General features: G+C 70.9%; 97 protein-coding genes, 2 tRNA genes and 2 pseudogenes (1 of these 101 running past the window's edge). 58 read left to right on the plus strand and 43 right to left on the minus strand.

All coding sequences use genetic code 11. The annotated features are described in order from the left end of the window. A protein-coding gene (locus H8B08_RS06280) for an NAD(P)/FAD-dependent oxidoreductase (protein ID WP_187449345.1) crosses the window boundary here: on the plus strand, positions 1-556 show its end. The gene continues 683 nt to the left of window position 1, outside the view; only the last 556 of its 1,239 coding nucleotides appear in the window; its start codon lies off the left edge, out of view; it ends in the stop codon at positions 554-556. 162 nt (positions 557-718) lie between these two features. On the opposite strand, the gene H8B08_RS19105 is transcribed toward H8B08_RS06280, so the two are convergent. After that, complete coding sequence (locus tag H8B08_RS19105) at positions 719-841, minus strand: hypothetical protein (protein ID WP_255500695.1); 123 nt, start codon at positions 839-841, stop codon at positions 719-721. A gap of 132 nt (positions 842-973) precedes the next feature. Here H8B08_RS19105 and H8B08_RS06285 point away from each other — a divergent pair, with 132 nt between their 5' ends. Further along, positions 974-1,726, plus strand: a complete 753-nt coding sequence (locus tag H8B08_RS06285) for a phosphodiester glycosidase family protein (RefSeq protein ID WP_187449346.1) — start codon at positions 974-976, stop codon at positions 1,724-1,726. Positions 1,727-1,895: 169 nt separating this feature from the next. On the opposite strand, the gene H8B08_RS06290 is transcribed toward H8B08_RS06285, so the two are convergent. Beyond that, positions 1,896-2,162 (minus strand): hypothetical protein, encoded by a 267-nt coding sequence (locus H8B08_RS06290; RefSeq protein WP_187449347.1) that lies wholly within the window; start codon positions 2,160-2,162, stop codon positions 1,896-1,898. Positions 2,163-2,244: 82 nt separating this feature from the next. On the opposite strand from H8B08_RS06290, the gene H8B08_RS06295 reads away from it, so the two are divergent. Then, positions 2,245-2,856, plus strand: a complete 612-nt coding sequence (locus H8B08_RS06295; protein WP_187449348.1) for a sensor histidine kinase — start codon at positions 2,245-2,247, stop codon at positions 2,854-2,856. A gap of 285 nt (positions 2,857-3,141) precedes the next feature. Beyond that, entirely contained in the window at positions 3,142-3,756 is a 615-nt protein-coding gene (locus H8B08_RS06300; RefSeq protein WP_187449349.1) for a hypothetical protein, read from the plus strand. 48 nt (positions 3,757-3,804) lie between these two features. Here the strand turns inward: H8B08_RS06300 and H8B08_RS06305 are convergent, their stop codons facing one another. Both H8B08_RS06305 and H8B08_RS06310 read right to left on the minus strand, forming a co-directional pair. Continuing rightward, the gene (locus H8B08_RS06305) at positions 3,805-4,224 is read right to left on the minus strand and encodes a GNAT family N-acetyltransferase (RefSeq protein WP_187449350.1); all 420 of its coding nucleotides are present in this window, start codon (positions 4,222-4,224) and stop codon (positions 3,805-3,807) included. 248 nt (positions 4,225-4,472) lie between these two features. Then, positions 4,473-4,547 (minus strand) — tRNA-Glu (locus H8B08_RS06310). Positions 4,548-4,717: 170 nt separating this feature from the next. On the opposite strand from H8B08_RS06310, the gene H8B08_RS06315 reads away from it, so the two are divergent. Next, a complete protein-coding gene (locus tag H8B08_RS06315; protein WP_187449351.1) occupies positions 4,718-5,305 on the plus strand; it encodes a hypothetical protein in 588 nt (195 codons plus the stop codon). A gap of 149 nt (positions 5,306-5,454) precedes the next feature. On the opposite strand, the gene H8B08_RS06320 is transcribed toward H8B08_RS06315, so the two are convergent. Then, the gene (locus tag H8B08_RS06320) at positions 5,455-6,486 is read right to left on the minus strand and encodes a sensor histidine kinase (protein ID WP_187449352.1); all 1,032 of its coding nucleotides are present in this window, start codon (positions 6,484-6,486) and stop codon (positions 5,455-5,457) included. A 102-nt stretch (positions 6,487-6,588) separates the two neighbouring features. On the opposite strand from H8B08_RS06320, the gene H8B08_RS06325 reads away from it, so the two are divergent. After that, entirely contained in the window at positions 6,589-7,104 is a 516-nt protein-coding gene (locus H8B08_RS06325) for a GNAT family N-acetyltransferase (RefSeq protein WP_187449353.1), read from the plus strand. 9 nt (positions 7,105-7,113) lie between these two features. On the opposite strand, the gene H8B08_RS06330 is transcribed toward H8B08_RS06325, so the two are convergent. Then, positions 7,114-7,557 (minus strand): DUF6334 family protein, encoded by a 444-nt coding sequence (locus H8B08_RS06330; protein ID WP_187449354.1) that lies wholly within the window; start codon positions 7,555-7,557, stop codon positions 7,114-7,116. A 120-nt stretch (positions 7,558-7,677) separates the two neighbouring features. On the opposite strand from H8B08_RS06330, the gene H8B08_RS06335 reads away from it, so the two are divergent. Both H8B08_RS06335 and H8B08_RS06340 read left to right on the plus strand, forming a co-directional pair. Further along, positions 7,678-8,178 (plus strand): DUF805 domain-containing protein, encoded by a 501-nt coding sequence (locus H8B08_RS06335; protein ID WP_187449355.1) that lies wholly within the window; start codon positions 7,678-7,680, stop codon positions 8,176-8,178. A 2-nt stretch (positions 8,179-8,180) separates the two neighbouring features. Further along, positions 8,181-8,711, plus strand: a complete 531-nt coding sequence (locus tag H8B08_RS06340; protein ID WP_187449356.1) for an FG-GAP repeat protein — start codon at positions 8,181-8,183, stop codon at positions 8,709-8,711. A gap of 7 nt (positions 8,712-8,718) precedes the next feature. On the opposite strand, the gene H8B08_RS06345 is transcribed toward H8B08_RS06340, so the two are convergent. The 3 genes from H8B08_RS06345 to H8B08_RS19520 form a co-directional block, all read right to left on the minus strand. Then, positions 8,719-9,525 (minus strand): alpha/beta fold hydrolase, encoded by an 807-nt coding sequence (locus H8B08_RS06345; protein WP_187449357.1) that lies wholly within the window; start codon positions 9,523-9,525, stop codon positions 8,719-8,721. 183 nt (positions 9,526-9,708) lie between these two features. Beyond that, positions 9,709-10,455 (minus strand): transporter, encoded by a 747-nt coding sequence (locus tag H8B08_RS06350; RefSeq protein WP_187449358.1) that lies wholly within the window; start codon positions 10,453-10,455, stop codon positions 9,709-9,711. Further along, positions 10,452-11,282 (minus strand): hypothetical protein, encoded by an 831-nt coding sequence (locus H8B08_RS19520; RefSeq protein WP_370545410.1) that lies wholly within the window; start codon positions 11,280-11,282, stop codon positions 10,452-10,454. The genes H8B08_RS06350 and H8B08_RS19520 overlap by 4 nt, the downstream gene beginning before the upstream one ends. Before the next feature lie 141 nt (positions 11,283-11,423). Here H8B08_RS19520 and H8B08_RS06360 point away from each other — a divergent pair, with 141 nt between their 5' ends. The 3 genes from H8B08_RS06360 (at position 11,424) to H8B08_RS06370 (ending at position 14,032) form a co-directional block, all read left to right on the plus strand. Beyond that, complete coding sequence (locus tag H8B08_RS06360) at positions 11,424-11,780, plus strand: FxLYD domain-containing protein (RefSeq protein ID WP_187449359.1); 357 nt, start codon at positions 11,424-11,426, stop codon at positions 11,778-11,780. 129 nt (positions 11,781-11,909) lie between these two features. Then, on the plus strand, positions 11,910-12,911 hold the full coding sequence (locus H8B08_RS06365; RefSeq protein ID WP_255500696.1) for a sensor histidine kinase: 1,002 nt from the start codon (positions 11,910-11,912) through the stop codon (positions 12,909-12,911). Between the two features lie 101 nt (positions 12,912-13,012). After that, positions 13,013-14,032 carry an alpha/beta hydrolase gene (locus H8B08_RS06370; RefSeq protein ID WP_187449360.1) on the plus strand — a complete coding sequence of 340 codons (1,020 nt, stop codon included), beginning with the start codon at positions 13,013-13,015 and terminating at the stop codon, positions 14,030-14,032. Positions 14,033-14,078: 46 nt separating this feature from the next. On the opposite strand, the gene H8B08_RS06375 is transcribed toward H8B08_RS06370, so the two are convergent. Next, positions 14,079-14,852: a hypothetical protein gene (locus H8B08_RS06375; protein WP_187449361.1), complete on the minus strand. Its 774-nt coding sequence runs from the start codon at positions 14,850-14,852 to the stop codon at positions 14,079-14,081. Positions 14,853-15,058: 206 nt separating this feature from the next. Here H8B08_RS06375 and H8B08_RS19525 point away from each other — a divergent pair. The 3 genes and pseudogenes from H8B08_RS19525 to H8B08_RS06385 form a co-directional block, all read left to right on the plus strand. Beyond that, positions 15,059-15,262, plus strand: a pseudogene (locus H8B08_RS19525) (TMEM175 family protein); the annotation flags it as partial. 40 nt (positions 15,263-15,302) lie between these two features. Continuing rightward, a complete protein-coding gene (locus H8B08_RS19120; protein WP_255500697.1) occupies positions 15,303-15,611 on the plus strand; it encodes a hypothetical protein in 309 nt (102 codons plus the stop codon). A 116-nt stretch (positions 15,612-15,727) separates the two neighbouring features. After that, entirely contained in the window at positions 15,728-16,105 is a 378-nt protein-coding gene (locus H8B08_RS06385) for a hypothetical protein (RefSeq protein ID WP_187449362.1), read from the plus strand. Here the strand turns inward: H8B08_RS06385 and H8B08_RS06390 are convergent. Together H8B08_RS06390 and H8B08_RS06395 are read right to left on the minus strand one after the other, a co-directional pair. After that, positions 16,096-16,830 carry a LuxR family transcriptional regulator gene (locus H8B08_RS06390; RefSeq protein ID WP_187449363.1) on the minus strand — a complete coding sequence of 245 codons (735 nt, stop codon included), beginning with the start codon at positions 16,828-16,830 and terminating at the stop codon, positions 16,096-16,098. The genes H8B08_RS06385 and H8B08_RS06390 overlap by 10 nt on opposite strands. 189 nt (positions 16,831-17,019) lie before the next feature. Beyond that, entirely contained in the window at positions 17,020-17,451 is a 432-nt protein-coding gene (locus H8B08_RS06395; protein WP_187449364.1) for a hypothetical protein, read from the minus strand. 156 nt (positions 17,452-17,607) lie between these two features. On the opposite strand from H8B08_RS06395, the gene H8B08_RS06400 reads away from it, so the two are divergent. Further along, positions 17,608-17,841 carry a hypothetical protein gene (locus H8B08_RS06400; protein ID WP_187449365.1) on the plus strand — a complete coding sequence of 78 codons (234 nt, stop codon included), beginning with the start codon at positions 17,608-17,610 and terminating at the stop codon, positions 17,839-17,841. A 34-nt stretch (positions 17,842-17,875) separates the two neighbouring features. Here H8B08_RS06400 and H8B08_RS19530 read toward each other — a convergent pair whose 3' ends face one another. Next, positions 17,876-18,118 carry a CPCC family cysteine-rich protein gene (locus H8B08_RS19530; protein WP_187449366.1) on the minus strand — a complete coding sequence of 81 codons (243 nt, stop codon included), beginning with the start codon at positions 18,116-18,118 and terminating at the stop codon, positions 17,876-17,878. Positions 18,119-18,228: 110 nt separating this feature from the next. On the opposite strand from H8B08_RS19530, the gene H8B08_RS06410 reads away from it, so the two are divergent. Then, entirely contained in the window at positions 18,229-18,390 is a 162-nt protein-coding gene (locus H8B08_RS06410; RefSeq protein WP_187449367.1) for a hypothetical protein, read from the plus strand. A 471-nt stretch (positions 18,391-18,861) separates the two neighbouring features. Then, positions 18,862-19,173 (plus strand): hypothetical protein, encoded by a 312-nt coding sequence (locus tag H8B08_RS06415; RefSeq protein WP_187449368.1) that lies wholly within the window; start codon positions 18,862-18,864, stop codon positions 19,171-19,173. A gap of 57 nt (positions 19,174-19,230) precedes the next feature. On the opposite strand, the gene H8B08_RS06420 is transcribed toward H8B08_RS06415, so the two are convergent. Next, positions 19,231-19,307 (minus strand) — tRNA-Lys (locus H8B08_RS06420). A gap of 123 nt (positions 19,308-19,430) precedes the next feature. Next, positions 19,431-20,543, minus strand: coding sequence for a sensor histidine kinase (locus tag H8B08_RS06425; protein ID WP_187449369.1), 1,113 nt, complete (start codon positions 20,541-20,543; stop codon positions 19,431-19,433). A 288-nt stretch (positions 20,544-20,831) separates the two neighbouring features. Here H8B08_RS06425 and H8B08_RS19125 point away from each other — a divergent pair, with 288 nt between their 5' ends. The 6 genes from H8B08_RS19125 to H8B08_RS06455 all read left to right on the plus strand — a co-directional run bounded on the left by H8B08_RS19125 (position 20,832) and on the right by H8B08_RS06455 (position 25,707). Beyond that, positions 20,832-22,886, plus strand: coding sequence for an ATP-binding protein (locus tag H8B08_RS19125; RefSeq protein ID WP_255500698.1), 2,055 nt, complete (start codon positions 20,832-20,834; stop codon positions 22,884-22,886). A 238-nt stretch (positions 22,887-23,124) separates the two neighbouring features. Next, on the plus strand, positions 23,125-23,520 hold the full coding sequence (locus H8B08_RS06435; protein WP_187449370.1) for a hypothetical protein: 396 nt from the start codon (positions 23,125-23,127) through the stop codon (positions 23,518-23,520). Positions 23,521-23,530: 10 nt separating this feature from the next. Further along, entirely contained in the window at positions 23,531-23,851 is a 321-nt protein-coding gene (locus H8B08_RS06440) for a hypothetical protein (protein WP_187449371.1), read from the plus strand. Between the two features lie 119 nt (positions 23,852-23,970). After that, positions 23,971-24,435: a hypothetical protein gene (locus H8B08_RS06445; protein ID WP_187449372.1), complete on the plus strand. Its 465-nt coding sequence runs from the start codon at positions 23,971-23,973 to the stop codon at positions 24,433-24,435. 492 nt (positions 24,436-24,927) lie between these two features. Further along, positions 24,928-25,284: a hypothetical protein gene (locus H8B08_RS06450; RefSeq protein WP_187449373.1), complete on the plus strand. Its 357-nt coding sequence runs from the start codon at positions 24,928-24,930 to the stop codon at positions 25,282-25,284. Positions 25,285-25,362: 78 nt separating this feature from the next. Further along, positions 25,363-25,707 (plus strand): hypothetical protein, encoded by a 345-nt coding sequence (locus H8B08_RS06455; protein ID WP_187449374.1) that lies wholly within the window; start codon positions 25,363-25,365, stop codon positions 25,705-25,707. A 380-nt stretch (positions 25,708-26,087) separates the two neighbouring features. On the opposite strand, the gene H8B08_RS06460 is transcribed toward H8B08_RS06455, so the two are convergent. The 3 genes from H8B08_RS06460 to H8B08_RS06470 all read right to left on the minus strand — a co-directional run bounded on the left by H8B08_RS06460 (position 26,088) and on the right by H8B08_RS06470 (position 27,265). Further along, entirely contained in the window at positions 26,088-26,264 is a 177-nt protein-coding gene (locus H8B08_RS06460) for a hypothetical protein (RefSeq protein ID WP_187449375.1), read from the minus strand. A gap of 32 nt (positions 26,265-26,296) precedes the next feature. Beyond that, a complete protein-coding gene (locus H8B08_RS06465; RefSeq protein WP_187449376.1) occupies positions 26,297-26,620 on the minus strand; it encodes a hypothetical protein in 324 nt (107 codons plus the stop codon). Between the two features lie 114 nt (positions 26,621-26,734). Continuing rightward, on the minus strand, positions 26,735-27,265 hold the full coding sequence (locus H8B08_RS06470) for a hypothetical protein (protein WP_187449377.1): 531 nt from the start codon (positions 27,263-27,265) through the stop codon (positions 26,735-26,737). 202 nt (positions 27,266-27,467) lie between these two features. On the opposite strand from H8B08_RS06470, the gene H8B08_RS06475 reads away from it, so the two are divergent. Further along, complete coding sequence (locus H8B08_RS06475) at positions 27,468-29,300, plus strand: PAS domain S-box protein (RefSeq protein ID WP_187449378.1); 1,833 nt, start codon at positions 27,468-27,470, stop codon at positions 29,298-29,300. Continuing rightward, positions 29,297-29,656, plus strand: a complete 360-nt coding sequence (locus tag H8B08_RS06480) for a response regulator (protein WP_187449379.1) — start codon at positions 29,297-29,299, stop codon at positions 29,654-29,656. The genes H8B08_RS06475 and H8B08_RS06480 overlap by 4 nt, the downstream gene beginning before the upstream one ends. 497 nt (positions 29,657-30,153) lie before the next feature. Here the strand turns inward: H8B08_RS06480 and H8B08_RS06485 are convergent, their stop codons facing one another. Next, positions 30,154-30,648 (minus strand): hypothetical protein, encoded by a 495-nt coding sequence (locus tag H8B08_RS06485; protein ID WP_187449380.1) that lies wholly within the window; start codon positions 30,646-30,648, stop codon positions 30,154-30,156. Positions 30,649-31,033: 385 nt separating this feature from the next. On the opposite strand from H8B08_RS06485, the gene H8B08_RS06490 reads away from it, so the two are divergent. Together H8B08_RS06490 and H8B08_RS06495 are read left to right on the plus strand one after the other, a co-directional pair. Continuing rightward, entirely contained in the window at positions 31,034-31,465 is a 432-nt protein-coding gene (locus H8B08_RS06490; RefSeq protein ID WP_187449381.1) for a DUF5990 family protein, read from the plus strand. 96 nt (positions 31,466-31,561) lie between these two features. Next, entirely contained in the window at positions 31,562-32,290 is a 729-nt protein-coding gene (locus H8B08_RS06495) for an SDR family NAD(P)-dependent oxidoreductase (RefSeq protein ID WP_187449382.1), read from the plus strand. 70 nt (positions 32,291-32,360) lie between these two features. Here the strand turns inward: H8B08_RS06495 and H8B08_RS06500 are convergent, their stop codons facing one another. Together H8B08_RS06500 and H8B08_RS06505 are read right to left on the minus strand one after the other, a co-directional pair. Continuing rightward, the gene (locus tag H8B08_RS06500; protein ID WP_187449383.1) at positions 32,361-33,989 is read right to left on the minus strand and encodes an ABC-F family ATP-binding cassette domain-containing protein; all 1,629 of its coding nucleotides are present in this window, start codon (positions 33,987-33,989) and stop codon (positions 32,361-32,363) included. 94 nt (positions 33,990-34,083) lie between these two features. Beyond that, positions 34,084-34,554 (minus strand): energy transducer TonB, encoded by a 471-nt coding sequence (locus tag H8B08_RS06505; protein ID WP_187449384.1) that lies wholly within the window; start codon positions 34,552-34,554, stop codon positions 34,084-34,086. Positions 34,555-34,715: 161 nt separating this feature from the next. Between H8B08_RS06505 and H8B08_RS06510 the strand changes: the two genes are divergently transcribed. From H8B08_RS06510 to H8B08_RS06535, 6 genes are all read left to right on the plus strand, one after another. Continuing rightward, complete coding sequence (locus tag H8B08_RS06510) at positions 34,716-35,216, plus strand: hypothetical protein (RefSeq protein ID WP_187449385.1); 501 nt, start codon at positions 34,716-34,718, stop codon at positions 35,214-35,216. Between the two features lie 162 nt (positions 35,217-35,378). Continuing rightward, positions 35,379-35,675: a hypothetical protein gene (locus H8B08_RS06515; RefSeq protein ID WP_187449386.1), complete on the plus strand. Its 297-nt coding sequence runs from the start codon at positions 35,379-35,381 to the stop codon at positions 35,673-35,675. A 101-nt stretch (positions 35,676-35,776) separates the two neighbouring features. Continuing rightward, the gene (locus H8B08_RS06520) at positions 35,777-35,953 is read left to right on the plus strand and encodes a hypothetical protein (RefSeq protein WP_187449387.1); all 177 of its coding nucleotides are present in this window, start codon (positions 35,777-35,779) and stop codon (positions 35,951-35,953) included. 89 nt (positions 35,954-36,042) lie between these two features. Next, positions 36,043-36,339, plus strand: a complete 297-nt coding sequence (locus H8B08_RS06525; protein ID WP_187449388.1) for a YrhB domain-containing protein — start codon at positions 36,043-36,045, stop codon at positions 36,337-36,339. A gap of 104 nt (positions 36,340-36,443) precedes the next feature. Beyond that, the gene (locus H8B08_RS06530) at positions 36,444-37,349 is read left to right on the plus strand and encodes a hypothetical protein (RefSeq protein WP_187449389.1); all 906 of its coding nucleotides are present in this window, start codon (positions 36,444-36,446) and stop codon (positions 37,347-37,349) included. A 170-nt stretch (positions 37,350-37,519) separates the two neighbouring features. Further along, on the plus strand, positions 37,520-38,185 hold the full coding sequence (locus H8B08_RS06535) for a hypothetical protein (protein WP_187449390.1): 666 nt from the start codon (positions 37,520-37,522) through the stop codon (positions 38,183-38,185). Positions 38,186-38,297: 112 nt separating this feature from the next. On the opposite strand, the gene H8B08_RS06540 is transcribed toward H8B08_RS06535, so the two are convergent. From H8B08_RS06540 to H8B08_RS06570, 7 genes are all read right to left on the minus strand, one after another. Beyond that, positions 38,298-38,777: a pyridoxamine 5'-phosphate oxidase family protein gene (locus H8B08_RS06540; RefSeq protein ID WP_187449391.1), complete on the minus strand. Its 480-nt coding sequence runs from the start codon at positions 38,775-38,777 to the stop codon at positions 38,298-38,300. A 128-nt stretch (positions 38,778-38,905) separates the two neighbouring features. Then, positions 38,906-40,129: a bifunctional 2-polyprenyl-6-hydroxyphenol methylase/3-demethylubiquinol 3-O-methyltransferase UbiG gene (locus tag H8B08_RS06545; RefSeq protein WP_187449392.1), complete on the minus strand. Its 1,224-nt coding sequence runs from the start codon at positions 40,127-40,129 to the stop codon at positions 38,906-38,908. Positions 40,130-40,201: 72 nt separating this feature from the next. Continuing rightward, positions 40,202-41,722, minus strand: coding sequence for an arylsulfatase (locus tag H8B08_RS06550; protein WP_187449393.1), 1,521 nt, complete (start codon positions 41,720-41,722; stop codon positions 40,202-40,204). A gap of 317 nt (positions 41,723-42,039) precedes the next feature. Then, entirely contained in the window at positions 42,040-48,924 is a 6,885-nt protein-coding gene (locus tag H8B08_RS06555; RefSeq protein WP_187449394.1) for a YDG domain-containing protein, read from the minus strand. Between the two features lie 23 nt (positions 48,925-48,947). Next, positions 48,948-50,648: a ShlB/FhaC/HecB family hemolysin secretion/activation protein gene (locus H8B08_RS06560; RefSeq protein WP_187449395.1), complete on the minus strand. Its 1,701-nt coding sequence runs from the start codon at positions 50,646-50,648 to the stop codon at positions 48,948-48,950. Between the two features lie 380 nt (positions 50,649-51,028). After that, positions 51,029-51,223, minus strand: a complete 195-nt coding sequence (locus tag H8B08_RS06565) for a hypothetical protein (protein ID WP_187449396.1) — start codon at positions 51,221-51,223, stop codon at positions 51,029-51,031. Next, the gene (locus H8B08_RS06570) at positions 51,220-51,618 is read right to left on the minus strand and encodes a hypothetical protein (protein ID WP_187449397.1); all 399 of its coding nucleotides are present in this window, start codon (positions 51,616-51,618) and stop codon (positions 51,220-51,222) included. Before H8B08_RS06570 ends, H8B08_RS06565 begins: the two co-directional genes overlap by 4 nt. 191 nt (positions 51,619-51,809) lie before the next feature. On the opposite strand from H8B08_RS06570, the gene H8B08_RS06575 reads away from it, so the two are divergent. After that, positions 51,810-52,343 (plus strand): DUF2239 family protein, encoded by a 534-nt coding sequence (locus H8B08_RS06575; protein ID WP_187449398.1) that lies wholly within the window; start codon positions 51,810-51,812, stop codon positions 52,341-52,343. 155 nt (positions 52,344-52,498) lie between these two features. Here the strand turns inward: H8B08_RS06575 and H8B08_RS06580 are convergent, their stop codons facing one another. Further along, a complete protein-coding gene (locus H8B08_RS06580) occupies positions 52,499-52,810 on the minus strand; it encodes a helix-turn-helix domain-containing protein (RefSeq protein ID WP_187449399.1) in 312 nt (103 codons plus the stop codon). A 125-nt stretch (positions 52,811-52,935) separates the two neighbouring features. Between H8B08_RS06580 and H8B08_RS06585 the strand changes: the two genes are divergently transcribed. The 5 genes from H8B08_RS06585 (at position 52,936) to H8B08_RS06605 (ending at position 58,134) form a co-directional block, all read left to right on the plus strand. Further along, positions 52,936-53,820 (plus strand): DUF1376 domain-containing protein, encoded by an 885-nt coding sequence (locus tag H8B08_RS06585; protein WP_187449400.1) that lies wholly within the window; start codon positions 52,936-52,938, stop codon positions 53,818-53,820. Beyond that, complete coding sequence (locus H8B08_RS06590; protein ID WP_187449401.1) at positions 53,774-54,193, plus strand: hypothetical protein; 420 nt, start codon at positions 53,774-53,776, stop codon at positions 54,191-54,193. The genes H8B08_RS06585 and H8B08_RS06590 overlap by 47 nt, the downstream gene beginning before the upstream one ends. Next, positions 54,193-54,762 (plus strand): hypothetical protein, encoded by a 570-nt coding sequence (locus H8B08_RS06595; RefSeq protein WP_187449402.1) that lies wholly within the window; start codon positions 54,193-54,195, stop codon positions 54,760-54,762. Before H8B08_RS06590 ends, H8B08_RS06595 begins: the two co-directional genes overlap by 1 nt. 182 nt (positions 54,763-54,944) lie before the next feature. Continuing rightward, complete coding sequence (locus H8B08_RS06600) at positions 54,945-55,469, plus strand: hypothetical protein (protein WP_187449403.1); 525 nt, start codon at positions 54,945-54,947, stop codon at positions 55,467-55,469. A 427-nt stretch (positions 55,470-55,896) separates the two neighbouring features. Continuing rightward, on the plus strand, positions 55,897-58,134 hold the full coding sequence (locus tag H8B08_RS06605) for an RICIN domain-containing protein (RefSeq protein ID WP_187449404.1): 2,238 nt from the start codon (positions 55,897-55,899) through the stop codon (positions 58,132-58,134). Between the two features lie 84 nt (positions 58,135-58,218). On the opposite strand, the gene H8B08_RS06610 is transcribed toward H8B08_RS06605, so the two are convergent. Beyond that, positions 58,219-58,629: a LytTR family DNA-binding domain-containing protein gene (locus tag H8B08_RS06610; RefSeq protein ID WP_187449405.1), complete on the minus strand. Its 411-nt coding sequence runs from the start codon at positions 58,627-58,629 to the stop codon at positions 58,219-58,221. Positions 58,630-59,235: 606 nt separating this feature from the next. After that, entirely contained in the window at positions 59,236-61,233 is a 1,998-nt protein-coding gene (locus tag H8B08_RS06615) for a S9 family peptidase (RefSeq protein ID WP_187449406.1), read from the minus strand. 203 nt (positions 61,234-61,436) lie between these two features. On the opposite strand from H8B08_RS06615, the gene H8B08_RS06620 reads away from it, so the two are divergent. Continuing rightward, positions 61,437-62,543, plus strand: a complete 1,107-nt coding sequence (locus H8B08_RS06620; RefSeq protein WP_187449407.1) for a sensor histidine kinase — start codon at positions 61,437-61,439, stop codon at positions 62,541-62,543. Positions 62,544-62,554: 11 nt separating this feature from the next. Continuing rightward, positions 62,555-62,683: pseudogene (locus H8B08_RS19535) on the plus strand (hypothetical protein); the annotation flags it as partial. Positions 62,684-62,845: 162 nt separating this feature from the next. On the opposite strand, the gene H8B08_RS06625 reads toward H8B08_RS19535, so the two are convergent. Beyond that, entirely contained in the window at positions 62,846-64,171 is a 1,326-nt protein-coding gene (locus tag H8B08_RS06625; protein ID WP_187449408.1) for an erythromycin esterase family protein, read from the minus strand. Between the two features lie 380 nt (positions 64,172-64,551). On the opposite strand from H8B08_RS06625, the gene H8B08_RS06630 reads away from it, so the two are divergent. The 5 genes from H8B08_RS06630 (at position 64,552) to H8B08_RS06650 (ending at position 67,486) form a co-directional block, all read left to right on the plus strand. Continuing rightward, the gene (locus H8B08_RS06630; RefSeq protein WP_187449409.1) at positions 64,552-64,980 is read left to right on the plus strand and encodes a CBS domain-containing protein; all 429 of its coding nucleotides are present in this window, start codon (positions 64,552-64,554) and stop codon (positions 64,978-64,980) included. Between the two features lie 84 nt (positions 64,981-65,064). After that, entirely contained in the window at positions 65,065-65,484 is a 420-nt protein-coding gene (locus H8B08_RS06635; RefSeq protein ID WP_187449410.1) for a DUF805 domain-containing protein, read from the plus strand. A 254-nt stretch (positions 65,485-65,738) separates the two neighbouring features. Continuing rightward, entirely contained in the window at positions 65,739-66,134 is a 396-nt protein-coding gene (locus H8B08_RS06640; protein WP_187449411.1) for a hypothetical protein, read from the plus strand. Continuing rightward, positions 66,134-66,334: a helix-turn-helix transcriptional regulator gene (locus tag H8B08_RS06645; RefSeq protein ID WP_187449412.1), complete on the plus strand. Its 201-nt coding sequence runs from the start codon at positions 66,134-66,136 to the stop codon at positions 66,332-66,334. The genes H8B08_RS06640 and H8B08_RS06645 overlap by 1 nt, the downstream gene beginning before the upstream one ends. Positions 66,335-66,568: 234 nt before the next feature. Continuing rightward, positions 66,569-67,486 (plus strand): alpha/beta fold hydrolase, encoded by a 918-nt coding sequence (locus tag H8B08_RS06650; protein WP_187449413.1) that lies wholly within the window; start codon positions 66,569-66,571, stop codon positions 67,484-67,486. 139 nt (positions 67,487-67,625) lie between these two features. On the opposite strand, the gene H8B08_RS06655 is transcribed toward H8B08_RS06650, so the two are convergent. The 5 genes from H8B08_RS06655 to H8B08_RS06675 all read right to left on the minus strand — a co-directional run bounded on the left by H8B08_RS06655 (position 67,626) and on the right by H8B08_RS06675 (position 71,231). After that, on the minus strand, positions 67,626-68,846 hold the full coding sequence (locus H8B08_RS06655) for a DUF1624 domain-containing protein (protein ID WP_187449414.1): 1,221 nt from the start codon (positions 68,844-68,846) through the stop codon (positions 67,626-67,628). A gap of 75 nt (positions 68,847-68,921) precedes the next feature. Next, positions 68,922-69,194 (minus strand): hypothetical protein, encoded by a 273-nt coding sequence (locus H8B08_RS06660; RefSeq protein WP_187449415.1) that lies wholly within the window; start codon positions 69,192-69,194, stop codon positions 68,922-68,924. A 213-nt stretch (positions 69,195-69,407) separates the two neighbouring features. After that, positions 69,408-69,749, minus strand: coding sequence for a GIY-YIG nuclease family protein (locus H8B08_RS06665; RefSeq protein ID WP_187449416.1), 342 nt, complete (start codon positions 69,747-69,749; stop codon positions 69,408-69,410). A gap of 245 nt (positions 69,750-69,994) precedes the next feature. Then, the gene (locus H8B08_RS06670; protein ID WP_187449417.1) at positions 69,995-70,363 is read right to left on the minus strand and encodes a hypothetical protein; all 369 of its coding nucleotides are present in this window, start codon (positions 70,361-70,363) and stop codon (positions 69,995-69,997) included. Between the two features lie 55 nt (positions 70,364-70,418). Then, positions 70,419-71,231, minus strand: a complete 813-nt coding sequence (locus H8B08_RS06675; protein ID WP_187449418.1) for a hypothetical protein — start codon at positions 71,229-71,231, stop codon at positions 70,419-70,421. A 164-nt stretch (positions 71,232-71,395) separates the two neighbouring features. On the opposite strand from H8B08_RS06675, the gene H8B08_RS06680 reads away from it, so the two are divergent. Beyond that, positions 71,396-71,986 (plus strand): sigma-70 family RNA polymerase sigma factor, encoded by a 591-nt coding sequence (locus H8B08_RS06680; RefSeq protein ID WP_187449419.1) that lies wholly within the window; start codon positions 71,396-71,398, stop codon positions 71,984-71,986. 257 nt (positions 71,987-72,243) lie between these two features. Here H8B08_RS06680 and H8B08_RS06685 read toward each other — a convergent pair whose 3' ends face one another. The 4 genes from H8B08_RS06685 to H8B08_RS06700 all read right to left on the minus strand — a co-directional run bounded on the left by H8B08_RS06685 (position 72,244) and on the right by H8B08_RS06700 (position 76,270). Beyond that, positions 72,244-73,098, minus strand: coding sequence for an alpha/beta hydrolase (locus H8B08_RS06685; protein WP_187449420.1), 855 nt, complete (start codon positions 73,096-73,098; stop codon positions 72,244-72,246). Positions 73,099-73,433: 335 nt separating this feature from the next. After that, positions 73,434-74,183: a porin gene (locus H8B08_RS06690; RefSeq protein ID WP_187449421.1), complete on the minus strand. Its 750-nt coding sequence runs from the start codon at positions 74,181-74,183 to the stop codon at positions 73,434-73,436. A gap of 361 nt (positions 74,184-74,544) precedes the next feature. Next, positions 74,545-75,276, minus strand: a complete 732-nt coding sequence (locus tag H8B08_RS06695; RefSeq protein ID WP_187449422.1) for a hypothetical protein — start codon at positions 75,274-75,276, stop codon at positions 74,545-74,547. Between the two features lie 235 nt (positions 75,277-75,511). Then, positions 75,512-76,270, minus strand: a complete 759-nt coding sequence (locus H8B08_RS06700; RefSeq protein ID WP_187449423.1) for a hypothetical protein — start codon at positions 76,268-76,270, stop codon at positions 75,512-75,514. A 266-nt stretch (positions 76,271-76,536) separates the two neighbouring features. Between H8B08_RS06700 and H8B08_RS06705 the strand changes: the two genes are divergently transcribed. From H8B08_RS06705 to H8B08_RS06750, 10 genes are all read left to right on the plus strand, one after another. After that, the gene (locus H8B08_RS06705; RefSeq protein ID WP_187449424.1) at positions 76,537-76,884 is read left to right on the plus strand and encodes an endonuclease domain-containing protein; all 348 of its coding nucleotides are present in this window, start codon (positions 76,537-76,539) and stop codon (positions 76,882-76,884) included. A gap of 194 nt (positions 76,885-77,078) precedes the next feature. Then, the gene (locus H8B08_RS06710) at positions 77,079-79,220 is read left to right on the plus strand and encodes a S9 family peptidase (protein ID WP_187449425.1); all 2,142 of its coding nucleotides are present in this window, start codon (positions 77,079-77,081) and stop codon (positions 79,218-79,220) included. A gap of 12 nt (positions 79,221-79,232) precedes the next feature. Beyond that, on the plus strand, positions 79,233-79,616 hold the full coding sequence (locus tag H8B08_RS06715) for a hypothetical protein (RefSeq protein WP_187449426.1): 384 nt from the start codon (positions 79,233-79,235) through the stop codon (positions 79,614-79,616). 429 nt (positions 79,617-80,045) lie between these two features. Then, the gene (locus tag H8B08_RS06720; RefSeq protein WP_187449427.1) at positions 80,046-80,669 is read left to right on the plus strand and encodes a hypothetical protein; all 624 of its coding nucleotides are present in this window, start codon (positions 80,046-80,048) and stop codon (positions 80,667-80,669) included. Positions 80,670-80,953: 284 nt separating this feature from the next. Then, positions 80,954-81,655 carry a hypothetical protein gene (locus tag H8B08_RS06725; RefSeq protein ID WP_187449428.1) on the plus strand — a complete coding sequence of 234 codons (702 nt, stop codon included), beginning with the start codon at positions 80,954-80,956 and terminating at the stop codon, positions 81,653-81,655. Between the two features lie 176 nt (positions 81,656-81,831). Next, a complete protein-coding gene (locus tag H8B08_RS06730) occupies positions 81,832-82,119 on the plus strand; it encodes a hypothetical protein (protein WP_187449429.1) in 288 nt (95 codons plus the stop codon). 311 nt (positions 82,120-82,430) lie between these two features. Next, the gene (locus H8B08_RS06735) at positions 82,431-83,501 is read left to right on the plus strand and encodes a glycosyltransferase (RefSeq protein ID WP_187449430.1); all 1,071 of its coding nucleotides are present in this window, start codon (positions 82,431-82,433) and stop codon (positions 83,499-83,501) included. A 4-nt stretch (positions 83,502-83,505) separates the two neighbouring features. Further along, positions 83,506-84,528 carry a polysaccharide pyruvyl transferase family protein gene (locus H8B08_RS06740; protein ID WP_187449431.1) on the plus strand — a complete coding sequence of 341 codons (1,023 nt, stop codon included), beginning with the start codon at positions 83,506-83,508 and terminating at the stop codon, positions 84,526-84,528. Between the two features lie 234 nt (positions 84,529-84,762). Then, a complete protein-coding gene (locus tag H8B08_RS06745) occupies positions 84,763-85,401 on the plus strand; it encodes an acetoacetate decarboxylase family protein (RefSeq protein ID WP_187449432.1) in 639 nt (212 codons plus the stop codon). A gap of 65 nt (positions 85,402-85,466) precedes the next feature. Next, positions 85,467-85,709 carry a hypothetical protein gene (locus H8B08_RS06750; protein WP_187449433.1) on the plus strand — a complete coding sequence of 81 codons (243 nt, stop codon included), beginning with the start codon at positions 85,467-85,469 and terminating at the stop codon, positions 85,707-85,709. A gap of 9 nt (positions 85,710-85,718) precedes the next feature. On the opposite strand, the gene H8B08_RS06755 is transcribed toward H8B08_RS06750, so the two are convergent. Both H8B08_RS06755 and H8B08_RS19450 read right to left on the minus strand, forming a co-directional pair. Next, positions 85,719-86,138: a hypothetical protein gene (locus H8B08_RS06755; RefSeq protein ID WP_187449434.1), complete on the minus strand. Its 420-nt coding sequence runs from the start codon at positions 86,136-86,138 to the stop codon at positions 85,719-85,721. A gap of 89 nt (positions 86,139-86,227) precedes the next feature. After that, positions 86,228-87,415, minus strand: coding sequence for an RDD family protein (locus H8B08_RS19450; RefSeq protein ID WP_187449435.1), 1,188 nt, complete (start codon positions 87,413-87,415; stop codon positions 86,228-86,230). A 229-nt stretch (positions 87,416-87,644) separates the two neighbouring features. Here H8B08_RS19450 and H8B08_RS06765 point away from each other — a divergent pair. Next, positions 87,645-90,226, plus strand: a 2,582-nt coding sequence (locus tag H8B08_RS06765) for an S-layer family protein (RefSeq protein WP_187449436.1), incomplete at its 3' end; no start/stop codon positions are given.

The following is a 90,226-nucleotide window of genomic DNA, read 5'->3' on the forward strand; positions in this document are numbered from 1 at the left end:
TCTGGCCGAGGGGCGTCTCAGCTTCGACCCGCCCCTGCCGGCGAAGGCCGAGGCCGCCAGCGGCCTGCCGCTGGGCCTGGCCGACAAGATCACGCTGCGCCTGGCCGAGCCGGACGGCTTTCCGGTCGACAGCCAGATGCTGGGGCGCACCGACACGACCGACACCGGCGCCTATCACCTGCGCCCGTTCGGCCGGCCGTTGATCGAGGCCTTCGTCGGGGCCGACCTGGCGCGCCGGCTGGAGGCGGCGGGGCCGCAGGCCGCCTACGACTTCGCGCTGGAGGAGCTGTGCGCCCAGCTGGGCTCGGGTTTCCGCAGCCGGGCGAAGGGCGTCGCCGCCACAGCCTGGGCCGCCGATCCGTGGGCCCGCGGGTCCTATTCCTACGCCAGGCCGGGCCGCCGCGCCGCCCGCAAGGCCCTGGCCGCCCCCGTCGAGGAGCGCATCTTCTTCGCCGGCGAGGCCTGCCACCCGACCCTGTTCTCCACCGCCCACGGCGCCTGGCTGACCGGCGAGCGGGCCGCGTCGCAGGCGATCGTGACGCTGCGGGGGGCGTGAGGCGCGGGGTGATCGCCCCAACCCCGTTCTCCCCGACGAAAGTCGGGGCCCAGGTGAAGCCCGCTAGCCGTCGCGGATGAAGCTGGGTCCCGACTTTCGTCGGGACGTACGGACGGGGGAGGGGCGCGGACCCGCTGCTCACCCGCGCTCCCGGTCCGCGCCTCAGCGCCGCCGCGGCGGGCGTGCGCCGCGCGACGCCAGGAAGAGCAGGGCGACCAGCGCCGCCCCCGCCGCCATGATCGCCGCGCCGTCCGCGCGGAAGATCTGGTCCAGTCCGTCCCACATGCCTGCGTCCCCCCCAACCCAGGCCGTCAGAAGATCAAGCCTGCGCGCGGGCGCCAAGTGCGGCCCCAAGACGCGCCCTTGAGCGCGGGAACGCCGGTCGGCTAGCGTGGCGCGACCGCAGGGGAGGGCCGCATGCGCCGCACGTTTCTGGCCGGTGCGCTGACAGCGGTGCTGGGGCTGGCGGTCGGGCCCTCGACCGCCGCGCCGGCGCCTGAGCCCGCCTGCCGCACGGCCAACTTCGAGGGCGACGGCTTCGTGGTCTGCCGCTACGCACCCGGCGAGGGCGAGCTGCGGCTGGCCCTGAACGGGCCGGGCGGACCGCTGGGGAGTTTCCGGGCCCTGAAGACGGCGCTGGGCGAAGACGCCGGCCGGGTCGTCTTCGCCATGAACGCCGGCATGTACGAGCCCGACCGCGCGCCGGTGGGCCTGTTCGTCGAGGCCGGCCGCCAGCGGGCCCCGCTGAACCGGGCGGCGGGCGCGGGCAACTTCTACCTGGCCCCCAACGGGGTGTTCTGGGTCGACGACGCGGGCGCGCCGCACGTGGACGAGACCGGCGCCTTCGCCGCGTCGGGCGTGAAGCCGCGCTGGGCGACCCAGTCGGGGCCGCTGCTGGTGAGCGGCGGCGCGCTGCACCCGCGCGTCATGCCCAACGGGACCTCGCTTGCGGTGCGCAACGGCGTGGGCGTGAAGGGCGGCCAGGCCCTGTTCGTGATCAGCGACCGGCCGGTGTCGTTCGGCCGCTTCGCCCGTTTTCTGAAGGACGAGCTGGGCTGTCCCGACGCGCTCTACCTGGACGGGACCGTCTCGGCCCTGTGGGCGCCGGGCCTGAACCGCCGCGACGACCAGACGGGGCTGGGGCCGCTGGTGCTGGTGCTGAAGCGGTGAGGGGCGGTGAGCGGTGTTTTGCTCGGGGGCGCTGTACTCATCCTCCTTCTCGCGGGCGCATCGCTCCCATCCCCGTGCGCCCCGGCGAAAGTCGGGGTCCAGGTGAAGCCCGCGTGCCGGTCCGGATGAATCTGGGTCCCGACTTTCGTCGGGACATACGGATGGGGGATCAGAGCCCCCGCTCCAGCCCTTTGACGACGCACAAGGCCGCCAGGGTGGCGAGCAGGACCATGACCGCGCCGTAGAGCAGCGGGTTGTCGCGCCGTCTCACGATCCACGGCCGGAAGACGGAGCCGCCGACGGGCACGCCGCCCGAGACCAGGCCGATCAGCCAGACGGCCGCGAAGACGCCGCCGAACACAACCCAGCCGAAGCCCGGGCTCGCGTTCATGGGATGGCCGGCGGGTGCGGCGGTTCGGGCCGCACGCCCGCGCATTGCGCGATCATTGGAATCCCCAGCGACAGACGGGCCGAGGTTATCCGCATGGGGCTTCTCCACAACGTGCGCGAAACCCGGAATGGGCGAGTTTGTCCGCAGCCTTACGGACGCGACAGCGCCGAGCCGCGTCGCCAACGCCGAGCTGGGCCACCGGATGAAGAACACCCTGGCCCTGGTGCAGGCGATCGCCAACCAGACCCTGCGCGAGGTCGAGCCGCGCGCGCCGGTCGACGCCTTCCGCGCGCGCCTGACCGCGCTGGCCCAGGCCCACGACGTGCTGCTGCAGCAGGACTGGGCGGCCGCCTCCCTGCGCCAGGTGGTGGAGGCGACCCTGGCCCCGCTGGACGGCCTGCGCCAGGTGCGGACGGACGGCCCCGACCTGACCATCGGTTCGCGGGCGGCGGTGCAGTTGTCGCTGCTGTTGCACGAGCTGGCCACCAACGCGGCCAAGTTCGGGGCGCTGTCGGCCCCGGACGGGCGCGTGCGGCTGGTCTGGAGCGCCGACGCGGAGCTGCTGCGGCTGAACTGGCGCGAGGCCGGCGGCCCGCCGGTCCAGGCGCCGGATCGCACCGGCTTCGGCTCGCGCCTGATCGACCTGGGGCCGGGCGGCTCGGGCCGGGTCACGCGGCGCTATCCCCAGAGCGGCTTCGAGGCCGACATCGAGGCGCCGCTGCGCGAGCTGTCGGCCTAGGCCCGGATCATCCCCCTTCGGGGGGCCTGTTGCGAAATTCTGGACGCCAAACTCCGTATTCCCCGACGAAAGTCGGGGTCCAGGTGAAGCCCACTGACGTTGCTGATGTATCTGGGTCCCGACTTTCGTCGGGACATACGGATTTCAGGCACCGAGCAAATTTCGCAACGGTCCCTGTGGGCGAGGGGGACCGCGACGCGGTGAAGGGGCATGGCGGAATCTCGGATACCTGTGTCTTGCGAGCGGGGCCGTGATCGCTAGGTTGCCGGTCGGGGGGACAGCCTCGTGCACTGCAACTTCCGCATCGCGCAGCACGTCGAACTGAACGGGGCGTTCGGCGCGCTCGACGTTCACGGCGTCTATCGGCTGGACCGGTGCGAGGCCGACGACGCCACGGGCGCCCTGCGCCTGGCCTTCCGGGCGGCCTACGTCCTGCGCAAGGGACGGCCGCAGACCTTCCGGATCGACTTCTCCGGGCTCGACCTGCTGGAGATGCACGCGGTCCCGGCCGAGCTCCCGACGCTCGAGATCGAAGAGGCGGGCTTCATGGCCCCCGACGACCGCGACTATCGCTGGTTGCTCCACGACGGCGAGCCGGGGCCGGGCAAGCACCTGGTGCTGAAGGGCGCCGGCGGCGAGGTCATCCGCGTCTCGGCCGAGCGGGCCGAGGTCACGGTTACGGACCTGCCGTCCCGGGCGCCGCGCGGGGTGACACGGGCCCTGGCGTGGACCTGGGCGGCGGCGACCCTGCTGACCCTGGGGGCCGCCTTCGGCGCGTGGAACGAGCGGACGCAGGCCCTGACCCGGGTCGACCGGACGATCGGCGATCCGGATACGCCCTCATCCGTCACCCCGGCGAAAGCCGGGGTCCAGGTGAAGCCCACAGATCGCCGCGGATGAATTTGGGCGGTTTGCGGCGTGGCCGTCGCAGGTGACCGGCTCTGAGGCTCAGAACCGCTTGCTCATGAAGTGGCGCGCGCCGCCGACCGGGTGGCCCTCCAGCGTGCCGAAGGCGGTGTAGCCCTGCTTCTCGTAGAAGCCGCGGGCCTGGAAGGCGTAGGTGTCCAGCCACGCGCCGACGCAGCCGCGCTCGCGGGCGATCCGCTCCGCCTCGGCCAGCAGGGCGGCGCCGAGGTCCTGGCCGCGCAGGCTCTCCGGCACGGCCAACAGCTCGACGAACAGCCAGTCGTAGCCGGTCTTGCCCCACAGCCCCCCCACCGTCGCGCCGGCCGCGTCGGTCAGCAGCACGGCCAGCGGCAGGATCTCGGTCGGTGGCCCGTGGCGGCGGTTGTACGCGGCCAGCGGCGCCAGCACGGCGGCGCGGTCCTCGGGCGAGGGGGCGTCGGGAACGGTGAGGCGGATGGACATGGGCGCTAGGCTTAGGGCCGTTCGGCGCATCTCACCACCGCCGTCATCCCGGCCGTAGCGGAGCGAAGAGCCGGGACCCAGCAAGCGCGGCGGTGGTTGCAGCCCTGGCTTCGCGGCGTCGAGGTCGGAGCTGCTGGGTCCCGGATAAGCGCTGCGCGCTTTCCGGGATGACTGATGTAGGGGCGCCAGTTCGCTTCCCAGGCATCTAGCCTGAGCTCGCAACGCGTTGATCTGTCAGGAAAACCCGGTGGCACTCCCTAGGGGAATCGAACCCCTCTTTCTAGATTGAAAATCTAGCGTCCTAACCGATAGACGAAGGGAGCGCGGCCGGGAGGCGGGGAGATAGACGCCCTCGCGCGCCGACGCAAGCGCTAAGCGGTGCGGCGTTTCGTTCTCTGCCTCGCTTGCCGCCCGGACGGCCCCTGCCTAGAACCCCCGCGCGCCGCAAACGCGCCCTTTCGCGCGCCGCCGGCGAGGCGAAGGAGGCTATGCGATGCGTGCGCTGTCTGGAGCCGCCGCCGTGCTTGCGGCCCTGGCCATGGCCGGCCCGGCCGCGGCCGACGTGAAGTCCGCCTTCGAGACCATGTGCCTGGCCACCGAGGCGCGCGACCGCGGGGTGGAGGCCGCCGCCGTCGAGAACGGCTGGGAGCCGGCTCCGGCGGAGGCGCTGGCCAAGCTGCAGAAGCCGGGCGCCCGCACCATCGGCTTCGTCAAGACCGGGACCGCCTCGGGCGCCCCGAAGGACACCGTGCTGCTGACCACGCTGGCCCAGCCGCAGGTGAAGGACGGGGTGAACGTCGAGGTGGCGGTGTGCCAGGCCTTCGGCCCGGCCGGCCCGAACCTGGAGAACGACCTGGTCGCGCGCCTCGGCCCCGGCGAGCGCACGCCGGAGGGCCAGCGGGTCTGGGCCTTCACCAAGCAGGGGACGAAGATCACCCCGCAGCCGCAGGTTCTCTCCGGCACGGAAGCCGACCGCGCCAAGCTGTTCGCCCAGGGGCCGGTCTACGTCGCCGGCCTCGCCGCCGCCGAAGGCGGCACGGCGGGCATCCTGCTCAGCGTGTTCAGGCGGCCGGGGTCGTAGGGCCTCTGCGGGCGCCCCTCTCGTCGTCACCCTCGGGCTTGTCCCGAGGGCCCAGCGTTCAGCTCGCAATCCGATCTGAAATGTTCGCGCACCGGAGGCCTGGGCCCTCGGGACAAGCCCGAGGGTGACGAACCGGGGAAGGAGGGAGATCACCCCGGCATGACCGCGCGCATCCGCGTGCCGCCGCCGGGGCGGGGGCCGAGCTCGAAGCTGGCGCCCAGCTTTTCGGCCTGCAGGCGCATCAGCAGCAGGCCGTGCGAGCGGTCGCGCGGCGGGCCGGGCGGCAGGCCGACGCCGTCGTCGTCGATCTGCAGGGCCAGCCGGTCGGGACCCTCGCGGCGCAGCTCGACCCTGACCGTGCCGCTGCGGTCGGGGAAGGCGTGCTTGTAGCTGTTGCACACCGCCTCGTTGACCAGCATGCCGAACGGGGCGGCCCGGTCGGGTTCGAGCGTCAGGTCGGCGGGCTCGATGGTGATCTCGATCGCCACCGTGGCGGAGCGGTAGGGCCGGCAGACCAGGTCGACGAAGGCGGCCGCGGCGATGCACTGGCCGGCCTCGGCCTGGACCATGCCGTCGTAGACCGCGGCCAGCATCTGCAGCCGGCCCTGGTTGAGTTCGGCCAGCTCGGCCGCGGTCAGGTTCGGGTCGCGGGCGTCCAGCGCGATGACGCTGGACATCATCTGCAGGTGGTTCTTCACCCGGTGCACCAGCTCGCGGTAGGCGACCCGCAGCTCGCCCTCCAGCGCCTTCAGCTTGCGCACGTCGCTGCACACCACCACGCCGCCCAGCACCTCGCCGTCCGCGTCGTGGATCGGCGCGCAGTTGCACAGGATCGGCACCTTCTCGCCGGCCCCGTCCAGCAGGTAGGCCTCCTGGCCCAGCACCGTCTCGCCGCAGGTGGCGCGCACCAAGAGCCGCTCGTCGTGGGCGATCTCGCGGCCGTCGGGCCAGAACACCCGCGCCGCCTGCGACCACTCCTCGAACGGTATGCCCTGCATGTCGGCCGGCAGCCGCCCGATCAGCTGCGCCCCGAAGGCGCTGACGAACAGCACCTTCAGGTCCGGCGCGCGCACCACGGCGGTCAGCGACGGCGTCACCCGCATGAAGGCGCGCATCACCGCCCGCGCCGACGGCTCGGCCAGCAGGCGCTCCAGTTCGGAGAGGTCGTCGGCGTCGGTCATGCGGGGTGTCCGAGCGGAAAACAGGCGGCGGGCGGGACTCGATCCCTCGTGCCTTGGGAGAGGGGATTGCGCTCACGCCGGAACTCCGCGATCCACCCGCCCATGACCGCCCAGCTCCTCACCATCCGTCCCGCCCGCCCGGACGAGGCTGACGCCCTCCACGCCCTCGTCGAGCGCGCCTATCGGGGACAGAGCGCGCGCGCCGGCTGGACCCACGAGGCCGACCTGCTGGAGACGCCGCGCTCCAGCGTCGAGACCCTGGCCGCGGTGCTGGCCGACCCGGGCGAACTTCTGCTGGTGCTGGCCGAGGGCGAGCGGCTGGTCGGCTGCGTGCAGGTCAGCGGTCGGGCCGGCGGCGCGGCCTATCTCGGCCTGCTGACGGTCGACCCGTCCCGCCAGGCCGACGGCTTCGGCAAGCAACTGATCGCGGCGGCCGAGGACGCCGCGGCCGAGCGGTTCGGCGCGGCGCGGATGGAGCTGAGCGTGGTCCACCTGCGCGCCGAGCTGATCGCCTGGTACCAGCGCCGCGGCTACCGCCTGACCGGCGAGGAACGCCCGTTCCCGGTGGCGGTCGAGCCGCCGCTCAGCCTGCTGGTGATGGAGAAGGCGCTGGGGTGAGGGGGCGCCCTATTCGGGGCGAACTGGCGACCTTGGCTCGCTGAGAGGGGCCATACGCAACACGTCGATGGTCGACGCCATGCCCAGGAAGGCCACGTTCGGGACAATGCCGTCGAAGGCGAGTGCGAACAGGTCCCAGTAGCCCTGCGAATTGATCGCCGACCAGGACCACCCGATCTCGCGACCGATACAGTCGGCCAGTTCCTCGACTTCGACCCAGTCGTCGCCGCCCGGCGCGGCGCCTTCGCAGAGGGTGACGATCAGTTCGTCGGTGTCGGGGTTCACCGTGAGGTGCAGGCCCAAGGTGTCGCCCATGACGACGATCTCCCCCCGTCCCGGAGACGGTAGGTCGATCCGGGCGGCGATGCGTCGGACGACCCGGCCATGGAGATCGTCCCAGCGGTTCATGTCGAACCGGACGACGCCCTGGGCGCGGGGAAGGAGGTCGGGCATCGCAGCTGATCCGGTGAAACGAAGCGGAGCCGGGGATACCGCGCCCGGGGCCGCGATCACAGTCCCGCTCAGCGGCCCGCCTCCCGAAGCGGGGTCGCGGAATCGCGTTATGCCTCGGGCATGGACAAGCTGCGTAGCCTGATCGTCGACAACTTCCATGGCCGCGGGCGGCTCAGCCGCAAGGGCCTCGGCCTGTCGCTCGGCCTGTTCTACCTGTTCGGCCTGGTGACCCTGCCGCTGCAGCTCTCCATCGCCCTGCGCACGGGGCGGTCTGTCCCGGACCTCAGCGTCGCGGGCGTGCTGCTGGTCCTGGCGACGGTCGTCGTCGGCTGGTTCATCCTGGGGGCCGTGATGCGGCGACTGCACGATCGGGGGAAGGGGGCGGCGTGGCTGCTCGTCTTCTTCGGGCCGATGGCCGTGTTCAGCGCAGTCGGCGACGCGATTCCGCAGGGGCAGGAGCCGTTGACCACCCTGCTCATTGTGGCCGGACTGTTCCTACCCGGCCCGTTCATGATCTGGGGTGGGATCGAGATCCTCGCAGTCCGGGGCCAGCCCGGCGATAACCGCTTCGGCCCCGACCCGCTGGCCGCGGCGCCGGTCGCGCAGGAGGCGGCGGCATAGTCATGATGGGTGTTCGGAGGGTGCTGGCGGTCGCCGTCGGGGCCGTAGCCGTGCTCGGCCTGGCGGGCTGGGGGATCACGACCCCGCCGAGGTACGTGCCCCAGCGGTTCCATCCTCAGCTGCGGCTGTGGCTCGCGCAGCACCCCGGCTATCGCTGGGCCGACGATGCGGATTGCGCGTGTGAGGACGACCTGCGGATGCAGCGCACGGTCTCCGTCGGGATCTGGAAGGCGCAGCCCGACTATCACCCTTACCTGGCCTACGGCGATTTCGACGGCGACCGGCGCGAGGACGTGGCGGTCGGCGTGAAGCCGTCCGGCACGTCCGGCACCTACCGGGTGCTCATCCTGAGCGGGCGGCCGGCATCGAAACCGTTCCTGAGCCAGCCGTTCGGGCAGCGCGAGGCGATGTTCTTCGACGGTCCGCGCCCCGAACCCAAGCGCCTGATGGTCGGCGCGTTCGAGACCGAGGGCGGAACGTTCCAGCCCGCGCCGGGCGGCGGCTACCGGTTCGTCGGCGACGACTGCTGCTGACGTCCGCCTAGCCCACCCCCTCCAGGAACGCGCTCACCTCCGCCAGCACGGCCTCGGGGCGTTCGCGGTGGGGGACGTGGCCGGTGTCGTCCATCAGCACGACCCGGGTCGGCCCGGACGGCAGGGCGCCGATGCGCTGCGGGTGGGCGGGGGAGCCGAACTCGTCCTTGTCGCCGTGCATGGCCAGGACGGGGCAGCGCACGGCGCGCAGGTCCTCGTCCAGGCGCCAGCCGGCGCGGCCCTCGTCCAGCCAGGTCTCGATCCAGGCGTCCAGCACCCAGCGGGCCTTGTCGCCATGCCAGCGCTCCAGGCGCTCCACCTGGCCGGGCCGGGCGAAGGCGGCCTTGGCCTCGCGCACGCCGGCCAGGGTGACGTCCTCGACGAAGGCCTGGGCGGATTCGCTGACCACCGCGCGCACGTCGGGGAGGGCGGCGGCGGCCGACAGCGCCATGCCGCCGCCGACGCTGTGGCCGAACAGGACCATCGGCCCGATCTCCAGCGCCGCGCGCAGCGGCGTCAGGCCCGCGCGCGCCTCGTCATGGACGAAGTCGGGCTGGAGCAGGCGCGGGTGCGGGTCGGAGCGGCCGAAGCCCAGCCGGTCGTAGGCGACCACCGCCCGCCCGGTCGCCTGCGCCAGCCGCTCGGGAAAGTCGCGCCACTGCGCCACCGAGCCCAGCGAGTCGTGCAGCAGCACGATCGGCGCGCGCGGGCCGGCCAGCTCGCCCCAGACGCGGGCGTAGAGCCGCCCGTCGGGGGTGTCGACACAGAGCTCGCGGGTCTCGGCTTCGGCTGCGGGGACGTGACTGGGGACCATGAGGGACTCGGACTGCGTTTCACCGTCTCCCCGACGAAGGTCGGGGTCCAGGTGAAGCCCGCTGCGCGTGGTGGATGAAGCTGGGTCCCGACTTCCGTCGGGACATACGGTTTGAGGGGATTTAGGGGGCGCGGAGCCTAAGCGACAGCGCTCGGGGCGGAAAAAGGCGCGACCGCCCAGGCCTCAGAAGTCCGCGCCCAGGGCCAGGAACGCGTGGAGCGCAGGCGAGCCGTCGCCTTCGGTGAAGCTCGGCCCGGCGGAGGCGAGCAGCCGGAACGGCCCCTCCAGCTGCACGATCATGTCGACTCCGAGCTCGGTGGTGGCGCGGCCGCCGACCGTGTCGGCGCCCTGGCGGTCGATCTCGGCGCCGAGGAGCAGGCGCTCGGACACTTCGCGCGACACGGCGATCCCGCCGCTCCAGTAGTCGCGGTTCTCCCGTCCGGGATTGATCGTGTAGCCGCCGCCGCCGAACACCGACCACGGCCCGGCGTCCTTCTGCGCCCACACGGGCAAGAAGACGGTCGCGTTCGGGCTGCCCAGGTCGCCGCTGGCGGTCGGCAGGGTGAGGCCCGGGAAGACGGCGGCGGAGAACCCGGACGCCTCGTCGTTATAGAAGCGGTACTTGGCCGACAGCTCGAGATCGCCCCGGCCCCAGCTCGTGCCCGTCTCGTCGTGGGCGAAGGCGGCCGGGACGCCGAGAGTCAGCTGCACATTGGGCGCGGCGCCGTAGTTGATCTCGACCCCGGCCGATCCCTCGAACGCCGAGCGGGTGCCGCTCGCCTCGATCAGCGGCCCGTAGAGCTCCCAATGGCCGGTGTCGGTCGGGATCGGGTCGTCGGTCTTGAACGGCGGGCCCGCGAGCGCCGCGCCGGGGGCGAGCGCGAGCAGGGCGGCCAGGGCGGCCCCGACGCCGTACGCGCGCGTCCTCACGCGCGCTCCGGCGCGCCGGGATGGCGGCCGCTGCGCTGGGGCAGGATCAGGATCAGGGCGACGATGGCCGCGGCCAGGATCAGCGAGGCCAGCGGCCGGCTGACGCCCAGCCCGCCGTGATCGAGCGGCTTGTCGAAGAAGTCGCCGACCGTCGCGCCCAGCGGCCGGGTCAGGATGAAGGCGGCCCAGAACAGCACGACCTTGCTGACCCGCGTCCAGGCGTTCAGCGCCGCCAGCACGGCCAGCGCCGCGCCGAACAGCAGGGCCCCGCCCAGATAGCCCGGCCCTGCGTCGGCTACCCAGTCCCCCAGCGCCGTGCCCAGCGTCTGGGAGAAGGTGATGGTGACCCAGTAGAACATCTCCTCGCGCGGCCCCACGATGCTGGTCACCGACACGCTGCCCAGCGTCCGGCGCCAGGCGAACAGGGCGCCCAGCACGCAGGCCAGCAAGAGCAGCGAGCCGCCGACATAGCCGATGCCCAGCGAGCGGGTGGCGAAGTCGGCCAGCGTCGTGCCCGCCGTGGTCGAGGCGATGATGGTCCCCCAGTAGAGCCACGGGTTGAACCGCCGCGCCCGGATCTGCAGCCAGACCAGGCCGATCAGCAGCACCCCGAAGATCGCCGTGCCGACCAGATAGCCGTTCAGGCCGGCCTGGCCGGCCTCGGCGGTCGTCTCGCCCAGCCAGGTCATCGAGACGGTGTCGCCCCCGGTCTCGCCCAGCGTCGTGGCCAGGATCTTGATGATCCAGAAGCCGAGCGTGACCTCGGGCACCTTGGTCGGGACGTCGTGGACGCGGGCGGGCGCGCGGTCGTTCACGCGATCAGTCACGGGGGCCTCGCGGCGAAGGTGGACGCGCCGGTCATAGCACCGATCGCGCGCGCCGAATTCACCGTTTCCTCACATCGGCCTCACGGCCTCCCGACCGCGCGCGGGCCATGCTGGTCGCTTGTTGCGGATCGGGAGGCTTCAATGTCGACGGCGATGGAGCGGGGGCGGCGGCGCGGGCGCTGGATGCCCACGCGCTGCCAGGTGGAGCGCGGGAGCGCGGGCGAGCGGACCTGGCGCGGCGCCTTCGCCAACCGCAGCGGCGGGGCCTTCAGCGACGTGGCGGTGGAAATCCGCTTCCTCGACCGCGAGGGCCGCCCGGTCGGCGGCGCGCTGGGCCGGGCCGAGCGGCTGGCCCCCGGCGCCCGCCTGGACCTGGCCGCGCCCCTGCCGCCGCAAGCCGCCGGCGTGCAGGTCTGGGCGCTGCGCTGGCGCACGGCCGACGCGCGCGAGGAGGCGGGGCCGTACGACCAGTGGGCGCTGGGGCTGTTGCAGGCGTGACTGCGCCCCTCCGTTCACAAGATTGCTATTCCCGGGTGCGCTTTCAGCGTTCGCGACGATGTAATTTAGCCTCGGCTGCGGGTTGGGATCGGGACCACATTGGCAACCGCCTGATCCGGGGAAAACCTATTGTCCGCTCAAGGCCCAGCTTCTCTGGTCTGGAAGCCCGAACATCTCAGGCTGGCGATCGACGCCGCCAGCGTGGCGCTGTGGTCGTGGAACGTCGACACCAACCGCCTCACCATGGACGAGCGCGCTTTTTCCATCTGGGGCCTGCCCTGGGCCGAGGAGGTGTCGTTCGAGGAACTTTCCGAGCGCATCCACCCGGCCGACCGGGGCCGCGTCCGGGCGGCCTTCACGGCCACGCGGTCCACCTCCGGCCCCTACGAAACCGACTTCCGTATCCTGGTCGGGGACCAGGTCCGCTGGATTTCAGCGCGCGGCCGCGGCGCCGACCAGGGCATGGTCGATCGCGTCATGTTCGGCATCTTTCTGGACGTGACGGGGCGCAAGCTGGCCGAAGAAGCCCATGAGCTGCTCGCCGGCGAAATGAGCCATCGGGTCAAGAACCTGCTGGCCATCGCCGCCGGGCTGACCCACATCACCTCGCGTTCGGCCCGCACCGTTCATGAAATGGCCGCCGACCTGACGAAACGCCTGACCGCGCTCGGCCGCGCCCACGACCTGGTCAGGCCGTCGCCCGGCCAGGAAGGCGAGGCCGCCCTCCTGGGCGACCTTCTGTCGGTCTTGCTGGCCCCCTACGACGACGTCGGCGACTTCCCCGGACGGATCCGCGTCGCGGTCCCGCGAATGGCGGTGGGGGAGAGGAGCGCCACCGTCCTCGCCATGGTCATCCACGAACTTGCGACCAATTCGGTGAAGCACGGCGCCCTGTCGTCGGACACCGGCATGCTGGACGTCACCGGCGCCCTGGACGGGCAGGACGTGCGCCTGGTGTGGGCCGAAAGCGGCGGACCCGTCGTCGACCACAAGCCGGAAATGCGCGGGTTCGGCTCCAAGATGGTCGCCCGCAGCGTCGCCGACCAACTGGGCGGCGAGCTTTCCTACGATTGGCAGGCGAGCGGCCTTGTCGTGACCTTGCGCATGCGACGGGACCGCCTGGCCGCCTGAGCGGGCGCCGGCCAGGTTTTCCTCTCCCGCAAGGGGAGAGGGATGCTTGCCGCCGCCGCCGTCCCCGGCTTAGCTCAGGGCGAACGGAGCGGGGGCTCACCATGACCAAGCGGATCATCGCCGGCGCGCTCGCGTCCCTGGCGCTCGCGGGCGCCGCGCAGGCCCAGGGTCAGACCCCGCCGCTCGAGGGCCCGGCCGCGGTCGCGGCCGCCGCGGCCGCGGCGCCGGACGACGCGTCGCTGGCGCGCATGCGCCTGCGCCCCCGCGTGGTCTCCGAAACGACCCTGAGGTCACGCGCGGGGCGGGACTACCGCATCCAGCTCTCGATCCCGCAGGGGCCGCCCCCGGAGGGCGGTTTTCCGGTGATCTACGTGCTGGACGGCGACGCCTGGTTCGCCACCGCCGCCGAGATCGCCCGCCAGCGCGAGTGGAGCCGGCTGCCACCGGCCGTGGTGGTCGGCGTCGGCTATCCGGGGACGGCCTTCCTGGACGGCGAGCGGCGCTCGTTCGACTTCACCCCGGCGGGCGTGAAGGACCCCGAGTTCGAGGGCGCGGCGCTGGGCGGGGCCGACCAGTTCCTGTCGTTCCTGACGGGCGAGCTGAAGCCCTGGGTGCGCCATCGCCTGCGCGGCGAGCCCGGGCCGCAGGCCCTGTTCGGCCACTCGCTGGGCGGGGTGTTCGTGCTGCACGCGGCGCTCGGCGCGCCCGACAGTTTCGACGCCTTCATCGCCGCCAGCCCGTCCATGCGCCTGTTCGACCGCCAGGTCTGGAAGGAGGCGGACGCCTTCGCCGCCCGGCCGCGGCGCGGCGGCCCCCGCCTGCTGGTCACCGTCGGCGCCCTGGAGAGCCACCCGGCGGCGGCCTTCGTCGACGATTACCGCCGCTGGTACCGGGCGCACCCGGAGGCGCTGGGCGGCCAGGATCTGGAGGCCGTGCTGGCCCAGACCTTCCCGGACGATCCCGCCTACGACAAGACCGCCGACACCCGCGCCCTGACCGAGCGGCTGGCGGCCCTCGGCGCCCGCGCCAGCTTCGTCGAGTTCCCCGGCGAGGAGCACACGGCGGCGGCGGTGAACGCGCTGAACCGCGCGGTCCCGTTCGCCCTGCGGCCGGCGGGGTAGGGGGCTGGGAGGAAATGTCCGCTTTCGACCCAAAGCGGACCTTCGTCTACTTCACCGCGGCCGTCGCCTCGACGATGTGGTCGAACACCGGCTGGCAGAGCCACGGCTTCGGATCGCAGCGGACCTGTCCGGAGACCACCACCGCGACCTCCGCGTAGGGCCGCTCGGCCGACCGCGCGGGCAGGCGCGCGACGATCCGGCGCCAGGCGGCCTCGGCCTCGCCGCCCGGCGCGACCTCGTAGCTGGTCGACACCGAGCCGCCCTCGCAGCGCGCCCACAGGCGCCGCTCGTCGGCCCGGTCGAAGCTGAAGGTCACCGGTTGTTCGGGCACGGGCGCGCCCTGGTGGCGCGAGGTCAGCGCCGCGCAGGCCGGCGGCGGCCCGATCGGGATCGGCGCGATCAACGGCGGCGGGGCGGTCGTGGCCAGCTTGTCGACCGCCAGCAGGCAGCGGGTCTCGCCCGGCTCGCATCGCATCCGCCCGGAGACCCGCACCTCGACGTCCACGAACCGCAGACCGCCCGCCCACTCGTCGCCGAGCGGCAGGCGCTTGTGGATCGGCTCCCAGGCGAAGTCGGCCGGGCTGTCATGCTCGATCCGGAAGGGCAAGGTGCGGCCGCAGACCGCGTCCGAGTTCAGCAGGCTCGCGTCGTACTCGTTCAATTGCCGATGCGCGCTGATGGTCGCCGGCAGGTCGGTCACGACCGTCCCGTCGGGACCGTCCAGGAGCGGGCGGCAAGCCTCCTCCGCCCGCGCGGTCCCGGCCAGGGCCAGGGCGGCGAGGGCCAGCGTCACGGTCGAAAGCCGTCCTCTCACGCGCATGTCCGCCCCCGTTCGTGGATCCAAGCCATACCACCCCTTCTCCCCTTGCGGGAGAAGGGGGCCGGTGTTGCCGGCCGGCAGCCGGACCGCCGCGATCACTGCGGCGCAATTTCAGCCCGGCCAGGCCGCATGAATGTCCGCTTTCGACCCAAAGCGGACATCCACCCGACGGCAACGTCACGCAGGCCGAACTCGTTTTCGCGCTTATGGCTCTCGGCCGGCACGCGAACACCCATGGCGCTGAGCGCGGGCTGACCCGCTTGGAAGGGTTCAGTGACGCGGTTTTTGCGATCGCGCTGACCCTGCTGATCGTCGAGATCAAGGTCCCCGGGTCTCCCGAAGGGCCGCGTGGCTACACAGATTTGGCTGAGGCCATGGCGGAGCAGTGGCGAGAGCATCTAGCCCTGCTCCTCTGCTACCTCCTTCCACCTGGGCACGAACTTCGAGGCCGTGGCCGCCGTGACCCTGGTCGGCGGGCTCGCCCTGACCGCCTGCACGTGGATGGCCAAATGGTTCTATGCGCTCTCAGGTCGGCGGGCGATGGACGAGAGGCTCGCGGCGGACTTCCTGCGGCAGATGACGCGCCGCTACAGTTTTGCGACGCTCATCCAGATCGCTGCAGTCCCGATCGCACTCTGGTCGCCGCCGGCCGGCGTGGCCATCGCGCTGCTCTGCGTGGCTTTCTTCCTGCTGCCGCAGCCCAAGCCCCGCTACAATCCGGGAGAGGAGCCGAGCGCGACGGAGCGATCGAGCGAGTAGTTGCGACCCGACCGCCGTCGAACGTCATCCGATACCGGCACCGTAATCCTACGGAAGTGGAGGCCTGAACGGTAGGCTATGGCTGCCCGCCGTCGAATAACGATCAGGCGTTCGTAGTGGATAACAGTACAGCGTACCGCGAGCAGGCCGAGCGGAACCGGCGGCTCGCAAAGCGAGCCGCCGGTCCGGAGGAACGCGAAGCTTTTCTGAAGATTTCCGAAGCGTGGCGGAGCGTCGCGGCCGTCGCCGCCGAACTTGAGGTGCAATCCGACCTGACAGTGCGGCCTTCGCTGGACATCTGGCGGTCGCGGGAACCTCGCCTGCGCTCCAGCGAGCGCTTCCTTCTCCTGTTTGAAGCTGCGCGGCTTGCATCTGCACAGGCTGGATCGGAGGTGGAACGGACAGCCTGGGAACAGATCAAGGAGGGCTGCCGCGTGCTCTTCGGAGAAGCTGAAAAACGGGAAGACTCCGAGCTCTGCCCGCCTCAGAACTGAACGAGGCCAAGCAGGAAGGCTTCAATTACGGCCTGAACTCTCGTCTTTACGCTGAGCCGAGCGCAGGCCTCCGCTAGGTGCTGGTCGACCGTTCGCGCGGAGATGCCGAGGACATCGCCGATCTCGGCCGAGCTCTTGCCGTCGCGCGCCCACTTGATGCATTCGATCTGGCGCGCCGACAGCTTCGTCGTCGGCGGCTTGCCGCCTCGGGCCAGCTTCAGCCCGATCAAACCGTAGTGGACGGAAAGGAGGTGCACCGCCGCCCTCGCGCCCGGGTCCTCAACCGTGACATGGCTGCTGGCCAACGATACGGCGAGCGATGGTCCGTCGGGGCGAGAGACGGTGACAATGTGGCCGTCGTTGTAGGAGAACTCACCGAGTTCATTCAGGACTTGACGCTCGCCTGGAGTCAGCGATCGCTGCTTGACGTCACGCCACAGCGTGGGGGCCGAATTGGCCGAGCCGACGATCGGGCAATAAGCGGCGTGGCCTTGCTCGACATAGTGGACAATCGCAGGATTCCGAGTGTCGCCGAACAGGGGGGCGACCTCGCGCTGTCCGTCGCGCCTACTGAGTAGCAGGCCCACGACCACGTCGAAGCCGAAGGATCGCAGCTCGGAGCCGATGGTTCGCTCAAGTTCAGGCAGGGAGATCGCGTGTTCCGCAGTGGCGACCGCATCGTAGGCGCGCCGCAGCGTGGTGGCGTCGACAAGGCCGTCAGACATCTGTTCAGAAGCGCTTCTCGGCCCGAGTCCGGTTCGTGGCCGGCCGGCAGTACCTAATCGCTAGCAGCCTGTCTCCGCGGCAACTCGTAGCGTGGTGCGCATTCCACCCAAGATGTTTTGGCGCGGCGGGCTGGGTGATGTCCGCTCACCACCCAAAGCGGACGTCCGCTTTCGACCCAAAGCGGACATTTAACTCGCTCTCTGCTGCTCGTATCCGGCGAGGAGAGCCCAGAGCTGTTCGCGCCGTTCACCAGGCAGCTCGGCCGCATTTCGGACCGCGTAGTATTCCACTTCGCTGGCGATACGTTCGCGGCGGAGAACGCGCTGAACGGCCTTGGAAAACCTCGCGCGGACTTCGGTGAGGCTTGGCAGGCCATTCTCAAGCAACAGGCGGTCGGTTGCCGCGACCTGCTCGTCCGGCCACGTCGTTGTTAGCTCGACAAGGTCGTTGATCGCCATGGACAGACCTTTGCGGGCCTTGGCTGGCGAATTGACGGCAAGGCGATCCAAGGCGGCCACGGGATCGGTCTCGGGGGACATCAGGCTTGGCGGCAGCGCCTGCCGAGCGACGTGGCCCAGCCAGGATCGCAGTCGTTCGTACTCGTGAGCTTCTACCTGCATCGGGGCGTTACGCTCTCAGAACCGCTACGCCGGTGCAACGCCCCACAATGTCCGCTTTCGACCCAAAGCGGACATTTCGCGCTTGGGGATTGTCGTGCCTCAGCGGAGTTGTCACGCTCGCCTTGGGCGACCCCGCGGGCATGAGATCACGAGCGCATGGCAGACTGGATTGGCTCCCCGCCGCGACAGCTGGACGAACTGACCGCTTTCGACGCGATGCGCGCCTTCCTTGAGGCGTATTGGGAGCGCGGCGGCAAGAGGTCCGAAGACCTCGCCATTTTGCTCAGCAGCCTCGGTCGCGACGTATGGGCCAACGAAATGCCTGGCGACCCCGCGATGTGGAGCGATTGGCGGGAAGCGGTCGATAGCGTCGCCAGTAAGCCTAAGTGAATGTCCGCTTTCGACCCATAGCGGACATTTTCGATCACGGGATTTCCTCGGGCGCGGGTGGCCTCACAGCCTTCACGAAACGCGCGCCGCTCGCCTTAAAAGCACGATAGTTTTCGCGAGCCTCCTGCAACGAGACTTCGTTCGCCCCGCCGCTGAAGCTCGGATCTTCGAATTGAACGAGATCATCTTCCCAAAAGCACACTGGGCAGACCTCGTAGCTGTCGCGCTTGGCGCTGACGTAGGTCCGCTGACCGCAACAAGGGCATGGGTATTTCATCGCGGTAGCTTTGCTGAACCAACGGCCTCGCGGCAATCGTCCGCTTTCGACCCATAGCGGACATTTCGTGCTGGGCCTAAGCGCGGCCTCTGTCGGGTTCGAGGGGCGGCATGGAAACGATCACCATCGACCTCGAACGGCGGGACTACTGCCAGTTGCCGTCGTACCTTGCGGGTAAGCTCAGCGTCCGCTGGCCGCTCCTGAGCGCCGAGCAGGAAGGTGTCGTGACACACCACCTCGTCGCCGGCCAGGAAGCCTGGATCGCGTTCTGAGTTCGCGGTGAGTGTCCGCTTTCGACCCAAAGCGGACACATAGAGCCCGCGCCTCCGAGCGAAAGATGACGTTCGTTATCGCCGGCTCCCCATGGGCATCTCCGATTGGAGCTTCGCCGGGATAGCTTCGAGGTCATATTCGAGTGGCAGTGGAGCTAGCTTTTCCGCAAGCGAGAGGAAATGCCGGTCCTCCTCAGGAAATCTCCCGGCCGCGAATTCGCAAAATCCGTACAGATAGGAGCGTGTGTATCTCTCCGTTGGCCCGTCGCTTCTCGTCGATCTCCTAAGGGCTTGCTCGACGGAGCAGGTCGCAGCGCGTTTCAAAGTGTCTACGTCGTAGAGCCAATAGCTCGCCTGCATCGCAATGACGTTTGCGCGTAAAGGCACTGCTGTCGACGGCGCTCGGCAACCGTGGATTCGGCCCAGTTTCCGGAGTGAGCGCATCGCTTCCTTGTAGCGCGCTCGCCCAACGTGATCCTGCGCACGAACCAACAGTGGAGCGCCGACGAGGGCTCTGAAAAATCCAACCAGAAGATTGATCGTTCTATTTCCCAATATCACGCGAACTCGACGAGGTCCGTTGTTGGCGTTTCGCGTGGCTGCCCAAACTGCCTTGACGGTATCGGTCTCGATGTCCGCTCACCACCCAAAGCGGACATTTCCAGCGCGGCGGTCGGGGCGGGCGCCGTGGTTGAAAAGGGCGCTGACGCCGCCGCGCGGGCGATCAGATCCGTCCAGACGACCAGGAAGCCGCTCGCCAGAACGCCGAAGGCGAAGGCCTAGGTCGTCATGTCCCGCTCCGGCGAGGGACAGGGGAAGAGCGGCGGCGTTCGGAGGAGATGGTGTGCCCCCTGGGACTCGAACCCAGGACCCTCTGATTAAAAGTCAGATGCTCTAACCGGCTGAGCTAGGGGCACTCAACAAAATCAAAGACTTGCCGGCGATTCTGGGGCCGGGGCGTCCCGTCTTGCGAAGGTGCGCGTTTCTGTCGGATGCGCCGGGGACTGTCAAGGGCGGGGGAGGGTTCCCGAACCGCCGGATCAGGCCAGCGCGCGCTCGAGCGCCGAGGGGCCCTGCGGGTCGGGCTGCGGGCCGGGCGGAGCGGCCAGGTCGGGGATCGGGAAGGTGACGGTGGCGATCGCGCCGCGCTCCGCGTTGCGGCGCTCGAAGCGGCCGTCCATCTGGGCGGCCAGGCTGCGCACGATCCGGGTGCCGAGCCCGGTGCCGCGCACCGTGTCGTCCAGCCCCACGCCGTCGTCGGCCACGGTCAGCACGTAGTCGCCGCCGCGCCGCGTGAAGGCGACGGCGACCGTGCCCAGGCCGTCGGGGAAGGCGTACTTGGCGCTGTTGGTGACCAGCTCGTTGACGATCAGCCCCAGCGAGCTGGCCGTCTCCAGCGGCAGGGGGACGCTGAGCGCCTCCACCGTCAGGTGCACGGAGGCCGCGCCCAGCTGGCCGGTCTCCAGGTCGCTGCCCAGCTCGGTCAGGAAGTCGCGGGCGTCGACCACCACCTGGCTGGGGCCGGCCTGGTTGAGCCGCGAGTGCACCCGGCCCAGCACCCGCACCCGGGTGGCGGCGGCGTGCAGGGCGGAGGCCGCCTCGGGGTTGGCCTTGCTCTGCAGGGTGAGCACGCCGGCCAGGGCGCCCAGGTCGTTGCGGATGCGGTGCGACAGCTCGACCAGCAGCATGCGCTTCTGTTCTTCGGACTGTTCCAGCGCGGAGATGGTCTCGTTCAGCCGGGCCTCGCGCTCGATGGTCTCGGCCACCGCCTCCTGCAGGGCCTCCAGCGTGATCGCGCAGGTCAGGCCGATCAGGAAGAACAGGGTGAGCGGCAGCACCCCTTCCGGAGTGATCTCGAAACGTCCGACCGGCGGCATGAACCAGATCGAGGCCAGCCCGCTGAGCACGGCGGCGAACACGCCGGCGCCGCGGTTGAACACCGCGCCGGACGCGATGATGACCGGGAAGAACAGCAGGAAGGGAACGCCCGCCAGGTACTCGCCCAGGCTCTGCCGAATCGCGGCGGTCAGGCCGACCAGCGCGGCGGTGGCCAGGTAGCGCGACCACACGGGAAGGGTGCGGAACACGCGCAGCCGGCGGAAGCCGCGCACCAGGCGGGACGGGGAGGTCGGACTGCCGGCGGTCGCCTTCATGGCCTGCGCGCCTTCGTCCCGGGCGTCGGGCGAACCGCTCGCCGGGCGCGGCGGGACGCGGGGAGGCGAAGGGCGGCGGCCGGTCGGGGGCGCAGGACGCGGGAGGACTGCATGGGCGGAAAAGGCGTGCTGGCGGCGTCCAGGCCCCAACGCCTGAAGACCAGCTTCGATCCTTTCCACCTAGGGGATTTTCCCGCCCGGACGGGGCGGGCGCAGGTCGCCGCGCTCTTAACCCTGACTTAGCGCGTGCGGGCGCACGCTCACCCGGTGATTTAGGGACCAACGCCGATGCGCAGCGCTGGCGGGACGACACGGACGGGGTTTGGGGCGGGCGCGGTCAGGCTGGCCAAGCTGGTCGGGGTGTGGCTGCTGCTGGCGGCGGTGTCGATCGGGGCCGCGCGCCTGGGCAAGGTCGGCGCGGTGTCGGCGATCTGGCCGACCAACGCCATCGCGCTGATCCTGCTGCTGCGCGGGCCGTCGGACCGCAGCTGGAGCTTCGGGGTCTGCGCCGCCGCCTTCGCCTCGGCCATGACCTCGGCCCTGGTGGCCGGGCGCCCGCCGATGATCGGCGCGGCCTCGGCGGTGGTGAACCTGACCGAGATCGCGCTGGCCGCCTTCCTGCTGCGCCGCGGCGGCCTGGTCGGGGCCGACGTGGCCGAGCCGCGCCGGCTGCTGCAGTTCCTGCTGCGCGCGGCGGTGATCGCGCCGCTGGTGGCCGCCGCCCTGGCCGCGCCGCTGATCGCCATGCGCACCGGCCGGCCCTGGACCGAGGGCTTCTGGGACTTCTTCGCCTGCGACGCGCTGGGGATCGTGCTGATCACCCCGCTGGGCCTCGCCCTGGCCGACGCGCCGCTGAAGCGCAGCTTCAAGTGGCCCGACCTGGCCGCCGCCGCCGGCTTGGCCGCGGCGATCTTCGGCGTGTGCGTGTGGCTGAGCGACGACTACGGGCCGCCGGACGTGGCCCTGCTGGCCCCGCTGGCGGTGCTGGCGACCCTGCGCTTCGGCGTGGCCGGGGCGGCCGGGGCCTCGTTCTGGTCCGGGGCGGTGATCCTGACCCTGAGCGTGCACGGCTGGGGCTCGATCGGCCCGGACGAGATGCGCGAGACCGTGTTCGAGACCCAGCTGGGCCTGGCGGCCCTGCCGCTGACCTGCCTGCCGATCGCCGCCATGCTGGCCCGCTACGATCAGGCCCGGCGCGAGGCCGAGAACGCCAACCGCGCCAAGAGCGTGTTCCTGGCCAATATGAGCCACGAGATCCGCACGCCCCTGAACGGGGTGATCGGGGTGGCCGACGTGCTGGCCTCGCGCCCGCTGGCCGCGCCGGAGCGCGAGCTGGTCGACACCATCCGCGCCTCGGGCGCCAACCTGCGCCGCCTGCTGGCCGACATCCTGGACCTGGCCCGCGTCGAATCCGGCAAGCTGGAGATCGCCCGCGAGCCGTTCCATCTGGGCGAAGCCGTGCGCACCGCCGCCGCCCTGGCCCAGCCGGAGGCCGACGAGAAGGGCCTGGCCCTGGAGGTCGAGGTCGACGCCGACTGCGAGGGCCTGGTCGAGGGCGACGCCCTGCGGGTGCGCCAGGTGCTGACCAACTTCCTGTCCAACGCGGTGAAGTTCACCCCGGCCGGCCGCGTGCGCCTGAGCGCGCGGCGCACCGCCGACGGCGTGCGCCTCAGCGTCAGCGACACCGGCGCGGGCCTGACGCCCGAGCAGATGGCCCGCGTGTTCGAGCGCTTCCAGCAGGCCGACGGCTCGATCACCCGCCGCTACGGCGGCGCGGGGCTGGGCCTGGCCATCTCGCGCGAGCTGGCCGGCCTGATGGGCGGCGAACTGGGGGCGGAGAGCACGCCCGGGCGCGGCGCGACCTTCTGGCTGCACCTGCCGGTGACCCCGGCCGCGGCCGAAGCCGTCGGCCCGACGCCGGCCACGGCCTCGCCCGAGCCGGCCGAGGCGCGGCGCCTCAAGGTGCTGTCGGCCGACGACCATCCGACCAACCGCCGGCTGGTGGAGCTGCTGCTGGAGGCCTCCGGCGCCGAGCTCGTTTCGGTCGAGGACGGCGAGCAGGCCCTGGCCGCCTTCCGCGCCGAGGCCTTCGACCTGGTCCTGATGGACATGCAGATGCCGGGCGTCGACGGCCTGTCGGCGGTGCGCGCCCTGCGCCAGATCGAGGCCGAGCGGGGCGCGGTCCGCACGCCGGTCCTGATGCTCTCGGCCAACGCGCTTCCGGAACACATCGCCGCCGGCCGGGCCGCCGGCGCCGACGGCCACCTGGCCAAGCCGCTGACCGCCGCCGACCTCTACGCGGCCGTCGCCGCCGCCACGGACGGGCGCGCGCGGGCGGCGTGAGCTCCAGCGGAAACCGAGGGCTCCGATCCAACCCCCGCTCATCCCCGCGAAGGCGGGACCCAGAGCGCAAGGGGGGGCGGACCCCGCGCTCCGCTTCATGAAGGCGTGCGGGCTACGGGGCGCCGTCACGGACCTGGGTCCCCGCCTTCGCGGGGATGAGCGGAATAGGAACGGTACGCCCGCCTTGCCAAGCCGCTGATCGCGACGGATGTTTCCACGGGCTCGAGGGGGAGGCCGCATGCGCTCGCAGCTGACGTTCGCCGCCGCCGCCGCGGCTATCTTTTTCGCGGGCGCCGCGCGCGCCGAGGAGCCCTGCGCCTTGCGCGACCGCCCCGACGGGACGGCGGTCAGCGACCTCGCGGTGCACCTCTCGGTCACGCCCTATCCGCTGTACGCCCTGACCCGCAAGGGCGCGTGCGAGGGCGAATTCATGCTCTTCGAGCTGGCGAAGGACAGCCAGGCCGAGGCCATGTGGCGCGTGTTCATGACCCGCGTGCCGCCCGGCGACATGTACGAAAAGCGCCTGGCCTGGGACGCCGACACCACGGTCTCCGGCCGCCTGCGCTGCGCGCCGGGCGCGGGTTATTGCAAGCTGGTGGTCGACAAGATCGCGGATCCGCTGGCGGCGAAGTAGGGCGGGGGCGATGAAGCCGTGGGCCGCCGCAGTGTTGGCGTTTCAGCTCGCCGCCTGCAACGCCGCCGTTCCGGCGAAACTGCCGGCCGGCGACACCGAGATCGGGGCCGTGGCGAGGGACTGCAGCGCGCCGCGCTACTGCGGAAAGGTCGGCTTCGTCGACTGCGGCGCCGCCTGGGACGGCCCGGCCTACTACTTCGAGAAGGACACCGGGAAGATCCTCGGCCGCTGCGGCGGCGACTGCATCGGCCCCGTCGGCCCCGACGGCGCCGACCCCGCCCGCGACTGCGCGACCTCCTGCCCGCCGCCCGCCTGGAAGTGCTCGCGTTGAAGGCCTGCGGAAATGTCCGCTTTGGGTGGAAAGCGGACATTCGCTGACCTAGGCTGCTGAGCTCGGGGCTTGGGGTGCGGAATGAGTGGCGATTGGGCTTCGGTCGGTGGAGACGCCGCATGAAGCTGTACTATGTCGGGCCTCGAATTCCGGACGGGGCCGACGAGGCGACGGTCACCGCGCGTGAACGGGCCTGCATCGGGCCGATCGCCGAACTGGTCGGAGCCTGCATCGAGAATGATCCCGCATTGTTCGGGGTGTGGCACGTCAACGAGATCGGCAAGCCTCGCGCGGAACAGCCGGACATGGTGTTCGGGAACGCGCAAGTCGTGCGGCTGCAGGGTGCGCAGGTCATTCGGGACGTGCTCAGAAGGTGCGTGGACCCGAGCAGCGGCGAGTTCATGCTGATCCGATCGCTGGTGACCTGCCGCGCCGTCATGTGCGGATACGACGGGCAGGCGTTCCTCTGCCTTCCGGAGGACGACCCTACGCCAGTATCGCCGAACGTAGACTTGATCCTGGTCGAAGACCGCTCAGACCTGATCGTCGGAACTGATTATATGGACGGCCTGCTGCTCGATTGACGCGGGAAAGGCCCGAATGTCCGCTTTGGGTCGAAAGCGGACATCACCTAAGACAAGCTTTGCGGGACCCCCAACCAGCCGGGCCCCGCAGCGTCGAACCCTACACGGAATAGCTCGAATGCCCGCGTGCACAGTTCTGGAGGCCCTGACCTTCGTCGCCGCCGTGACCGCCCTATTCACCGCAGCCGAGAGCCGCACTAACCGCGCTCGTCGCCGCGGCGGTCGCCGTCGTTTCGTTCTTCCTGTCGTGGCAGGTCAAATGCCCTCGGTGCCAGCTCCAGGTCCATAGCAAGGACGGCTATCGGAAGTTCGGCGAAGCCCCCTCAAAGCTGTGCGAGCGGTGCGGTCGGACCCGAGTTGGAGTTTGGTCCCTTCAATATCTGATCAAGCCTGAGCCTTGGCAGGATCGCCCCTGAGGTGGGGAATGTCCGCTATGGGTCGAAAGCGGACATCCGCTGGATGTAAAACCTGAGAGGGCACCGGGAGGGGGAAGTGAGCTGGTTCGGTAAGATGTTCGGGGTGCGACAGGCGTCGCCGCCTTACGTGTCCCTGATCCTGGGCGGCGAATGGCGGGTAAAAAACGCCGCGCCCCTCAAATCCAAGCTCAGCCGGCTCGGAATACAGACGAAACGGGAGGGCTCCGCGCTGCTCCTTCGTTTCGGCCCCGAAAAGACCCAGCAGGCGGAAGCGGCTCGACAGCTGATTGGCCTGGGGGTCGCGTTCAGTGCGGGGCCGGCGTCTCCGTCGGACGTGCTGGGCCTGCTCCAGGCTGAGGGCCTGCTCGGAGAGCCGTACACCGAGATTTATTGGAGCGGCCCAGCCGAGTGGCACACTCGAACTGTGGGATAGCGAGAATGTCCGCTTTGGGTCGAAAGCGGACGTTTGCTCGGGGTGGAAGGCGGTCAGCGGCACCGCTACGCTCGCAAGATGAACACCCTGGCTCGCGAGCAATTCGTACAAGCCGCCCGGCAGCATGGGCAATTCGTCCGTGAGGGCGACGCGACAGGGTCGAATGCTGCCTACAGCCAACTGAGTTCTGCACTGCCGAAACTGAGGGCGGAGCCTGATGCCGGCGCGTCATTCTTGATGGATCTTCTCTCTGAGAGTGACCCGTCTGTGGTGACCTGGGCCGCCCTATACCTACTGCCATTCGATGAGAGAGCTTCGATAGCGGCTCTTGAGAAAGTGGCCGAGAGCGGCATCCCGCGCCTCGCGCTCAATGCCGCTATGACGCTGAAAGAGTGGCGGGCGGGCAGGCTGAAGATTGATTAGAAGCGTCACGCCTATGCAGGGCGGAATGTCCGCTTTGGGTCGAAAGCGGACACGGCTAACAGCCGGCGCCGCTCAGCCGGGCGCATCCGTCAAGATAGGCGAGGAATTCCAATACCCACCAAGCTAGGAAGAACAGCGGCGCGGTGAGAGTGACCCAGAGGCCCTTCCATCGCTGCCGTCGCACTCTGTGCGCGATGAGGAAAAGCCAGGCGCCGGCAAGCGCGAGGGCTGTCCCGTACTGATAGAGCGCTACCCAGTTCATCCTGCGATCCTACTCGGTCGCGTTCTTGACCGTGAAGGTCGCCTCCGCTCGGTGAGCTATTCGCAAGGGCGCTAGACCGCGAATGTCAGCTTTGGGTCGAAAGCGGACAAATGTCAGGTCAGCGTGGCTGCAGAGCTGCCGCGACAGCTTTCCAGCAACGGTGCTCGTCCGGTTTGCCGTCCTCCATCGCCTTCTCAGCCATGCACACAGCATAGCTCCAGGCGGTTCTGCCGTGCGAAGCTTCAAGCTCGTGGGCTCGACGGTCGACTTCCACATAGAACAGTTCGCGGTCCATGCGGCCTGATTAGAGTGCTGCTGCGATGTCCGCTATGGGGCGAAAGCGGACAACGGAACGAACCTGGCGACAACGCTTCCCGCGATCGCCAGAATGAAGAACAGCGTGAAGGCGTCCCAACTACGATCGCTCTTCGCGTTCTTTCGTATGAGGTATCGCCGCACCAGATAGGCCACCAGGGCGACAATCAGACTGATCACGATGGTTGCGAGGATCAAACCGGTCGTCGCGCCGCTTCGCTCCTCAGGAGCGAGGTCCGGCGCATGCATGCGGGAATTGAGAGCGACGGACGCGGGTAAGAGAAACGCGATCACCGCACCGAGCCCAAGGCTCAGGTCCTTTGGTTTGTTGGCCATGCCCCCTCCCAAGTCCGCCTCGCACCGGCCGCTTCAATGTCAGTCAGCACAGCAGGCGAATGATACGTGACCGTACCTCCGGCGACGAAGGTCCGCTATGGGTCGAAAGCGGACCTAACTGACGCGCCGCTCAAGGACCGCACTTCCGGGGCCGCCCGCGACCAACCGCTTAAGTTCACGGGCAAACTGCGCGACCTCATTGTAGCCGACGAGGAACCAGGTCGTGACCGCACGGCGGCGCGCGTAAGGGTCCGCGTTTTCCGCGGGCTCAGCCAGGCTGACGCTGACAGAAAGAGAACCTAATGCGTCGTGGGGCGCGACCAGCAGGCCCACGTGCCGTTCCTTCAGCCCCCCCCGCTTTGTGTCGTCCCAATACCCTCCTTCGAGCCTTGGAAGGTCAGCCTTATCAAGCGGATATCGCTCAAGCGCGTCACAGAACGCGTTGAGCTGGTCCTCACTGAACCAGGCGGCTCCCGTGCCGGCGTAGTCACCTTGAACGGTGATCAGGAGTTCGCCCGTGCCGTCGTCGTCAGGTTCGTAGCGGGCAGTCAAACTGTGCATGATGCAGCCATACCGAAAGCGCTGACGCTCGCCTACCGGTGACACGATCTGTCGAAATGTCCGCAATGGGTCGAAAGCGGACATCAGCGAATGTCCGCTCGGGGGTTGAGCGGACATCACCTATGCGAGCCCCACGGCAGGCGCGACCGCGGCGACCAGCACCGGCCCTAGGGGCCTCGTCGCGCGCCTCGGGGTAAGGCCCGATACAGGTCCCCGCCCCGATGTGGGAGCCTGCCGGCCTGCGCAGTCCCGCTCTCGGCGGTCCGCCGCCGCCCGGAACTCGATGATGAGGTTCGAACTCCGTCAGTTGGGTCTGCCGACCGCGATGCTCGGGCTGGGGCTGTGGGTCGGGCGACGGCTGTCGCATCCGATCGTGCGGAAGGACCTCGTTTCGGCGGAGCTCGAGCGGGAGCGGATGCGGCTCCGCGACGTGGTCGAAGGCCTGGGCGACGTGTTTTACGCGCTGGACCGCGACTGGCGCTTCACCCTGGTCAACGCCGCGGCCGAACGGTTCGTCCGCCGCGAGCGGGAGAACGGCATAGGCCAGGTGATCTGGGAGGTCTTTCCCGCCTTGATCGGAACCGAGTTCGAAACCCGGTTGCGGCGCGTTGCGGCGACCGGCGAGCCGGAGACGTTCGAGGCGGCGTCGACGCTACGGCCGGGAGCCTGGGTGGAATCACGCGTGTTTCCCACCCCCGAAGGGGTCGCCGTCTGGCTGCGCGACCTCACCGACCGGCGGCGGGCGGAGGCCGCCCTGCGACATAGCGAAGAACGTCGCGCCCTGGCCATGGAGGCGGCGGACATCGGCTCCTGGGATTTCGACCTGCTTACCGGCGCGCTGGTTTGGGACGACCGGTGCAAGGCCCTGTTCGGCATGCCTCCGGAGGTCGAGCCGACGCCGGAGTTCTGGAACGAAAGCCTGCATCCGGCCGACAGCGACCGTGTGGCGTCCCTGGTCGCCCGGGCGCTCGATCCCGCCGGCGACGGGCGCTACGAGGCGGAGTTCCGGGTGCGGGGCCTGGACGGGGTCGAACGCTCGATCTGCGCCACCGGCAAGGTCCTGTTCGAGGCCGGCCGCGCTGTTCGGTTCATCGGCACGGCGATCGACGTCAGCGAGCGCAAGCGCGCGGAAGCCGCCCTGCGCGAGAGCGAGGAGCGCCGGGCGCTGGCGATGGAGGTCGCCGACATCGGCGCCTGGGAGTACGATCCCGAGGCGCGCGTGTTGACCGGCGACGCCCGGGCCATGTCGATGCTGGGGCTGGCGCCAGAAGACAAGGCTCCCTACCAGACCTGGGCCGACCGCGTGCATCCCGACGACCGCGCCGAGGCCGAGGCGGCGGTGGCCGCCGCCCTGGACCCCGCCGGCGACGGCGAACTCCACGCCGAGGTCCGGATGATCAGTCCGGTCGACGGACGCGAGCGCTGGATCTCGGAGATCGGCAAGACGGTGTTCGAGGCCGGCCGGGCGCGGCGATTGATCGGCACGGTGGTCGACGTGACCGAGCGCAAGCAGGCCGAGCAGCACCGCGAGTTGCTGGTCAACGAGCTGAACCACCGGGTGAAGAACTCGCTCGCCACCGTCCAGGCCATCGCCCGCCAGACCCTGAAGAGCGAGGCGGACCCGGTCGAGGCCCGCGCCAGCTTCACCGCCCGGATCATCGCCCTGGCGCGCGCCCACGACGTACTGACCCGCCGCAGCTGGGAGGGCGCGCAACTCGGCGAGGTCGTCGACGCCGCGGTCAGGCCCTACTGCCTGGACGACCCCGGCCGGGTCCGCCGCGACGGGCCGAGGCTGGAGCTCTCGACCAAGGCGGCGCTGGCCCTGTCCATGGCCCTGTTCGAACTCGCCTCCAACGCCGCCAAGTACGGCGCGCTGAGCGTCGAGGGCGGCGGCGTGGAGCTGACCTGGCGGATCGAGGAAGAGCGGTTCCGCCTGACCTGGCGCGAACGCGGCGGCCCGCCCGTGACCGCGCCGCGCCGCCGCGGCTTCGGCTCGCGCCTGATCGAGCAGGGGTTGGCCGGCGAACTCGGCGGCGAGGCCAGCCTGGTCTACGCACCGGAAGGCGTGGTCTGCACCCTCGACGCGCCCATGTCCGCGATCATGGGGGCCCGCCGATGACCACCTCCAGGCCGCTGCGCGTGCTGGTGGTGGAGGACGAGATGATGGTCGCCCTGTTGATCGAGGACATGTTGGCCGACCTCGGCCATCAGGCGGTCGGACCGGCGCTGCGCCTGGACGAGGCGCTCGAACTCGCCCGCACGGAGTCGTTCGACGCGGCGATGCTCGACGTCAATCTCGGCGAAGCCAAGTCCTTCGCCGTCGCGGACATCCTGCGCCAGCGGAAGGTGCCGTTCTTCTTCGCCACCGGCTACGGGGTCCAGGGCCTGAGCGAGGCCTATCGGGGCGCCCAGACGCTGGAAAAGCCGTTCGGGCCGGCCGACCTCCAGCGCGCGCTCGCCGCGGCCGCGGCGTGAGGCCCTGGCGGTCCGCCCCGCGCGGAAGGTCTAGGGGACCCGTCGCGGCGCCTCCGGGTAAGGCCCGATGCAGCGCCGTCTCTCGTTGTGGGAGCCTCCCGACCCAGACGGTCAAGGCGAGGAGGCCGACATGGCCGGCATCAAGCGCGACAGCGCCGAGCAGAATGTCCGCTTTGGTCGAGAGCGGACGTCAACGCCAGGGGTGAGACCTGATCCGAGCATAGAACCCCGACCAGCCCTCGGGCTCCGGGTAGGTCTGCTCGGTCTGCGCGCGATCTTCTTCGGGAGAGCGGCTGAACCACTTCCAGAAATCGTTCAGGTAGTCCTCTCCGTATCCCATTCGCCAGCCGATCCGCCCGGCGGGTAGCTCCGGATACTTCTCCCAAGGTGGGACCATCGTTATCCTCATCAAAGCTCGCTTCGAACCCTTTTGGGTCGAAAGCCGACGTCAGCTTTGGGGGGCAGGGTGGACGCCCCCCGACGAGGGCGTCCTCACGTCACTCGGCCAGCCAGGCGTTCAGGTCGGCCGGCTGGACTGAGCTGCACCGCTGCTCGCTCACGTCCGTCCGCGCCGGCCAGGTGCGCAGCCCGATATTGTAGTCGCCGGCGGCCCCCTGGGTCTGGAAGACCATGACGCCCTGGGTCGTCCGAGGCTCCACCACGAAATTGTAGTTCTTGGCCGCGCTGACGGACACGGGGCCGTAGACCTTCCACTTGAACCGGAAGCAGGTCGGCGTGTCGCCGGTGTTGCGGACGAACACCGCGGCGACCTGGCCGGGCGCGCCGCCGGCGTCGCTGGCCTCGACGGCGGTGACTTCCCAGCCGTCATCCTGGAACATGGGCTGTTCCTCCAACACGAAGCGGGACGGGTCGAGGCCGGCGCCGCGGAGCACGTCCTCCGTCGCTTCCGTGGCGCTCACCTGCGCGCCGGCCGCGCTCGCCGACGCCGCCGCGATTCCAAGCGCCAGCGCGCCCACCACCCAGACCTTCATGCCGCTCCCCCCGCGTTCAACGCAAAACTGCTAGCGGGACGCGCGGGCGCCCGCAAGGACGGCCGCTGCCCGCGACCGCCGGCGGTCCGCCTGCCCGGTGAGGGTGGAAAGCGGACATTGCGCTCGCGTCAGCTGCCATCGAAGACGCCTTCCAATTCCTCCAGCCAGTCGAGCTCGATCTGCAGCTGGCGCAGGTAGAGGCCGACCATCGCGGAGGCGACGCGAGTCCGCTGCCCGGTGTCGGCCCTAATCGCATATCTCGAATGTCCGCTTTGGGTGGTGAGCGGACATTCAACGCTCTAGCATCGCTGAGCGAGCGACGGCGCGACTGGCGCACGGCGGCAAGCGCGCCGCGCGCCCTTCTGGTCGCGGTGGGGAGGACGCGATGAATTCGAGCGGTCTGGTGCCCTTGCGGCTAATCCGCGACTCCGACATCCCCGCGACGAACCGGAGCAACCGCCCGTACCGGTTCGGGCTGCAGGATACGAAGCAGATCGTTCTGGAAGGCAGGAGGCGCGACGACGGCGCGCTGGTCTTCGACTTCGCCCTTTCGGTCCGACCTGGAGGGGATCCTGACCGGCCGGTCTTTACGGGACGCTTTGCGAGCGGGCCTCCGAGCGACCGCTTTGTCTACCTTTCGTGGCAGCTCCTGGACGGCAGCGGATACCTCAACCGGATCAAGGCCCGGCTGGGCGGCGTCGACTGGGCCCTGGTCCGCGCGGCCCAAGCCGCCGCCCGCCCGCTGGTCGCCGACATGAGCGGCTGGACGCCTCACGACCCTCGCAAACAGGTCGAGTGGACGCTGGGATCAGATTGAGGGCTGCGCGCGACCACGAGCGGCGGCCCGGCGCGGGATCTGTCGGGCGCGCCGGCGCGTATCAGATTGCGGGAACCCGATCTCGGGCGGAAGCGCATGAAGCCGGAACTGGCGGTGGTGGCGGGGGCTTCGGGCGGATTGGGGCGCGCCTTTTGCGAACGCATCATGGCGCGGGGCTCTCACGCCAGGGTCCTGGCCCTCTCGCGCGAGCGGCCGGACGGCTGGGAAGACGACGCAAAAAGAGGCTGGGCCAGGATCGACCTGCTCGACGAAGACACGCTTTCCGCGGCGGCCGAGGCGATCGCCCGACAGGGAGAGCCGAGCCTCATCATCATCGCGACCGGGCGTCTGCATCGGCCAGGGCTGACACCGGAAAAGAGCTACCGGTCGATCGGACTGGAGGCGCTGACCGAGCTCTTCGCCGTCAACGCCGCGGGGCCGGCCTTGCTCGCAAAGCATCTGCTGCCGCTCACGCCGGTGAAATCCCGCAGCGTGTTCGCGGCGCTGTCCGCCCGCGTCGGCAGCATTGGCGACAACCGGCTGGGCGGATGGCACGCCTACCGCGCGTCGAAGGCGGCGCTCAACATGCTGCTGCACACGATCGCGATCGAGCATCGCCGCCTTCGACCGCAGGGCGTGTGCGTGGCGCTGCATCCTGGGACGACGGACACTGAACTGAGCAAGCCTTTCCAGGCCGGCGTGCCGCCCGGCAAGCTGTTCGCGCCGGCGCAGGCTGCGGACGCGCTTCTCGCCGTCATCGACCGGCTAGGTCCGGAAGATTCGGGCGGGTTCTTCGCCTGGGACGGCTCGACCATTCCTTGGTGACGCGCAGGGCCCGGGCAGAGGAGGCGCGCCTGCGCCTTCTCCGCTTCGGTTCGAACGGCGGCCCCGCCCGCTACCCGCCCGGGTGCAGGCCCGGCGCTTCCTGGCCGGTGCGGGCGACGTATTCCGAATAGCCGCCGCCGTACTGGTGCACGCCCTCGGGCGTCAGCTCCAGCACGCGGTTCGACAGGGCCGCCAGGAAATGGCGGTCGTGCGAGACGAACAGCATGGTGCCCTCGAAGTCGGCGAGCGCCGCGACCAGCATCTCCTTGGTGGCCATGTCGAGGTGGTTGGTCGGCTCGTCGAGCACCAGCAGGTTCGGCGGATCGAACAGCATCTTGGCCATGACCAGGCGCGCCTTCTCGCCGCCGGACAGGACGCGGCAGGGCTTTTCGACGTCGTCGCCGGAGAAGCCGAAGCAGCCGGCCAGCGTGCGCAGCTGGCCCTGGCCCGCCTGCGGGAACGAGCGCTCCAGCGACTCGAAGATGGTCTCTTCGCCGTCCAGCAGGTCCATGGAGTGCTGGGCGAAATAGCCCATCTTGACGCTGGCCCCGATGCTGACCGCGCCCTGGTCGGGCTTGGTGTCGCCGGCGACCAGCTTCAGCAGGGTCGACTTGCCCGCGCCGTTGGCGCCCAGCACGCACCAGCGCTCCTTGCGGCGCACCAGGAAATCCAGGCCCTCGTAGATCGGCTTGTCGCCATAGCCCTTGTGGACGCCGCGCAGGTTGATCACGTCCTCGCCCGAGCGCGGCGGGCTCTGGAACTCGAACTGCACCGTCTGGCGCCGGCGCGGGGCCTCGACGCGTTCGATCTTGTCGAGCTTCTTGACCCGGCTCTGCACCTGGGCGGCGTGCGAGGCGCGCGCCTTGAACTTCTCGATGAACTTGATTTCCTTGGCCAGCATGGCCTGCTGGCGCTCGTACTGCGCCTGGCGCTGCTGTTCGGTCAGCGCGCGCTGCTGGTCGTAGAAGTCGAGATCGCCCGAATAGGTGATCAGCGAGCCGGCGTCGATCTCCACCACCTTGCCGATGATGCGGTTCATGAAGGCGCGGTCGTGCGAGGTCATCAAGAGCGCGCCGTCGTAGTCCTTCAGGAACGCCTCGAGCCAGATCAGGCTCTCCAGGTCCAGGTGGTTGCTGGGTTCGTCCAGCAGCATGCCGTCGGGCCGCATCAAGAGGATGCGGGCCAGCGCCACGCGCATCTTCCAGCCCCCGGACAGCAGGCCGACGTCGCCGTCCATGCGTTCCTGGCTGAAGCTCAGGCCCGCCAGCACCTCGCGCGCCCGCGCTTCCAGCGCATAGCCGTCAAGCTCCTGGAAGCGCTCCAGCACCTCGCCGTAGCGCTCCATCACGGCGTCCAGGTCTTCGGCCTGGTCCGGATCGACCATGGCCGCTTCCAGCCGGGACATTTCGGCGGCCAGCGCGCTGACCGGGCCGACGCCGTCCATCACCGCGGCGACCGCGCTCTGGCCCGACATCTCGCCGACGTCCTGGCTGAAATAGCCGATCGTCATGCCGGGATCGATCGCGACTACGCCGTCGTCGGGCTGCTCCCGACGGGTGATCATGCGGAACAGCGTGGTCTTGCCGGCCCCGTTCGGGCCCACGAGCCCGACCTTTTCACCCTTCTGGATGCCCATCGACGCTTCGATGAACAGGATCTGGTGGCCGTTTTGCTTGGAAATATTGTCGAGGCGGATCATCGGGCGGTCAGCTACCGCGGCGACGCGCGGAACGCCAGCCTCAGGCCAGGGGCATTTGGTCCTAGCGCCGCCAGCCGCCGCGCCAGCAGTCCTTCTATTCGTGGGTCGCGACCTGCTCGTCGCACGCGCTCACGACGTCGGCGATCCGGGCCGGGGTGAAGCTCGGATGCGCCTCACCCGTGGCGCGCCACTTCCGAAACAAGTCGCAGGTTTGGGCTTCGACGCGCATCGACCATCGAAATACAGGCAATTGCACGCGCTTCCCGATCAGGTCGGGAACGGCGTCGGGGGACAGCCGAAAGAGAGCGGCGGCTCGCAAGGCTGACCTTCCAAAACCCCAGCCTGCGGGGGTTTCCGAAAGGAGCGCACAGGCTTCGAGAGCGCCGGAATCGGAGACCAGACAGTCGACCTGAGATGCGCCGGGGAGGCTGACCATGCGCGCCTCCATGGGATAGTAGCGCGTCAATTCTTCTGCCGTGGGCGCCACCGCCCACCTCACGACCTGCGGCTCGACTGACGGCGCTGCGGCGGCTTGCAGTGCGATAGCCGCAAAGGTCGAAAACACGCACGCCTCCCAAGGTCCCCGTGCCCGCTCTAACCTGGGCTGCGGACGGGACGCTTAAGGCAAAGTGTCGCGGCCGCGGACGTGGCCCGGCTCGGCGAGCGCCGGTCGCCAAGCGGGGCCGTCGCTGCTAGCGTTGCGGGGCGGCGCGCGTCGGGGGGCGCATGGACGAGCGGCAGACCCAGTTCCACCTGCACGAATACGACGCGCTGCGGGGCGAGATCGTGGCCCTGGTGGTGGCGATGAACCGGCTGGTGCAGTTCGGCATGACCGCGGTGGCGGCGGCGTCGGCCTGGGTCCTGACGGTCACCCACCGCGACGGCCCCACCTGGATGTGGACGGCCGCCGCCTGGCTGCCGTTCTGGTTCTCGGTCCTGGTGGCGTTCCACTACACCCAGCTGCGCGGCCAGGTGCGCAAGCTGTCGCGCTACACCGTCAAGCTGGAGGCGGAGCTGGGCGCCGCCGACCTGGGCTGGGAGCGTTCGCCCGAACGCGTGGCCGGCGGGCGGGCCGGGTCGATCAGCTTCAGCACCCGGGTGATGCTGGGCGCCATGCACGTGCTGACCCTGGCGCTGGGTATCAGCCTGACCCTGCAGCTCTACGTCCCGCCCGAGTGGTTCGAACAGCTGCCGCTGGCCTGTCAGGTGCTGGAGACGTGCGGGTAGGCGGGATGTCGGGCTTGCCGGCTGTGAATGTCCGCTTTGGGTGGTGAGCGGACATCACCTATGCCAGCTTGGCAGGAGGTCCGTGGTGGCTGGTCGTGTGGTGGGGCTGAAATGTTCAAGTGGTTGTTTGGGAGCCGCAGGAAGCGATTGAGCCAGTATGACTTGATCGACCCCATCCTTTCCCAGTGGGCCGAGAAGCACTCACTACATTGGTATTCCGAGTATCAGGACACCGCTGTCAGGACCTTTTATCTGAACCCCGAAAAAAGGGATCGCATTCAGGTGTCCGTTGATGCCCCGGAAGATGGAAAAACAGTCGTTCGCGTCGGGCAGCTTCGAAAGGGATTGTCTAGGCTTAGCCGGCGCGTAGAGATCCCAACGGCGTTAGCGGACCTTGCTCCAGCGCTCGATGAAGCCTTGAAAATTGCAAACGACTGGCTCGCCGAAGGCGATAACTAACGCCCGGCCTAATGTCCGCTTTGGGTCGGAAGCGGACAATCACCGCTTCCGGCAGAGAGCCTGATCGGGCAGGCTCCCGCCAAGTCGGCATGGGGGCACAGATGATCGGCGAAGGTTTCTCAATCAACTCGCTGTTGATGGCGGGGTTGGGGCTGCTCGTCGTCATCGTAGTGCAGCTCTGGGCCGTCCTGGACCGGCTGCGGAAGCTCTGGGATCAGCAGGCTTACATCATTGGACGCACCCTGCCGGAAATCGAGCCGGATGCCGAAGAGGCGTGATCGATGAATGTCCGCTTAGGGTCGAAAGCGGACATTGGCGGGCGTTGACATTCCGCCTCTGATTACGTGACTGAGCGTAGGTGGGCTGAATGACCAGACATCAACTTGCACTGCTCGCCCAAGCGTTTCTCGACGCGCACATGCCCGTGTCGGCCAACGGCCATAGGTTTGTCGTAGTCGAGGATGCGATCCGGGAGGCGGGCGACGGATGGTTTGTGCCATACGCCAACGAACGGTTCCTCAAAACGCGCGATATCATGGACTCTGACGTCGGAAACGCGCCGGTCTTCATCGCCCGAGACGGCCTCATTGGATTTCGCCTGCGCGACGAGAGTCCGTTCCAAACTGTGGGTCACATCTCTGATTTTGGCGTGGGCGACCGCTAAGGCGGGAAGCCGCCGTCGGCGCGTGGCCTAAGCGCCGAATGTCCGCTTTGGGTCGAAAGCGGACATTCACATAGATACATTCAGCACCCGTCTGGAGCCCACAAGTGTCCGCGGACAAGCGCAAATTCTGGCCGGCCGCAGTCCTGCTAGTAGTCTTCGCCCTCGTCGCAGGGAGCGGCTTCGCGTCCGCGCTCTCCATCGCCGGAAAGGCGGCCCGGGTGGCGGGCGGGCGCGCCTACTGCCTGCAGGTCGGCGAGAGGACCGGGTATCGGCCCGTGCTGGGGTTAATCGATCTGGCGCGGTTCACCACGGGGTCGCCGCACGCCTTGCGGTATCACGCCGTCCTGGCGGTGCAGGAGCCGGGAGACTGGCGGCTGTACAATTGGTCGTACCGGAGTTGGGACTGGGACCCGCTCCCCGCCGTGCCGACGCTGCGTTGTGTTCCGCGCGCCCGATACGCCGATCGCCTGACCTGGCGGCGCGATCGGGCGGCGGTGGCACAGCCGCGGGATTACTTCGCGAGATTGGGGACCAAGAGCTACGTGGTCCCGGCGGGCTTTCGCGCCCTCGCTGACGCAGACGACCCCGCCTCGCTCTACTTCGACGCGCGGGGGGGCGAATTCGAAAAGCCCCATGCGAACGAGCAGGCGCCGGGCCCCGGATACTGGAGGGTCGGGGTCGAGTTTCGCTCCCGCCTCTGGATTGAATCGCTCGTGGAGGGGAAGCCCGCGCTGGCCCTCACGGCGTCCCCGCCGCCCCCGACCGGATCGCCCGCCACCTACGTCGCGCGGGACGGGCAGGGACAAGTACGAACTGTCATCCTCTGCTCCAGGGCGAGCGCGCTAAACCCAGCGCCTTGCCAGCACTGGTTCTACGCTGACGACGCGATGTGGAGCTTCCGGCAGACGGTCGCCGACCTGCCGAACTGGGAGCGCCTGGAAGCGAACCTGCGTCGGAGAGTCGGTTCGTTCGAGGCGGCGGGCGCGCGGTGCGAAGCCGGCGTTTGCTGAGACCAAAGCGTATCTCCGCGCCGCCCGACCCGTGGCGCTGTGAGGGAAACATCGGCCCTGCGCCGAATGTCCGCTTTGGGTCGAAAGCGGACGTGCGCCCGGGGTGGAAAGCGGACGCGGGGCCGGGAGCGGGCGTTTGACGCTCGGGCGGCCACTGCCATAGTCGGGCGATGCCGAGCCAGGACGATTTCATCAGGGTGGAGACCTTGGCGCGCCTCGCGCTCGCCGATCCGCGGGCGAGCGCCTACGCGCCGTGGCTCGCCGCCAAGGGGGCGGGCCTGAAGGCGCAGGCGAAGGCCGCGCTCGAGGCGTTCCTGAAGCGGGCCGAGGCGTGGCCGGAGGACGGCAAGAGAGGCTTCGTCGCGTGGCTCGACGGCGCGCGCGAAGGGCTGGACGACCCGGGAGCTGTCACGCCGCATCCCGTGATGACGCGCCTGGTGCTGCCCACGCTCAGAACCTGGGCCGAGGCCGAGCCCCAGGCCGGCGAGCCCCACCTCTACCTCGGGCGGTTCCATGACTGGACGCTCGACCTTACGCCCCCGGTCGACCACTTTCGCCGGGCTTTCGAGCGGGCCCCTGATCTCGTGGCGGCCCGGCGCGGGCTGGTCCTGGCCATGATCGACATAGTCGAGCGCAACCAGCACCACGACCCGGCCGACTACCTCGGCGACCGGGACGAAGACGTCGCCCGGATGGAGGAGGCGCTGAGCCTGGCGCAGGGTTTGCCGGACGCAGCGGAGGCCGACGAGCTTGGCCGGCACGCGGCCGTCCTGCGAGATCGCGCGAGCGGCGCGATCACCGGGGGTGGCCTGGCGACGTACTCGTTCCCGACCTGAGCCTGATGTCTGCTTTGGGTCAAAAGCGGACGTTTTCGATGCCGCCCTCGACCCCGTGAGGCGTCGCTAGCCGCAATGTCCGCTTTGGTGGGTGAGCGGACATCGGCGGGTATCAGGTCGTTTCGTATTTCCAACCGCCGGGATGGCGCAGAAGGACGGCCGCGCTGTAGCCTTCCGGCTCGGGCATAATGCCCTGCGAGGCACTCCACAGTTCGATCCGATCTGTCTTGAGCCGCATGAATACGGTCGCAGGGTTCTCTGGGCCTCCTGGATTCCAGCGGTCGTGAGCCGGGGTCCAGGTCGCGCGCTTGAGTTCGATATCTTCCACCACCTCGGCAGGGCCGGCCAGGCAGACGTAGCTGCGCCGATCGTCGCTTTGATAGAGAAGCGTGAGCCGCTTGAAGCGCTCGATCTCTCGCACCTTCCGACACCGCCGGTTGGTGATGACGTTGACGGTCCAGTCGTCCTGGACCCGCATGGGTTGGACCACGCGCACGTTTGCGCCGCCGGCCTCCGCCTGCGTGCCGGCGACACAAAAGGCGACGTTATCGACAAGCGCGCGCGCGACGGTGAGCAAGCGTTCCGTATCCATAGCCCAGCCTCCACCTCGCGCCACTCTGCCACCCAGCCACAGGTCCGCAAGGGGGCGAGAGCGGACGCGCCGCCCGGTGGGCTTCAGCTGGGTGCCGACTTTCGTCCGGACAGACGGGGTTGGGAGCGTCAGCCCCCCGACGTGTCGAACACCACCTGGTCGTAGTTCCAGAGCTGTTCGAAGAAGTCCCGGGCGGCGTCGGCCTGACCGCTCCCGCCTGCGATCTCGGCGATGGTCCGCCGCCCGTCGACGGCGGCCAGCAGGCGTTCCTGGTCCGCGTCGATCGGCAGGTAGAGGTCGGTGTAGGTGTGGGTCCGGTTGATCAGCACGGCGACGGCGCCGGGCGGCAGGTTATCGCGCACGGCGATGGCGTCGGGGATCCGCACCGGAACGTACTCGCGCCACGCCTGGCCGCCGAAGTCAACGGCGGCCGGCCGGTCGCCGCGCCAGGCCACGACGGTGTGGCGGGCCATGGTTCCGCGGAACAGCTCCATGGCGGCGTACTGCTCGTGGGCCGGCAGGCGCGCGAGCCTCGGCGCGTGCGGGGTGCTGGCCGGGGCGCCGCACTGCGGAAGGTAGGGCGCCTGGCGCTGCCAGCGCCCGAACGCCAGGTCGGCGGCGGCCAGGGCGCCCTGCAGCTGGGGGACGGAATAGGCGCGATCCTGGGGGTTGAGCAGGGCGTCGGCCAGGCCTTCGCGGGTCAGCAGGTCCGGCGACTTGCGCAGCATCGGCACGAGCGGATGGTCCGGCGGCAGCGCCTTGAGGCTGACGATCAGATCCAGCACGTCGGCGGCGGTCGGCTCCAGCCCGAGGCGTCGGCAGTAGTCCTGGATCAGGTAGATCCCGGCGCGGCCGTAGGGGGCGTAGACCATCAGCTGCAGGGCGCCCGCGGCCTCGAGCACCGCGGCCAGCGCCCGCAGGCCGGCGTCGGGATCGGGCAGGTGGTGCAGCACCCCGGTGCAGACCACGTGGTCGAAGCTCTGGCCCAGCTCGCCGGCGCGCTCGAGCGGCAGCGCGTGGAGCTGCAGGTTGTCCAGCTGGTATCGCCGCTTCAGGGCCTCCGAGGCGGCGAGGCTGGAGGCGCTGACGTCGATCCCGGTCACCCGCGCGCGCGGCCAGCGCAGGGCGATCTTCGCCGCCTGCGACGTGCCGCAGCCGGCTGCCAGGACGCTGAAGTCGTCGCGATAGGGCTGGTCCGGCCAGAGCAGGTGGAAGTCCGCGCGCCGGCGGCCCTCGTCCCACTTGCGGGCGTAGCCGTCCAGGTCGTCCACCGCCGGCGGGTAGGGATGGGCCTCGTAGAAGGCGCCCACCTTCGCGGCGACGGCGGCGAGCGCCGCTTCGCTATCGGTCATGCTCGGTGCAACCCGCCCATGCGCGGGGAAGGTCCCGCGCATGGGCGGCCACACTGAGCCAGGGGACGCTCCCTAGCCCTTCGCGGGTGCGGGCGTCTTGAGCTGCTCCATCACGGCGTCGAGGTTGAACGACGCCGCCTTCTGCCTAGGCGGGAACTGGACGTAGCTCTGGATCTCCCCCGCCACCACGTCCTGCATCAGGTACATCTGCGGGGCGTGATCGACCATCCAGTCCCAGTAGGTGTTGGAGTTGAAGTCCGCCCGCTCGAACGGGTCGCGACGCAGGTTCACGATGTGGGGCAGCCGCAGCTTCACGAACGGCTCGGCCCACTGCTGCATCTGATGGGCCCGCTGCACAGCCAGGTTGAACTTGTAGTCGCCCACCCGCACGGCCATCACGTCGCCGTCGTCGCTGATGTAGAAGACGGCGTTTCTCGGGCTCTCCTTCGCCTCGCCGGTCAGGTAGGGGAGCTGGTTGTAGCCGTCGAGATGGACCTTGAAGTTCAGCCCGTTGAGGGTCGTGCCCTTCAGCAGCCGCTCGGTGACCGTGGTGTCGCCGGCCGCCGCCAGCAGGGTGGGGAACATGTCGATGTGCGACATGATCCCGTTCAGCACCGTTCCGGGCTTGATCTTGCCGGGCCAGCGGAAGTGCGCGGCCACGCGCCAGCCGCCCTCCCAGTTGCTGTCCTTCTGACCGCGGTAGGGCGTGTTGGCGCCGTCCGGCCAGGTGTCGTTCTCGGGCCCGTTGTCGGTCGAGTACATGACGATGGTGTTGTCGGCGATGCCCAGCTCGTCGAGCTTGTCGAGCATCATGCCGATCTGCTCGTCATGGACCACCATGCGGTCGCTGTAGGGGTCCTGGCCGCTCTTGCCGAGGTTCTTCTCGGCGACGTGCGTCCTAAAGTGCATGGCGGTGGAGTTGTACCAGAGGAAGAACGGCTGGTCGGCCTTGGCCTGTTCTTCCATCCATTCCAGCGCGCGCGCGGTGATCTCCTCGTCGATCGTCTCCATCCGCTTCTTGGTCAGCGGGCCGGTGTCGACGACGGTCTGCTTGCCGACGCGGCCCCAGCGGGGGTCGGTGGTCGCATCGTCCTTGTCGGTGGCCTTGCAGTCCAGCACGCCGCGCGGGCCGAACTTCTCCTTGAACCCCGGGTCCTTCGGATAGTCGGGCAGTTCGGGCTCTTCCTCGGCGTTCAGGTGGTAGAGGTTGCCGAAGAACACGTCGAAGCCGTGGACGGTCGGAAGGTATTCGTTGCGGTCGCCCAGGTGGTTCTTGCCGAACTGGCCGGTGGCGTAGCCCAGCGCCTTCAGGGCGTCGGCGATGGTCGGGTCTTCCTTCTGCAGGCCGACCGTAGCGCCCGGCATGCCGACCTTGGTCAGGCCGGTGCGGATCGGGTTCTGACCGCAGATGAAGCTGGCCCGGCCGGCCGTGCAGCTCTGCTGGGCGTAGTAGTCGGTGCACATCGCCCCTTCCTCGGCGATGCGGTCGATGTTGGGGGTGCGGTAACCCATCGCGCCACGGCTGTTGTGGCTGATGTTCCAGAACCCGATGTCGTCGCCCCACAGGATGAGGATGTTGGGCTTGTTCGCCATGGTGCGCGCTCCGGGCCGTGACGCCCGGCCGGGCGTCGTCGAGCGCTATTTCGAACCACCCGGCGAGCGGCGGCCATCGGCAAAAGCTGGTAGGCCGCCGTTGGAATGACCTTACGTCGGCGCGCCCCCCCGGTCGGGGAGGCGCGCTCGTCCTTCATCCGTATGTCCCGACGAAAGTCGGGATCCAGATTCATCCGCGACGCTCGGTGGGCTTCACCTGGGTCCCGACTTTCGTCGGGAATACGGGTTTGACGTGGCGCGGTGCTGCGGTCGGCCGGCCACCTTCTCCCGCAAGGGGAGAAGGACAGCCTGCTCATTCAGTTCGTCTTGCGGCACCCGTACTCGCCGGCCTGGCACTTCTTCGTGTCGCCGTCCGGCACGCCGCCGCCCAGCTCGAAGGTCACGCTCACCTCGCCGCCGCCCAGGCTGGGCGGGGTCGGCTGGGTCAGGGCCTGCAGCACCGGGCCGCCGCCGCCCTGGGCGGGGTCGACCGCCGGGCGGGCGATCTCGAAGGTCCCCGGGTTGAAGGTCAGGACGTAGTTTGCCGAGGCCGCCAGGTCGCCCTGGTTGATGGCGTACAGGCCCACCGCCTCGCCCGGCGCGCGGACCAGCGCGCCGGTCAGGCTGTCGCCGTCGACCAGCGAGCCGGCGCTCAGCGTCCAGGTCAGGGCCGGATCCGCGTCGCCGCGGGTCTTCGACGCGTTGTTCGCGCTCACCGTCACGGCGCGCCGGGCGATGTCGGCCAGCACCGAGGCCGGGATGGTCACGGTGTAGTTGCCCGCGTCCGCCCCGGTCAGGGTCACGCCCGAGACGGTCACGACCTTGTCCGCGCCCGCGTTCCGGTCCGCGAAGGTGAAGGTCCCCGTCGAGGTCCCGACCGCGTCCGCGCCGACCACGCCGCCCAGGCTCACCGTGCCCGTGCCGGCCGTCGTGCCGTCGTAGGTCTTGTCGTGCGCCACGACGGTGACGGTGAGCGCCTTCTGGAAGATGTCGGCCAGGGCCGAGGCGGGCAGGGACAGGGTGTAATTGCCCGCGTCGTCGCCGTTCAGGGTGACGCCCGAGACGGTCACCACCTTGTCCGAGCCGGCGTTGCGGTCAGCGAAGGTGAAGGTCGCGCCGGTGGTCCCGACGCTGTCGCCGCCCAGCACCCCTTGCAGGGTCACCGAGCCGGTGCCGGCGGCCGAGCCGTCGTAGGTCTTGTCGTTCGCGGTGACGACGCCGGTGATCTCACGCTTGTAGATGTCGGCCAGCACCGAGGCCGGGACGCTCAGGGTGTAGTTGCCCGCGTCGTCGCCGGTCAGGGTCACGCCGGTGACGCTCACCGTGCGGCCGTCGCCGGCGTTGCGGCTGTCGAAGGTGAAGGTCCCGCCGGTGATCCCGACCTCGTCGCCGGCCAGGGCCTCGCCCAACGTGATCGAGCCGGTGGCGGCGTCCGTGCCGTCGTAGGTCTTGCTGTCGGCCACCACGCCGGCGGTGAGGGCCCGCGGCGTCACCACGATCTGGCCGGCGCTGTTGAAGGCGAACTGGTAGCCGGCCAGGCTTTGCAGGTCGCCGGCCGAGACGACCACCTGGTAGGGGCCGCCCGCGACCGAGGCGCGCTCAGCCGCGCCGGCCGAGCTCAGGGCCGGGCCGCCGGAGATCACGTCGGACAGGGTGTCGGCGCGGAAGGCGCCGGCGACGCCGCCGCTCAGCCCGCTGACCGTGTAGCCCATCACCGAGGCGCCGTCGTCGCCGTAGACCTTGCTGCCGCCGGTGGAGGTGAAGGTCAGGGTCGGGGCGGCGGCGAAGACGTAGCGGTCGCCGCTCTGGGTGACCGCGGCGCCGGAGATGTCGCGGCCCCAGACCGCGGTGTTCCCGCTGTCCAGCCCGCCGAAGGTGTTTCCGCTCGGCCCGGCCGAATAGATCAGCCAGCGGCCGGCGGCGCCGACCGCGTCGGCGCCGCGCTGGTTGACGAAGGCCTGGTCGGTCGACAGCCGCACGTCGTCGCCCAGCACCCGCCCGCTCGAGGCGATGGTCAGGTCGCCGTCGGCGATCAGGTCGATGTCGCCGGCCGCGCCGACCACGCCGTTCACCGTCAGGCCGCCGTTCAGGACGGTGACGGTGAGCGCGCCCGGCGTGCCCAGCGCGCCCAGCGTCAGGCCGCCGGCCGTGTCGGTGATGCTGAAGTCGCCCATGCCGGTGAAGGTCGGGTTCAGCGCCTGGCCGGCGAAGTCGGCGGCGGTGACGGTGTAGTCGCCGTTGACGCTGACCGTGCCGATCACGTTGATCGTGCCGGTGGAGGCCAGGGTCAGGTCGCCCTGGCCGTTGAGCGAGCCGAAGCTGAGCGAGCCGCCGTTGAAGACGGCGCCGTCGGCTGCGGTCACGGCGCCGCCGTAGACCTGGGCGCCGGTCGTGCGGACCTCGCCGGTCACGGTGGCGGCGTTGTTCACCGTCACGGCGCGGAACCGGGCGTTCGACCCGGTGCCGACGTCGGCGATGGTCATGGGCCCGCCGGACGTGAGGCTCAGGTCGTGGGCGCCGTTGCCGGCGTCGTTGACGGCGCCGGTGAGGGTCAGGGCGCCGCCGGCCTCGACGCTCACCGTCGTTCCCGGATTGGCCGAGCTGAACCAGAGGTCGCCGTCGACGGTGAGCGCGCCCGTGGTTCGAACCGGCCCGTTCAACACGCTCATGCTGTTGCCGACGGTGACGTTCAGGCTGGACAGGGGCGTGGTCGCGCCGATGTCGTCGGCCGTGAACCTGTCGGCCGTCACGTTCAGGGCGCCCGGGCCGTTCACCGAACTGAGCCAGGCGAGATTGGACGCGTTCACGCTCGCCGTGCCGCTCGAGATGGTGACGCCGGCCCCGCTCAGGACGACGTTCCCCGCGCTCGCCGTCAGCGACGCGCCGGCCAGCTCGTAGGGAACCAGCGACGTGGTCTCGACGCGGATGTCTGTGCCGCTCAGGGCGCCGAGGCTGACGCCGGCGCTGCGGTTCGACTGCACCGTGAGGATTCCGCCGGCCGACAGCGCGCCGAACCGGGCGATCTGATTGGCGCGACGCAGGTCGATCGTCCCCGCCGCGGTGGCGTTCAGCGTCCCGGTGGTGATGGTCCCGCCGGTCTGGGTGACCGCCCCGCCGTTGGACGTCAGCGACACGCTGCGGCCGCCCCCGGTGGTCAGGCCGCCGCTCAAGGTCAGGGCGCCGGCGGAGGTCAGCTGGATGTCCTCGTTGGTCGAGGTCAGACCGGCGCCCGTGACGGTCAGCGTGTCGGTGCTGCTCACGCGCACGGTCCCCGGCGCGGTGACGGCGCCGATCGTCAGGGGGCCGGCCGTGTCGGTGATGTTGAAGTCGTTGGTCGTCCCGATGAAGGTCGGGGCCAGGGCGTTCCCGGTGAAATCGGCGGCCGTGACGGTGTAGTCGCCGGAGACGCTCAGGGCGCCGGTGACCGACAGCGTGCCGCCGCTGGACAGGGTCAGGCCGCCCTGGCCGGTGAGCGCCGCGAACTGCAGGGCGCCGTCCGCCGTCAGCACGCCGCCGGCCGCGACCGTCGTGGTGTCGCCGTAGCTCTGGGCGCCCGTGGTGCGGATCGAGCCGCCGTTGATCTGGGTCGTGCCGCCGGCGTTGGTGGTCAGCGACGTCAGCGCGGTGGTCGCGCCGACCGCGCCGTTGAACTGGGTCGTCCCTCCGGTGTTGACCGTAAGGCCGCGCGCCCCGTCCACGGCGTTCAGCGCGATCACGCTGTTGTTGACGCTGGTCAGGGTGGTGTCCGCGCCCAGCGCCAGCGCACCGAGGTACGACTGGCCCAGCGTGGTCCGCACCGAGCCGCCGTTGAGCAGGGTCGCGCCGCCGCCCTGGGTGGTCAGCGAGGTGAGGGCGTTGGTGGCGCCGACCGCGCCCTGGAAGGTGGTGGTCCCGCTGGTGTCCACGGCCAGCTGGCCGGAGCCGTCGAGCGTGCTCCCGAAGCTGACGGCGCCGCCGCCGGTGCTCTGCAGGACGACGGTCGCCGCGTTCAGGTTGACCGCGTCGGCGTAGGACTGAGCCCCCGTGGTGGTGACGGCGCCGCCCAGGGAGGTCGTGCCGGCGGCGTCGGTGTTCAGCCAGGCGAGGGCGTTGGAGCCGCCGACCGCGCCGTTGAAGCTGGTGGTTCCGCCGGTGGCGACGCTCAGGCCCTGCAGGCCGTTGGCGCTGTCCACCGTCCCGCCGAGCCGGATGTTCCCGTTCGACGTGCTGGTGAGCGCGACCGTCCCGGTCAGCGTGACGTTGTCGTTGTAGGTCTGCGCGCCCGAGGTCCGCACGCCGGCGCCGCCGGTCAGCGTCGTCGAGCCGGCCGCGTCGGTGGTCAGGGACGTCAGCGCGGTCGTATCGCCGACCGAGGCCAGGACGGTGCTTCCGGCGGTGTTCATGGTCAGGCTGCGAGCGCCGTTCACCGACGTGGCGAACCGCAGGGTGCCCGACCCCGTGCTGGTCAGGGTGGTGTTGGCCCCTAGGGTGGCCGCGTCGCCGAAGATCTGCGCGCCGGTGGTGGTGATCGAGCCGCCGTTGAGCGCCGTCGTGCCGGGCGCGTCGGTGAACAGCGCGGTGAGGGCGGTGGCGCCGCCGACCGCGCCGTTGAAGCTGGTGGCCCCGCCGGTGTTGACGGTGAGGCTGCGCGCGCCGTTCACGGCGCCTGAGAAGCTGATGGCGCCGAGGTTGGTGCTGGTCAGCGCGGTGTCCGCGCCCAGCACGACGGCGTCGCCATAGGTCTGACCGACGACGGTCCGGACGCCGCCGCCGTTGATCACGGTCGTGCCGCCGGCGTCGGTCGTCAGCGAATTCAAGGCGGTGGTCGCGCCCACGGCGCCCCCGAACGTGGTGGTCCCGGCCGTGTTGATGGTCAGGCCCCTGTTCCCGTCGAGCGTGCTGGCGAAGGTGACCGGGCCGCCCGCGGTGATCGCCGACGTGAACCCGCTCAGGGTCACCGCGTCGTTGAAGGTGAGGCCGCCCGTGACGCTGACGTTGCCGTTCAGCACCGTCGTGCCGGGCGCGTCGGTGGTGACCGAGCCGACGTAGGCGCTGAAGGTGATGTCGCCGAAGGAGGTGGTCCCGGCGGTGTTGACGGTGAGATTGGTCGCCGTGCCGTCGTGGGCCCCGTTGACCCTTCCCAGGGTGATCGCGCCGGCGTTCGTGCTCCTCAGCGTGGTGTCCGCCTCCATCCACAGCGTGTTGTAGGTCTGGGCGCCGGTCGTCGTGACCGGGTTCTGCACGCTGACGCCGAACTGGGTGCCGGTGGCGTTGAGCGAGGACAGGGCGGTGGAACCGCCCACGGCGCCGTTGAAGTGCACGCTGCCCTTGCTGGTGACGGTCAGGTCATGGGCGCCGTTGACCGTGCCGTTGAAGAGGATGTCCCAGCCCGGGCCGGCGCTGTTCAGCGAGGCGTCCCCGGTCAGGGTCACGTTCCCGAGATACTTCTGGTCGCCGCCCGATTGCATGGTGGCGCCGTTGAAGGTCGTCGGCCCGTTCACCGTTATGTAGCTGGCGCCGACGGTCGTGCCGGTGAAGGTCGCCGAGCTGCCCGTGAAGGTCGCCGTTCCGTAGTTGGTGGTGACCGTCGGGGCGTTGATCACCAGCGCGCCGTTGTTCGACAGGGTGAGATCGTCGAAGCTCGACAGCGCGCCGGACACCGTCAGGCCGCCGGTGTCGGTCAGGGCGAAGGCGCCTCCGGTGCTGCTGCTGGCGCCCAGCACGCCGACGCTGTTGCCGGCGTTGGTCAGCGTGACGTTGCCCGCCGCATTGGCGCGGAGCGTGCCGGCGGTGATCGCGCCGGTCTGGGTGATGGTGCTCCCCGAGGTCAGCACGACGCTGCCGGACGCGGCGTTCACGGCGCCGAGGCTCAGCGAGCCGCTGCCCTGGGTGGTCAGGGTGACGTCGCCACCGGTCGAGGTCAGCGTGCCCAGGAAGTTGAGCGAGCCGCTGTTGAGGGCGGTGATCGACAGGTTGCCGCTGACGCTGATGTTGCCCTGGGTCAGGCCGAAGGCCGTGTCGGTGATGGTGTAGTTGTGCGGGACCGCGCCGGTCCACACCGGGCTCAGGGAGCCGGTGAAGTCCTGGGCGTAGACGGTGTAGTGGCGGCCGATGGTGGTCGTGCCGGTGCCGAGCAGGCCGCCGGACGACAGGCTCACGTCGTTCCCGCCGGTGATCGCGCCCAGCATCACGTCGCCGCCGCCGGTCACCGTCACGTCGCGGTTCGCCGTCAGCGCGCCGTTGCCGCTGAACTTGACGTTCGCGCCGGCGATGCCGGACGCCGCGCCATTCGAGATCCCGCCGCCGCCGACCAGCAGGATGTTGCCGTCGCCGCTGGCGACCGCGCCGTTGGCGGTGATCGAACCGGTGATGTTGACCGTGCCGCCGACCGCGTTGCGGCTGACCGCCCCGAGGTAGACGTTGCCCGCCGTGGTCGTGCCGCCCAGCCCGATCGGGTTGGCGACGTTGCTGCCGCTGCCGACCGGCACCGTCCAGCTGAACAGGTCGAGGTCGCCGCCGGCGTCGGGCGCGAAGGTGATGGTGTAGGCGTCGGCCACGCCGTACAGGACGTCGGAGCCCTTGCCGGCCGTAGCGTCGTTGATGATCGCCCCGGCCTGCGTGGTCACTGTCGGCGCGATCAGCGCCAGGGTCCCGCCGTGGACGTTCAGCTGGGCCCCCGAAATCACCGAGACCGCGGTGCTGGGGCTGGTCGTGAAGCTGAAGTTGTCGCTCAGGAAATTGGAGTCGCCGATCGTCCCGGTGGTGGCCAGCAGGCCGCCGACGTTCACGCGCGCGTTGCCGCCGAACACCACGCCGTCGCGGCTGACGAACCAGACGTTGCCGCCGTAGGCGCCGCCCGTCGCCCCGATGTAGCCGTTCAGGTTCCCGTCGATGGTGGCGGAGCCCGCGCTGACGCGGTTCAGCACGATGTCGCCCCGGCCGCCGAACACGAAGTTCAGGGTGTCGCCGCTGGCCAGGTTGAGGTTGCCGCTCCAGTCCAGAATGGTCCGGGACCCGCCCAGGGTGATCGTCGTCACGTCCGCGCCGCCCGTGTTCGAGGACGCGCCGGAAACGGCGACGCCGCCGCTGCCCCCGATGACGGAGCTGGTGATGGTTCCGGCGTTGGTCGAGACCTGGGCCAGGGCCGGGGCGGCCAGGAGGGCCAGCGAGACGCCCAGGGCGGTGCGGGCGAGCAGGGCGGTGCGGGTCGTGCGGCGGGTCATGGTCAGGCTCCGGGCGCGCAGGATCAGTTGAAGCGGGCGACGAGGTTGAGCAGCACGCGCGGGTCCGGCTTGCTGTTCGGGTCGGACGCGTCGATGCGGTCCAGCGGGTGGGCGTAGGCCAGGTCGACGGCGACCTTGTCGGTCAGGCGCAGGCGCACGCCCGCGCCGGCCGAGCCGACGTCGCGCGCGCCGAAGCCGCCGGCGTCCAGGTCCTCGACCCAGGCGTGGTCGTAGAAGGCGTAGAGGCTGGCGCGCATCCCGGCCGCCTCGAACGGGCCGAAGCGGGCCTCGAAGGCCGCCGCCGCGCCGCGATCGCCCGACAGCGCCGCCGGGTCGTAGCCGCGCCCGATGGTCAGGTTGCCGACGCTCATCTCTTCGTAGGCCAGCAGCGGGCTGTCGGCCCACTGGGCCATGCCCGACGCGCTCAGCGAGAAGCGGCGGGCAAGCGCCAGCTCGGCGCGGCCGTCGGCGCGCACCAGCCAGGCCTGCGGATCGGCGTCGGCGCGCGACATGCCCGGATCGCCGGCCTCGTCAGCCCCGAAGCCCGACAGGCCCTTGCGCAGCTCCAGCCCGCCGGACAGCGCCGTCGGCCAGTTCGCCACCTCGGTCGTCCCTTCCCCCTGCAGGCGGGCGAAGGCGATGCGCAGGTCGTCGTCGGTCAGGGTCAGCAGGTCCGACAGGTCGGTCTTCTGCTCGACCCAGTTCAGGCCGCCCGACAGCCAGGCGCTATGGCGGCGATGGCGCGCCAGCGGATAGACCGCCTCGGCCGTGCCGACGAGCGACTTGGAGCGCAGGTCCAGCGGCGACAGCACGTCGCCCGGCCGGCTTTCCGAATAGGCAAGCGACATCCGGCCCACCAGGCCGCTCGACCCCAGGCGGGCCTCCTCGACCAGCTGCACCACGCGCTGCTCGGTCAGGTCGGTGGTTCCGTACAGCACCAGCGAGGTGCGTTCGCCCAGCGGGGTGAGGCCGTCGACGTCGACCCGGCCCAGCACGGTCCAGGGGCCGACCGTGTCGGAGCCGAAGTTCTGCAGGTTGGCGGTGACGGTCACCGGCTCGGCGCGGGTCAGGGTCACGTCCAGGTCGACCGCGCCGCGCGCGCCCGACGCGCCCGGCCGCACGGTCGTCTGCACCAGCACGCCCGGCACGTCGCCGGCCAGCAGCAGCCAGCGCTGGGCCGCGTTCATGTCGAACGGGGACAGGCCCTCCAGCTTCTTCAGGTATTGCGCGGCCTTCTTACCGGCCGGGCCGGCGTCGCCCAGCACGCGCACCTGCTCGACGTGGGCCTCGATCACCTCCAGCACGACCAGCCCGCCGGCGATCTCCTGCTGCGGGATGACCACGCGGGCCAGCACGCCGCGCTTCAGATAGGCCTCGGCCGCCCGGTCGCGGATGGCGCAGACCTCGGCGATCGAGACGGTCTGGCCGGCCTTGGACGACCAGGTCGGGGCCAGCTGATCGGCCGACAGGCTGGCGTTCCCGCGGAACTCCACAGCCGACAGCGGGAAGCTGAGCTTCGAATCCACGAACGGGCAGGGCTCGGCCGGGGCGACCGGCAGCTCGGCCCTGGGCGCGTTCGGCTCGGGCGGGCCGCTGCGCTGGGCCGGATCCAGCTGTTCGCGCGAGGGCAGGGGCGCGATCTGCGCCAAGGCCGGACCGGCGGCCGCCCAGCCGAGCGCCGCCATCAGCGCGGCCGTCGCCGCGCGCGATTGAAGAACTCGCATTATGCCCCCTGCGCCGGCCCGACCCGGCGGAAATCACGTCAAAGCTGCACTCGCGGCGGAATCGCTCCGCCGCTGGTTGGCCCGGTTAACGCGGGGGTTGCGGCGGCGCATCTTCAATATTGTAGAGGTCGGAGAAAAAAACGACGGATTCTCGCGTGGTGTATCCTCGACAGCTCAGTGAGCTTGGGGTTTCGCGGCATCGTCATCGGTCTATGGCCGACCGTTTTTCCGCTCATGGAAGTCTATCCGGGTCGCTTTTCCCTGTGTCTATTTTTGAAGGAGCTTGGCTCGACGCTGCAGGATCGATCTTGGCCGATGTGATCTGAGCGAATAGGATTCGTGCCGCTCTGCTTTACATTTCGCGACTTTCGTTTCGCATTTCATGACGTTGCGATCATTGGTTGAGGTGCATCTCCGCCGAGCTCGCGCGCGGTCAGGTCGCGCTCCTCGTTCATCCGCTCCGCCAGCGCCTGGGCGGCGGCCAGGTCGCGTTCCAGCGCGACGGCTTCGTCGGGGACGTGGTCGACGGCCACGGCGTAGCGGCCGGCGGCGTCGCGATAGACCGGAAAGCTCATCGCTGCGCCTCCAGCCGGGCGAAGGCGGCGCCGTAGAGACGGGCCAGGTCGGCGTCGGCCAGGCGGTCGGCGAGGGTTTCGCATAGGCACGCGCGGTAGCGCAGGTCGGGCGCGACCAGGCCGGGGTCCGCGCGGGCGAGGCGGGACAGGGCGTCTTCGCTGCGGTCTGCGAAGGCGTCGGTCAGCTCGGCCAGCTCGTGGACGGCGTCGAAGGCCTGGTCCAGCTCCAGCCGGTCGGCGGCGCAGGCCGGCCCGCGGGCGGCGCGGAAGGCGGCCTCGGCCGCCTCGACCCGGCGGTCGAGCTCGCGCCGTCCGGCCGCGGCCTCCGCCCGGCGCGCGGCGCGCGCGGACCGCTCGGCGGCGAGGAAGTCGGATCGGTCGTACAGGAGGGTCATGAGGTTCGCAATTTCCGAACTTTCAGGGCGAGGGGGATGTTCGCAATTTACGAACCTCCCGGGCGGCAGGTTCGTAGAATCGAGACCCCGTTTTCGCAGGTATGTACGTCAGAATTGGACGTATGCCCCTTCCCCATTCGGGAGAGGGGGATGTGATTGACTCCACATTCCACCCGGATAAAACCTCCCGCATGACCGAGACCTGCACCGCCTTCATCGGCGCCCGCCTGATCGCCTCCGGATCTCCGGCCGAGGTGGCCGCCGCCGTGCGCGCGGCGCAGGCGGCCGAGCCGCACGCGACCGTCCTGGCCTTCGACGACGACACCGGCGCCCCGGTGGAGTTCGATCCGCGCGGCGACGCGCCCGCGGCCGAGCCGAAGCGCGGTCCCGGCCGCCCCAAGCTGGGCGTCTCGGCCCGCGAGGTGACCCTGCTGCCCCGGCACTGGGAATGGCTGGCCGCCCAGCCGGGCGGCGCCTCGGTGACCTTGCGCAAGCTGGTCGAGGCGGCCCGCCGGGCCGACGAAGGCCCGGGGCGGATCCGCCGCGCCCAGGAGGCCGCCTACCGCGTGGCCACCGCGCTGGCCGGCGACGCGGCCCTCTACGAGGCGGCGATCCGGGCGCTCTACGCCGGCGACCAGGCCGGGTTCGCGAGCGCGACCGAAGCCTGGCCGGCCGACGTGCGCGATCACGTGCGCAAGCTGGCGGGGCCGGCGTTCGAAGGGTGAGGGCGGCGAGGCGGCCAGCCTCTAATCCGCTCATCCCCGCGAAGGCGGGGACCCAGGTCCGCGACGCCCATCTGTGGGCGCAAGCCTTCATGAAGCGCAGGCGCGCTCTGATCCTTAAGCGCCCTGGGTCACCGCTTTCGCGGGGATGAGCGGTGTTAGGTGCCCGTCCTGCGCAGGCTCTCCAGCATGCGCACGGCCGCGCCGCGGTTCTCCTCGGGGATGTCGGCCCAGATGTCGAGGATGGAGGTGGGCAGCTTCTCGGGGTCGTGGTCCAGCAGGTAGCCGGCCGAGGTGTCGAGGGCGGGGGCCAGGCGGCGCAGCCATTTGCCGGACAGCTCGCGCTTGGTCTCCAGCTCGCTGATCACGCTCTTGGAGGTGCCGACCTTCTCGGCCAGCTGCTCCTGGGTCAGCCGCCGGTACTCGCGCCATTCGCGCAGGTAGTGCCGCTTGTCCGCCGCGTCGCTCATGGTTCGCAGTTTGCGCACCGATCGGTGGAAAAGTCGTTAGCCGTTTCACGAACTCACGGGCTTGCGTTTTGTTCGGAAAATGCGAACATAACGAGAACAAAACTAGAGCCGCCCGAGACCCGCCCATGAGCGCGCCGCCCTACATGCCCCTCTATGTCGCCGACTATCTGGGCGACACCCGCCACCTGACCACCGAGCAGCACGGCGCCTACGTGCTGCTGCTGATGGCCCTGTGGCGCGGCGGCGGCCGGCTGCCGGCGGAGCCCGCCCGGCTGGCGCGCCTGGCCGGCCTGTCCACGGCCCGCTGGGCGCGGACGGCGGGGGAGGTGACCGCCTTCTTCACGGTCGAGGACGGCGAGCTGACCCACCCGCGGCTGGTCGCCGAACTGGCCAGGATCGAGCGGGCCAGCGAGCAGCGCCGCGCCGCCGGCGCGCGGGGCGGAGCGGCCAAGGCCAGGCGCGCCCGCAGCGAAACCGTAGCGCCCGCTACGCCGCCGCCGCAGCCCGGCCGGAGCCCGGCTCTGGCATCTCAGACATCAGAGTCAGAACCAGAGAAGATTACCTACTCTGCAGGGGGCGCCCGCGCGTGGGCGAAGCCTGAGCTGGACGCCCTGGAGGCGGCCCTGCGCCAGGCGGCCGGTCCAGCGCTGAACGCCGCCGCGCCCGGCCTGATGAACCTCGCGCCGATCCTGGCCCTGCTGCGGCCGGGGCAGGGGCCGCCGGCCGAGCTGGAAGCCGACGTCCTGCCGGCCGTGCGCGCCCGCGCCGCCCGCCAGCGGCCCGGGACGGTGAACGGCTGGGCCTATTTCGAGCCGGCCGTCGTGCAATTCCGCGACCGCCGCCTGGCCGGCGCGCCCGCGCCCCGATCCACGGAAGCCTCCCATGAACCTTCCCGCCCCGCCGGCTCCGGCCGCGCCGCCAAGCGCGCCGTCTGGGCCCAAATCCTCGCCGACGAAGCCGCTCATGGGGCCGGCGAAGCTGACGCACCTGCCGGCCCGCCCGGCCCGTGAGCTGGCCGCGTCGCCGGACCGCGCCGCCGTGCTGGCCGAGTGCCGCGCCGCCCTGGCCGCGGCCGAGCCGGCCCCGCCGTCCGCCTTCGCGCTGATCCTGGAGCGGCTGGCCCTGCACTATCCCGAGAGCCGCCTGACCCCGGCCGAGCAGGCCGAGGTGCTGAAGGACTGGCGCCGGCTGGCCGGCCACCTGCCGGCCGACGTGCTGGCCAGGGCGGCCGACGCTTACGTGCTCAGCCCCGCGCGCTTCTTCCCGACGCCGGGCCAGCTGCTGGCCCTGGCCGAACCCGGCTTCGCCTGGCGCCGCGCGCTCGCCCGCCGCGCGCGCCAGACCCTCGACCTGATCAGACCCGAAAAAGAAGGGAAGTCCTGATGCCCCGCCGCACGCGGCCCAGCCCCGAAGCCGCGATCGCCGCCGCCAAGCTGCGTCGCGCCCGCGAGGCCGAGTTCGCCCGCCTGAGCGCCCAGCCCGACGTGCGCGTGGTCGCCGACGCCGGGCGCCGGATCGTCTCGGCGCGCCGGCTGGACGTGTTCGACCAGCTGTTCGCTCAGCGCGCCCTGACCGAGGCCCAGGTCGGCGCGGCGCGGCGGCTGGAGGCCGACCTGGCCTGCGCCGCCGGCGTCGACCGCGCCCAGGCCGGATTCGAGAAGGTCGACGCCTGCGCCCCCGGCGCGCCGGGCCAGGGGGTGACCCAGGTCATGGTCGACGCCTCCGCCCGGGCCGGCGCCGCGCTGGACGCCTGCGGCCCGGTCAACGCGCGGCTGCTGCGCGCCCTGCTGGAGCCGCAGTTCGACGGCGCCGGCGCGCGCGAACCCTGGCGCGCGACGGTGGCCCGCGTCACCGGCGATCCCGGCCGCGACGCCGCCGGCGCCCTGGTGCGCCTGGCCTGCGAGAACCTGCGCGCGGTCTACGAGGCCAAGGCGTACCGGCGGGCGGGGTAGGGGGGCCTCTTGCTCCTCCCCCGCTTCGCAGGGGAGGAGAGCCCTCCGCAACGCGGCGGCAGGGCGCCCTCTCGGTGGGGCCCTGGCCCGATCCCGCGCCTGCGGCCGGCCCGCCCGGCGCCCCGCCTCGCGCCCCGGCGTCGCGGTTAAGCTTTCCGGCCGCTATCCCCGGGAGGCCGTCCATGCCGCGTGCGCTCGCAACCCTCGCCCTGGCCGCCCTCGTGGGCGCGGCCGCCCTGCCGGCCCACGCCAAGCCGCCCCGCTACACGACCGCCGAGTGGCGGCTGGTGCGGGTGTTCGCGCCCGCCGTGCAGGGGCCGCAGCGCGGGCTGGACGTCTGGGTGCTGGAGGCCGACCTCAAGAAGGCCCGCAAGGGCAAGAAGCGCGAGCGGCCGGCCCGCATGATGGTGCGCGAGAACGACAGCGGGACCTGGTCGGTGGCCACCGCCCGCTTCGCCTGCAAGCGCGACGAGGTGGAGGTGAAGCGCATCGAGCGGTTCACGCCGGGCGCCGGCGCGCCCTCGGTCGAGAAGGTGGGCAAGTCGCATCCGCTCTACGCGCACGGCCCCGAAGGCGCGATCCGCGCCCTGCTGTGCGAGGGCGGCCAGACCGACGCGCCGGTGGCCAGGGGCACGGCCGCCGCCTTCACCCTGCAGGACGAAGCCGACGCCGCCTTCGCGGGGCGGATGCGGGCGGGGGCGGGGTAGGGCCCCAAACTTCGTCACCCTCGGGCTTGTCCCGAGGGTGACGGACATTGGCGCGCGGGCGCGCCGCTTCCCACGGCGCACCCCACATCCGTATGTCCCGACGAAAGTCGGGACCCAGATTCATCCGGCGCCGCTCGGGGGTTTCACCTGGGCCCCGACTTTCGTCGGGGAGGCGGAGATGTTCGAAGCCCCGTTGCGCGTTATCCGGCGTCGTGTTTTCGTGTCTTGCGTGTGCGCGAATATCCGTAGGCGGAGTTTTCGCGCGCGGACTGGTCTACGCTGTTCACCTTGCTTGCGACGCCTTCCTCCGCGTCGAGGCGCGATTGGGGTGTCGCGGGCGACGTCGGATGATCTCCGGCGCCAGTAAGCATACCCGCGGGCGTAATTCTCAGGATCGACCACGCCGGGGGGCGTGAGGGGGGCTGGCATGATCAAGGGGTCGGGCGTGCTTTGCGCGCTGGTGGTCGCGTGCGCGTCGTTCCTGGCGGCCGACGCGGGCCGCGCGCAGGAGAAACCGAAGCCGGTCGCGCCGGCGCCGGTGGTCGCCAAACCGGTCCGCCCGGTCGTGCCGCCGGCGGTTCAGGTCTCCCTCCAGGCGCCGCCCGTGGCCGAGGGCCTGCGCCCGCGCTGGGTGCCGCCCAAGCCCAAGGAGATCGCGCTGAAGAAGACCGACGTGGCCGGCGTGTTCGTCGTCAAGTTCGCCGAGGGCAGCCACGTGCGCCTGGGGCCGGACGGCTTCTACGTCGACCCGTCGCTGACGGGCCTGGCCGACGGCGCGGAGCGGCGCCTGGCCCGCACCGGGCTGAAGTACGACGGCGTGGCCCAGGAGCTGGCCGCCATCAAGGCCCTGCTGGCCAGCTCGCCCGACGCGCGCGCCTTCAAGGCCTCCTACGCCTTCCGCCCGGACAAGCCGCGCCTGCCCAAAGGCGGCGGCGTCGACCCGCAGTACGCCGAGAAGGACGAGCTGGAGCAGCGCTCGGGCGAGGAGCTGGCGGACCTCGACCTCTACTACGTGCTGGCCGCGCCCGACTTCACCGACGCGGCCGCCCAGGCGCGGCTGATGAACCAGCTGAACCGCTTCCGTTCGGTGGAGCAGGTCTACGCGGCGGTGGTGACCGACACGCCCCAGGCCGCCACGGGGGACCTCAGCAGCAATCAGGGCCACCTCGGCCCCGCGCCGGTCGGCATCGGCGCCCAGCTCGCCTGGACCCGGCCCGGCGGCCGCGGCGACGGGGTGCTGGTGGCCGACGTCGAGTACGACTGGGTCACCGACCACGAGGACTTCCCGCCGGCCTCGAGCCTGTTCGCCGGCGGGCGGCCGGGCTGCGCCTACGTCGCCAAGGAGAGCGAGCACGGCACCGAGGTGATGGGGGTGATCGCCTCGCCGCACAACGGCCTGGGCATGAACGGCATCGCGCCGAACGTGCGCTACGTGCTGTCCTCGGTGTGCCGGCCGTTCGACTACGTCTGGGCGGCCGTGGTGGCGACCTTCTCGGGCGAGAACTGGGCCGGGCGGGCGCACAACGTGGTGGTCGCCAACACGATGCGGATCGCCGGCGAGAGCCTGCGCCCCGGCGACGTGCTGCTGATCGAACAGCACGGGCCCGGGCCGTCCACGGGCCTGACCTGTCCGGTCATGCCCGGCTGCGGCCAGTTCGAGTGGGTGGCCATGGAGTATTACCAGGAGAGCTTCGACGTGATCCGCCGCCTGACGGCGCGCGGGGTGATCGTGGTGGAGGCGGCCGGCAACGGCAGCTCCGACCTGGACACCGCGCCCTACCGGCGCCGCTTCGATCCGAGCGTGCGCCATTCCGGGGCCCTGCTGATCGGCTCGGCCCTGCACGACGACGCCGGACACTTCATCAACCCGACCAGCAATTTCAGCCGCCGCATCGACCTGTATTCGTGGGGCGGCGGGGTGGCGACCATCGGCAAGGGCGACGGCGCCGGCGGGACCGGCCCGTTCGCCGGCTCGACCGCGATCCCGCGCCGCTACACCACCAACTTCGGGGGCACCTCCAGCGCCTCGGCGATCGTCGCCGGCGCGGTGGCCAGCCTGCAGGGGGCGCGCCTGGCCAGCGGCCAGCCGCCGCTCACCCCCGCCCAGGCCCGCGAGGTCCTGGTCGCCAGCGGCACGGCCGTGTCCGACGGCTCGGCGATCGGCGTCCAGCCGAACCTGGCCGGGGCCATCCCGATCGCCACCGCGCCGTCGGGCAGCTTCAGCGGGCCGGGCAACTACGTGATCCGCTCGCGCGCCAGCGGCAAGGTGCTGGACGTCGACGTCTCCTGGTTCCACGGCCAGGACGACGGCCAGCGGCTGATCCAGTGGGGCTTCCACGGCGGCGCCAACCAGGTGTTCTCGATCACCGCCAACCCGGACGGCAGCTTCAGCTTCCGCCCGACCCACACCTGGTCCAAGTGCCTGGACGTGGCCTTCGCCTCGGCCGCCGACGGGGCGGCGGTGCAGCAGTTCGCCTGCAACCCCGCGGCCGCCAACCAGCACTTCCGCATCGAGACGATCGGCGGCGCCCACCGCATCGTGGCGGTGCACAGCGGCAAGGCCCTGGACGTGCCGGGCTTCAGCCGCGACGACGGCGCGCGGATCCAGCAGTTCACCCCGAACATGGGCGCCAACCAGCTGTTCGATTTCATACGCGTACGCTGAGGCGTCCCGAGGGCGGCTTCACCCGGACCCCGACTTTCGTCGGGGAGACGGGGAGGGGGAGCCTTGGGGCGGGGGCGCTCTCGCTCAGAACGCGCCTTCGTCCTCCGCCCGCCTGATCGCCCGCTCGATGCCCTTCTCCAGGTCCTGCTTGGTGAAGGGCTTGGCGACCACGGCGCTGGCCTCGAAGCTTTTCAGCTCGGGGTGGCGCACGGCCGGCGCGCCGGTGACGAACACGATCGGGTACATGGCGGTGGTGCGCAGCACGGTGGCCACCGCCACGCCCTCGCTGGCGCCCCCCAGGTCGACGTCCAGGGTGATCACGTCGGGCTCGTACTTGTGCAGCAGGGTCATGGCCTCGGTCGGCGAGGCGGTCTGGGCGCAGATCGTGTAGCCCAGCTCGTCCAGATAGTGCGCCAGGCTGTCGGCGATCACCGGATCGTCCTCGACCACCACCACCTTGCGCAGCGGCCGGTCGGGCTCGTGAGCATGGACCATGGGCGCCTCCTGAAGGGCAACGCGACGCGCGGCGGGGGTGTTCCGCGCGCGCAGGCCGGCTCCGGCCTTCGTCCGCAAGGCGGCTCTCAATCCGTCCGTCCCGACGAAAGTCGGGACCCAGATTCGTCCGGAACGCTCAGCGGACTTCACCTGGACCCCGACTTTCGTCGGGGAGGCGGAGTCTCGCTGCACTCCGCCAGCCCTCACACCCCGCTGGCGGCGCGTGCGAGCGCCGACGGATGCGCTGCGCGCAGGCGCGTGCGGCGACGGCTGCCGGCGACCAGGGCGGATTTCAGCTCCCCGGTCCGGGCGGACGCCTGCTAGCCGGCGTCGAGCCCGTCGGGCGGGGTGGGCGACCAGCGGGCTCCAGCGTCGTCAGGCTGGCATGCCCGTTACAGCTTGGCCATACGCTCGCCGAGGGTGCGCTCACCTTCTCCCCTTGTGGGAGAAGGAGGGGCCCGCCGGCCCGGGCCGGCGGGAGGATGAGGGGTATCGCCGCATGCGGCCGATGTCGCGCGGGCGATCGCTTGAGCGGCCGGCGTGGCGCGACCCCTCACCCTCCCACGCTTCGCGCGGGCCCCTCCCTCTCCCGCAAGGGGAGAGGGATCAGGTCGCCGCCGCGAACGCCTTGCTGATGGTCTGCACGTAGCCGGCCATCAGGATCTGCTCGTGGCGGTCGTCCCAGTCGGCGTGGCCGGCGTTGTCGACCTCGATCACCTCGGCCTTGCGGCCCAGGGCCTCCAGCGCCTTGGCCATGATGCGGGTCTGCTCGACCGGCACCACCGGGTCCTGCTTTCCGTGCACCAGCATGACCGGCATGGTCAGGGCGGCGGCGCGGCGGGCGGGGGAGGCGGCCTCCAGCGCCGCCTTGTCGGCCTTGGGGTCGCCGATGCGCTTGACCCAGTAGCTGTAGACGTCGCGGTCGGGGCTGTCGTCCTCGCGCTTCTCGTAGGCCAGCATCTCGGGCAGGTCGCTGACCCCGCAGATCGAGATCACCGCCTTGTACAGGTCGGGCCGGCGCACCGCCCCCATCAGGGCCGCGTAGCCGCCGTAGCTGGAGCCCATGATCGCCACCCGTTTGGCGTCGAGGCCGCGTTCCTTCAGGGCGTAGGCGACGCAGTCCTCGACGTCGGCCTGCATGCGCTCGCCCCAGCGCTTCCAGCCGGCCTCGGCGAAGGCCCGGCCGTAGCCGCCGGAGCCCCGGAAGTTCGGCTGCAGCACCCACCAGCCCTGGGCCGCGAACACCTGCACCTGGCGGTCCCAGTCGAAGTAGTCGCGCAGCTCCGGCCCGCCGTGCGGCAGCACCACCAGCGGCCCCGGCGCGCCCCCGGGCGGGGCGGTCAGGTAGGCGTCGACCAGGCCGCCGTCGCGGGTGGGCACGCGCAACACCTCGCCGCGGCCCAGCCGCTCCAGCGCCAGGTTCGGACGGGCCGCGCCGACATTGTGCACCGACTTGGCCTTGCGGTCGTAGAGGAAGTAGGCCCCCGGCTCGCGCGGGCCGGAGACGTGCGCCAGGAAGCGGCGCTGGTCGCGGTCGACGTCGAACAGGGTGACGTTGCACTCGCCGCCCAGGAAGTCGTTGATGGCCTTGAAGTGCGCGGCGAAGCTCTTGTCGGCGAAGTCGTAGTCGATCCGGTCGGCGGCGAAGGCGGCGCCGATATAGCGGTCGCGCTCGTCGAACAGGGCGTGCAGCACGTCGCGGCCCGGGCGCTGGGACAGCGGCGGCCCGAAGCTCAGGCTGGCCAGGTCCAGCTCGCGCGCCGAGACCACGTCCTCGCCCTCCTGGCGGGCGGCCACCAGCACCACGCCGGTGCGCGCGGTGGGGCCGAGGTAGGCGAATTCCGGCAGGTCGCGCGGGTTGCTCTTGCGCAGCAGCCGCCACTCGCTCTCGCCCGGCGCGCGGGCGTAGATCCACTGCCAGGTGCCGCGCCGGTTGGCGTCGACGCGCAGGATCGGCGCCCCGCCGGCCACCTGCCAGCCCACCGTGCCGATCTTGCCGGCCTCGAACAGGGTCTCGGCGCCGGTCAGCAGGTCGACCTTGAACAGGCTGGGCAGGCGCCACTTCATGTCCATGGCCGGCATCAGGATCTGGTGCGGCTCGTCGGGCAGCAGGTCGACGACCTCGGCCAGGTCCAGGTTGAACTCGCGCACCCGCGGGTTCTGGAACATCGGCACCGGCGCCGACCCGTCCAGCCCCAGCGAGTACAGCCGCCGCCGCCGGCCGGCGGTCCAGTAGATCAGCCCCGAACGCTCGCTCTCGGCGTAGTCCGTGCCGTGGTCGACGCGCACCAGCAGCCGGTCGTCGCGCGCCCACTCGATCCAGTCGATGTCGCCCAGGTCGCCGGTGTTCAGCGGCTTGACCGGGCCGTCCGGCTGCTCGGCGTCCTTCAGGGCGACCACCTTGCGCCGCTTGCCGCCGACCACCGCGTCGAACAGCAGGGCCAGCTTGCGCCCGTCCGGCGACAGGGCCGCGTCCAGGGTGAAGGCCGGCGCGAAGAAGTCGGCCAGGGCGTGCGGCTTGACCCCTTCGGCCCGCGCGCCCGCGCCCAGCCCGGCCAAGGGCGCGGCCGCCGCCGCCGCCAGCAGCCCACGACGCGTGAACATGACTTGAAATCCCCGTAGTCCCCGAACGCCAGTGTGCGGAACCGGCGTGCGCGCCGTCAACGTCGGGTTGAGGGTTGTCCACCGGGGAGTCGTCCCGCGCCGCAGACCGAACCCGTGTGCGGCGAAGGCCGGGAGCCGGTTCGACCGCCTGCGCGTCCGGAATCTTTCGGGGTAGGGCTCGAACCGCGATCGAGCGCACCCGGTTGTTCGCGCAGGACTTGCAGGTGCGCGGCATGGACGAAGGCCAGTCGTTCGATCGCCTCGCCACTGAACTGGAAAGGTTCTGGGGCGGGCCGGCGGCCCACGCGGTTCTGGAAACCGTGATGGATTTCGTGCCGGGCGTGGTGGTCATCGTCAGCGCCCCGGCCGGGCGCGTGCTCTATGTCAGCGAATTCGCCGGGCGGCTGATGGGCTGGCCGCGCCAGGAGCTGGAGAACCTCAGCTACGAGCAGTTCGCCGAGCTGATGCCGAACTTCTCCCTGGACGGGCGGCCCTACACCCTGGACGAACGGCCGGTCGGTCGCTCGCTGAAGGGCGAGACGCTGGAGGACTTCGAGAGCTACTTCCTGGATTCCGCCGGCGGGCGCGTGCTCCTGCGCTGCAACACCTCGCCGATCCGCAACCCGGCCGGCGAGGTGATCGGGGCGATCAGCGTCTGCAGCGACATCAGCCGCCAGAAGGCGCGCGAGGCCGACCTGGCGCAGACGGCCGAGTACAACAGGGCGCTGCACGACGAGCTGGCCCACCGGGTGAAGAACCACCTGCAGGTGATCAGCGGCCTGATCGCGGTGGAGGCGCGCGGCGCGCCGGCCGCGACCGCCGACTTCGCCCGCAAGATCATGGGGGTGATGCAGAGCCTGGCGGCCATCTACCAGAGCGTGGTCGCCGCCGGCGGCGTCGGCGAGGCCGAGGTCGACGCGGTCGCCCTGATCGACGCGGTCTGCCGGGTCTACCGCACCGACGACCTGGTGATCGAGGTGAGCGCGCCGCCGGGGCTGAAGCTGCCCGCGGAGCGCGCGACCACCATCGGGGCGGTGGTCAACGAGGCGGTCTGCAACAGCTACAAGTACGCCTATCCCGACGGCCGCGGCGTGGTCGAGGTGACGGTCGCGCCCTCGGGCTCGGGCGAGCTGGAGCTCAAGGTGCTGGACCGCGGGGTCGGGCGCGCGGCGACGGCCCACGCCGACGACGGCCGCGCGCACGGGACCAAGCTGATGGACGTGCTGGCCCGCCAGCTGGGCGGCCGCATCGACATCGCCGATCGAGAGGGCGGCGGCACGGCGGTGACCCTGACCCTGCCGCAGGGGTGAGGGCGTCAGATCCTCCCCCCTTGGGGGAGGGGCACCGCGAAGCGGTGGAGGGGGCTCCAGAGGAGCGCGCGCCTTCCGCTCATCCGCCGCCGTTTGCGGGCTTCACCTGGACCCCGACGTTCGTCGGGGAGGCGGATTAAAAGTCCCTTCTCCCAGAGGGAGAAGGAGGGGCCCGCCGGCCGCAAGGCCGGTGGGAGGAACGGACGGCGGACGCCCTCGGCGCCTGGTTCTGCCCCCTCCCGTTTCCCTCACCCTCCCAGCCTTCGGCTGGGCCCCTCCCTCTCCCGACCGGGAGAGGGGGATCACACTCCGAACGGGTACGTGTCCGGCACCGGCCCGCGCGGCGCGTGCTCGTAGCTGAGCGGGGTCACCGCCTCGGTCTCGTCGAACCAGACGAAGGCGTCGAACTGGCGGGGCAGGTCGGCCAGGGCGTAGTGGCTCGCAAGCTCGGTCTGGGGGCGGTAGATCACGCCGATGAAGCGCTCCAGGCGGAGCTCCACCGCCTCGTCGCGCAGGTCGGCCGCGCCGTCGACGAAGTTCAGCATGAAGCGTTCGCCCGGGCCGCGCGCGCCGGCGTCGTGGCAGGCGCGCTCCCAGCTGTCGGGGCGGGAGGGCACGACCGTCTTCACCCGCATGTCGCCGTCCCAGTTGTCGGCGGCGGCGACCGTGCCGGAGTTGGTGCCGAAGCCGATCAGGGCGGCCTGGGCGCCGAAGCGCTCGCGGCACAGCTGGCCGATGTTCAGCTCGTCGCGCATCACGCCCATGTCGGTCCGGCGCGCGTCGCCGATGTGGCTGTTGTGGGCCCAGACCACCGCCTTGGCCTCGGGCCCCCGCGCCTCCAGCAGATGGACGAGGGTCTCGAACATGTGCGTGTCGCGCAGGTTCCAGCTGTCGGCGCCGCCGTAATACATGACGCGGTAGTAGCGCTCGGCCGCGGCCACCAGGCGGGCGGCCTGGGCGGCGTCGAGGAAGGCGTCGCCGTCGTCCAGACGGGCGTAGTCCAGCCGCCGGCTCAGCAGCTCGCGGCACTGCTCGACCACCGCGGCCTCGCACTTCTCGTAGAGCTCGCTGACCACGGCGGCGCCGTAGTCGGCCGGCTGGCGGCTCCACGGCGCGATGCAGCCGTAGCGCTCGCGCGCCTCCGCGGCGGCCTGCGGGTCGACGTCCTCCAGATAGTCCAGCACCAGGGCGATGGAGCCGTGCAGGTTGTACAGGTCCAGGCCGTAGAAGCCGCATCGCGCGGCCGGCGCGCGCGCGGCGTTCCAGGCCCGCAGGGTCTCGACGAAGGCGGCGACGTCGGTGTTGCGCCACATCCAGGTCGGGAAGCGCTCGAACGGCCGCTGGTCGGGGCCGGGGCCCTCGCGATGGCGGACATAGCGGTCGACCGCGGCGGCGTCGGGCCAGTCGGCCTCGACCGCCACGATGTTGAAGCCGTGCTGTTCGACCAGGCGCCGGGTGATGGCCGCGCGGGCGCGGTAGAACTCCGAGGTGCCGTGGCTGGCCTCGCCCAGCAGCACCACCTTGCGGTCGCCGAAGGCGTCGAAGGCGCGGGCGAAGCCGGGATCGTCGGGATCGGGCAGGGGCCGGGCCGCCTCGGCGACCAGGGCGGAAAGGTCAGAGCGGGCCATTCCCCGGCAACGGGGGGACGGGGCGGGGGTTCCGCGGCTTCTCCTCACCCGCTTCGCAGGGGAGGAGAGTAAGCCCCGCCCCTCCGCCGCGACGCACGACGGCGGAGGGGCGGTCGCTTCGCGGACCGGGCGGCCGGGCAGGGTCCGTCCGGCGGGCCGCGAAGCGATCACTCGAAGCAGGCCTGCCCCCGGGGGAACAAGGGGGGCGGCCCGCGGCGGGTTGTGGCCGTATCCCCGGCCGGCGTCCGCCCGCTTGCGCCCAAGCCGGACGACGGCGGGGCGAAGGCGGCCCGCGCCCTTTGCGCCCCCGCTGAAACCCCGGCGCCCGTCCGCAGTTGGCCGGCCGCGGGCTGCAAGACCCGCGCGTGGGAGTGAGAGCGATGATGGTTCGCGAGGTCATGACCAAGGGGGCCGAGGTGATCGGCCCGGAGGCCAGCGCCCTGGAGGCGGCGCGGCGCATGCGCGACTACGACCTGGGCAGCCTGCCCGTGGGCGAGGGCGACCGGCTGATCGGCATGATCACCGACCGCGACATCGCCGTGCGCGTCGCCGCCGCCGACAAGCGCCCCGGCGAGTGCTCGGTGCGCGAGGCGATGAGCGAGCACGTCTACTACGTGTTCGACGACGCCGACTGCGAGGACGCGGCCGAGGAGATGGCCCGCCACCAGGTCCGCCGCCTGGCCGTGCTGAACCGCGACAAGCGGCTGGTCGGCGTGCTCTCGATCGGCGACCTCGGCCTGCAGGCCGCCGCCGCCGCCGGACGCGCGCTCAAGGGCGTGGCGCGGCATACGGACCAGGCGAGGCAGTAAAATCTCCGCCCCCGCTTCGCAGGGGCGGAGAGCTACATCCTTCGTTCACCGACGCGGCCGCACCCTCAGGCCATGATCGGGCGCGTGTTGAGTTTTCAGGGGCGCAGCGGCCGCCGGGCCTTCCTGGCGGTGTGGGCGGTGGCGACCGCCCTGCTGATCCCGGTCGGGGGCGGCGCGGTGCGGGTGATGCAGGCCGCCCGCCAGTGGGGCGCGGCCGACACCCAGCTGACCATGCTGGCCGCGGCCCTGATCCTGCTGGGCCTGATGGGCTACCTGTTCCCCCTGCTGGCCGCCAGCGTGCGCCGCGCCCGCGACCTGGGCGCCTCGGCCGCGGTCGCGGGCCTGGTGGTCGGCGTCGAGCTGGCGGGCCTGGCCGCCCGCGCCTGGGCGGTGGGCGACGTGTTCTGGCTGTTCAGCCTGTTCGACGCGGCGGTGTTCCTGACCCTGGCCCTGTGGCCCGGCCTGCCGGAGGGCGACGCCGAGCCGGCGTGGGCGTTGGCGTGAGGCGCGGGGCGAACGCCCCCACATAGCGTCACCCTCGGGCTTGTCCCGAGGGCCCAGGGTTCCGCTCGCACGAACCGTCGGTGATCAGGCGCACGAAACGCGCCTGCGAACGGACCTGGCGTGGTGCGGCGCAAGCCCGAGGGTGACGATGAAGGAGGGGCGCTGCAAAAAAGTGAGCGATCCGCGAAATGTCAGGTTGACCTGACACGGCGTGCATGTCAGGTTCTCCTTACAAGACGTCAGGAGGACTTGTCATGTGGAAAAGCGACGCTCCCGCCTCGCAGAACTATCTCGTCGGCACCTTCGCGTGCCTGGGCCTCTACATGGCCGCCCTGTTCGGCGTGCGCGCCGGGGTGCAGGCCGGGGCGCTGTCGGGCCCGATGCTCTACGCCGCGGCCGCCGCGCCGGGGCTGGCGGTCGCCGCCCAGCTGCTGGTCACCCTTCGTTTCATGGCCGCCTCGGACGAGTTCGTCCGCGCGGTGACGGCCAAGCGCTTCATCGTCGCCGCCACCCTGACCTTCGCGGGCTTCACCGTGTGGGGCTTCCTGGAGGACTTCGCCGGCTTGCAGCACGTGCCCGGCTGGTACGTCTACCCGGCCTTCTGGGTGCTGATGGGCGTGCTCAACCCCTTCATCCGGAGCTCGCACTGATGAAGAACCGTCTTCGTGTCCTGCGGGCCGAGCGCGGCTGGACGCAGGAGGAGCTGGGCAAGCGGCTGGGCGTGTCCCGCCAGGCGGTCAACGCGCTGGAGACCGAGAAGCACGATCCCTCGCTCGACCTGGCCTACCGCATCGCCGCGGCGTTCGAACTCAAGGTCGAGGAGGTGTTCGAGAACCCGCACGCGGCTTAAGCGAAATCCTCGGCCTTCGACGAGCTCAGGATGAGGATTTCTACTCATCCCGCCCGCCAGTAGCCCTCCAGTAGCCCTCATCCTGAGCTTGTCGAAGGACGAGGGCGGACCCTGGACCTGAACCGAGTTCCCACCCGCCCTCAGGGGCCTGCGTACCAGTCCTGAACGCGTACCGCTCTGGGTCCCCGCTTTCGCGGGGATGAGCGGAAAATCAGAACCCCAAGGAGACTTCCCATGCTTACGTCGCGCGTCCTTCGCGCGGGCGCGGCCCTGTGCGCGCTCGCCGTCTTCACCGCCGCCGCTCCGGCCTTCGCCGCCCCGGCCGCCCCGGCCGCCCCGGCCGCGGCCGTCCAGTCCCAGCGCATCAGCGTCGAGGTGGTCGGCTCCGGCCCCGACGTCGTGCTGATCCCGGGCCTGGCCACCTCGCGCGAGGTGTGGCGCCCGCTGGCCGCCGAGCTCGCCAAGACCCACCGCCTGCACCTGGTGCAGATCTCGGGCTTCGCCGGCCAGCCGGCCCCGGCCGGGTCGGAGCCGGCCGTGGTCGCCCCGGCCGCCGAAGAGATCGCCGCCTACATCCGTTCGGCCGGGCTGAAGCAGCCGGCGGTGATCGGCCACTCGCTGGGCGGCGCGGCCGGGCTGATGCTGGCCGAGCGCCATCCGGAGCTGGTCGGCCGGCTGATGGTGGTCGACGCCTTGCCCTTCTACAGCGCCATGTTCGGCCCCGGCGCGACGGTCGAAGGCGCCAAGCCGTTCGCCGACCAGGCCTACGCCCAGGTCGTGGGCACCGACGCCGCCAGCTTCGCCGCCGGCCAGCAACGCACCGCCGCCGGCCTGGTCAAGGATCCGGCCACCCGCGCCAAGGTGGTCGAGTGGTCGGTGGCCTCCGACCGCGTGACCCTGGCCAGCGCCGTGCGCGAGATCATGACCACCGACCTGCGCCCGGACCTGGGCGAGGTCCGCGCGCCGGTCACCGTGCTCTACGCCTGGGACGAGGCCTCGGGCCTGCCGGTCGCGGCGGTCGACGGCCTGTTCAAGGGCGAATGGGCCGGCGTGAAGGGCGTGCAGATGGTGCGGGTCGACGGCTCGCTGCACTTCATCATGGCCGACCAGCCGGCGAAGTTCGCCGCCGAGGTGGAGCGGTTCCTGAAGTGAGGCGAGGGGGGGGGCGGGGGTGTGGAGCTGCGCTCCACCCCCGACCAGCCCAGCTTCGCGAGGGTCGCTCAAGTTTCGTCACCCTCCGGACAAGCCCGAGGGTGACGACTTTGGAGGGGCGCCGTGAGCTAGGCGGAGCTCACAGATAACTCCACCACCACTCGCCGCTGCGCCGCCGCTTCAGGTCGCCGAACCACCGCGCCGGGCCGTAGAGGATGACCAGCACCAGCGCCCACAGGCCCCAGACCACCGGCAGCGGGAAGCCCCAGCCGATCTCGATCAGCGGGCCGGGGTCGACGATGACGCCGACGAAGGTCTGGGCCGGCAGGCCGAAGGCCATGCCGATCCCCAGCATCAGCAGGTGCGCCACCACGATGTGGCCCAGATAGCTGAAGAACGGCACGCGCCCGAACACCAGGAAGAACTCGGCCAGCCAGCCCTTCGCCCGCTCCAGCCAGGGCATCAGCAGGAACACCGGGCCCAGCGTGACCAGCACGTAGAGCAGCGAGGGCGGATACTTCGAGACGTCGAACATGTCGCCGGCGGTGCGCCACGGATCGCCGTGCGGGGCCCAGGTGTTGGCGTCGCCATAGACGTTCCAGCCGCGCAGGACCGCAAAGGCGGTGATCATGGCCAGGCCCAGCAGGGTCAGGATGCGCTTGCGCTCGGCCGCGTCCTTCAGGAACACGTCGCCCAGGCCGTAGCCCAGCGCCATCACCCCCAGCCAGGGCAGCAGCGGATAGGCGATGAACACCGGCTTGCCGAACAGTTCGCCGGCCAGGCCCGGCTGGTGCAGCACGTGCCAGAGGGGCGCCAGCGGCCCCAGGCTCTCGGCCGCGATCGGGTCCAGCAGGTTGTGCAGGCCGATCAGGGCCACGCCCACAGCCAGCACCGCCGCCCGCGGCAGCCAGACCAGCGCGCTCATCGCCACCATGCACAGCCCGATCGCCCAGATCACCAGCAGCGGGAAGGCGGGCAGGCTGAAGTTCCAGGCGAAGTTGATCAGCGTGAATTCCAGCAGGATCAGCCACAGGCCGCGCGTCAGCAGGAACTTCGACAGGGCGCCCTTCGAGCCCAGCTTCTCGCCGTGCAGGAAGGCCGACACGCCCGACAGGAACAGGAAGGTCGGGGCGCAGAAGTGGGTGATCCAGCGGGTCAGGTAGAGGCCGGCGTTGGTCTGGGTGACGTCCAGCGGGTCGAACAGCCAGGCCTGGTAGTGGAAGTAGTCGCGCACGTGGTCCAGGACCATCAGCACGATGACGATGCCGCGCATCAGGTCGATCGAGCTGATCCGCGTCCCCGCCGCCGCGACCGGCCGCGCCTCGACCTCAGCCCCGGCGTCCGCCGTCGTGTCCACCATGGCCGTCTCCCCCGAGCCTTGAGCGCGAGCATGCGCCCGGCGGAGAGTCGCAGCAAGAACGGCGTTATCGCCGGTTCAGAGGGCGTCGAGGCGGATCAGCGGCGCCATCTTGGCCACCCCGAAGGCGCCCAGCAGCACCAGCACCGCATAGCCCGCGGCCATGGCCGGCGCGATCTTGCCCAGCCGCCAGGCGCGGCTGAGGCCGATGACCGAGAACAGGATCACGCACGGCCCGGCCGGCGAGGTCAGCGGCGAAACCACCCGCATCACCACCCCCAGCACCACCGCCGCCACAAAGGCGCGGGCCAGGTCGGTCATGAGCTCGATCGCGTCGTCGCGGGGGATCATGGCGCGCAGGCTAGGCGGATTCGAATGTCGGGAAATCCTTCTCCCCTCATCCTTTGATCGTCACCCTCGGGCTTGTCCCGAGGGCCCAGGGTTCAACTCGCACGAACCGTCGTGGATGAAGCGCACGGCGCGCGGCGGCGAACGGCCCCGGCGCGGTGCGCCGGACGACTGGGCCCTCGGGACAAGCCCGAGGGTGACGAGTTGGGTGGCCGGTCAGTCCCTGACGTGGTCCCACTTCCACACGACCGGCTCCTCGCGGGTCAGGTCGGGGTAGAGGTCGTCCCAGTTGGGATTATCGCGCCCGATCAGGTTCAGCTTCCACTCGCGCGGATAGCGCTTGAGCGTCTTCTCGCGGCTGATCGCGCCGATCATGAGCTCGTGCGGCTCGTACCAGACCAGCCGCTTCAGCCCGTAGGTGCGGGTGAAGCCGGGAAACAGGCCTTCGCGGTGTTCGTGAACGCGGCGCAGCAGGCTGTTGGTCACGCCGACGTAGAGCGTGCCGAGCGGCTGGTTGGCCATGATGTAGACGGCGATGAACGGGCGCTTGTCGTCCATGGTGGAGCTTGGCCGGCGAACGGCGTTCGCCGCAAGCCCCCATTTATCGTCACCCTCGGGCGCCATCGCCGTCGCCCTCGCCCCCCCATTGTCGTCACCCTCGGGCTTGTCCCGAGGGCCCAGGCTTCAGCCGCACCACTTCCGGGCCGTTCGCAGCCGTGCGCCGTGCGCTCTATCTGCGACGCTTCGTGCGAACTGAACACTGGGCCCTCGGGACAAGCCCGAGGGTGACGATCGTGGGGGGCTCAGGCTCCCAGGTGTTTAGGTCTTATCGAGAGGGCGATCGCGATCACCCACAGCGAAACGTAGATCGCAGCTTGAACCGTTAGATTCAAAACCAGTTCGCCAGCTCTATTTTCGGAATTGATGCAGGTTCCGGTCTCCCGCAAGCAAGAAGACAAGGCCCACGCGCTAGACAGCATCATTCCAAGCCCGGCAACGCCGCCGCCCGCAAATCTCCAGGCGTTTCGCCTTGCGGAGACCACCGCCCAAACCCCGAGGATCCAGAACATCGGCGTAATCCAGCGGGGCCATCCCGGGATCCACATCCACACGAATACGATGTTCACGGCCAGACATGCGGCCACGGCGACAAGTGAGCCGAGTGCTTTCATGAGCCATCTTTGCGGGCTCCGTCCTTCTCCCTCAAGGGGAGAAGGATCACTGCGGCTAGTGCTCCATCTGCGCCTTGACCCCGGTCGGGTGTTGGGCGGCGCTGGACTTGGCGGTCTGGGCGGTGATGGCGCTCATCCAGCGGGCGGCGGTTTCGGGGGGCAGGGCGGCGAGCGCGTCGTAGAAGGCGACCGAGCCGGCGCACTGGTCGTGCGGCGGGGCCTGGCGGGCGTTCGGGCTGAGGATCAGGGCGACCAGGTCGGCCTCGGCTCCGGACTTCAGCATGGCGGCGCGCAGGGCGTTCAGGTCGGCGGCGCTGGGCGGGGCGTGCTCGACGGGGGCTTCCTGGCCGTGGCGGGCCGCCCGCACCCGGGCCTCGGCGGCGCGCGACAGCAGGGTCGCGGCCTCGCTCGAGGTGCGGGCGCCGGTCGGCAGGCCGCTCATGCCGAACTGGGCGCACAGCCGCTGGTCGTCGGCCTGCAGGCGGCGCACCACGGCCCGCTCGGCGGCGATCACGGCGGTCAGGTCCTCGACCGGGGCGGCGGCCACGTAGGCGGCGCGGCGGTCGGCCTGTTCGCGGGCGCGCTCCATGGCGCGGGCCTGCACTTCGTTCAGCGTATGGCCCTCGCGCAGGTCGGTCAGCATCGCCCCGCGCAGTTCGGTGTAGTCGGCCGGATAGTACTGCTTCAGCGCCAGCATGTAGGGGTCGGCGGCGGCGAACGCGTCCAGCTTCTGCTCCAGCTGGGCCGGCTCGCCCACCGCGCGCGGCAGCCGTCCGGCCTCGGTCAGCCGCCAGGCGATCAGGGCGAGCAGCACCACCGCGGCCAGCCAGAGGCCGGCGGTCCACCACTTGCGGCGTGTCGGGTCCAACGGCGCGGTCCTCATCTCTCAATAAACGCGTGAACGCGGCTCCTTCTCCCGTGGCGAGAAGAAGGAAGGAAGTCCCCTGTGAAATTACCGTGGAGCTTTTTCCCCAGCTTCGCGTTCACCAAGCGTCAGGGGAAGTCGCCCCGCTGTAGCCGGATGTTTGTCGCATGCGTAGCCTGCAAGCTTCTGACGAGACCTTCAGAAACGGTCTCACCGCGCTGATCCCTCAGCTCCGCGCCTTCGCCCGAACTCTATGCCGAAACCGCGCCGAGGCCGACGACCTGGCCCAGGACGCCCTGCTCAAGGCCTGGAACGCGCGCGAACGCTTCGAGCCGGGGACCAACCTGAAGGCCTGGGCCTTCATGATCCTGAGAAACCAGTTCTACTCCGACCGGCGCCGCGCCTGGCGCTCCTGCGCGCTGGACCCCGAACAGGCCGAGCGCACCCTGGTGGCGGCCTCGTGCCCGGACGCGGGGCTGGAGCTGGACGAACTGCGTCGCGCCCTGGCCCTGCTGCCCGACGAACAGCGCGAGTCGCTGATTTTGGTCGGGGCCGGCGGCTTCTCCTACGAGGAGGTCGGCGAGATCTGCGGGGTCGCCACCGGCACCATCAAGAGCCGCGTCAGCCGCGCCCGCACCCGCGTCGAGCAGATCCTGGCCGAGGGCGCGTTCGGCGAGGACGACGTGCCGCCCGCCCTGGCCATGGACGCCATTCTCGCCCAGCTGGGCAAGCTGACCCACGGCGCCTGGGCGGCGTAAGCGTTTCCTTCTCCCGCCGCCGCGGGAGAAGGAGGGGCGGATGAGGGGGCTCGCGAGCGTTCAGTTCCGCGGGACCCCTCATCCACCCGCTTCCCACATCGTCACCCTCGGGCTTGTCCCGAGGGGCCAGGGTTCAGCTCGCACATACCGGTTTGGTCCCGGCCGCACGGCGCGCGGCTGCGAACGGCCGGACCGTGGTGCGGCGGACGGCTGGGCCCTCGGGACAAGCCCGAGGGCGACGACTTATCGGAACGCTCTCAGCGCATCTCTTTCCCGAGCAGGGTCCCCACCTCGGTCAGCGCGCCGACCGCCCCCTTGGACAGGTGGGTCAGGTTCAGCCCGCCGTGCACCAGGGCCGGCCAGGTGCGTTCGAACACCAGCCGCCCGGCCCCGGCCAGGCGCCGGCCGTAGGCCTCGACGTCGGCACGCACCGGGTCCAGCGGGCCGCCGCCGGCCAGGAGCGTCGGCGGCGCGTGGTCCAGCGGCGCGTCCAGCAGGGAGGGGAAGGGGGCGTCGCCGATCTCGCGGCGGATCGACTGGGCGGCCACGCGGCCGATCACCCGGAAGTGGCGCAGCACCTCCTCGCGCCAGACCGCGTCCTCCAGGTGCAGCAGGGGATACAGCAGCAGCTGCAGCGGCACGCTGCCCGGCCGCTCGGCGTTCAGCGTCAGCGCGGTCAGGGCCGCCAGGTACGCGCCGGCGCTGTCGCCGCCGAGCGCCAGCCGTTCCGGATCGACGCCCAGCTGCTCGCCCTGTTCGCGCACCCAGCGCGCGGCGGCCAGCGCGTCGGCCTGCTGGCCGGGGAAGGCGGTTTCCGGCGCCAGCCGGTAGCCGCAGGAGATGAACCGCACCCCCGACGAGGCGGCCAGCCAGCGGCAGACGCTGTCGTGGGTGTCGATGCTGCCGCAGACGAAGCCGCCGCCGTGGAAATACAGCAGGGCCGGGCCTGAGGCCGGCGCGTTGACCGGCGCGTACAGCCGCGCGCGCAGCGGACCGCCGGGGCCCGGGGCGCTGAGCTCGCGCACCTCGCCCAGCGGCGGCGCGTGCCAGTCCTGGTCGGACAGCAGCCGCTCGGCCGCCTCGCGCAGGCCGCGGATCAGAAGGCCGGTCATCAAGCTCCCCCGGGTATTCGAGCGCACAGGTCGGACGGCGCGGGCGGGAGGTCAAGGGCCGGTGAGGCGCGCTCCGCGCAAATAGCTGATCGTCACCCTCGGGCTTGTCCCGAGGGCCCAGGGTTCAGCTCACACGAACCTTCACGGGGAGGGCGCACGGGACGCGGCTGCGAGCGGCCCAGGCGTGGTGCGGCGGACGGCTGGGCCCTCGGGACAAGCCCGAGGGTGACGGGCGTGGGGCGGAGGTCGTCGCGCCAGGGCGAGCCCGCGCACGCCCAAACGAAAAAAGCCCCGCGGTTTGCCGCGGGGCTTTCCGTATCGCAGCGTCGAAACGCTTAGATGATGGCGCCGAACAGCACTTCCGAGAAGTTCACGCCGCCCTTCAGCGAGGCGCCCGAGCGCACGCGCGACTTCAGGGAGTCCGAACCGAAGGTCCAGCGGGCGCCCAGGGTCCAGGTGGTGATGTCGTCGCCGCCGAAGTCTTCCAGCGACTTGTCGTTGTACTGGACGAAGAAGCTGACCGGAGCGGCTTCCGGCTTCCACTCGGCCGACAGCGACCAGGTGTTCAGCTCGAGGTCTTCGACTTCCATGCGGCCCAGGTCGGCGCCGAAGGCCAGGTTGTCGGTGGCGAAGAAGGTGGCGCCGGCCGAGACGTTCCAGCCGTCCAGGTCGTTGCCGAAGATTTCGATGCTGTTGTAGCCGAGCGCGCCGTCGAAGGTGACCTTGTCCAGGTTGTAGGCGCCTTCGACGCCCAGGCCCCAGGCGCTCATGCCGCTCATGTCGGTGGTGTCGACGTAGACGCCGGCGGTGTAGGCGTCGGTGCGGTTGAACACGTGCAGGGCCGCGTCGGTGTACTGGAAGGCGTCGCCGTCGTCCGACAGGCGCTTCACGGCCACGTCGCCCTGGACGTTCCAGCCCGAGGCGATCTCGGTGGTGGCGGCGCCGCCGATGGTCAGGACGTCGAGGTCGCCGAACGGCACGTCCAGTTGGCCGTACGAGGCTTCCAGCTGGCCGGCGCCGGCGAAGGCCGGGGCGGCGGCGAACAGGGCGACGGCGGCGGCCGAAGCGGTCAGCAGGGTCTTCATGGGAATTCTCTTTGCTGTGCGTCCCGCAGGCGGGGAGGCCCGCGGCGATGTGGCGCGGACCTAAGCGGTTGCTTTCAGCTTAGCAATTAGCTTGGCCGTAGTTCGCGCGCGCACAGGTTGAGATGTGACGTTTTTGTGACAGAGGTGTGGCGCGCAAATCCTCCCCCGAGCGAAGCGGTGGGGGAGGGGGACCGCGAAGCGGTGGAGGGGGCTCCAGCGGAGCGCGCCCTTTCAGCTGCGCGGTCGCCCGGACGAGCCCCCTCCACCACCCTTCGGGTGGTCCCCCTCCCCCAGAGGGGGAGAAATAAAAAGGCCCCGCGGTCGCCCGCGGGGCCTTCCGTAGTCCGTCAGGTGATCCGGATCAGAAGATCAGGTCGCCCAGGCTCAGGCCGCCCTTCATCGAGGCGCCCGAACGATCGCGTTCCTTCAGCGAGCCGCCGCCGAAGTTCCAGCGGGCGCCCAGGGTCCAGGCGCTGACGTCGTCGCCGCCGAAGCTGGAGACGTCCTGGTTGGAGTAGCCGGCGAAGAACGACACCGGCGAGGACTCCGGCTTGAATTCAGCCGAGATGTCCCAGGTGGTGACGCTGTCGATGAAGTCGAAGTCGGCGTAGCCGACGCCGGCGCCGATCGAGAAGTTGTCGGTGGCGAAGAAGGTGGCGCCCAGGGTGGCGTTCCAGCCGTCCATGTCGCTGCCGAAGCTCTCGGCGGTGTTCCAGCCGATCGAGCCGGCGATGGTCGCCTTGTCGAAGAACTTCTGGCCTTCGACGCCCAGGCCCCAGGCGCTGGCCATTTCGATGTCGCTGCTGTCGACGTAGACGCCCATGGCGTAGCTGTCGTTGCGCTTGAACAGGTGCAGGGCCGCGTCGGTGAAGTTGATGTTGCCGCCGCCGACGTCGACACGGTGCACGGTGGCGTCGCCCTGGATGTTCCAGTCGGCGCCGACCTCGGTCACGGCCGCGCCGCCCAGGCTCCAGACGTCCACTTCGTCTTCGACGTTGGTGTAGCTGAGGTCGACCTGGCCCGAGCCGGCGAAGGCCGGAGCGGCGGCGAACAGGGCGGCGACGGCCGCCGACGCGACGAGAAGCTTCTTCATTTGGATAACCCCCGGGGTGCATCCGCCGGTTCGCCCGGCGGTTGTGCGCGAGTTAAGCAAGCTTCACGTTACCTGCAAGAACGTTGATATCTCCGGCGCGCGATCTGTCTCCGGGCGTGTCGGACCGGACACAGGGGCGTGGCCGGGCTGCGTCCTCAACGCGGCGCAAAGAATAGGCCCCGCGGTCGCCCGCGGGGCCCGGAGTCAGCCCTCGAGAGGAGGGTCTCGGCGCAGATCAGAACAGGACGTCGGCGAAGCCCATGCCGCCGTGCATGGAGGCGCCCGTGCGGTCGCGCTCCTTCAGCGAGCCGGAGCCGAAGTTCCAGCGCACGCCCAGCCGCCAGCTGGTGGAGTCCTCGCCGAAGAAGTTCTCGTCCTGGCCGCGATAGCCGGCGAAGAACGACACCGGCATGGTGTCCGGCTTGAACTCGGCGGTCAGGCCCCAGACGGTGGCGTCCAGCTCCTCGACGTCCATGTGCTTGACGTCGGCGGCGATCGAAATGTTGTCGGTGGCGAAGAAGGTCACGCCGGCGGTGGCGTTCCAGCCGTCGACGTCGTCGCTGCCGAAGAACATGCCGCCCTCGGACTTGTTGAAGCCGATCGAGCCGTTGATCGTGGCGCGGTCGAAGTACTTGGCGCCTTCGACGCCCAGGCCCCAGGCGCTCATCATCAGGACGTCGGTGCTGTCGGCGTAGACGCCGGCGGCCCAGCTGTCGTTGCGCTTGAACAGGTGCAGGCCGGCGTCGGTGTAGTTGAGGCTGGTCGACGGGCCGAAGAAGTCGACGTCGACGCGGTGCACGACGGCCTCGCCCTGGACGTTCCAGTCGCCGCCGATCTCGGTGGCGGCCGCGCCGCCCAGGTTGACGGCCTTGAAGTCGACGAAGCCGGCGTCGAGTTCGGCGTAGCTCAGGTCGACATAGCCGGAGCCGGCGAAGGCCGGGGCGGCGGCGAACAGGGCGGCGACGGCCGCGGACGCGGACAACAGCTTCTTCATGGGATCCCCCGTCAGCGCGCCGGGGAAGAGGTCCCGCGGCGGGCGGGTTCACCTACGAGGCGAGCGCAAGCTTTGCAATAACGCCGTTATTCGACCGTGCGCGGAGCGGACGAAGCGTGGCCCCGGCGCCACGTTGCGGGGAGGGGCTCCTGATCCTTCTCCCCTTGAGGGAGAAGGACGGAGCCCGCGCCCCGGAGGTGTAGCCGAAGGGCTGCGCGGGAGGATGAGGGGTCGCGCCGCGCTCGGCCGTCTGCCAAGCTTCGCCCATGGCCGACCAGCTCACCCTTCGTCGGCGCGCCCGCGGCATGCGCCAGGCGCCGACCCCGACCGAGGCCCGGCTCTGGGCTCTGCTGCGCAGTTCGAAGCTGCGGGGGCTGAAGTTTCGTCGCCAGGTCCCGATCGGCAACTACATCGCCGACTTCGCCTGCTTCTCGCCCCTGCTCATCGTGGAGGCGGACGGCGGGGCGCACCGCAATCCGGAATACGACGCCGAGCGCGACGCGTGGTTTCGGGCCGCCGGGTTTCGGGTGCTGCGCATTGCGAACGAGGTCGCCATCACCGCCGGCGACGAGGTGGCGGCGATGATCCTGCAGGCGGCCGGGCGCGAGCTGTAGCTGCGGCCGAGCGCGGCGCGACCCCTCATCCTCCCGCGCGGACCTGCGGCCCTGGCGGGCCTCCGGTGCGCGGGCTCCGTCCTTCTCCCTCAAGGGGAGAAGGGAAGAGGCGGGCGCAAGCCTCTAAGCTGTTGGCGTCCCCGCTTACCCGTGCGAGCTTAACCGTAAGGAACACGCACGTCCGGGGGATCTCAATGCGCTCCATCATCGCCGCCGCGATCGCGGCCGGCCTGGCCGCGCCGGCCGCCTACGCCGCCGAGGCGCCGGTCGCCGCCAAGAAGCCGTATGAAGTGACCGCCCCGGCCGGGGCGCGCCAGGACGAGTACTACTGGCTGCGCGACGACACCCGCAAAAACCCGGAGATGCTGGCCTATCTGAACGCCGAGAACGCCTACACCGACGCGGTGCTGGCCCCGACCAAGGCGCTGCAGGAAAAGCTGTACGGCGAGATCGTCGGGCGCATCAAACAGGACGACAGCTCCGTCCCGTTCTCGCTGCGCGGCTACTGGTACTACACTCGCTTCGAGACCGGTAAGGACTATCCCGTGCTGGCGCGCCGCAAGGGCGCCATGAGCGCGCCCGAAGAGGTCATGCTCGACCAGAGCGCCATGGCCGAAGGCAAGGGCTACTTCGCGGTCGGCGACTGGGTGGTCAGCCAGGACAACCGCATCCTGGCCTACGCCGAGGACACGGTGGGCCGCCGGCAATACGTCGTGAAGTTCAAGGACCTGGCCACCGGCCAGACCCTCGCCGACGAGATCCCTGACGCCGAGCCCAACCTGATCTGGGCCGACGACAACAAGACCGTCTTCTACGTCGAGAAGGACCCGGTCACCCTGCTGTCGACCCGGGTGAAGGCGCACGTGCTGGGCACGCCGGCCAGCGCCGACAAGCTGATCTACGAGGAGAAGGACACCTCCTTCTACATGGGCCTGGGGCGCACCCGGTCGGACAAGTACGTGTGCATCTACCTGCAGAGCACCGTGTCGACCGAGCAGCGCTGCTCGCAGGCCGGCGCCGACTTCGCCAAAAACGGCGAGCCGGGCGGCTCCTACTTCCGCACCATCGCCCCGCGCGTCCGCGACCACGAGTACGAGGCCGACCAGCTGGGCGACCGCTGGGTCATCCGCACCAACTGGGGCGGGGCCAAGAACTTCAAGCTGATGACCATGGGCGACACGACCACGCGCTGGGGCGATCCCGGCCAGTGGCGCGACCTGGTCCCGGCCTCGAAAGACGTGTTCATCCAGGGCTTCCAGCTGTTCGACGGCTTCGTGGCGGTGGACGAGCGCTCCGGCGGCCTGCGCCGGCTGCGCACCCTGACGCCGGACGGCAAGTCGAGCTTCGTGGCCAGCGACGAGCCGGCCTACACCATGGGCTTCTCGACCAACGCCGAGCCCAACACCACCAAGCTGCGCTACAGCTACACCTCGCTGACCACGCCGCAGACCATCTACGAGATCGACGTGGCGACGGGCCGGCGCGAGCTGCTGAAGCGCACCCCGGTCCTGGGCGGCTACGATCCGGCTGACTACGTCACCGAGCGGCTGTGGGCGACCGCCCGCGACGGCACGAAGGTGCCGGTCTCGGTGGTCTACAAGAAGGGCTTCAGGAAGGACGGCTCGGCCGCCATGCTGCAGTACGCCTACGGCAGCTACGGCATCTCCACCGACCCCAGCTTCTCGCCCTCGGTGGTCTCGCTTCTGGACCGCGGCATGGTCTACGCCGTGGCGCACATCCGCGGCGGCCAGGAGATGGGCCGGCCCTGGTACGACGACGGCCACCTGCTGAACAAGAAGAACACCTTCACCGACTTCATCGACGTCACCCGCTTCCTGGTGAAGGCGGGCTACGCCAGGAAGGACCGGGTCGCCGCGATGGGCGGCAGCGCCGGGGGCCTGTTGATGGGCGCCGTCGCCAACATGGCGCCGGACGACTACCGCGCCATGGTCGCCCAGGTGCCGTTCGTCGACGTGGTCACCACCATGCTGGACGAGAGCATCCCGCTGACCACCAACGAGTTCGACGAGTGGGGCAACCCGAAGGATCCGAAGTACTACGCCTACATGCTGTCCTACAGCCCTTACGACAACGTCGAGGCCAAGGCCTATCCGGCGATGTATGTCGGCACCGGCCTGTGGGACAGCCAGGTCCAGTACTTCGAACCGGCCAAGTGGGTCGCCCGCCTGCGCGCCAAGAAGACCGACCAGCACACGCTCGTCTTCCGCGTGAACATGGAGGCGGGCCACGGCGGCAAGAGCGGCCGCTTCCGCAAGTTCCGCGAAACGGCGGAGAGCTACGGCTTCATCCTGACCGAGCTGGGGGTGGAGAAGTAGGGGGGCGGGCGCATGTCCCTGCGTCGGCTTCAGGCGTTCCTGTCCGGTTACGCCGGGCTCTGGACCTTCACCGGGGGCGTCGCCCTGTCGGGCGCAGCGCTCGTCGTGGCGATGGTTCTGTTTCGCGCCGAGGCGGAACCGATCGTGCGCTTCGCGTTGCCGCTGCTGATGAGTGTTGGACGTCACCGGCATGGTCACTCCCACTACCGGTACGAGGAGGATCACTACGGCTTCGTGATCGGCTTCATTGTCGTGACGACGGTGGTGTTCGTGGGGCTGCTGATCTGGGGCATCGCCGGGAAGCCCGAGTCGGATCGACGCCTGGAGCGGCATCTCGAGGCCCAACTCGAACAGTCGATGCGACGCTCGACGCGGAGCATCGACGATCTGCGCTGACGACGGACGCCACCCTGCGCCTTAGAATCCATCGCGGCGAGCTTGCGCTCGGGGCCGGGCTGGTCAAGGACCGGCTTGGACGGGCCGGCCGCGCCGCGGCGCGCGTGCCGCGCGTCCTTGAGCAGCCCGGTCCCGAGCGCTCCAATTCCACCATGGATCTAAGGGGGCACCGGCCCGTCGGTGACGGAGCGCAACGCCCCCCCCCACTGTCGTCACCCTCGGGCTTGTCCCGAGGGCCCAGGGTTCCGCTCGCAGGATCGGGAGAGGGGACGCGCACCGGCGCGTGGCCGCGAACGGCCTGGGCGTCGTGCGGCTGACGGCTGGGCCCTCGGGACAAGCCCGAGGGTGACGATGAAGGGGCGCGTGACCCCAAGGGCGAAGCGGCCTAGCTAGCGTTCGAACCCGGCGCGTCGCCGGCGGAGGGTGCGCGTGACCGAAGCCGAACGACTGCAGGAGGCCGAGCGGCTGTTCGGCGAGGGCACGCAGGCGGAGTCCGACGGGCGAGAGGACGAGGCTATGGGGCTGATCCGCCGCGCTGCCCTGATGGGCGAGGTGAGCGCCTGGATCTATCTCGGCTGCCTGCTCACCGACCGCGGCGGACGGGATTACGCCGGCGGCATGCGCTGGCTGAAACGGGCGGCCTGGCGCGGGGAAGCGATGGCGGCCTGGAATCTGGCCATGCAGTACCGCATCGACGAACGGCCCGCGCCCTACCTGCGCTGGATGCGGGTGGCGGCTCGGTTGGGCTGGGCCGACGCCCCTGTGGTGCTGGCCGAGATCGACCGGCGCCGGGCCGCTGGCCAGCCCTGGGCCATGCTGAAGCAGGGGCATGTCGACGCCCTGGACCTCGAGTGGGAGCTGGAGGACGTGCGCGACGGCAAGGCGAGCGCGGCCAAGGCGGCGGAGTGGGCCGAGGGCGTGATCCACCGGCGCTGGGCCGCCGGGGTCGCCCCGGCCGACCGCGAGCGGCTGCTGCCGGTGCTGTGGGAGATGGCCGCGCCGGGTCTGACCCCGCAGCGCGCGGCGGAGCTGATTTACAAGCTGACGGCGTGAGCCGCGGCTGAACGCCAAGTCGGGCCCGCGCGCTCGCCCCACTGTCGTCACCTCGGGCTTGTCCCGAGGGTCCAGGGTTCCGCTTCGCAGGAGCGGGGGAGAGGGCGCGAGCCCGGCGCGCGGCTGCGAACGGCCTCGGCGTCGTGCGGCCGACGGCTGGGCCCTCGGGACAAGCCCGACCATCACGACGAAAGCGCTGCCCGCCGATTGACGTTCTTCCAGCGTCGCCGGATGTTCCCCCACCGGCCGCACGGGGGCGGCCGGGTCCCGTGTTGGAGCTTTCTATGAAACCGACCGCCCGCCTGCTCGCGGCCGCCGTGCTGGCCTGCGCCGGGTCCGCCGCCGCCGGGGAGCCCGTCGCGCGCGAGCCGGCGCGTCCGGCCGCGCTCACCGCGCCGCAGCAGTCGGGCCGCCGCGTCGTTCCTGGGCCGACGCGTGTCGTGCCGACGAGCGGACCGCAACTGGTCTGGGCGCGCGCGCCCAGCGAAACGGACATCGAGATCTCCTATCCGATCGAGGCCGCGGTCCGCTCGATGGAGGGGCGCGTGGTCTATCTGTGCCGGATCTCCCGGACGCTGACCCTGGAGGCCTGCCAGGTGGAGAGCGAGAGCCCGCCGGGGGAGGGCTTCGGCGAGGCCGGGCTGGGCCTGACGCAACGCTACCAGTTGGCCTCCGGCCTGGCGCCGGGGGAGGTGATCCGCCTGCCCATCCGCTTCATCCTGGACTCGCCGCCCGAGCCGCGCGAGTTCACCGACGAGTGCGCCGGTTACGCCGTCGCAGTGGAGCGGACGATCCGTCACCTGGACGGGGTGCCGGGCTGGTGGGCGCGGTACTGGGCCGCCCGGTCGCGCTACCTCGCGGTGCAGGCCGGCGAGGCGGACACCCCCGATCGGCTGGCGGCCAGCATCGCCAACGCGACCGAGCGGCTGGCCGCTGGCAAGGAGCGCGGCTGGTTCGGCAAGCTCGGCGCCTGCTCGCTGCGCTAGGGCGGCCGGCGACTCCGCCTCTACTTCCCCGCGCCCCGAACAGCCACCGGCCGGCCTCGCCGCCGGTGGCCCCTCCTTCGCCCGCAAGGGGAGAAGGACCAGGGCGGCGACCTTGCGCCGCGATTGACCCGCGCGCCGGCCCGCCCAATGTTCCGCGCCTGTCGGAGGGCGTGCGCGTGGCGATGATCTCGGTGACCGGCCTGGTCGGGGCGGCGGCGCTGGCGGCCTACGTCACCGCGGGCCTCGAGCTGCGGGCGACGGTCAGGCGGCTGCGCGCCGAGGGCCGCGGCGCCGACGTGCTGCCCGAAGAGCTGCCCGTGGTCGGGCCGCGGGCCTGGGCCTGGGCCTTCAGCCACCGCCACCGCGAGGTCGGCGACGTGCACCTGAGCCGGATGGTGATGCTCTGGCGGGTGGCCATCGCGGCCCTGCCGGTGGGCGTGCTGGCCCTGTTCATCGGGGGCTAGCCCCGGCGGCGAGCCCGAGCCCGAGCCCGAGCCCGAGCCCGGTCCCGCGGGCTCCAATCCCACCGTGAAATACAGGCGGGCTTCGGCCCGTCGACGTCGGCGCCCCGCGCGCCGGCGCGCCTCTGGCGTTGCTTACGTGCATGTAAGCTCTCTTGATGGTTGCGGTCGAGTCTTTGACTCAACTGGGAATCGAGAGCTAAGTGACGGGAGCGTGACGGGGAGGGTGGCGTGAGATCGCGTACAAGCGTGATTGAGTCCCTCGCCCTCCGGGCTGCGGCGCGCGCAGACACGCACAAGCACTGGCGGCCGTAATGCACGGCCGTCCTCTGAGCATCCTCCACGTGCTGATCCACAAGGGCTATGGCGGCGCGGGCCGTTACTGCCTTGATCTGGCGCAGAGACAGCGCGACGCTGGCTGCCGGGTCGGCTTCGTCTTGCGGCCTAGTGATCCGAAGGCGCGTGTAAGCATTTACGACTACCTGCCGGCCGACGTCCCGCGCTTCATGGCCTGGCGGCCGTTCGAGAGCTTCTCGATCGGCGGGGCGGCGGCCCGCTTCAAGCCCGACGTCCTGCACGCCCACGTCGGCTGGTCGGCGCGCGCGGTCGGCGCGATGCGCAGGCGACCGCCGGCGGTCGCCACGCTGCACCTGGGCTACAAGGCCAAGGACTGCGCCCGGCTGGACGGGGTGATCCGCATCGCCGACTGGCAGTCGCGCGACATGGCCGATTATCGCGGCCGCGCCGAGACCATACCGAACTGGCTGCCCAAGCAGCCGGCCGTCCTGCCGGCGGCGGTCACGGCGCTGCGGCGCGAGCTCGGGGTGGGGCCCAAGGACATACTGGTCGGATCGGTGGGGCGGCTGCACCCGGTCAAGGGCGTGGACCTGCTGGTGAAGAGCTTCCGCCAGACCGCGCCGGCGAACGCGCGCCTGGTCGTGCTGGGCGACGGGCCGGAGCGGGCCGCGCTGGAGGCCCTGGCCGACGGCGACCCGCGGGTGAAGCTGGTGGGCTATGTCTCCGAGCCCGCGCCCTGGTTCCGGGCCTTCGACCTGTTCGCCATGCCCTCGCGCTTTGAGCCGTTCGGCATCGCCGCGCTGGAGGCCATGAACGCCGGCGCGCGGATCGTCGCCGCGGACACCGGCGGGCTGGGCGAGGTGCTGCGGAACACCCCCGCGGAACTGGTGCCGCCCGACGACGAGGCGGCCCTGGCCTCGGCCCTGACGCGGTTCTTCGAACAGCGCGCGGCCGGCGGCCCGGCGCGAAGAATCGCCTATGACATGACGCGTTACCAGGGCGAGGACGCGGTGCGGCGCATCGACCGTTTCTATCGGGACGTGATCGCGCGCTCGGCCGAGCCGGCCGACGTGGCGCGCGTGGCGTGAGCCGATGAAGCTGTTCTACAGCAAGCAGAAGGCCGGCAACTTCGGGGACGACCTGAACGCGTGGCTGTGGGCGCGCCTGGCGCCGGACCTGTTGGACAGCGCCCCCGACGTCTCGTTCAGCGGCATCGGCACCGTCATCGGGCCGCGCATGACCGGCCCCGGCCCCTGGATCGTGTTCGGCAGCGGGGTCGGCTACGGGCCGCCGCCGCGCGGGTTCGGCGGCGAGGACTGGCGCGTGGTGTGCGTGCGGGGGCCGGTGACCGCGCGGGTGCTGCGGCTCAAGCCCGAGCTGGCCTGCACCGACCCGGCCATCCTGCTCTCCGCCCTGCCGGAGTTCGCGCCCGTCGCCGACGGCGAGCGCCACGGCGTCGTCTTCGTCCCGCACCACAGCGCGCTGGAGCGTGGCGCGTGGGCGGCCGTCTGCGAACGCGCCGGGATCGAATACCTCAGCCCCCAGACCGACAGCGTCGAGGTGGTCAAGCGCCTGCGCACGGCCAGGCTGGTGATCGCCGACGCCATGCACGCGGCCATCATCGCCGACGCCATGCGCACGCCCTGGATCGCCGTGCGGACCTCGCGCGAGATCAGCACGCTGAAATGGTGCGACTGGACCCTGTCGATGGGGCTGCGGTACGCGCCGGTCGAACTGCCGGCCAGCACGGCGCGCGAGGCCGTCCGCAGCAACGCCCTGCACCTGTGGGGGCGGGACTACGCCTGCCACGACGCCAGCCTGGGCGGGCTGGAGTGGCACTTCTGGCGCGACGCCTGGCGCAAGACGCGCTGGTGGTGGTCGCTGCGCCGGCGCCTCGGCAAGAACCTGTACAAGGTGATCGACGCGATCGAGGGCCGCTGGCGCAAGGGCGAGGACGAAGGCCGGCTGGACGCCGCGGCCAAGGTCCTGGCCGACCTGGCCAGGCGCCCGGGCACGCTCAGCGACGCGTCCGTCGGCGCCCGCCACACCGCCCGCCTGCTGCGCGAGCTGCGCGCGCTCGAGGCGCAATACGCCGACGTCCGGGCGCGGGCGTAGGGCGGCGCCGCGGCTTCCAAACTGTCGTCACCCTCGGGCTTGTCCCGAGGGCCCAGCCGTCCGCCGCACGACGCCAGGCCGTTCGCAGCCGCGCGCCGGTACGCCCTTCCTCTTCCGATCCTGCGAGCGGAACCCTGGGCCCTCGGGACGAGCCCGAGGGTGACGGCAATAGGAGAGGGCGCCGCCAGGGGAGGGGCGTCGCGCGTTGTCCGTCCAGACGTGGAGGACGCGATCATGCCGGCCGGCCAGACGGCGGACGCCTTTCCCCCGCCGCCGTGGATCCTGCGCGGGCGGGCGCTGGTCTCGGTCTGGCTGACCGAGGCGCCGGTCCTGCCGGCCGGCCTGCGTCCGCTGCGGCTGGGCGGGCGGAGCCTGGTGGTCGGGCTGTGGGCCGACTACGGCCCGGGAAGCACGCTGGCGTATCGCGAGGTGCTGCTGGCCACGCCGGTGTGGGATCGGCGCGGGCCGGCGGTCCACGTGAGCTGCTGCTGGGTCGACGCGCCGGCCTCGGTCGCGGGCGGCCGGGCCGTCTGGGCCGTGCCCAAGCGGCTGGGCGCCTTCAGCCCCGGCGAGCGCCTGAACGACGCCGGCGTGCCGGTCGCGGCGCTGGAGGACGCGCAGCCGAGCGGGCCGCACGTTCCCGCGCCGCTGTTCGGCCGGCTGCTGCAGGCCGACGGCGACACCCTGGTCTCGGCCGCCTTCTCCGGCCGGGCGCGGATCGCGCCGGCGCGCGTTCGCTGGACCGCGCCGCCGGGCTCGCCGCTTGCGCGCGTGGCCGGGCGGACGCCGCTGCTCAGCGTCGCGCTGTCGGACCTGGAGCTGCGGGTCGGCCGGCCGCAGCGGCGCCCAAACGGGGGGAATTTCCGCACGTAATGGAGGAGGGGTGACGGCGCGCCGCCGTTAACCTAACCACGGTCGTCGAACGGCGGAGACGATTCGTGGTCGAGGTTCTGGTGGTGTGGGCGGCGCCGCTGCTTCTGTGCGCGGCTCTGGTGGGCAAGCTGGCGGTGGCGAAGCGCAGCGGCGCGATCGGCGAGGGCGTGCTGTTCGGCCGCCCGGTGGCCCGCGCCGTCGACCCGGCCCGCTTCGACGGCCTGATGGCCCTGACCGCCGTGCTGGCCGTGATCGTTCTGGCCCCGCTGGCGGCGCGCGTGGCGCGCCTGGTGCTGGTGGCGGGCTGAGGCGGCCCTCTAGAGCAGCTTGGCCTGCGCCGCCTTTTCGCACACGCCGCTGCCGCTCTGGCCGCCGCCGGAGAAGCGCAGCGCCCCGGTGCGCCGGTCGATGGTGTACGAGGTGTCGGGAAACGCCTTGGTCCAGAGGTTCTGGCTCTTGTCGGCCGACCAGGTGACCTCGTCGTCGGTGACCTCGCGCACGTAGAGCGGTTTGCCGTTCAGCACGACGCTGGGGCGCTCCAGGTCCAGCGTCACCTGCCAGGTGAAGTCGCCAGTCTCGCGCTCGTACTCGTAGTGGGACTGGCCGACCGGCCCGACGCGGTCGGCGGTCACGACGGTGCCCGAGCCCTTGCACAGCAGGGTGACCGGCCCGGCCGGTGCGGCGGCCGGCTCGGCCTGGGCGACGACCAGCAGGCCCAAGGCGACAAGCAGACTCACGACGGCGTCCTCCCCGACAGCGGCGCGAGCCTAGCAGCGCGGCGCCGCGGGTTCCAAGGCCGCGTAACACGGGTCGGCCAGGGCTCGCCTCAGGCGCCCGGGGCCGCCGGCGGGGCGTCCTGGGCGGACTTGGTCGGCGCCGGAGCGGGCTGGGCGGCGTTGGGGGCCGGGACCGGCGGGACGACGACCGGCTCGAGCTTCATGACGACGGGCTCGACCGGGCGCGGCGGCTCGGCCCGCGCCGACGCCGCGGCGGCGTCCGCCTCGGCCTGGGCGACCGCGGCCTGGGCGTCGGCCTCGACCTCGGGCGTGGCGTCCGGCGTCGCGGAGGGGCGGGGAACCGGCTGATAGGGGGCCTGATAGCTGACCCAGGAGCCGAACAGGCCGACGTCGTAGCCGCGCTTCAGCACCACGGTGACCTGCTGGCCCGGGGCCAGCTCGTAGGCCGACAGGGCGGCTTCGGCCACGCGCTCGACCTCGGCCTCCTGGTCCTTCGGCCGGGCCTTGAGGCGGGCGGTGATCACCAGGGTGTGGGTGGTGGTCTTGCCCTCGTCGCCCCAGTAGGTGGTGGTGTTCTCGCTGACCTGGGCGTCCATCGCCTCGGGCAGGGCGTTCACCGCCGTCGCCGCGGCGCTCAGCGGGCCGACGTTGGGCGCCAGGCCGACCAGCACGTTCGGGCGCAGCACCATCCACACCCCGCCGGCGAGGCCCAGGCCGACGAACAGCCAGGCGAACAGCGGCGCGGCCGAGCGGGCGGCCGGGACCGCGCCCTCGGCGTGGCGGCGCACCACCGCCGTGCCGGAGACCAGGTCGTGGGCCAGCCGGCGCGAGGGGTGGTTGAACAGCAGCAGCACGATCTGCGCCAGGGTGACCCCGAACACCAGGGTGGCCGCCGTCACCGTGTAGATCTGCGCCGCCAGCGGGTCGTCGAGGGTCAGGTTCGTGCCGTTCAGGGTCAGCGGCGCCTGCAGCACCAGGGCCCGCCACAGCGAGCGGATAAGCCCGATCGGCCGGCCCCTCAGGGTCACGACCTTCAGCCCGAACAGGCGCATGCCCGGCGTCGCCCCGCCGCCGGCGCCGCTGGAGAACCAGGTGAAGTAGAGAAGGGCGACCGCTCCGCCGGCCAGCCGCAACGGCCCTTCGATCGCGGACACCAGATCGAAGAAGGGCAGGGTGGCGGCCGCGCCGACCGCGGCCAGGATCAGGCTGTCCACGACGAAGGCGAGCAGGCGTCGCCAGAAGCCGGCCCACACGGGCCGCGCGGTATCGTCCGTCATCATCCCCCCCGAGACGATTGATCTGGCGCTCACCATGGCGCCGGTCGGGCCGAATGGCGAACAGCCTGCACGCAAAAGGGGAATTCGCGCCGTCTATACAATTTTGTAGACGCGGTGGAGGTCGAACAGTGTTACCAAAAACTTAAAGCTTGACCGTTCCGCCGCCCCGTTTCGGGCGCGCGGCCGGTCGTACGCGCGCCCGGGGCGGGCGCGTCGGGGGACTTTGACGATGCTGGGCATGGTTCGGTCGGCGATCGCGCGGGCGCGCGGTTGGGTGTCGGCGCTGTCGTCGGCGGTTGCGCCGCAGCGCCGGGAACGGACCGGGGCGCGTTCGCGCCGGAAGCCCCGGCCGCTGGGCCGCGTGGCCTCCGGCCTGGTCGCCGGCCTGGCCCTGGCCCTGGCCGCGCCCTCGACCGCCTTCGCCCTTTCGGCCGGCTGCGCCGCCCTCAACGGCTTCAGCGGGACGTACACCGTCGACGGCGCGGGCAACGGCACCGACAACTGGGCCCCGGGCGCGGCGAACGGCGAGGTGGTCACCTATTCCTGGTCGGGGAACACCAAGGGCGCGTACGTCTACGTGATGTACACGCGGGCGAACGGGACCGTTTACGCGGGCCTGATCGACGGAACCGCCGCGAGCGGGTCCGGCTCCTTCACCACCTCGGGTACGGGCGACGTCGACGACTTCTACGAGGTCGGCGTCCAGAGCACTTCGGTCGTGACCAGCATCAACGACCCGAGCAAGAACAACAGCACCGTCAACATCGCCGTGAGCTGCGCGGCGGCCCCGCCGGCCCCGGTGGCCTCCAGCTTCACCTACGGTTCGATCGTCGCCTACAACGCCGGCGGCAATGTCCCGACCACCCTGAGCGTCGCCGGCCAGGTCACCAACAGCCCGAGCAACTACGCGGTCCCCTCGACCACCACCGCCCAGGGCGGCAGCGTCAGCATCGACTCGTCCGGCACGGCGACCTACGTCCCGCCGGTCGGCTTCCGCGGCAACGACAGCTTCACCTACAACGCCACGAACGCCGGCGGCACGTCGGGCAACGCCACGGTGACGGTCGCCGTCGGCAACCCGACCTTCGCGATGGCCGCGGCCCTGCCGAACGGCGCGACCGGCGCGGCCTACAGCCAGCAGGCCAGCCTGACCGGCGGCAAGGCGCCGTACTCGACCTTCTCGGCCAGCGGCCTGCCGGCCGGCCTGAGCATGAGCGCTTCGGGCCTGATCACCGGCACGCCGACCCAGACGGGCAGCTTCACGGTCACCGTCTCCGCCAAGGACAGCTCGACCGGCACGGGGCCGTACACCAGCTCGGCGCAGACGCCGCTGACCATCGTGTCGGGCGCCGACCTGCAGGCGGCGCTGACGGGGCAGTCCTCGGTCACCGCCGGCCAGACCGCGAGCCTCACCCCGCGGGTGACCAACGTCGGCACCGACGCCGCCGCGAACGTCACCGCGCAGATCACCCTGCCGTCCCAGATCACCTTCAGCAGCCTGACGGCGCCGGCCGGATGGAGCTGCACCACGCCCGCGGTCGGGGCCACGGGAACCGTGAGCTGCACCAAGGCCAGCGTCGCGGCGGGCGCCTTCGAGACCTTCACCCTGACGGTCGGCGCCGGCGCGGCGGCGTCGCCCGCCACGACGTCGCTGACCTTCAACGTGACCAGCGACACCGAGACGGAAACGGCGACCAAGGCCTTCTCCGTCCTCGCGCCCGACATGCAGGCCAGCCTGACCGGGCCGGCCTCGGTCGTCCGCGGGCAGAACGCGACGCTGACCCTGACCATGACCAACGCCGGGACGGCCGCGACGCCGATGACGTCGTGGCAGACCACCCTGCCGGCGGGCCTGACCTTCGCCAGCCTCTCGGCGCCGGGCGGCTGGAGCTGTTCGACGCCGGCCGTCGGGGCCGGCGGCCTGATGTCGTGCGGCGCGTCCAGCATCGCCGTCGGCGCCAGCCCGGTCTTCACCCTCGTCGTCGGAGTCGGGGCCGCGGCGGCCTCGCCGACCACGGTCAACGTCATGGCGCTGACCACCTACGAGTCGGAGTATCCCTCGGCCAGCTTCAATGTCCTGGAGGCGGCGCCGACGGTGACCTCGATTTCGCCGACCGCGGGCCCGACCTCGGGCGGGACCACGGTGGTCATCACCGGTACGAACCTCTCCGGCGCGACCGCGGTGGTGTTCGGCGCGACGGCGGCGACCGCTTACACGATCAATTCGGCCACCCAGATCACCGCCACCGCGCCGGCCGGCAGCGCCGGCACGGTGGACGTGCGGGTGACGACCGCGGGCGGGACCTCGGCCACCAGCGCGGCGGATCAGTTCACCTTCATCGCCGCCCCGACCGTGACCTCGCTCTCGCCGACGGCCGGTCCCACGGGCGGCGGCACGACGGTCGTCATCACCGGCACCGGCTTCTCGTCCGCCAACCCCACCGGCGCGGTGAAGTTCGGCGCGACGAACGCGACCTACACCATCAACTCGAACACCCAGATCACCGCCACCGCCCCGGCCAACTCGGCCGGCACGTACGACGTGACGGTGACCACCGCGGGCGGGACCTCGGCCACCAGCGCGGCCGACCAGTACACCTTCGTCGCCGCGCCGACGGTGACCTCGCTCTCGCCGGCGACCGGCCCGACGGGGGGCGGGACGACGGTGGTCATCACCGGAACCGGCTTCGCCGCCGCCTCCGGAACCGGCGCCGTGAAGTTCGGCGCGACGAACGCGACCTACACCATCAACTCGAACACCCAGATCACCGCCACCGCCCCGGCCAACTCGGCCGGCACGTACGACGTGAC

Source organism: Caulobacter sp. 17J80-11 (assembly GCF_014349105.1).
Taxonomy (GTDB): Bacteria; Pseudomonadota; Alphaproteobacteria; order Caulobacterales; family Caulobacteraceae; genus 17J80-11.

Excerpts from the sequence above, each read along its gene's own strand:
- H8B08_RS06480 (WP_187449379.1), top strand. The coding sequence starts at position 29,297 with ATGACCACCTCCAGGCCGCTGCGCGTGCTGGTGGTGGAGGACGAGATG.
- H8B08_RS19530 (WP_187449366.1), bottom strand. The coding sequence starts at position 18,118 with ATGAAATACCCATGCCCTTGTTGCGGTCAGCGGACCTACGTCAGCGCC.
- H8B08_RS06705 (WP_187449424.1), top strand. The coding sequence starts at position 76,537 with ATGGCCGACCAGCTCACCCTTCGTCGGCGCGCCCGCGGCATGCGCCAG.
- H8B08_RS06360 (WP_187449359.1), top strand. The coding sequence starts at position 11,424 with ATGTCGACGGCGATGGAGCGGGGGCGGCGGCGCGGGCGCTGGATGCCC.
- H8B08_RS06665 (WP_187449416.1), bottom strand. The coding sequence starts at position 69,749 with ATGGACGACAAGCGCCCGTTCATCGCCGTCTACATCATGGCCAACCAG.
- H8B08_RS06340 (WP_187449356.1), top strand. The coding sequence starts at position 8,181 with ATGATGGGTGTTCGGAGGGTGCTGGCGGTCGCCGTCGGGGCCGTAGCC.
- H8B08_RS06445 (WP_187449372.1), top strand. The coding sequence starts at position 23,971 with ATGAAGCTGTACTATGTCGGGCCTCGAATTCCGGACGGGGCCGACGAG.
- H8B08_RS06495 (WP_187449382.1), top strand. The coding sequence starts at position 31,562 with ATGAAGCCGGAACTGGCGGTGGTGGCGGGGGCTTCGGGCGGATTGGGG.
- H8B08_RS06390 (WP_187449363.1), bottom strand. The coding sequence starts at position 16,830 with ATGTCTGACGGCCTTGTCGACGCCACCACGCTGCGGCGCGCCTACGAT.
- H8B08_RS06545 (WP_187449392.1), bottom strand. The coding sequence starts at position 40,129 with ATGACCGATAGCGAAGCGGCGCTCGCCGCCGTCGCCGCGAAGGTGGGC.
- H8B08_RS06670 (WP_187449417.1), bottom strand. The coding sequence starts at position 70,363 with ATGAAAGCACTCGGCTCACTTGTCGCCGTGGCCGCATGTCTGGCCGTG.
- H8B08_RS06295 (WP_187449348.1), top strand. The coding sequence starts at position 2,245 with ATGGGCGAGTTTGTCCGCAGCCTTACGGACGCGACAGCGCCGAGCCGC.
- H8B08_RS06460 (WP_187449375.1), bottom strand. The coding sequence starts at position 26,264 with ATGGACCGCGAACTGTTCTATGTGGAAGTCGACCGTCGAGCCCACGAG.
- H8B08_RS06740 (WP_187449431.1), top strand. The coding sequence starts at position 83,506 with ATGAAGCTGTTCTACAGCAAGCAGAAGGCCGGCAACTTCGGGGACGAC.
- H8B08_RS06410 (WP_187449367.1), top strand. The coding sequence starts at position 18,229 with ATGGAAACGATCACCATCGACCTCGAACGGCGGGACTACTGCCAGTTG.
- H8B08_RS19125 (WP_255500698.1), top strand. The coding sequence starts at position 20,832 with ATGCGCAGCGCTGGCGGGACGACACGGACGGGGTTTGGGGCGGGCGCG.
- H8B08_RS06440 (WP_187449371.1), top strand. The coding sequence starts at position 23,531 with ATGAAGCCGTGGGCCGCCGCAGTGTTGGCGTTTCAGCTCGCCGCCTGC.
- H8B08_RS06745 (WP_187449432.1), top strand. The coding sequence starts at position 84,763 with ATGCCGGCCGGCCAGACGGCGGACGCCTTTCCCCCGCCGCCGTGGATC.
- H8B08_RS06585 (WP_187449400.1), top strand. The coding sequence starts at position 52,936 with ATGAGCGCGCCGCCCTACATGCCCCTCTATGTCGCCGACTATCTGGGC.
- H8B08_RS06335 (WP_187449355.1), top strand. The coding sequence starts at position 7,678 with ATGGACAAGCTGCGTAGCCTGATCGTCGACAACTTCCATGGCCGCGGG.
- H8B08_RS06550 (WP_187449393.1), bottom strand. The coding sequence starts at position 41,722 with ATGGCGAACAAGCCCAACATCCTCATCCTGTGGGGCGACGACATCGGG.
- H8B08_RS06580 (WP_187449399.1), bottom strand. The coding sequence starts at position 52,810 with ATGAGCGACGCGGCGGACAAGCGGCACTACCTGCGCGAATGGCGCGAG.
- H8B08_RS06525 (WP_187449388.1), top strand. The coding sequence starts at position 36,043 with ATGACCAGACATCAACTTGCACTGCTCGCCCAAGCGTTTCTCGACGCG.
- H8B08_RS06590 (WP_187449401.1), top strand. The coding sequence starts at position 53,774 with ATGGGGCCGGCGAAGCTGACGCACCTGCCGGCCCGCCCGGCCCGTGAG.
- H8B08_RS06735 (WP_187449430.1), top strand. The coding sequence starts at position 82,431 with ATGCACGGCCGTCCTCTGAGCATCCTCCACGTGCTGATCCACAAGGGC.
- H8B08_RS06345 (WP_187449357.1), bottom strand. The coding sequence starts at position 9,525 with ATGGTCCCCAGTCACGTCCCCGCAGCCGAAGCCGAGACCCGCGAGCTC.
- H8B08_RS06650 (WP_187449413.1), top strand. The coding sequence starts at position 66,569 with ATGCTTACGTCGCGCGTCCTTCGCGCGGGCGCGGCCCTGTGCGCGCTC.
- H8B08_RS06500 (WP_187449383.1), bottom strand. The coding sequence starts at position 33,989 with ATGATCCGCCTCGACAATATTTCCAAGCAAAACGGCCACCAGATCCTG.
- H8B08_RS06315 (WP_187449351.1), top strand. The coding sequence starts at position 4,718 with ATGCGTGCGCTGTCTGGAGCCGCCGCCGTGCTTGCGGCCCTGGCCATG.
- H8B08_RS06375 (WP_187449361.1), bottom strand. The coding sequence starts at position 14,852 with ATGCGCGTGAGAGGACGGCTTTCGACCGTGACGCTGGCCCTCGCCGCC.
- H8B08_RS06465 (WP_187449376.1), bottom strand. The coding sequence starts at position 26,620 with ATGGCCAACAAACCAAAGGACCTGAGCCTTGGGCTCGGTGCGGTGATC.
- H8B08_RS06600 (WP_187449403.1), top strand. The coding sequence starts at position 54,945 with ATGCCGCGTGCGCTCGCAACCCTCGCCCTGGCCGCCCTCGTGGGCGCG.
- H8B08_RS06290 (WP_187449347.1), bottom strand. The coding sequence starts at position 2,162 with ATGCGCGGGCGTGCGGCCCGAACCGCCGCACCCGCCGGCCATCCCATG.
- H8B08_RS06625 (WP_187449408.1), bottom strand. The coding sequence starts at position 64,171 with ATGGCCCGCTCTGACCTTTCCGCCCTGGTCGCCGAGGCGGCCCGGCCC.
- H8B08_RS06540 (WP_187449391.1), bottom strand. The coding sequence starts at position 38,777 with ATGGATACGGAACGCTTGCTCACCGTCGCGCGCGCGCTTGTCGATAAC.
- H8B08_RS06640 (WP_187449411.1), top strand. The coding sequence starts at position 65,739 with ATGTGGAAAAGCGACGCTCCCGCCTCGCAGAACTATCTCGTCGGCACC.
- H8B08_RS06320 (WP_187449352.1), bottom strand. The coding sequence starts at position 6,486 with ATGACCGACGCCGACGACCTCTCCGAACTGGAGCGCCTGCTGGCCGAG.
- H8B08_RS06395 (WP_187449364.1), bottom strand. The coding sequence starts at position 17,451 with ATGCAGGTAGAAGCTCACGAGTACGAACGACTGCGATCCTGGCTGGGC.
- H8B08_RS06710 (WP_187449425.1), top strand. The coding sequence starts at position 77,079 with ATGCGCTCCATCATCGCCGCCGCGATCGCGGCCGGCCTGGCCGCGCCG.
- H8B08_RS06325 (WP_187449353.1), top strand. The coding sequence starts at position 6,589 with ATGACCGCCCAGCTCCTCACCATCCGTCCCGCCCGCCCGGACGAGGCT.
- H8B08_RS06575 (WP_187449398.1), top strand. The coding sequence starts at position 51,810 with ATGACCGAGACCTGCACCGCCTTCATCGGCGCCCGCCTGATCGCCTCC.
- H8B08_RS06510 (WP_187449385.1), top strand. The coding sequence starts at position 34,716 with ATGGACGAGCGGCAGACCCAGTTCCACCTGCACGAATACGACGCGCTG.
- H8B08_RS06470 (WP_187449377.1), bottom strand. The coding sequence starts at position 27,265 with ATGTCCGCTTTCGACCCATTGCGGACATTTCGACAGATCGTGTCACCG.
- H8B08_RS06685 (WP_187449420.1), bottom strand. The coding sequence starts at position 73,098 with ATGACCGGCCTTCTGATCCGCGGCCTGCGCGAGGCGGCCGAGCGGCTG.
- H8B08_RS06660 (WP_187449415.1), bottom strand. The coding sequence starts at position 69,194 with ATGATCCCCCGCGACGACGCGATCGAGCTCATGACCGACCTGGCCCGC.
- H8B08_RS06630 (WP_187449409.1), top strand. The coding sequence starts at position 64,552 with ATGATGGTTCGCGAGGTCATGACCAAGGGGGCCGAGGTGATCGGCCCG.
- H8B08_RS06370 (WP_187449360.1), top strand. The coding sequence starts at position 13,013 with ATGACCAAGCGGATCATCGCCGGCGCGCTCGCGTCCCTGGCGCTCGCG.
- H8B08_RS06535 (WP_187449390.1), top strand. The coding sequence starts at position 37,520 with ATGCCGAGCCAGGACGATTTCATCAGGGTGGAGACCTTGGCGCGCCTC.
- H8B08_RS06615 (WP_187449406.1), bottom strand. The coding sequence starts at position 61,233 with ATGTTCACGCGTCGTGGGCTGCTGGCGGCGGCGGCGGCCGCGCCCTTG.
- H8B08_RS06605 (WP_187449404.1), top strand. The coding sequence starts at position 55,897 with ATGATCAAGGGGTCGGGCGTGCTTTGCGCGCTGGTGGTCGCGTGCGCG.
- H8B08_RS06490 (WP_187449381.1), top strand. The coding sequence starts at position 31,034 with ATGAATTCGAGCGGTCTGGTGCCCTTGCGGCTAATCCGCGACTCCGAC.
- H8B08_RS06435 (WP_187449370.1), top strand. The coding sequence starts at position 23,125 with ATGCGCTCGCAGCTGACGTTCGCCGCCGCCGCCGCGGCTATCTTTTTC.
- H8B08_RS06690 (WP_187449421.1), bottom strand. The coding sequence starts at position 74,183 with ATGAAGACCCTGCTGACCGCTTCGGCCGCCGCCGTCGCCCTGTTCGCC.
- H8B08_RS06725 (WP_187449428.1), top strand. The coding sequence starts at position 80,954 with ATGAAACCGACCGCCCGCCTGCTCGCGGCCGCCGTGCTGGCCTGCGCC.
- H8B08_RS06555 (WP_187449394.1), bottom strand. The coding sequence starts at position 48,924 with ATGACCCGCCGCACGACCCGCACCGCCCTGCTCGCCCGCACCGCCCTG.
- H8B08_RS06305 (WP_187449350.1), bottom strand. The coding sequence starts at position 4,224 with ATGTCCATCCGCCTCACCGTTCCCGACGCCCCCTCGCCCGAGGACCGC.
- H8B08_RS06655 (WP_187449414.1), bottom strand. The coding sequence starts at position 68,846 with ATGGTGGACACGACGGCGGACGCCGGGGCTGAGGTCGAGGCGCGGCCG.
- H8B08_RS06645 (WP_187449412.1), top strand. The coding sequence starts at position 66,134 with ATGAAGAACCGTCTTCGTGTCCTGCGGGCCGAGCGCGGCTGGACGCAG.
- H8B08_RS06680 (WP_187449419.1), top strand. The coding sequence starts at position 71,396 with ATGCGTAGCCTGCAAGCTTCTGACGAGACCTTCAGAAACGGTCTCACC.
- H8B08_RS06520 (WP_187449387.1), top strand. The coding sequence starts at position 35,777 with ATGATCGGCGAAGGTTTCTCAATCAACTCGCTGTTGATGGCGGGGTTG.
- H8B08_RS06695 (WP_187449422.1), bottom strand. The coding sequence starts at position 75,276 with ATGAAGAAGCTTCTCGTCGCGTCGGCGGCCGTCGCCGCCCTGTTCGCC.
- H8B08_RS06285 (WP_187449346.1), top strand. The coding sequence starts at position 974 with ATGCGCCGCACGTTTCTGGCCGGTGCGCTGACAGCGGTGCTGGGGCTG.
- H8B08_RS06425 (WP_187449369.1), bottom strand. The coding sequence starts at position 20,543 with ATGAAGGCGACCGCCGGCAGTCCGACCTCCCCGTCCCGCCTGGTGCGC.
- H8B08_RS06400 (WP_187449365.1), top strand. The coding sequence starts at position 17,608 with ATGGCAGACTGGATTGGCTCCCCGCCGCGACAGCTGGACGAACTGACC.
- H8B08_RS06560 (WP_187449395.1), bottom strand. The coding sequence starts at position 50,648 with ATGCGAGTTCTTCAATCGCGCGCGGCGACGGCCGCGCTGATGGCGGCG.
- H8B08_RS06475 (WP_187449378.1), top strand. The coding sequence starts at position 27,468 with ATGAGGTTCGAACTCCGTCAGTTGGGTCTGCCGACCGCGATGCTCGGG.
- H8B08_RS06330 (WP_187449354.1), bottom strand. The coding sequence starts at position 7,557 with ATGCCCGACCTCCTTCCCCGCGCCCAGGGCGTCGTCCGGTTCGACATG.
- H8B08_RS06715 (WP_187449426.1), top strand. The coding sequence starts at position 79,233 with ATGTCCCTGCGTCGGCTTCAGGCGTTCCTGTCCGGTTACGCCGGGCTC.
- H8B08_RS06595 (WP_187449402.1), top strand. The coding sequence starts at position 54,193 with ATGCCCCGCCGCACGCGGCCCAGCCCCGAAGCCGCGATCGCCGCCGCC.
- H8B08_RS06700 (WP_187449423.1), bottom strand. The coding sequence starts at position 76,270 with ATGAAGAAGCTGTTGTCCGCGTCCGCGGCCGTCGCCGCCCTGTTCGCC.
- H8B08_RS19450 (WP_187449435.1), bottom strand. The coding sequence starts at position 87,415 with ATGACGGACGATACCGCGCGGCCCGTGTGGGCCGGCTTCTGGCGACGC.
- H8B08_RS06565 (WP_187449396.1), bottom strand. The coding sequence starts at position 51,223 with ATGAGCTTTCCGGTCTATCGCGACGCCGCCGGCCGCTACGCCGTGGCC.
- H8B08_RS19105 (WP_255500695.1), bottom strand. The coding sequence starts at position 841 with ATGTGGGACGGACTGGACCAGATCTTCCGCGCGGACGGCGCGGCGATC.
- H8B08_RS06570 (WP_187449397.1), bottom strand. The coding sequence starts at position 51,618 with ATGACCCTCCTGTACGACCGATCCGACTTCCTCGCCGCCGAGCGGTCC.
- H8B08_RS06610 (WP_187449405.1), bottom strand. The coding sequence starts at position 58,629 with ATGGTCCATGCTCACGAGCCCGACCGGCCGCTGCGCAAGGTGGTGGTG.
- H8B08_RS06485 (WP_187449380.1), bottom strand. The coding sequence starts at position 30,648 with ATGAAGGTCTGGGTGGTGGGCGCGCTGGCGCTTGGAATCGCGGCGGCG.
- H8B08_RS06455 (WP_187449374.1), top strand. The coding sequence starts at position 25,363 with ATGAACACCCTGGCTCGCGAGCAATTCGTACAAGCCGCCCGGCAGCAT.